Raw genomic sequence first — 113333 nt, 5'->3', positions numbered from 1 at the left:
TCGGCGCCGTAGTCGAGCCCGACCACCCGGTCGAGCTCACCGGCACGCGCGGTCACGATCATGATCGCGCCGTCGTAGCCCGCGTCGCGGGCCGAGCGGCAGACCTCGAGGCCGTCGATGTCCGGCAGGCCGAGGTCGAGGATCACCATGTTGGGGGGCTCGGCCTTGATCTGGTCGAGCGCGTCGCCGCCGTTCTCCACCCACTGCACGGTGTAGCCCTCGCGCTCGAGGGTGCGGACCAGGGGGAACGCGATGTCCTCCTCGTCCTCCACGACGAGCACACGGGCCATGTCCCAGAGCATAGGGATCTCGACCTCCCGACATGCCGTTTCAGCCTCACAGGTCGGCATCGTTTCCTCCGGTCTCCGTGACGGTCGCGGTGTCGCAGGCCGTGCCGTCGGCGTCGGTGACCGCCGCCGAGGGGCTCCACTGGATCGCGCCGGTGTTCGACGTGGTCCGCAGACGCTGCCCGCCGGACGTCGGCGCGCCGAGCGTGATCGTGATCCGGGTGACCGGAACGCCGTCAACCGTCGGGGTCGTGGCAACCATCGTGGCGTTGCCGAAGGAGGCGCTCTGGCTGTTGATGTAGTTCTGGGCGAAAGCCACCTGGCCGAGGTTGACGCCGGTGAAGGTGAGGTAGTCGCGACCCGTGATCAGGGGGGTCCCGTCACCCGAGTGGTGCAGCACGACCGGCACCCCGGTGGTGCCACTGGTCCAGCCCGGTTTGACGGTGGCGAGGTCCACGACGCCGCTGAAGGTCAGCGTGACCGTGTCGGTCGCGCTCGGGGTGCCGTCGGTGACCGTGGCGCCCTGGACGTCCGCGCCGCGGAGCCGCTTGACCACGACGGCCACCGTGGCCGAGGCCGTCGTCCGCCCGGCACCGTCGGTCAGCACCGAGCGCAGCTCGTAGGAGCCGTCGGCCAGCGGACCCGTGCTCCACTGGCAGGTGTACGGCGACGTGCTGTCCGCCGGCCCGCACGAGGTCCAGGCGGTGGCGCCGGCCGCGCGGTACTCGACCGCGACCGACGTGACCCCGAGCGTCGAGGACGCCGACGAGGTCACGGTGACGTTGCCGCGCACCACCGCACCGGCGGCCGGGCTGGTGATCGCGACCGTCGAGGAGTTGGCCACGGTGCGGGTGACCACCGCCGAGACGCCGGTGTTGCCCAGGCCGTCGACGGCGGTCGCCCGCAGCTCCCACGAGCCGTCGGCCAGGCCGCCGGTCGCCAGCGAGCAGGCGTACGGCGCCGTGGCGTCGGTGCCGCAGGCCGTCCAGGTGGTGGCTCCCACGGCGCGGTACTCGAAGGTCACCGACGCGACCCCGGCGGGGTCGGTCGCGGTGGAGGTAAGACTGACCGTGCCGCTCAAAGGCCCAGGCGGCACGGTCAGTGTCAGGGTGGGACCGCCGTTGTCGACGGTCCGGGTGACGGGCGCGGTCGCGGCGGTGTGGCCCACCAGGTCGGTGGCCACGGCCCGCAGCTCCCAGCTGCCGTCGGCGAGCGCGGTGGTCGCGAGCGCGCAGGTGTACGGCGCGGTGGTGTCGCTGCCGCAGCTGCTCCAGCTCGTCGTCCCGGTCGCGCGGTACTCGAAGGCGACCCCGGCGACGCCGGTGTGCGCGTCGGCTGCGGAGGCGCCCAGGGTGACCGTGCCCGACAGCAGGCCCGCGGGCACGCTCAGCGAGACGGTCGGGTCGGTGAGGTCGACGACCACCGCGTCCTGGGTGTCGACCAGGGTGCCGGTGGCAAGGTCGGCGACCACGCGCAGGTCCCAGGTGCCGCTGGTCAGCGCGGCGGGGGTGCAGGTCGCGGTCGGGCCGGGCTGCGCCGCGCACGCCGTCGTCCAGCCGCTGCCGCCGGTCGGGCGCTGCTGGAAGGTCAGCGTGCCGGTCTGCCCGCCGGTGGCGGTCAGGGTGGCCGACAGGGTCGGCACGGTGCCGGTCGGCGAGGCGACCGGGGCGAGCACGACGGTCGCGCCGTTCGCGACGGTCGTGGTGACGACCGGGGACGTCGCGGTGTTGCCCTCACCGTCGGTGGCGACGGCGCGCAGGTCGTAGGGGCCGTCGGGAACCGTGGCGGTGTCCCACACGCAGGCCCAGGGGGCGGTCGTGTCGGTGCACAGCGTGCTCCACGAACCGGACCCCGCCGACGCCACCGCGAGCACGACGGACGCAACCCCAGTCGTGTCGTCGGTCGCGGTGGCGGTCACGGTGACGGTGCCCGAGACCCCACTGCCCGGGTCGTCCACCGTGACGGTCGGCGGGGTCCAGTCGCGCGCGGAGCCGACCGAGACACCGGTGCTGCTCTGCGCCGTCCACGTCGCCGAGGAGAAGTGCACGCTCGAGAACGCCGTCGCGCCCAGCAGCACGGCGAGGGCGAGCACGAGACGGCCGCTCACCGGTCAGCCCCCGTCCGGGCGCCCGTGGACGCCTCTTCGGGCACGGAGGTCGTGTCCCGTACGTCGACCCGGACCTGCTCCTCGGGACGACGCAGCCCCCGCGCGAGCTGCACCAGGCTGGCCAGCGCGATCAGCGCCGCCGGGATCCCGATCAGCACCATCCGCAGGGTGCGGTCGTGCAGCGCGATGAACGCGTAGCCGACGTACGGCACGTCGAGCACGACCCGCGACTGCGTGGCCTGGTCGAGCCGGAAGGTCCACGGGTCGGGGTCGGAGTTCGCGTCCCCCTGGGTCCGGTAGACGTCGCCGTCGATGGAGACGATCCGGTGGGTGACGAGGTCGTCCACGCCCGACTCGGGCGGCGGCAGGTAGGTGATCACGTCGCCCACCTCGAGCTCGTCGACCGGCACCACCTCGGAGAAGACCACCGACCCGAGGTCGATGGTGCCGGTCATCGAGCTGCCCGTGATCACGTAGCGCTGGTAGCCGAAGGCGGCCGGCGCGATGAAGCTGAGCGCCACGAGCATGCAGACCAGGCAGGCGAGGTTGACCAGCAGGCGCGCGACCCGCCCCGAGCTGCGGGCCTTCATCGTGATCTCCACCGGTGCCTCCTTCCTGCGTCGGTCGGTCGGTGCTGCTGGGTGGTGCTGGTTTCGTGCTGGGTGGTGCTGGTGCCTGGCGGGTGGCCCGCCCGACTCCCCCCGGAACCGGACGGGCCCCCTCCTCCCAGCGCCCACGGGATCCCCCCGGACCCCATGCCCTGCCCCCCGGCAGGAAGGCGCTGGGTCGGCAACCGGCCCGAGCCGGTCGTCCTGCCCCCCTGGTCAGTTCGTCAGAGCCACTGGCCGGTCAGGCTCTGACCGGCCAGCTGCGTGGTGACGAACTGGTAGGTGGCGTCGGCGGACTTGCCCTGGTTGGCCGTGCCCGTGTCGGTCGCCGGGATCGAGACCTCGAAGGTGAGGTCGGTGGTCGCGCCGGTGTCGAGCGCGCCGAGGTCCACCGGGGTGGTGGAGAGCCCGCCGAAGTCGCCGTCGTAGACGACGGTTGCCCCCTGCGAGATCCTCAGGTTGAGGCCGCCGGCCGCGAAGCCCGAGGAGCTCGCGGTCTCGGCCATGGTCAGCGTGCTGTCCAGGGTCCCGGTGTTGGCGATCGTCAGGGTGCCGCTGAGCACGTCGCCGGGCTTGATGTCGGCCACGGTGAGCGTGAGTCCGTCCCGGTTGTTCGTGTGCAGCAGCGTCCCCGAGGTCACCGACAGGCCGGTGCCCGTGGTGGAGGTCCAGGTGGCTCCCGAGCCGATGGCGACCGCTCCTGCGACGAGGAGGGTGGCCAGGGGCACGAGCACCTTCTGGCTCTTCTTGGTGGTCATGGTGTCTCCCTCTGGGTGGTGCGCTTGTGTCGAGAAACGTAGGGACGCCGTCGCCACGCCTGAGCCACGCCTCAGGAACGCTCGATCCACACTTCAGTAACAAAAACCCCACAAGCCACTCTCAACACTGTGGAAATACTCCGCCCCACAAGCCATCAGCCGATGACATGCGTCCCAGGAGTCCCACCCCGGGGGCAGGGCCCGGCGCCGCCGTGACGACCCGGCCGGTGGTTCGTTGGACGGGTGACCACGAGCGATGCCTGAGGGGGGCGACCGTGAGCGCACCGTGGGGACACCGCCACCGCGACGAGACCGGGCTGCGGGGGTGGCTCGCCCGGCGCTGGGGGGCGCACCGCCGCCGGCGCGTGGGCCGGGCGCTGGCCCGGCGCGACCACCAGGGCAGCGCGCCGGCGCCCTCCCCGCCTTCCCCGGCGTCGGTCCCCGCACCCCCCGCCGAGCAGCGCCGGCTCGACGCGGTCCGCGCGGGGCGCTGAGGCTCCGGGGGTCAGCCGGCGAAGAGGTCGCCGTGCTCCTCCACCCGCTCGAGGACCTCCTCGAAGCGCAGCTGCTCGAGGGCGAGCGGGTCCTCGGCGCCGGCCACGACCTCCTCCCAGGTCAGGGGCGCGGCGACGGTCGGCAGCTCACGCCCCCGCAGGGAGTACGGCGAGATGGTGGTCTTCGAGCCGGCGTTCTGCGACCAGTCGAGGAACACCTTCCCCGAGCGGCGGGCCTTGGTCATCGTGGCCGTCACCGCCTTCGGGTGCTCGGCCTGCAGCTCCTCGGCGACCTCCTTGGCCAGCGCGGTGGTGCCGTCGGAGTCGAGCTGGCCCGGCAGCGCGGCGTACAGGTGCAGTCCCTTGCTGCCGCTCGTGACCGCCCGCGCGACCAGCCCGCGCTCGTCGAGCTTGGCGCGCACCAGCAGCGCCACCTGCGCGCACTCCGGCAGCCCCGCCGGCTCGCCGGGGTCGAGGTCGATGACCAGGCGGTCGGGCTTCCTCGGCCGCCCGGTGCGACCGACCGTCCACTGGTGCACGTGCAGCTCGAGGGCGGCGAGGTTGACCAGCCAGGTCAGCGTCGCGAGGTCGTCGACCACCGGGAAGGTGATCGTGTCGCCGTTGCGGCTCGGGCCGCGCGACCCGGTGGTCGGCACGGTGACGGTGTGCACCCACGACGGCGTCCCGTTGGGCACGTTCTTCTCGAAGAAGCTCATGTCCTGCACGCCGTGCGGCCACCGGATCCTGGTGACCGCGCGGTGCGCGAGGTGGGGCAGAAGCACCGGGGCGATGCGCGCGTAGTAGTTGAGCACCTCGCCCTTGGTCGTCCCGGTGCGCGGGTAGAGCACCTTGTCGAGGTTGGAGAGCTTGAGCGTGCGGCCCTCGACGTCGACGTGGACCTCGGTCGACGGGGTGCTCGGGGACATGGTGGCTCAGCGACCGATCGCGATCACGGGGACGCTGCCCTGGTCGAGCAGGCGGAGCGTCCTGCGCAGGAACGGCCGCGGGGCGCCCACGCAGCCGGCGGTCGCGCCGCTGCCGTTGACGTGCAGGAAGATCGCGCCGCCGCGGTGGCGCACCTGCCGCCGGTTGAACGAGGTGGCCACGGCGTACTCGTACTGCGCCGGGAAGGACTTGAGCCGCTCCGAGGCGTTGGGGTGGCTGGCGCCGAGCCGCCAGCGGAAGCCGCCCCGGGCCTTGTTGCGCCAGCGGTTGTAGTGGTCGGACTGGTTGTCGAGCACCCAGTAGTCGCCCGTGCGGATCTTGCGGTACGACGGGTCCCACGCGTCGCGGGCGGCGTGCCGGCCGAAGGCGAAGGGCAGCCGGAAGGTGCCGAGCGGGGTCTTGCCGGAGCCCTGCACCCGCTGGGTGGCGAGCACCAGCCCGCCGTACCCGGTGCGGCCGTCGCGGGTGCGGAGCACGCTGGTCCAGCCGCTGTCGGTGCGGGTCCAGAACCGCACGGTGGCGTGGTAGCCGCGCCGGTGGTTGGCCGTGACGACCTGCGTGGTGCCGGGGCGCAGGCGGACGCTCACCCCGCCGAGCCGCACGGTGTCGGTCGTCTGCGCCGCGGGGGCGGCGGTGGCGGGCGCGGGGGCAGGAGCGGCGGTTGCCGTGGTCGGCGCGCTGAGCAGCGAGAGGAGCAGGACGCCCGGCAGCAGGAGGGCGGCGGTAGCGGTCACGAGAGATCCTTCCGAGAGAGGTCGCTGCGCACGCCCTGGTAGGACGGCTGGCGCAGTCGCTGGTTGCGCGCGGTGCCGTGGGTGTCGACGTCGACCACGACGACCGGCTCGACCCAGTGGGTGCCCCGCGCGTCGACGCGCGGCACCTCGTCGTCGAAGGGGCTGTCCGCCCGCCCGAGGGGTGCGAGGAGCGCCGCCAGCTGGGCGCTCTGCCGGGCCCCGATGCCACTGCCCACCCGGCCACGGTAGAGCAGGCCGTCGGCCGTCACCTCCCCCACGAGCAGCGCGGCGAGGCGGTCGGTGGTGCCCTCCTGCGGCCGCCAGCCGCCGATGACGTAGGAGAGCCGGTGCCGGTGGGCGAACTTGAGCCAGTGGGGCGAGCGCTGGCCGAAGACGTAGCGCGAGCTGCGCCGCTTGCTGACGATCCCCTCCAGCCCCTGCTGCCGCGTGGCGTCGAACAGCATCGGCCCGTCGTCGTACGACGCGGGGACCTGCCAGGTGGAGTCGAGCCCCAGCCCGGACAGCAGCTCCCGCCGGCGCTCGAGCGGCAGCGCGGTGAGGTCCTCGCCGTCGAGGCGGAGCAGGTCGAAGACCATGAACGTCGCGGGCACGGTGCGCGAGAGCTGCTCGGCGGCGCGGGCCCGCCGCACGTGCATCCGGTCCTGCAGCACCCGGAAGTCGGGCAGCCCGGCGTCGTTGAGCGCGATCACCTCGCCGTCGACGAGCAGGTCGCGCTCCCCCAGCGGCGAGGTGCTGAGCTCGGGCCAGGCCACGGTGACGTCGTTGGCGTTGCGGCTCCACATCCTCAGCGGGGAGCCGGGCCGCAGGTCGGCGAGGATCCGGACGCCGTCCCACTTGACCTCGTGCAGCCACTCCGCGCCCGTCGGCACGTGGGTGCCCTTGGTGGCCAGCATCGGCTGCATGCGCCCCATCCAACACGGTCGTCGGGCGCGTGCTCAGGAGGCGGCGCCGGCGTCCGCGGGGGCCCGAGCAGGGACAGCGGTGCCCTCGACCGGGCCGGGCCGCCGGGCGGTCCAGTCCGGGGGTGTTCCGTGCCACACTTGAGCCATGCGTGCCATCTGGAAGGGGTCGGTGTCGTTCGGGCTGGTCAGCGTGCCCGTGAAGCTGTACGCCGCCACCGAATCCCACGACGTGTCCTTCCGCCAGGTGCACGTCAAGGACGGTGGCCGGATCAAGTACCAGCGCGTCTGCTCGATCGACGGCGAGGAGGTCGCCTACGCCGACATCGCCAAGGGCTACGAGACCGAGGACGGCGAGATGGTCGTGCTCACCGACGACGACCTGGCCGAGCTGCCCTCGACGTCCTCGCGCGAGATCGCGGTGGAGAAGTTCGTGCCGCGGGAGCAGATCGACCCGCTGCTCTTCGAGAAGAGCTACTACCTCGAGCCGGAGAAGACCGGCGCCAAGCCCTACGCGCTGCTCCGGCAGGCGCTGCTCGAGGCCGACCGGATGGCCGTGGTCACCGTGGCCCTGCGGCAGCGCACCACCGTCGCGGTGCTGCGCGTGCGCGACGACGTGATCGTGCTGCAGACCATGATGTGGCCCGACGAGGTCCGCACCCCCGACTTCTCGGTCGAGGTCGGCGAGGTCAAGGACGCCGAGGTGAAGATGGCGCAGATGCTCGTCGAGACCCTGGCCGGCGACTTCGACCCCGCCGAGTTCGAGGACGACTACGCGGGCGCGGTCGAGGCCCTGGTCAAGGCCAAGGTCGAGGGCGGCGAGGTCAAGCGCACGCCCACCTCGACCAAGACCTCCGGCGAGGTCGTCGACCTGCTCGCCGCCCTGCAGCGCTCGGTCGACGCCGCGAAGACCGCGCGCGGCGAGTCGCCCGCCGAGGCGGCCCGCGGCGCCCAAGACGCGAGCGACGACGCCGCCGAGCAGGACGAGAAGCCCGCGAGGAAGACCGCGACCCGCAAGACCGCCGCGAAGCAGTCGACCGCGAAGAAGGCCCCGGCGAAGAAGACGGCCGCCACCAAGAAGGCTGCGGCCAAGAAGACCACCGCCAAGAAGTCGACGACCCGCAAGACCGCCGCGCGCAAGGCCTCCTGACGCTAACCCGCGACGGTCTGGACAACCGAAGGGCCGCGATCACGTCAATACTGGGTCCGGTGACCGGAGCCGAGCAGCTGGCCGTCCTCGCGACCGGCTTCGGGGCGGGCGTGCTGACCGCGACCGTCGGGGTCGCGACGCTGCTGAGCTTCCCGGTGCTGCTGGCCCTCGGGCTCCCGCCGGTGACGGCCAACGTCTCGAACACGGTCGGCCTGACCCCGGCCGGGATCAGCGGGTCGTTCGGCTACCGGGCGGAGCTTGCCGAGCACCCCGCCGTGAGCCGGAGGGTGGTGGTCACCTGCAGCCTCGGCTCCGTGGTCGGTGCGGCGCTGCTGCTCGGGCTGCCGTCGTCGGTGTTCGAGCAGGTCGCGCCGTGGCTGATCCTCGGCACCTGCCTGCTGGTCGGCGCGCAGCCGCGGATCTCCGCCTGGGTGCGCCGGCGGGCCACGGGGCCCGCGCCGGAGCCCCGGCACGCCCTGTCGCCCCTGACCACCGGGCTGGCCACCCTGGTCGGCGTGTACGGCGGCTACTTCGGCGCCGGGTCGGGCGTGATGATGCTGGCGGTGCTGGGCTTCGGCACCGACCTCGACCTGCGCGTGCTCAACGCGACCAAGACGCTGGCGGTGCTGGCCGGCAACGGCGTGGCGGCGGTGATCTACGTGTTCGTCGCCGACCTCGACTGGCCGGTCGTCGCGCTGCTGGCGGCGGGCTCGCTCGTGGGCGGGTACGTCGGTGCGCACGTCGGCCGGCGGCTACCGACCGGTCTGCTCCGCTCCCTGATCGTCGTGGCCGGCGTCCTCGGGGCGATCAGCCTCCTCACCTGAGGCCGGCTGGTCGGGCGCCCCGCCGCGTGCGGCGGCCGAGTCGGGCGAGCGCCGGTGGAGGCGGTGCACGAGAGCGTCGCTCGCCCGCGGCGCGAGCAGGCCGACGAGCTCCCCCACCGTGCCGATGACCGTGTCGACCGTGACCGGCCGGTCCTCCAGCGCCCGCACCACCCGCTCCGCGGCCTGCTCGGGAGTGATCACGCGCCGGTCCTCGACGTTCCCGGTGGGCACGACCATCGGGGTACGGACCATGCCGAAGCGGATGTTGGTGAAGGTGACGCCGTCGCCGTAGGTCTCGCGCCCGGCGATCCGCGACCAGGTGTCGAGGGCGGTCTTCGAGGCGAGGTAGGCGGTGAACTTGGGTGCCTTGAGCTGCACGCCCCAGCTGAGCACGTTCACCACGTGGCCGAAGCCCTGCTCGCGCATCGCCGGCAGCAGCCCGAGCGTGAGCCGCACCGGGGCGAAGAAGTTCACGGCCATCGTGCGCTCGACGTCGTGGAAGCGGTCGTAGCTGAGCTCGAGCGAGCGGCGGATCGAGCGGCCGGCGTTGTTGACGAGGTAGTCGACCGCATCGTGCTCGTCCAGCACCCGCGCGACGAGGGCGTCGACCGCGTCGCCGTCGGTCAGGTCACAGGGGTACGCCGCGGCGGTGCCCCCGGCCGCCTCGACCGCCGCCTGCACCCGCGCGAGCTCCTCGGCGCGCCGGGCCACCAGCAGGACGACCGCCCCGCGCCGGGCGGCGGCGTACGCCGTGGCCTCGCCGATGCCCGACGACGCGCCGGTGACCAGCACCGTGCGCCCGGCCAGGGGGCTCGGCCCGCCACGGCGGAGCCGGCGGCGCCAGCGCGAGCGTGGCGTGTGGAGCAGGAGGCGGTCCATCAGGCGGTCTCCCAGCGGAACAGCCTGGCGGCGACCAGGGTCACCACGACCGCGAACACCGCGAGGATCGCCATCGGCACCAGCGCGGCGGTCCAGCTCTCGCCGCGGACCATGACGTCGAGCATGCCGTCGTTGAGGTGGCGCAGGGGCATGGCGAGCGAGATCCGCTGCAGCCAGGGAGGGGCGCCGTCGAGCGGGAAGAACGAGCCGCTGAGGAAGGCCATCGGCAGCACCATGAAGTTGGCGGCGTTCACCGCGCCCTCGGTGGTGGTGGTGATGGCGCCGGCGAGCAGGCCGAGCGCCATGAAGCAGAGCGTCCCGACGACGAGCAGCGGGACGCCCATCCACCACGCGCCTGTGAGGGTCAGCCCGAAGGCGGCGGCGCCGAGGCCGAGGAAGATCGCCATCTGCACCAGCGCGATCCCCACCGTCACCGAGACCCGGGCGGCGACCACGGTGCGCGTGGAGACCGGCGCGAGCTGGAGCCGCCGCATCAGCCGCGACTGCCGCCAGCCCTGCAGGGTGGCCGCTGCGCCGAAGGCCGCGCTCATCGCGACCGCCCAGCCGAGCAGCCCGGGGGTGACGAACTGGATGGTGTCGAGCGACTCGTCCTCGACCCGCTCGACCTGCAGCTGGTAGCGCGGTGGCTGGCCGGTGACCGCGACGTTGGTGCCGTCGACGAAGGCCTGCAGGCTGCCCTGGGTGACGGCGGCCTTGACCTGGTCGGTCTGCGTGTAGTGGGCGACGAGCGTGTCGCCCTGCATCTCGACGGCCACGTCGGCGTCACCGCTGCGCACCGCGGCGACCGCCGCGTCGATGCTGGCCGCGTGGCGGACGTCGAAGGTGTCGTCGAAGGCCTGCTGTGCGCCGGGCGGCAGGTCGTCGAAGAGCGGCACGGCGCCGACCTCGATCATCTCGACCTCGGACTGGGTCTGGTCGGAGAAGATGCCGCCGAAGAGGATGAGGAACATCAGCGGGAAGACGAGCGCGAAGAACACCGCCGCCCGGTCCCGGACGAAGCCCCGGATGATCGCGACCGAGATCGCGCCGAACGGGTTGCTGGGGGTCCGGGTCGTCATGCGCGGTAGGCCCGGCCCGTGAGGGAGAGGAAGACGTCCTCGAGGGTGCCGGTGTGCACCTGGACGCCGTCGAGGCGGCCCTCCTCGGCGAGGCGCGCCACCACGGGCGGGGCGTCGCGGGTGACCAGCACGATGCCGTCGGCGCTGTCGACCACCTCGTCGACGCCGCGGATGCGACGCGCCTCCTCGACGGTGATCTGGCCGGGGGCGACGGTGACCCGGGTCGGGGCGTCGAGGCCGCGCACCAGCCCGGCCGGGCTGTCGAGCTCGAGGATCCGGCCGGCGTCCATGATCGCGACCCGGTCGCACAGCGCCTCGGCCTCGTCCATGTAGTGCGTCGTCAGCACGACGGTGCGGCCGGAGTCGGTGAGCCCGGAGAGCAGGTCCCACAGGTTGCGCCGGGCCTGCGGGTCGAGGGCGGCGGTCGGCTCGTCGAGGAAGACGAGGTCGGGGTCGTGGACGAGCGCGCACGCGATCGAGAGCCGCTGGGCCTGGCCGCCCGAGAGGTCGTTGACGCGGGTGTCGGCCTTGTCGACGAGCCCCACCCGCTCGAGCCATGCCTCCCCGCGGTCGCCGCCCACGCCGTAGAGCGCCGCAAAGGTCTGGAGCTGCTCGCGGGCCGTCAGCCGCTCGAAGAACGACGACGCCTGCAGCTGTACGCCGATCCGGGGCAGCAGCCGCTTGTTGCGGGGCCAGACCTCCTCGCCGAAGACCCGGGCCGTGCCGGAGGTGGGCCGGCGCAGGCCCTCGACCATCTCCAGCGTCGTGGTCTTGCCGGCGCCGTTGGGGCCGAGGATGCCGAAGAACTCCCCTTCCTCGACCGTGAAGCTGACACCGTCGACCGCGTGCAGCTCGCCGTAGGTCATGACGAGGTCCCCCACCTCGATCGCCCTCATGCCGCGAGCCTAGAGAGCGTCAGGGGGCGAGCAGCGGCCAGGGTCGGGCCCGCTCGAGCTGGGCGGCCACCGAGAGCAGCACGGGCTCGCCGTCGATCGGGCCGACCAGCTGCACGGCGGTCGGCAGCCCGTCGGGGCCGGGGCCGCACGGCACGGCGGCCGCCGGGTTGCCGGCGACGTTCCAGATCGCGGCGTACGCGATCGCGGGCATCGAGACCAGCGACGACCGGACCGTGCCCAGCCCGCTGATCACGCCCACGCGGGGCGGACGGTGGGCGATCGCCGGGGTGAGCAGCACGTCGCAGCGGTCGAAGACCCGGTTGGCCTTCGCGGAGACCGACTCGGTCAGGCGCAGTGCGCGGTCGACCACGCCGGGCCGCACCCAGGCCCCGAGCCTCACCGTCTCGCGCGTGCGCCGCTCGAGGCGCTCGGGGTGCTCGACGATCGCGGCCTCGCTGCGGATGCCGGCGAAGAACTGCGGCACGAAGGCCGCGGTGATGTCGGGGTACGCCGGGTCGATCTCGCGCACGTCGTGACCGAGGTCCGCCAGCAGCAGGGCGGTCTCCTCGACCGCCCGGACGTGGAGGGGGTCGGGCCGCACGCCGACGGCCGGGGCCGTGACCGACCAGCCGATCCGCAACCGCCCGGGGTCGCGCCGGACGGCCTCGAGGAAGAGCCCGGTCTCGCCCGCGCGGTAGAGGTCGCCCTCGACGTTGCCGCGGACGACGTCGTAGACCAGGGCGCTGTCGCGCACCGTGCGGGTGAGCGGGCCGGCGGTGCCGAGCGCCCACCACAGGTGGGGGTGCGGCGCCGTGCTGACGCGCCCGCGCTGGGGCTTGAGGCCGAACAGCCCGCAGCAGGCGCTCGGGATCCGGATCGAGCCGCCACCGTCGCCGCCGATCGCGACCGGCACCATCCCGGTCGACACCGCGACCGCGGACCCGCCGCTCGACCCGCCGGGCGTACGGGTCGGATCCCAGGGGTTGCGGGTGATCCCGCGCGAGCTCGACTCGGTGTAGGGGAAGGCGCCGAACTCCGGCATCGTCGTCTTGCCGACCACCACCGCGCCGGCGGCGCGCAGGCGGCGCACGACCTCCGCGTCCTCGGCGGCCGGCGTCGAGTTGGCCTCACCGCCGAAGGTGGTCACGCACCCCGCGACGTCGATCTCCTCCTTGATCGCGACGGGTACGCCGTGCAGCGGCCCGACCGGCTCCCCGGCCGCCCGCGCGGCGTCGCGCTCGTCGGCCTCGGCGCGGGCGCGGTCGGCCAGGACGACCGAGAAGGCGTTGAGCCGCGGGTCGAGCGAGGCGATGCGGGCCAGGGAGGCGTCGACGACCTCTCGGGCGCTGACCTCCCCGGCGGCAATGACGCGGGCGGTCTCGACGGCGTCCAGGGTGTGCAGGGTGAGCGGGTCCACGGAGCGCACCCTAGGCGCTCTGCCTCAACGCCCGGCACGTGTCTCCCCCGTCGACGCGGCCGCGTCTCGGTGCCACCATGACGCCGTGGACGACGTGGTGCGCTTCTACGGCGGCTCGAGCGGGCTGGTGGCCGCCATCGGCTCGGCCCTGGACGCTGCCGGCCTGGACCGCACCACCCTGCGCCCGGCCGACCTCGCCCCGGTCGACGAGTTCCACATCCGCGGCCGGGCGGCGTCCCTGGAGATCGTCGAGGCACTCGACCTCACGGGCGACTCCCAGGTGCTCGACCTCGGCAGCGGGCTGGGCGGGCCGGCACGGACCCTCGCGGAGCTGAGGGGGTGCACCGTCACCGGCGTCGACCTCACACCGGAGTTCTGCGAGGCGGCGACGGCGCTCTCGCAGTGGACCGGCCTGTCCGACCACACCCGCTTCCAGGTCGGGGACGCGACGGCCACGGGTCTTCCCGACGCGGCGGTGGACGCGGCGCTGACGGTGCACGTCGCGATGAACATCCCGGACAAGCAGGCGCTCTACGCCGAGGCGTTCCGGGTGCTCCGGCCCGGCGGCCGGTTCGTCGCCTACGACGTCCTGCAGGGCGAGGGCGGCGACGTCCGCTACCCCGTGCCGTGGGCCGACGACCCATCGACGAGCTTCTTGGTCACCCCCGACGAGATGCGTGACCTGCTCCGCTCGGCGGGGTTCGAGGTCGTCGCGGAGGTCGACTCCTCGGACGAGAGCCTCGCGTGGTTCCGGCAGGTGCGCGCCCGGGTCGAGCGCGACGGCCCACCGCCCGTCACCTTTGCGGCCTTCCTCGGCGAGAGGTTCGGGGAGATGGCCGCCAACCAGGTGACCAACCTCGCCGAGCGACGCGTCCGCACCGTCATGTTCACCTGCGCGCGACCGTCCTGAGCCTCGGCGGCCGGGCCGCTCGGCGCGCCGCTCAGGCGAGCGACGCGAGCCAGGCGTGGTGGAGGTCGGAGAACCGCCCGTCGCCGCCGGCGACCAGGTCGGCCGGGGCGCCGTCCTCGACGATCCGGCCGTGCTCCATCACCAGCACGCGGTCGGCGATCTCCACCGTCGAGAGGCGGTGGGCGATGATCAGCGCCGTGCGGCCGGCGAGCACGGTGCGCAGGGCACGCTGCACCAGGCGCTCGGACGGCACGTCGAGCGACGAGGTGGCCTCGTCGAGGATCAGCACCGACGGGTCCGCGAGGAACGCGCGCGCGAACGCCACCAGCTGGCGCTGGCCGGCGCTGAGCCGGCCGCCCTGGTTGGCGACGTCGGTCTGGTAGCCGTCGGGCATCGCGGCGATGAAGTCGTGCGCGCCGAGGGCCGTCGCCGCAGCGACCACGTCGTCGAGGCTCGCGTCGGGCCGCCCGAAGCGGATGTTGTCGGCGATCGTGCCGGAGAAGAGGTAGCTCTCCTGGGTCACCATCACCACCGAGGCGCGGAGGTCGTCGGAGGTCAGGTCGCGGACGTCGACGCCGTCGAGCACCACCCGCCCGCGCGAGGGGTCGTAGAAGCGGGTGGCCAGCTTGGCCAGCGTGGTCTTCCCGGCCCCGGTCGACCCGACCAGCGCGACCGTCTGGCCCGCAGGGACGACGAGGTCGAGGTCGGGCAGCACGGGCCGGTCCGCGACGTACTCGAAGCGGACGCCCTCGAAGCGCAGCTCGCCCCGCGGGTCGGCCAGCCGCTCGGGCCGGTCGGGCTCGGGGACGTCGGGCTCCTCCTCGAGCACGCCGGCGAGCTTGTCGAGGGCGGCCGAGGCGGACTGGAAGGTGTTGTAGAACTGGCTGATCTCCATCATCGGCTCGAAGAACCCGCGCAGGTAGAGCAGGAACGCCGCGAGCACGCCCACCGTGACGTCGCCCTGGTAGGCGCGGTACCCGCCGTACACCAGGACCACCGCGATGGTGACGTTGCCGATCAGCCGGATGCCGGGCATGAACCACGCGACCAGCCGGAAGGCGTGGAGGTTGGCCAGGCGGTACTGGTCGTTGACGTCGTCGAAGATCTCCTCGTTGCGCGGCTCGCGGCGGAAGGCCTGCACCGCGCGGATGCCGTTCATCGACTCGACGAAGTGGACGATGACCAGCGCGACCTTCTCGCGGGTGACCTTGTAGCCGGAGGCCGAGGCCTTGCGGAACCAGTTGGTCAGCCACGCCAGGAAGGGCCCGCAGCACAGCGCGACCAGGCCGAGCTTCACGTCGAGGAGGAGCAGCAGCCCGGCGGTGCCGACGAGCGTCAGCGCGGCGGTGACCAGCCCGTCGAAGCCGGTCTCGAGCATCTCGTAGATGGCATCGACGTCGGAGGTCTGGCGCGAGATCACGCGGCCGGAGGTGTAGGAGTCGTGGAACGCCGGGCTGAGCGCCTGGAAGTGGCGGAAGACGCGGCGGCGCACCTCGTAGAGGACGTCCTGGCCGACCCGCCCCGAGCGCACGAGGAACAGGTTGCGCGCCACCGCCTGGGTCAGCGTTGCGACCAGCACCAGCGCGACGACGGTGAACAGCGCGCTGGTGTCGCCGGACTCCTGGATCGGCGGGATGCCGGTGTCGATCCCCTCCTTGACCAGGAAGGGGATCGAGAGGCGGGCGGCGTTCTCGACGACGACGATGCCGACGAGGATCCAGATCGCGGTTCGGTACGGGGCGAGCAGGCTGCGCAGCAGGCGCTGCGAGCCGCCGCCGAGCGTGCCGGCGGTCATCCGCTCCGCGGCCTCGTCGGCGTCGACCTCGGCGTAGCCGCGCCAGCGGCGCTGGTCGGAGGTGGGGGTGGTGGTGCTCACGCGCGCGCCCCCGCCCCGTGCTGGTCGGCGGGGTCCTCGGCGTCGGCCGCCAGCAGCTCGCGGTAGGCGGGGACGGTCTCGAGCAGCTCGCGGTGGTCGCCGACGTGGGTGATGGTGCCGTCCTGGAGCAGGGCCACGCGGTCGGCGAGCAGCACGGTCGAGGCGCGGTGGGCCACGACGAGCCCGGTGGTCTCGGCGAGCACCCGGCGCAGCGCCTCCTCGACCAGCGCCTCGGTGTGGACGTCGAGCGCGGAGAGCGTGTCGTCGAGGACCAGCACCTTCGGCTCGGCGAGCACCGCGCGGGCCAGCGCGAGCCGCTGCCGCTGCCCTCCGGAGAGCGAGTGGCCCTGCTCGCCGATGCGGGTGTCGAGGCCCCACGGCAGGTCGTGCACGAAGCCCGCCTGCGCCACCTCGAGGGCCTGCTCGACCTCGTCGTTGCCGGCCGGGTCGACCAGGGGGTCGCGGCCGAGGGTGAGGTTCTCGCGCGCGCTCATCGAGAAGAGCGTGGGCTCCTCGAAGGCCGTCGCCACCAGGCGCCGCAGGTGGGCGAGGTCGAGCTCGCGCACGTCGACGCCGTCGACGGTCACGCGGCCGCCGGTCACGTCGTACAGGCGCGGGACGAGGGAGGTGAGCATGGTCTTGCCGGTGCCGGTGGCGCCCACGAGCGCGACCGTCTCGCCCGGGCGGATGTCGAGGTTGACGTCGCGCAGCACCAGGCGCTCGGGCTCGTCGGGGAAGGCGAAGTCGACGTGCTCGAAGCGCACGTGGCCGCGCGGCTCGGCGACGACGCGGTCACCGCCCACGATGGTCGGCTCGGTGTCGAAGATCTCGAGCACGCGCGCGGCGGCGGTCATCGCCTCCTGGGACATCGCGAGGATCACCCCGAGCGAGGCCACCGGCCACACCAGGCTGAGCAGCAGGGTGATGAACGCGACCAGCTCGCCGGGGGTGAGCTCGCCGCGGCCGACGCCGAGGGCGCCGAGCAGCAGCACCACCGCGACCGCGCCGTTGGGGATCACCTCGAGGAAGGTCCAGAACTTCGCGGACAGGCGGACCTTGTCCATCGAGGTGCCGTGCAGGGTGCGGGCGGCCGCTTCGTACTGGCGCGACACGTGCTCGGCGCGGCCGAACGACTTGATCACGCGGATGCCGACGGCACCCTCCTCGGCGAGCGTGGCGAGGTCGCCCTGCTCGTCCTGGACGCGGCGCGACACCACGACGTACCGCTTCTCGAAGCGCATGGACAGGACCACGATCGGGATGGCCGCGGAGGCGACGACGAGGCCGAGCGGCCAGTACATGTGCAGCAGGACGCCGGTCACCACGGTGACCTGGAGGATGTTGATGCACAGGAAGAGCAGCCCGAAGCCGGCGAAGCGGCGGATCGCGGAGAGGTCGGTGGTCACGCGCGAGAGCAGCTGGCCGGACTGCCAGCGGGCGTGGAAGGCCATCGGCAGCCGCTGGAGGTGGGCGTAGAGGTCGTGGCGGATCTGGGTCTCGAGGCCGAGCACCGCGCCGGACTGCACCCAGCGCCGCAGCCAGACCAGGAACGCCTCGAGCACGCCGAGGCCGAGGGCGAGCAGGCCGAGCGGCAGCAGGGCGCCGAGGTCGCCGTCGGTGATCGGCCCGTCGATGATGGCCTTGGTGACGAGGGGGATCGCGATGGAGAGGGCCACGCCACCGACCGACGCCAGTGCCATCACCACCAGGGCGAGGGCATGGGGGCGGAGGTACCCCCGGAGACGCCACAACGAGGACACGCCCGCCGGCTGCTCCGGCTGGTTCGTTGACATCGTCATCCACCCTAGGTCGGGCCACCGACAGGTCGCGAATCCTTTACCGGCCCGGGTTGTCCACAAGCCGGCGACCGGGGTGGTTTGCGCGCCGGACCCGACGGACAGGAGGACGCCGACCCTCTCGCCCGACCTCCGGAGGCCCGACCATGACCCTCTTCCTGGACCACGCGCCGTACGACCGGTGCCGCGGCGCGGTGGCCGCGGCGTCCGAGCGCCTCGCCGCCGACCGCGACCGGATCGACGCCCGGGTCACCGGCCTCCTGGCGGCCGGCTGGCGGGGCCGGGCGGCCGACACCTTCGCCGACGCCTGGGCCGAGTGGACCGACGCGGCCGCCGAGGTGCGCGAGGGCCTCGCCGCCATGGCCGTGCTCCTCGACGCGGTCGGGCGCGATCTCGTGGCGCAGGACGACGCCGCGGCGGGCACGCTCGCCGGCGTCTCCGCCCGCCTCGCGGACCGGCTCGGCTGATGGGGGGCGACTCGTTCGCCGTCGACCTCGACGCGCTCGACGACCTCGTGGCCGACGTCGCCGCCTGCGAGCGCGAGCTCACCGCGCTCGCCGCGGAGGTCGACCGCGAGGTCGACCTCCTCCACGGCGCGTGGTCGGGCCTGGCCGCCGACGCCCAGCTCGCCGCCCAGGCCGAGTGGGACCGCGGGCTGCGCGCCATGCGCGACGCCCTCACCCGCCTGCGGTCGGCCGCCAGCTCCGCCCACGGCCACTACACCTCCGCCGCCCACGCCAACCTGGCCGACTGGTCGTCGTTCTGCTGACGGGCTCTTGCGGTAGTCCCCGACGTTCGAGTCGGGTTACTGACGGGTAAGGCGACTCGATGGTCGGGGACTACCGAGGCTGTGGAGAGGCAGCAACGCAGCCCCCTCGGAGGGTCGATGCTCTCGGCATGCACTCGTCCCCCAACGGCTACTGGCGTCTGGAGCGATCAGACCTGTGCATGCCGGTGCGGATCGACCCGGAGGGCAGGAAGGGGCCGACCAAGCGTGGCGCGCGGAGTACTCGCTGGCGGCGTACCAGTCGCGGGCAGTACGTGCCCTCGACGGTGAGCGACGAGGACGTCGAGCAGCGGATCGTCGAAGCAGCGGCCGTGGTGCCCGAGGGCGGCGCCGTGACGGGGTGGGCGGCGCTGCGCTGGCAGGGCGGGGTGTGGTTCGACGGGCTCACCCGGGGCGGGCGGGCGCGGCTCCCGGTGACGGTCGTCGCGCCGTCGAAGCAGATCCGGGCGCAGGCGGGCATCGAGGTGAGCGAGGAGTTCATCCGTCCCGGGGAGATCATCCGTGTGGACGGACTGCCGATCACCGTGCCCGCGCGTTCGGTCTGCTACCTGATGCGCTACGCCTCCAGTCTGCGCGACGCCGTGGTGGCGCTCGACATGGCGGCGTACGACGACCTCGTCAGCATCACCGAGGCCGCGAGCTACGCCACGACCCTCAAGATCTGGACGGGCATCCCGCAGTGCCGGGAGGCGATCGGTCTGGCTCACGAGAACAGCTGGTCGCCGCAGGAGGTCGGCGCCGGCTTCGTGTGGGTGGTCGTGGCCGGGCTGCCTCCGCCCCTGCGCAACCGTCCCGTCTTCGACCTGCACGGACGCCACATCGGGACGCCCGACCTGCTCGACGAGGAGGCCGGACTGGTCGGCGAGTACGACGGTCGCCTCCACCTCGCGGGGCAGCAACGGCGTCGCGACCGCGACCGGGAAGCCCGCTACCGCGAGGTCGGGTTGGAGGTCGTGGTGCTGCTCGACACCGACGCCGCGTCGCCGGACCGCACGGCTGCGCTCATCCTCGAGGCCAGGAGCCGCGCCCGATTCGAGCCCGCGAGCGAGCGCCGCTGGACCACCGAGCCGCCGCCCTGGTGGATCCCCACCTTCACCGTCGAGCAACGGCGCGCCCTCGATCCGGACCTGCGCAACCGGTGGCTGGGTTACCGGCGCCAGGCCGGGTGAGCACGGCCACCTCCGGTAGTCCCCGACCTTCGAGTCGCCTTACTTGCCGGTAACCCGACTCGAACGTCGGGGACTATCTCCCACTCGCCGCCTCAGCCAGTGGCCAGCAGGCCGCGCACCACGCGGAGGCCGACCGACATGCGGGCCAGGTCGGCGGAGTCGTCGGCGCAGATCTCCTCGAGGGTCTGCACGGCGCGACCGACGACGGTGGCGTCGTTGTCCTCCCAGGTCGAGATGCGGGCCGGGGCGGAGTCGTCGGGGGAGGTCGAGAGCAGGACCTTCGCGGTGAGCTGGGTGTGCACCGAGTAGAGGTCGTCGCGGACGGCGCCGCGGGCCATGGTCTGCCAGCGGTCGGCGCGCGGCAGGGCGAGGATCCGCTGCACCAGCGCCGGGAGCCCGAGCCGCTCGCCGAGGGCGAAGTGGAGGCGGGCGACCTCGGCCGGGTCGATGCCCTCGCGGTCGGCGGTCTCCACCGTCCCGAGCAGGGTGTACGCCGGGTTGAGCACCGCCACGCGCGTCGCGAGGTCCTGCGGCACTCCCTGGCCGACCAGCCGGTCGCGCCGCTCCTCGAGGGCCCGCAGCTCGCGCCCCGTGATCAGCTCGGGCAGCGCGGCCATGACCTGCTGCACCGGCCCGCGGAAGAAGTCCACCGTGGCCTGGCTGTCGAGCGGGGGGCGCCGGTTGGTGACCAGCCAGCGCGAGGCGCGCTCGACGAGCGTGCGCATCTCGATCCGCATCGCGGTCTGCACCGCGGCGTCGAGCTTGTTGTCCCAGGTCTTCAGCTCGCGCCGCAGCTCGAGCGAGCCGAAGATCTCGCGCGCGACGAAGTTGGCGCGGGTCAGCTCCGCGGCCGTGGACCCGGTCTCCCCCGCCAGCCGCGGCCAGAACGTCATGCCGGCACCGTTGACGAGGTCGTTGACGACCTGGGTCACGATGATCTCGCGCCGCAGCGGGTGGTCGGCGACCTGCTGCTCGAAGCCCTCGCGGATCGGGCCCGGGAAGTAGGCCATCAGGTCGAGGTGCAGGTAGGGGTCGTCGGGCAGGTCGGAGTCGAGCAGCTCGTCGGCCAGCACGATCTTGGTCCACGCCAGCAGCACCGACAGCTCCGGCGAGGTCAGCCCCTCGCCACGCTCGAGCCGGCGCCGCACCTGCCGCGAGGTCGGGAGGCCCTCGAGCTCGCGGTTGAGCACGCCGTCGCGCGAGAGCCGCTTCATCCAGTCCTCGTGCACGTGCAGCAGCGAGGGCGCGTTGGCCATCGCGTTGGCGAGCGCGAGGTTCTGCTCGTAGTTGTCGCGCAGCACGAGCTCCGCGACCTCGTCGGTCATGTCGGCCAGCAGGGCGTTGCGCTGCTTGTTCGTGAGGTCGCCGTCGGCGACGACCCGGTCGAGCAGGATCTTGATGTTGACCTCGTGGTCGGAGGTGTCGACGCCCGCGGAGTTGTCGATGAAGTCGGTGTTGATCCGACCACCGCGGCGGTCCGCGCCGTACAGCGCGTACTCGATGCGGCCGAGCTGCGTCAGGCCGAGGTTGCCGCCCTCCCCCACGCACAGCGCACGCACCTCGCGCCCGTCGACCCGGATCGCGTCGTTGGCCTTGTCGCCGGCGTCGGCGTGCGACTCCTCGACGGCCTTGACGTAGGTGCCGATGCCGCCGTTCCACAGCAGGTCGACCGGCGCCTGCAGGATCGCCTTCATCAGCTCGGCCGGCGTCATCGCGGTCACGGAGTCCTCGAGCCCCAGTGCGGTGCGCACGGGCGCCGAGATCGCGATCGACTTCGCCGCGCGCGGGAAGACGCCGCCGCCCTCGGAGATCAGGTCCTTGTCGTAGTCCTGCCACGACGAGCGGGGCAGGTCGAAGAGCCGCTTGCGCTCGGCGTACGACGTCGCCGCGTCGGGCGTCGGGTCGAGGAAGATGTCGCGGTGGTCGAAGGCGGCCACGAGCCGGATGTGCTCCGAGCAGAGCATCCCGTTGCCGAACACGTCACCGCTCATGTCGCCGATGCCGACGGCCGTGAAGTCCTCGGCCTGGCAGTCGATCCCGCGCTCGCGGAAGTGCCGCTGCACCGCCACCCACGCGCCGCGCGCGGTGATGCCCATCGCCTTGTGGTCGTAGCCGACCGAGCCGCCGCTGGCGAAGGCGTCGCCGAGCCAGAAGCCGTAGTCCTTGGCCACGCCGTTGGCGATGTCGGAGAAGGTCGCGGTGCCCTTGTCGGCCGCGACGACGAGGTAGGAGTCGTCGCCGTCGTGGCGCACGACCTGCTCGGGCGGCACCGTCCTGCCCTCGACGAGGTTGTCGGTGATGTCGAGCAGCCCGCAGATGAAGGTCTTGTAGCAGGCGATGCCCTCGGCCAGCCACGCCTCGCGGTCGCCCGGGTCGGGCAGCTGCTTGCAGAAGAAGCCGCCCTTCGCGCCCACCGGCACGATCACGGTGTTCTTCACCATCTGTGCCTTGACCAGGCCGAGCACCTCGGTGCGGAAGTCGTCGCGACGGTCCGACCAGCGCAGGCCGCCGCGCGCCACCGCGCCGAAGCGCAGGTGCACGCCCTCGACGCGCGGCGAGTAGACGAAGATCTCGTACTTCGGCCGGGGCTCGGGCAGGTCGGGGATGTGCGAGGGCTCGAGCTTGAACGAGATGTAGGTGTGCGGACGGCCGTCCTCGCCGTCCTGGAAGTAGTTCGTGCGCAGTGTCGCGCCGATCAGCGTCAGGTACGACCGCAGGATGCGGTCGTGGTCGAGGCTGGCCACGTCGTCGAGCGCCCGCTTCACCCGGCCGGCGAGGTCCTCGACCTTGAGCGTGCGGGCCTCGGCGTCGGCGGCCAGGCCGTTCTTGCCGGGCTCGAAGCGCGCCTCGAAGTAGCGGACCAGCAGGCGGGTGATGTCGACGTTGCCGCGCAGCGCGCCCTCAATGTAGTCGAGCGCGAACGGCGAGTTGCCCTGCCGCAGGTACTTCGCGTACGCCCGCAGCACGGTCGCCTGCCGCCAGGTGATCCCGGCCTCCAGCACCAGCGCGTTGAAGCCGTCGATCTCGTTGTAGCCGTCCCAGACCGCGCGCAGCGCGTCCTGGAAGAGCTCGCGCGCCTGCTCGGGCACGGCCCGGCCGTAGCGCAGGCCGAACTCGTAGATGAACGTCGGTCGGCCGAGGCCGTCGAGCTCGTAGGGCCGCTCGTCGACCACCTCGACGCCCATGGAGGAGAGCATCGGCAGGATCTCCGACAGCGACAGCGGCGGTCCGACCCGGAACACCTTCAGCCTGGCCTCGCCGCGGTCGGCGTCGACCTGCTCGTAGAGCGCGAGGTCGATGCCGTCGTCCTCGAGGCGCTCGAGCCGGGCGAGGTCGAAGGAGCCCGTCGCCGGGGCGAAGTCTTCCTTGTAGGCCTCGGGGAAGGAGTTGACGTAGCGCCGGGCCAGTCGCGCGCCGCGGTCCTCGCCGTACTCCGCCATCACCGCGGAGGTGAAGTCGTCGCGCCACGACCGCGACGCCTCGGTGAGGCGGCGCTCGAGGTCGGCGGTGTCGACGTCGTTGAGGTGGCCGCCGCGCTCGGGGTGCACGACGAAGTGCACGCGGGCGGTGGTGGACTCGTTGACCCGCGCGGTGAACTCCAGCGAGTCGCCGCCGAGGCGCTCCTTGAGGATCGCCGCGAACTTCTCGCGCACCGAGGTGTTGTAGCGGTCGCGCGGCAGGTAGACGAGCACGGAGACGTAGCGGCCGTAGGTGTCGCGGCGGATGAACATCCGCACCTGGCGCCGCTCGCGGGCGTGCATGACCGCCTCGGCCAGCGGGGCGAGCTCGTCGACGGGCGTGTGGAAGAGCTCGTCGCGCGGGTAGGTCTCCAGCGTGTCCATCAGCGCCTTGCCGGCGTGGCTGCGGGCGTCGAAGCCGATCCGGCGCAGCACCTCGGCGGCCTTCTCGCGCAGCAGCGGGATGCGGGTCAGGGACTCGGTGTAGGCCGCGCTGGAGTAGAGGCCGAGGAAGCGGCGCTCGCCGACGACCTCGCCGTCCTCGAAGACCTTGACGCCGACGTAGTCGAGGTACGCCGGGCGGTGCACGGTCGAGCGGGAGTTGGCCTTGGCCAGCACCAGCAGGGTCTTCTCGCGGGCGCGGGTGCGCACGGCGTGCGGCAGCTTGGCGAACGACGCCGACATGTCCTGGTCGGCGCGCAGGATGCCGAGGCCGGTGCCGGGCACGGCGCGCAGGTACTCGTCGTCGCCCTCGCCGACGAGGCGGTACTCGCGGTAGCCGAGGAAGGTGAAGTGGTCGGCCGCGAGCCACGTCAGCAGCTCCTGGCCCTGGCGCACCTCCTCGACGTCGAGCGGCGGCGGGTCCTCGTCGAGCTCGCGGACGATCGCGCGGGCGCGGTCCTGCATCTTCTCCCAGTCCTCGACGGACTCGCGGACGTCGCGCAGCACCTTCTGGAGGTCGTCCTCGATCTGCGTGACGTCCTCGTCCTCGGCGACGCGGGAGATCTCGACGTGCATCCACGACTCGCGCAGGGCACCCGGGTGCGCGGCGGTCGAGCCGTCGTCGACGGGGTGGACGGCCTGCAGCTCGCCGGTGATGTCGCGCTCGACGTCGAACTGCGGGTGCACGACGACGTGCACGTCGCGCCCCTGGCGGTTGAGCTCGGTGGTCAGTGAATCGACGAGGAACGGCATGTCGTCGGTGATCACCTCGACGACGGAGTGGCCGCCCGCGCTCCAGCCCTCGTTGCTCATGCTCGGCGTGAACACCCGCACCGAGGCGGTGCCCTGCGGCCGGTGCCGGCCCAGCTTGTAGTGCGAGGCGATCGCGCCGTAGAGGTCGAGGTCGCACCGGTCGCAGACGTCCTCGGGCGCGACGTGGCGGTAGTAGGCCCGGATCAGCAGGTCGACGGTCTCCTGGGGAGGGCCGCCGGCGCTCCGGCGACTGCGCGCCAGGTCGATCGCCCTGTCGAGGAGGTCGTGCTTTTCCCGGTCGAGCGAGGTGGTCACAAGATGACACTAGGACCCCCCTGTGGGGCGCACAACACGGGCACGCCGCTGCAGCCGGTAGCCCGCGTGGCAGCGCCTCCGCCATGATGTCGCCCATGGACTTCCGCCACGAGCTGGCCTACGACGCCAGTCCCGCCGACGTGTTCGAGATGCTCGCCGACCCGGCGTTCCGCGAGGCCGTCAGCGCCGCCATGGACGTGGTGTCCGCGGACGTCGTGCTCGAGCGCACCGGCGACGGCTTCACCCTGACCAACGACCAGGTGCAGAAGACCGCCGGCCTCCCGGCGTTCGCCACCAAGCTCTTCGGCGACACGACCCGGGCCCTCCAGATCGAGGACTGGTCCAGCCCGGCCGGTGGCACCCTGCGCATCGAGACGCCCGGCAAGCCGACGAGCTGCTCGGGCACCATCCGCCTCGAGCCGACCGGCTCCGGCACCACCGAGGTGGTCGAGCTCGAGATCAAGGCGAAGATCCCGGTCGTCGGCGGCAAGATCGCCGGCGTCTTCGCCGACCAGGTCCGCCACGGCATGGACGTCGAGCACGGCGTCGGGCAGGCCTGGCTCCGGGGCGAGCGCTGATGGCCAAGCAGGTCCGGCACCACCTCACCTACGACGCGGCGCTGGCCGAGGTGGCGGCGATGCTCGCCGACCCCGCCTTCCGCGAGGCGGTCTGCGAGCGCCAGCGGGTGCTGCGGGCGACCGTCGCGATCGAGCCGGCGGACGCCGAGGTGGTCGGCGCCGGGACGCGGGTCAGCGTCGACCAGGTGCAGGCCGCGCGCGGCATCCCGTCGTTCGCGACCAAGTTCGTCGGCGACGAGATCCACATCGTGCAGCGGGAGTCGTGGCGCGACGACACCACCGCCGACCTCACCTGGAGCATCCCCGGCAAGCCCGGCGAGATGACCGGCACCTCGCGGCTGCACGAGTCCGGCGGCCGGACCACCCAGACCGTCGACCTCACGGTCAAGGTGTCGATCCCGCTCGTCGGCGGCAGGCTCGAGGGGTTCATCGCCGACCTGCTGATCAAGGCGCTCGACGCCGAGGCCCGGGCCGGGCGCGACTACCTCGCCGGCTGATCCGTCCGGTCGTCACCGGTCGGCGCGGCTCCCGGTGGCTCGGGAGCCCGCGACTCAGCCGGCCCCTCCGGCGGGTCGGCTCCCTCCGGCGGCTCGTGCCGCTGCCGCCACCAGATCACGCCGCCCAGGAGCAGGAACGGCCCGAACGCCAGCGCAAGGGTGAGCGCCTGCTCCCACGCGTGCAGCGCCCCCAGGTGCAGGGGGGTCAGCTGCAGTGCGGGCAGCAGGCGCTCGTCCACGGCCGTGGCGCTCAGCCCATGTAGGGGTAGCGGTAGTCGGTCGGCGGCACGAACGTCTCCTTGATGCTGCGCGGGCTGGTCCAGCGCAGCAGGTTGCTCGCGGCACCGGCCTTGTCGTTGGTGCCCGACGCGCGCCCGCCGCCGAACGGCTGCTGGCCCACGACGGCGCCGGTCGGCTTGTCGTTGATGTAGAAGTTGCCGGCGGCGAAGCGGAGCGCCCCGCGGGCCCACGCGATCGCGGCGCGGTCCTGGGCGATGATCGCGCCGGTGAGGGCGTACGGCGCGAACGACTCCATCTGGGCGACGACCTTCTCGAAGTCGCCGTCGTCGTAGACGTGGACGGCGAGGATCGGGCCGAAGTACTCCGTGGAGAACATCTCGTCGGTCGCGTCACCCTCGACCACGGTCGGGCGCACGAACCAGCCGACCGAGTCGTCGGTCTGGCCGCCCGCCAGCACCTGCAGCTTGCGCGAGCGCTTCGCGCGCTCGATCGCCGCCTTGTGCTTGGCGAAGGCCCGGTCGTCGATCACCGCACCCATGAAGTGGGAGAAGTCCGTCGGGTCGCCGACCGAGATCGCCTCGACCTCGGCGATGAAGTCGTCGCGCATCTTGTTCCACACCGACCGCGCGACGTACGCCCGCGACGCGGCGGAGCACTTCTGCCCCTGGAACTCGAAGGCGCCGCGCACGAGCGCGGTGCGCACCACGGCGGGGTCGGCCGACGGGTGGGCGACGACGAAGTCCTTGCCGCCGGTCTCGCCGACGATGCGCGGGTAGGAGCGGTAGCCGGCGATGTTCTCGCCGACCGTGCGCCACAGGTGCTGGAAGACCGGGGTCGAGCCGGTGAAGTGGATGCCGGCGAGGTCGGGGTGCGCCAGCGCGACCTCGGACAGCGCGCGGCCGTGGCCCGGCAGCATGTTGATCACTCCCGGGGGCATGCCGGCCTCCTCGAGCAGCTCCATCGTCAGCGACGCGGCCAGCTGCTGGGTCGGCGAGGGCTTCCAGATCACGGTGTTGCCCATGAGTGCCGGGGCCGTGGGCAGGTTGCCGGCGATCGCGGTGAAGTTGAACGGCGTGATCGCGTAGACGAAGCCCTCGAGCGGCCGGTGGTCGGTGCGGTTCCACACGCCGGGGCTGTTGGCGATCGGCTGCTCGGCCATGATCTGCCGGGCGTAGTGCACGTTGAACCGCCAGAAGTCGATCAGCTCGCACGCGCTGTCGATCTCGGCCTGGAACGCGGTCTTCGACTGGCCGAGCACGGTCGCGGCGTTGAGCCGCTGGCGCCACGGCCCGGCGAGCAGGTCGGCGGCCTTGAGGATGATCGCGCACTTCTCGTCGAACGGCATGGCCCACCAGTCGGGCGCAGCCTTCGTCGCGGCGTTGATGGCGGCCTTCGCGTCGGCCTGCGTGGCGTCCTTGAGGACGCCGAGCACGTGCTGGTGGTCGTGCGGCTGGACGACCTGGATCTCCGCGCCGCCGCCGGCCTTGCGGCGGCCGCCGATGTGCGCCTTGAGGTCCTTGGGGCGTCGCTCGAGCTTCTCGATCTCGACCAGCAGGGACTCACGCTCGGGGGTGCCCGGCGCGTAGGTCAGGTTGGGCTCGTTGACCGGTGCCGGCGGGTGGGTGATCGCGTCCATGGCTCGCACCCTAGTCCCACCCCGCGGGAGCCTAGAAACCGGTGAGCAGGTCCTCGATCTCCTGCACGGCGTACCACGCGAGGTCGTCGTCGGGATCGGCCCGGCCGGGGCGCGCCTCGGGGTCGGCGTGCACGGCCACGACCTCGCGGAAGGGCACCGGGCCGTCGGGGGTGCCGACCTCGGCGACGACCACGACCCGGCGGTAGGGACTCGCCTGCAGGTCGGTCGACGCGTCCGCCGCCTCCATCAGCGCGGCGTACTCGGACTCCTCGGTCGAGTCGGGCGCGACGTAGCGCTCCGCCTCGGCGGGGACCACGCCCGAGGCCCACCAGGTCGCCAGCTTCACCGGTGTGCTGGGCAGGTAGATCCGCACGCTCACGACGGGTCCGCCGCGTCAGCGTCGCGCGCCGCCCGGGTGCGGCGCCGCCCCCGCGGCGCCCGCGGACGCGCGCCCGTCGCGGTGTCGAGCAGCTCGTCGAGCGCCTCGGTCACGCACTGGCCGAGCACGTCCGCGTCCGGCAGCAGGTCGCGGTCGGCGGTGATGCCGTAGAACACCGACCCGTCGTACGACGTCACGCCGATCGCGAGCGCGTGCCCGGCGGTGAGCGGGGGGACGGGGTAGGTCTCGGTCATCCGTCCGCCGGCGGCGTAGAGGGGCGACTGCGGACCGGGGACGTTGGTGATGACCAGCTGGGCGTCACGGCGCAGCTCCGCGGCCGCGACCCGCGAGCCGATCGCGTGGAAGGTGGCCGGGGCGAAGCCGGCGATGCCGGCGAGGCGGTTCGCGGCGACCGCCCGCCCGGTCGCCTGGTGGGCCTGGAAGGAGTAGGAGACCTGGTGGAGGCGGACGACCGGGCTGGCCTCGCCGACGGGGAGCTTCACCGGGTGGGCGGCGATCTGGCTGCCGAGCGAGGTGGCCTCGAGCTCCTCGTCGATGACCGAGACCGGGACCACCGCCCGGATCTCCTTGAGCCCGCCGAGCGACTCGGCACGGTTCATCAGCCAGCCGCGCAAGGCCCCGGTCAGGGTGGCCAGGATGACGTCGTTGACGGTGCCGCCGTGGACCTTGCGGATGGTGCGGTAGTCGGCGAGGTCGGTGCGCACGGCGACCACCCGGCGCTGCTGCGACAGCTCGCCGGAGATCGGGCTCACCCTGGTCGGGCGGCGGCCGGCGAGCGCACCCGCGACCGTGCCGATCCGCGTGGTCGCGCCCTCGACGCCGCGGAGCAGCGAGCCGGTGTTGGTGCGCAGGGTGTCGAGCACGGTGCCGGGCCGGTCGAGGGAGTCCTTGACCGCGCCGGAGATCAGGCCGAGCGGCGAGGGGCTGCCGTGCGGGTGCCACGGGTCGGAGCCGAGCGTCTTGGGCTGCTCGCTGACGTCGAGCAGCACCTGACCGAGGTCGACGGTCTCGACGCCGTCGACGAGCACCACGTGCGACTTCGAGAGCAGGGCGAGGCGGCCGCCGGCGAGGCCCTCCACGACGTACACCTCCCAGAGCGGGCGGTTGCGGTCGAGGGGGCGCGAGACGATGCGGGCCACCAACTCGCGCAGCTGGTCGAGCGTGCCCGGGCGCGGCAGCGCAGAGCGGCGCACGTGGTAGGCGAGGTCGAAGGCCTCGTCGTCGACCCACACGGGGTTGGCCAGCCGCCCCGGCACGACCTGCACGCGCTGCCGGTAGCGCGGCACGAACGAGATCCGCTCGGAGATCAGCTGGACCAGGCGGGCGTGGTCGAGGCCGGACTCGCCGGGGTCGAAGATCTCGACGGTGGCGTTGTGGAGAGGGGTGGCGGGGGTCTCCTCCGCGAGGAACACGACGTCACGTGGCCGGAGCCGCTGGGTCATCGTGTCCATCCTCCCTGAGGGATCCGGGTGCGTCGGGCGTGGTGTTGCATGGGATTCTGACAGAGGCGGCGCCAGGGGCGCCGCACGTCTTGCGTCTGGAGGAGGACCCATGAAGCGCCGAGCCGCCGTGCTGCTGACCCTGGCCCTGTGTGCCCTGCCCGCCCTCACCGCCTGCGGTGGCGACGAGGACCCGGCCGTCGAGGAGGAGCTCACGCCCAAGGTCATCACCATCACGGTCAAGGACGGCACGATCGACCCGAACGGCGAGCGGGTCGACGTCGCCGTCGACCAGCCGATCGAGCTGCAGGTCGACTCCGACGCCGAGGGCGAGCTGCACGTCCACTCCGACCCCGAGCAGGAGCTCTCCTACGGCGTGGGCCAGACCAAGCTCGAGGTCGACGCGATCACCATGCCCGGCGTGGTCGAGATCGAGGACCACACGCTCGACAAGGTCGTCGTCCAGCTGCAGGTGCAGTGAGCCCACACGCCGTGGTCTCGGGCGCGCCGGGTGGCCAGGACGTCTGGGCCCACGGCATCGGCGGCGCGAAGGACCTGCCGATCTCGCCGGGGCTGGCGATCGCGGGGGCGGTCGCCGCCCTCGTGGTGTCGTTCACCGTGCTCGCGGTGGCCTGGCGCGAGCCGCGCTGGGACGAGCGCACGAGCGGGCGCCCCGCGCCGGCGTGGCTCTCCCGGATCGTCGACTCGCACGGCTGGGCGATCGTCCTGCGGGTGCTCGGCGTGCTCGCCGCGGCGTACGTCGCGCTGGCGGCGGTGTTCGGCAAGGACCTGCTGACCAACCCGGTCTTCGGCATCTTCTACGTGTGGTGGTGGATCGGGCTGGTCCCGCTCTCGCTGCTGCTCGGCCCCGTGTGGCGCGCGATCAGCCCGGCCCGCACCGTGAACTGGGCCTTCGCCAAGGTCTCGGGCAGCGACCCGGACCAGGGCCTGTACGACTACCCCGACTGGCTGGGGACCTGGCCGGCCGCACTCGGCCTCTACGCCTTCGTCTGGATGGAGCTGGTCTACCCGCACGGCACCGAGCTGGGACCCGTGCGCCTGTGGCTGGCGGCGTACGCCGCGGTGATGCTGGTGGGAGGCGCGGTCTTCGGCAACACCTTCTACGAGCGGGCCGACCCGTTCGAGGTCTACTCCAGCCTGGTCGCCAAGCTGTCGGTGTGGGGGCGCCGCGACGACCAGCTCGTCGTCCGCAGCCCCCTGGCCAACCTCGACACCACGGTCCCGCGCGCCGGGCTGGTCGCGGTGCTGGCCGTGCTCTTCGGCAGCACCGGCTTCGACTCCTTCCGCGAGTCGACGCGGTGGCTGCAGGTCATCCAGAACACCTCGACCTCGCCGTACGTGCTCAACAACCTCGCGCTGCTCGGCTTCTGCGTCGGGGTCGGCGTGATCTTCACCGTCGGCACGATGACGACGGGCGTCGCGCCGGGCACCGACCGGTGGCAGCTCCCCCGCCAGTTCGCGCACTCGATCGTGCCGATCATCGTCGGCTACGTGTTCGCCCACTACCTGACCTACCTCGTCGAGTACGGGCAGCAGGTGCTGATCCTGGCCAGCGACCCGCTGAGCCGCGGTGACAACTGGTTCGGCACCGGGAACCTGCAGGTCAACTACTGGCTCTCCTACCACCCGACGTTCCTGGCGGTGTCGAAGGTGGCCTTCGTCGTCGGCGGGCACGTGCTCGGCGTGATCGCGGCGCACGACCGCGCGGTGCGGCTGCTGCCCCGACGTCACCAGCTGACCGGTCAGCTCCCGCTGCTCGCCGCGATGATCATCTTCACCGTGGGCGGGCTGTACCTGCTGTTCGCCGCCTGACCCGGGCGACCCGACCGACCCGCCGCGCGGCGGGCGCAGCCGGGGCGGGTGCGAGGGCGTCGGCGAGCTCCCCGAGGCCACGCGCGAGCGGGCCGTCGGAGCACTCGACGACCGGGCGTCCGGTGACCAGCGCGCGGTCCGCCGCGGCGCGGTCGTCGGGCAGGAAGTGCAGGCCGGCCAGCTGGGTGAAGCCCTCGACCATGCCGGCCACCTCGGCATCGTCCCAGCCCAGGGTGGGGCGCGACCGGTTGACGACGACGCGGACCGGCGCCCCGCGGGTCACCTCGCGCAGCTCGACCAGCCCCCGGGCGAGCCTGGTGAGGCCGACGGGGTCCGCGGTACCGACCACGACCACCTCGTCGGCCACCTCGAGCGCGCTCCGGGTCAGCTGGTTGCGGCCCGGCCGGCCCGACGCCTCGGTGAAGGGGTCGAGCTCGAGGCTGAAGCCGGTGTCGACCACGACGTGGCCCCGCCCGCGGGCCTCCTCCAGCAGGTGCTCGAGCACGCCGGGCCGGACCTCGGTCCAGCGGTCGGGACGGGGCAGCCCGGTCACCACCGCGAGCCTGCCTCCCAGCGACCGCGCCAGGCCGCCGAGCCGCTCGGGCAGGCAGCCCTCGGCGGCGGCCCGCGCCGCGGCGAGCAGCCCCGAGACCTCGTCGAGGACGCCGAGCTGCTGGGCCACCGCGCCGCCGTAGGGGTCGGCGTCGACGAGCACCGTGGGCAACCCGCGGGCCGCGAGGCCGGCGGCGGTGCCGACCGCCACCGTGGTGCGCCCGGGGGCGCCGGCCGGGCCCCACACCGCGACCACGCGCCCGGCCGCGTCGGGCGACGGTGCGCCCTCGAGCCCGCGCACCGCCGTCGCCGGCGGCTCGTCGCCGGCCAGCACGAGGTCGGGGAGGGCGGCGAGGTCGTCGTCGGCGACGACGGCGCTCACCCCGATCCGGCTGGCGTGGAGTGCGCCCTGGTCGAGCGCGGGCCCGGAGGCGACGACGGCGACGGGGCGCACGCCGTGGTGGCGCAGGTGGTCGACCGCGGGACGGTCGAGGCCGTCGGCGTCGAGGCCCACCACGGCCACGTCGGCCTGGCCCGAGCCCGCGGCGGCGAGCAGGTCGTCGACGTCGACGCAGCGGCGCAGCACCACGATGTCGCGGCGGCCCTGCAGGCGGGCCAGTGCACCGGACTCCCACCCGGCGCCCCCGGCCAGGACCAGCACGACGACGGCCATCAGCCGCGGCGCACCACGGTGAGCACCGGGTCGGTGACCGCCCCGGTGGCGCGGAAGTACGTCGCGGCGTCGGCCTCGTCGACCGCCACGACCACCTGCCGACGGCCGCTGACCGCGAGCACGTCGTCGAGGGCGGGCGCCTCCAGCACCGTCGCCCCGGCGAGCACCGGGTCACCGGTGCCGGCACCCGGCACCTCGTCGCCGCCGAGGTAGACGTCGACGACCCAGCCGGGCTCGACCCCCGGAGGCACCAGGGCCGGGTCGACCGCCAGCGGCAGCGAGACCGAGCCGGTGACGTCCTCGGCGCCGACCGCTGCCCGCGGCAGCAGCTCACCCGCCCCGACAGCGCGGGTGAGGTGCAGCTCGGCGGGCAGCGCGTCGGCGGCCGTCCAGTACTGCGCGAGGTCGGCCTCGTCGGCGAAGTGCACGCGGCGGGCGACCAGGTCGTCGGCGGTCAGCACGGCCCCCGCGCCGGCGTCCTCGGGGGCGGCCCACACGACGACCGTGTCGTCGGCGGCCCCGACCACGCGGACCCCTGCCACGACCGAGACCGCCACCAGCGCGACCCCGATCCACAGCCGCGGGTCACGCCAGCCGGCGGCCGCGGGACGGACTGCGGCCGGCGCCTCGCGGGCGACGGGCTCCTCGGTGCGGGTGCTCACGGCGGTGATCATGCCGCCGCGCCCCGGATCCGAAACCCGCTCGTCCACAGCCCCTGCGACCCGGCACCACGCGGGTCCTCCCGGGTGGGACGATGGGGGCGTGCCCGAACCGTCCGCGGGATCGCCCCGCTTCCTCACGCTGGCCGACGTGGCCGAGGTGCTGAACACGTCGGTCGCCCAGGTCTACGCGCTCGTCCGGCGCGGCGAGCTCCCGGCGATCAAGCTCGGGGGACGCGGCCAGTGGCGGGTCGAGGCGAGCCGGCTCGAGGACTACATCGCACAGCTCTACCGCGAGACCGACGACTACGTCAGCCGGCACCCGTTCGAGGCCGACGAGCAGGCGGACCAGCCGACCGCGGAGCAGGCCGGGGCCGGCGAGCCGGAGCTCTCCTGACGCCTCCGCCCGGGGCGGCGGTCAGCCGACCTCGGCGCCGAGCGTGATGTCGACGGTGCGCTCCTGGCCGTCGCGGACGACGGTGAACTCGATCGTCTCCCCCGGCTGGTGGGTGCGGATGGCCACGATCAGCGCGATGCCGTCGGTGACCCGGTCGCCCTCGACGGCGGTGACCAGGTCGTCCTCCTGCAGGCCGGCCTCGTCGGCCGGGGTGCCGGACACGACCTCGTCGATCCGGGCGCCGTCACCGCTGGTGTCGCCGGTGCGGACCTTGGCGCCGATCACCGGATAGCGCGCCTCGCCGGTCTTGAGGATCTGGTCGGCGGTGATCTTGACCTGCTCGATCGGGATCGCGAAGCCGACCCCGATGTTGCCCGACTGCTCGCCGCTGAACGACCCGCCGGTCGTCGCGATCGCGCTGTTCACGCCCACCACGCGGCCCTGCAGGTCGACGAGCGGACCGCCGGAGTTGCCGGGGTTGATGGCGGCGTCGGTCTGCACCGCGTTGATGTACGACGAGTCGTTGGCCGAGTCGCCGGTGGTGACGGGCCGGTCGAGCGCGCTCACGATGCCGGCGGTGACCGTCGAGCTCAGCCCCAGCGGTGAGCCGATGGCCACGACCGAGTCACCCACGCGCAGCACCTCGGACTCGCCGAGCGAGGCCGGACGCATGCCGCGCGCCTTCGGCACCGACAGCACGGCGAGGTCGTAGACCGGACTGCGGCCGACGACCTCGGCGTCGTAGCGGTTGCCGTCCTGGTCGACGACCTCGATCGGGCCGTCGTTCTCCGCGGCCGCCTCGACGACGTGGTTGTTGGTGATCACGTGTCCCTGCTTGTCGAGCACGAAGCCGGAGCCGGTCGCGCCGCCCTGCTGCCCGTCGTACCACGCGGAGATCTGGACCGTGCTCGGGAGCAGCTCGCGGGCGACCGCCGCGACGGAGCCGTTGCCGGCGGGGAGCGGGGCCTCCGAGACCGTGTCGACGTCGTCGAGACCACCGGCGAAGAGCCCGTCACCGCCGTTGCTCACGCGCTCGAAGACCGCGCCACCCACGACGCCGCCCACCACGCCGAGCAGCAGCGCCAGGCAGCACACGACCGGCCAGAGCCACCCGGGCACCCGGCCACGCGGGGTGGCGTGGGCGCCCGGTGCGGCGTAGGAGGGGGCCAGCGGCTGGGTGACCGGCGCCCAGCTGCCCGGACGCGGCTGCGTGGTCGGCGGGAGCCAGGACTGGCCGGGGCCGGCCGGCTGGGGGGCGGGCGGTGCCGGCGCGTCGTACACCGGGGCCGACGGGGACAGCGGGGCCGGTGGGGCCGGGGGCGCCGCCCCGGGGACGTGCGCGAGGGGCGCGGTGTCCTCGCTGCGGTCGTCGGGGTCGGTCACGTGCACCAGTGTCGCCCACGGGGCGAAATCGCGCCCGGGTGGACCGGTCGCGCCGCCCGGTGCCCGCTCAGCGGGAGCGGTGGGGCGAGCTCGGCAGCGGCGTCGGGAACGCCGAGGTCGGCACCGTGCGCGCGCCGCCGTTCTGGCCGATGTCGGTGACCGGCGGCCGGCGGTCGACGGGGGCGTCGGGCCCGGCCAGGCCCAGCGCGACCACGCCGAGCACGGCGACGCCGACGGCGCCGCCGCCGAGCACGGCCAGGCCGGTGTGCCGGCGCAGCAGGCCGGGGTCGTGGTGTGCCGCCACGGGTGCGCCGAGGGCACCGGGCCCGAGCAGCGAGCCCTTGAGGTGGTCAGGGGCCGGCGCAGCGCCGGAGAGCCCGGCGAGCCGCGTCTTGATCCAGCCCTCGCGCTCGACGAGGTCGCGGCAGGCGTGGCAGGCGTGCACGTGCGCCCACAGCCGCTCCGCCTCGGCGGCCGGCAGCTGGCCGTCGAGCAGCGCGCTCACGCGCGCGCCGAGGTGCCCGATCACGCGGACCCGCCCCGCGCCACGGGCACCGGACCGGTGGACGGACCGCTGTAGCGGGCCCGCCCCTCCTGCGGCGCCCGGTGCGCGAGCGCCTGGCGGAGCTGGGCGCGGCCACGGTGGATGCGGGAGCGGACGGTGCCGAGCTTGGCCCCGAGGATCTCCGCGATCTCCTCGTAGGAGAGACCCTCGACGTCGCAGAGCACCACGGCGGCGCGGAAGTCCGGCGGCAGGGTGGCCAGGGCGCGCTCGACGTCGTCGTCGAAGGTCTGGTCGCTGTAGGCGACGTCCGGGGCCGGCGAGCTGCTGGTCAGCCGGCTGGCCCGCTCGTCGGAGAGCGCGTCGAAGCGGATCCGCTGCTTGCGGCGCGCCTGGTCGAGGAAGAGGTTGGTGGTGATCCGGTGCAGCCAGCCCTCGAACGTGCCGGGGGTGTAGGTCGAGAGGCTGCGGAAGACGCGGACGAAGACCTCCTGCGTGAGGTCCTCGGCGTCGTGGCGGTTGCCGGTCAGGCGGTAGGCGAGCCGGTAGACGCGGTCGGAGTGGCGCTCGACGACCTCGTCCCAGGTCGGGACGTCGCCGGTGGCGCCCTCGGCGTCCCCAGGGGTCCTGGGGTCGGTGATCTCCACCGGAGCCTCCTTCTCGCGCGACCGCGCGGCCTGACCGAACAGCGTCTGGCTCCTCAACCTAGGGACAGGGCCTGAGAGGACCCTGTGAAATGTCTGCGAACTCTGCTGCGACCAACGTACGACGCGGGCCCGGTGTTCCCCCAGGGCCAGGTTGCCCGAGTTCCTCCCGTGGACCCGTCGTGACCGCGCCGGGGTGCGCGGCGGTGCGGCTCGTGCGCGGTAGTGTCGCCTCACCCGCCGGACCCAGGAGGTCGCCATCAGCACACCGACGGAGCCGATCTCGGCCGCCAGCTGGTCCTACGCCGAGAACCACGTGGCCGAGGACGACGTCCTCGCCGCCGCCCGGGCGCGCGCGCAGGAGGTCGGCGTGGTCCCCCTGGGGTCGGGCGCGGGCGCTGCCCTGCGCTTCCTCGCCTCGGTGCTCGACGCCCGCGCGGTCGTCGAGGTCGGCACCGGCACGGGCGTCTCCGGCCTGTGGCTGCTGCGCGGCATGCGGTCCGACGGCGTGCTCACCACCGTCGACATCGAGGCCGAGCACCAGCGGCTGGCCCGCCAGACCTTCGCCGACGCGGGCATCGCGCCGCAGCGCGCGCGCACCATCCCCGGTGCGGCGCTCGACGTGCTGCCGCGGCTCACCGACGGCCACTACGACCTGGTGTTCTGCGACGGCGACAAGGCCGAGTACACCGCCTACCTCCGCGAGGCGCTGCGCCTGCTGCGCCCCGGTGGCGTGGTGGCCTTCGACAACGCCCTGTGGCACGACCGCGTCGCCGACCCGGCGCAGCGCGACGAGGACACCGTCGTGATCCGCGAGCTCGGCCGGGAGATCGCGGAGAACGACTCGCTGGTCTCGGCCCTGCTGCCCGTCGGCGACGGCCTGCTCGTCGCCAAGAAGGAGTGGTCGCCCGAGCCGGGCGAGGCCTGAGTCAGGCCCGGGCGGCCGGGGTGAAGCCGGCCGCGCCCTCGGCAATCGCGACGACGTCGCAGGGCTCGACCTGCACGGGCGGGCTGCCGATGATCTGCGAGCCCGGCGACTCCGCCGCGGTCTCCTCGAACGACGCCTGGAACGCCGCGCGGGCCTCGTCGGACTCGAAGACGTAGCAGCCCTCGAACCACTCCCCCGGCCGCATCCGCCAGGTCTTGTAGGCCAGCCCCTCCATGCCGGTGAAGCGGGCGTGCGAGCTGTCCGCGACGTACGCCGCAAGGCGCTCCTCGACGCCGGCCTCGGCGTCGGCGAGCGACCAGCGGACGGTCAGACCCTTCATCGGACTCCCTCCAGGGGGTTCTCGGAGCCGAGCCAGGCCAGCAGCGCCCGCGCGCCGAAGCCGGTAGGGCCGGCGGTCCACTCGTGGCGGTCCTGCGGCGCGTCGCCGACCGAGGCGATGTCGAGGTGGGCCCACGGGACCGACCCGACGAAGTGCTGCAGGAAGAGCGCGCCCATGATCGCGCCGGGCCCGCTCGGTCCGTTGTCGGCATCGGCGACGTGGGAGGAGAGCTTGTCCTCGTAGTCGGCGACCAGGGGGAACCGCCAGAGCGGCTCGCCGGCCTGCCGCGCCGCCGCGGAGATCCGCCCGGCCAGCCCGTCGTGGTTGGCGAAGAAGCCGCCGGTCTGCAGCCCGAGGGCGACCTTGATCGCGCCGGTCAGCGTCGCCACGTCGACGACGGCGGCCGGGCCGAGGTCGTCCACGGCGTAGGCCAGCGCGTCCGCGAGGACCAGCCGGCCCTCGGCGTCGGTGTTGGTCACCTCCGTGGTGCGCCCGCCGTAGTGGCGCACGACGTCGCCGGGGCGCATCGCGTCGCCGCCGACGGCGTTCTCGGCCGCGGCGACGAGGCCGGTGACCCGCACCGGGCACTCGACGGCGGCGAGCGCGGCCATGGTGGCAATGACGACGGCGCCGCCGGTCATGTCGCGCTTCATGTTGACCATCGCCTCGCCGGGCTTGATCGAGAGGCCGCCGGTGTCGAAGGTGATGCCCTTGCCCACCAGCACGACGCGCGGCGCGCTGCGGCCACCGCGACCGCGGGGGGTGTAGGTCATCTCGACGAGGCGGGGCGGCGCCGCGGCGGCGCGCCCGACGGCGAGCAGGCCGCCGAACCCGCGGCGGGTCAGGTCGGCGACGTCGCTGACGCGCACGTCGACGCCGGCCTCCTCGCCGGCGACCACGGCCTGGTCGGCCAGCCACGCGGGCGTCTTCAGGTTGGACGGCACCGAGGCCAGCATCCGGGCCCGCCAGCCGGCACCGCCGACGGCGAGCGCGCGGTCGAGCACCGGCGCCAGCCCCCGCGGTTCGGCCAGCCCCGCCAGCACGACCCGGGCGACCGGCGTGTGCTCGGGCGGCTGCGAGCGCCAGTGGAAGGCGAACGAGCCGAGCATCATGCCGACCACGAACGCCTCGAACGCGGCGTCGGTCTCGGCCAGGGCGGGGACTGAGGTGGCGACGCTCGCCCGGTCGCGGGTGGCCCGCGCCAGCGCCGCGCCGGCCTGGCGCAGCTCGTCGGGCGTGTGGCCGCCGACGCCGACCAGCAGCACCGCTCGCGCGGGCGCCGACGGGTCGTCGGGGACCACCGGCACCGTGACCACGGCACCGGGCTTCGCCGCCGACCCGGAGGATCCGGTCGCCTCGAGGGCGGCGAGCAGGTCGAGGTCGTGGGTGCGGGCGATCTCGTCGGCACCGGGTCCGAGGAGGACCGCGTCGCCGTCGGCCACCACCGGGACGGCCACGCACTCGACGCCGCCGAGCGCGTGCGGGGGCAGGGCGCTGAGCGCGAACTCCGGGGGTGAGACCTGAGGGGGGAGGGAGGGAGCGGGGGGAGTCACGGCCGGATCAGCCGACGACGTCCTTGAGGGCCTCGCCGAGGGCGCCCGCCTCCTCGGCGTTGAGCTCGACGACCAGCCGGCCACCGCCTTCGAGAGGCACACGCATCACGATGCCGCGGCCCTCCTTGGTGACCTCCAGCGGGCCGTCGCCCGTCCGGGGCTTCATCGCGGCCATCCGCGCACCTCACTTTTCTGCGATCCAGGCACGACCGGCGCCCTCGCAGACCCCGTTCGCGTCGTATGTGCAGACCATTATCCCCCATCGCACCGTGACGCCGGCCACAGGGCGCGCAGGTGGAGCGAGGGACGTGCTGGCACACTGGGGCCGTGCGCGCCCGGTCGGCCCTCTTCGACGTGTACGGCGACCACCTGCGAACCCGCGGGGACCAGGCGCCGGTGGCTGCTCTCGTGCGCATCCTCGAGCCGGTCGGCATCGCCGCACCGGCGGTGCGCACCGCGATCTCGCGGATGGTGGCCCAGGACTGGCTGGCGCCGGTGCTCGTCGACGGAGTCCGCGGCTACCGCGCGACGGACCGCGCCGTGCGCCGGCTCGACGAGGCCGCCGCCCGGATCTACCGCCGCGTGCAGCCGGCGTGGGACGGCACCTGGCAGCTGGTGCTGGTCGACCCACCCACCCAGCGCGCCGCCCGGAACCGGCTGCGCGCCGACCTCGGCTTCGTGGGGTACGCCGAGCTGGCGCCGGAGGTGTGGATCAGCCCGCACGAGCGGGCCGAGCTCGCCTCGGTCCTCGAGGTCGCGGGCGCCACGGCCCGGACCGCCCGGGTCACGGAGATCGACCCGGCACCCACCTCGGCCTGGGACCTCGAGGCCCTCCGCAGGGCGTACGACGCGTGGCTGGCCAGCGCCCCCGAGCTCGTGGTCGCGCACACCGACGGGCACCACGACCCCGACGAGGCGGCGTTCGCGGCGCGCTTCCACCTCGTGCACGAGTGGCGCAAGTTCCTCTTCGCCGACCCGGGGCTGCCGCCCGAGATGCTGCCCGCGGACTGGCCGGGCCAGGCGGCCGCCGACCTCTTCGCACGCGAGGCCGACCGGCTGGCCGCCGGGGCCGAGCGCTTCGTCACCCGCTGCCTGAGCAGCTGAGCTGCGGGCCTCGTCGATCGGGCAGACTGCGGCCATGACCGACTCCCCCGTGCTCCTCGACCTGACCGACGGCGTCGCCACGATCACCCTCAACCGCCCCGAGGCGATGAACAGCCTCGACGTGGCCACCAAGGAGGCGCTGCTGGAGGTCGTGCGCTCGGTGGCCGACGACCCGGCGGCGCGGTGCGTCGTGCTGACCGGCACCGGCCGGGCGTTCTGCGTGGGGCAGGACCTCAAGGAGCACATCGAGATCCTGCGCAGCGACTCGAGCGAGTCGCTGTTTCGCACCGTGGACGAGCACTACAACCCGATCGTCTCCACGCTGGCCACGATGGCCAAGCCGGTCGTCGCCGCGGTCAACGGCGTCGCCGCGGGCGCGGGGGCGAGCCTCGCCTTCGCCTGCGACCTGCGGATCCTCGCCGACACCGCCGGCTTCAACCTCGCCTTCGCCAACGTCGCGCTGTCGTGCGACACCGGTGCGAGCTACCACCTGCAGCGGCTGGTCGGGCGGGCGCGGGCCTTCGAGCTGCTCTACTTCCCGCGCACGGTGCCGGCCGCCGAGTCGCTCGAGCTCGGCCTCGCGACCCGCGTGGTCCCGGGCGAGGAGCTCGCGGACGCCGTCCGCGAGGTGGCGACCCGGCTCGCGGCCGGCCCGACGGTCGCGCTCGGCGCGATGCGCCAGTCGGTGGTGTTCGCCGCCGGCCACTCGCTGGAGGAGTCGCTGGCGGTGGAGAGCGCGATGATGCAGAAGACCGGCGCCACCCGCGACCACGAGGCCGCCGTCGCGGCGTTCGTGGCGAAGGAGAAGCCGGTCTTCGAGGGCCGCTAGCCAGCCCGCGGGACAGGGACGGCGGCTCAGAGCGGCTCGGCCTGGGGCGTGCCGCGCCAGGCGCCGAAGACCTTGAGCACCCGCCGGGGTGCGAGCACCCGCATCATCTTCCGCGACGGGTGGGCGCCGTACTCGACGGTGAGGGCGGTGCCGGCGAACTCGTGGTTGTACCAGCCGGTCATGGTGCCGTGGCAGACGCCGCCGCAGTCGAGGGTCTTGCGCGGGAGGTCGAGCACGCGCGCCACCCGGCGGGCGAACTTCGGGCGCTTGGTGTCGGTGTCGACCCCGCGCAGCGGCTGGTGGAAGCTCAGCAGCCACCGCGGCCTCACGTCGCGCAGGAAGCTCATCATCGCCCGGGTCTCGCGCTCGGAGGCCGCGCGGCGGCCGGACTCGTAGTTGCCGTCGAGGTCGACCCAGCGGTAGGGGTAGTTGCGGTTGAGGTCGACGCCCCGGCCGTTCTTGCGGGTGCCGGCCGCGAGGCCGTCGGGGTTGTAGACCGGCACCACCCACAGGTCGATGCCGTGCACCGGCTTGCCCTCCACCAGCGAGCGGAGGATGAAGCGCGTCGCCCCCTCGTTGCCGTGCATGGTCGAGATCAGCACGACCTTGGTCGTGCCGGGCTCGCCGAGGTGGTACGCCCGGATCTTGCGGTCGCCGCGGGTCGTGCCGAGCACCCGGGTGCCGATCACGGCGTCGGGCGCCGCGGCCGTCGTGGCGCCGGTGGCGGCGGAGGATGCGCCCCCCAGGGGCAGCAGGAGCGGCACGGCCAGCGCGAGCAGGCCGAGGAGTGCGGCGGAGACCCGAGAACGCCGCGGCACCGGCTAGACCCAGGCCTTGAGGTAGGCGACGGTGAACACGAGCACGCCCACCAGCATGCCGACGTGGGCGAGGACCGAGAGACCGGGCCCGTCGGACCAGGTGTCCTGGCGGGCGGTCTCCGCGTGCCGGCCGTGGCTCGGCAGCCAGCGGACCAGGATCAGCAGCCCGGCGATCACGGTCACCCACCAGCAGGCCAGCGCGAAGATGCCCATGCCGGGGCCGCCGAGCACGGACTCGTCGTCCCCGACGAGGAACAGGACCCACAGGACCAGTGCCAGCGTGCCGAAGAGCGTGTGGACGTTGAGCAGGCCCCGGCCGACGTCCATCGAGCCGGCCCCGCCCTCCCCGCCCAGCCGGAGTCGGGTGAGCACGACCACGACGGCCGCGAGTGCGGTCAGGATGTAGACGATCACCTCGGCGGACACGGCTGGAAGTCTGCCCTAGTCGCTCCGGCGCTCGCCACGGCCCTCCGCGGACGGCTCGCCCATGGGGGGCTCGCCCACCGGGGGCACGGCCGGCTGGTCCGTCGGGAGGTCGACCGGCTCCGACGCCGGCGCCTCGGCGCGGTGGGCGCCGGGCTCCCCGGCGACCGGGACGGGCCCAGGCGGCACGGGGTCGGTCGCGGGCTCGGCCACGTGCGCAGGCTCGGTCCCGGGCGTCGGCCGACCGCCCTCCGGGGCGTCGACCTGCGAGGCCAGGCGCTCGAGGAGCGCGTCGACCTCCGACATCCGGTAGCCGCGGAAGGCGAGGGAGAAGCGGACCTTGCGCAGGTCGTCTCCGGTCAGGTCGCCCTCGGCGGGCACCAGGGCGTCCGGCCGGTCGTCGTACACCTCGCTCATCGGCGTCCCCTTGCCGGCCGCCAGGAGCGCGATGCCCCCCATGGCGAGCACCAGGAGGATCGCGAAGAGCCACATCATGGCGTCATCCTGCCTCGCCGCGCTCCGCGCCGGTCACTCGGCTCGCCGGGGCGGCGGGCTGGGGAACCGCCCCTCGCGGGCCCGGACCATGGTCGCGACGGCCTCCTCGACGTCGTCGGTGACGGTGAGGACGTCGAGGTCCTGCTCGGAGAGCTTGCCCTCGGCGAGCGCCGTGCCGCGCAGCCAGCCGACGAGACCGTCCCAGTAGTCGTGACCGATCAGCACCACGGGGAACGACGTCACCTTGCGCGTCTGCACGAGCGTCAGCGCCTCGAACAGCTCGTCGAGCGTGCCGAGCCCACCGGGCAGCACCAGGAAGCCCTGGGCGTACTTGACGAACATCGTCTTGCGGGCGAAGAAGTAGCGGAAGTTGATGCCGACGTCGACCCACGGGTTGAGGCCGCTCTCGAAGGGCAGCTCGATGCCGAGCCCGACGCTGGTGCCGCCGGCCTCGCTGGCGCCCTTGTTGGCCGCCTCCATCGCGCCCGGACCGCCGCCCGTGATCACCGCGAACCCGGCGTCGACGAGCCGGCGACCCGCCTCCTCCGCGAGGGTGTACGACGGGTGGTCGGCCGGGGTGCGCGCGGAACCGAAGACCCCGACCGCCGGCCCGAGCTCGGCCAGGGCACCGAAGCCCTCGACGAACTCGGCCTGGATGCGCAGCACGCGCCACGGGTCGGCGTGGAGCCAGTCCGTCGGGCCGCCGGTGTCGAGCAGCCGCTGGTCGGTGGTGCTGCCGCCGTCGACCTGCTGGCGGCGCAGCGTGACAGGGCCGAGCTGCTTGGTGGGCTGGTGGTTGGGCTTGCCCGACGGCCGCGTCGTGCCGGGCTCCCGGCCGTCGTCGGCGCTCACTGCGACTCCAGCCAGCGGCGCAGCTCCTGCTCGCAGCGCTCGATCTGGGCGACGGGCACGTGCTCGTCCTGCTTGTGCGCGAACATCGGGTCGCCGGGGCCGAAGTTGACGGCCGGGATCCCGAGCGCGGTGAAGCGGGCGACGTCGGTCCAGCCGAACTTGGGGCCGACCTCGCCACCGACCGCCTCGATGAACGCCTTCGCGGCGGGGAGGCCCAGGCCCGGGAGCGCCCCCGGCGCGCTGTCGGTGACGGTCACGTCGTACCCCTCGAAGAACTCGCGCACGAAGTCGGCGGCCTCCTCCTCGCTGCGGTCGGGGGCGAACCGGAAGTTGACCTCGACCACGCACTCGTCGGGCACCACGTTGCCGGCGACGCCGCCGCGGATGAAGACGGCGTTGAGGCCCTCGCGGTACTCCAGCCCGTCGATGACCGGTCGCCGGCCCTCGTAGGCCTTGAGCCGGTCGAGGATGTCGCCGGCACGGTGGATCGCGTTGACCCCGCGCCAGCTCCGCGCGCTGTGAGCGCGCTCGCCCGTCGTCCGCACGTCGACGCGCAGCGTGCCCTGGCAACCGGCCTCGACGACCGCGTTGCTGGGCTCCATGAGGATCGCGAAGTCGGCCTCGAGGAGCTCGGGGTGGCTCTCGGCGAGCAGCCGCAGGCCGTTGAACTCCGAGTCGATCTCCTCGCCCTCGTAGAGCACGTAGGTGACGTCGCGGGCCGGCTCGGGCAGGGTCGCCGCCAGCCGCAGGATGATCGCGTCTCCGCCCTTCATGTCGCAGGTGCCGAGGCCGTGCAGGACCACGCCGTCCGGCGTCTCCTCCCACCGGCACGGCAGGTTGTCGTTGACCGGCACCGTGTCGAGGTGTCCCGCGATCACGATCCTCTCCGGGCGCCCGAGCTCGGTGCGGGCGACGACGCTGTGCCCCAGCCTGCTCACCACCAGGTGCGGGCACCCGCGCAACGCCGCCTCGACGGCGTCGGCGATCGCCTCCTCGTCACGGCTCACCGACTCGATGTCGACCAGCCGCGCGGTCAGCGTCGCGGCATCCAGTGTCAGGTCCAGCGCAGTCGTCGTCTCCTCCAGCGGCATGCCCCCATCCAACCAGCCCCCCACCCCCGCCCGCCGAGGTGGGAGAAATGGCGACGCGAGGTGGGAGAAATGGCGATGGACGATCGCCATTCCTCCCACCTGGAGTGACCATTTCTCCCACCTCGACCGGGCATGGATAGAACGTGTTCTAGATTGAGGGCCATGCGACACGGGATCGTGCTGTTCACGAGCGACCGGGGGATCAAGCCGGCGGTGGCGGCGCGGGCGGCGGAGGAGCGGGGGTTCGACACGTTCTACGTGCCGGAGCACACGCACATCCCGGTACGGCGCGACGCGCTGCACCCGACCGGCGGCGAGCAGCTGCCCGACGACCGCTACACCCGCACGCTCGACCCGTGGGTGTCACTGGCGACCGCGGCGGCCGTCACCGAGAGGATCCGGCTGGGCACCGCCGTGGCGCTGCCCGTGGAGTCCGACCCGATCACGCTGGCCAAGACGATCGCCACCCTGGATCACCTCTCCGGCGGGCGGGTGACGCTGGGCGCGGGGTTCGGCTGGAACACCGACGAGCTCGCCGACCACCACGTCCCCGCGGGCAAGCGGCGCACGGTCCTGCGCGAGTACGTCGAGGCGATGCGCGCGCTGTGGACCGAGGAGGAGGCGGCGTACGACGGGCAGCACGTCTCCTTCGGCCCGTCGTGGGCCTGGCCCAAGCCGACGCAAGCGCGGGTGCCGGTCGTGGTCGGCGCCGGCGGCGGCCCGCAGACCTTCCGCTGGATCGCCGAGACCGCCGACGGCTGGATGACCACCCCGGTCGAGCAGGACGTCCCCGCCAAGTGCGACGCCCTGCGCGCCGCGTGGGCCGAGGCCGGCCGCGACGGCGCGCCGCAGGTGCACGTGCTCGTCGCCGCCCGCCCCTCCCCCCACGACCTCGCCGCGTGGGCCCGCGCCGGCGCGACCGACGTCATCTGGGGGCTGCCCGACAAGCCGGAGGACGAGGTGCTCGCCTACCTCGACCGCCTCGCCGCCCGCCTCGAATTGCGCTGACCCGCCGCTAACTAACGGCGGGTCAGCGTGTCAGAGGGCTCCGGAGGGGTCCTCGTGGCCGACGACGCGCTCGACGGCGACCACGGCCTTCTCGCCGTCGCCGACGACGACCTCGGCACCTGCTCCGGCGACGTGCCCCTCGCTCACGGTGTACGACGTCGCGAGCGTCTCGCCCGCCACGAGCGCCTCGTGGATCCGCGCCGCGTCGAGCACCGCGGGGGTGCCGCCGACGGTGAGCCGGATCCGGTCGGAGACCTCGAGCCCGGCCTCGCGCCGCGCCTGCTGCACCGCCCTCACCAGGTCGCGGGCCAGGCCCTCGGCCGCGAGGTCGGGGGTGACCTCGGTGTCGAGCACCACGAAGCCGCCGCCCGGCAGCATCCCGGTGGAGTGCGTGTCGTCGTCGCCGGCGGCCACGGTCTCGAGGCTGTACTCCCCCTCGACCAGCGCCAGCCCGCCCGCGGTCACGGTGCCGTCCTCGGCCACCGACCAGTCGCCCGACTTCGACGCCCGGATCGCGACCTGGACGTCCTTGCCGAGCCGCGGCCCGGCCGCCCGCGCGTTCACGGTCAGCCGCTGCGCCACGCCGTACGACGCCGCCTCCGGCGCCTCGGCGTCGAGCAGACGCACGTGCTTGACGTTCACCTCGTCGGCCACGATCGGCTCGAAGCCCGCGAGGGCCCCGGGGTCCGCGACGACCACGGTCAGCGTCGACAGCGGGAGCCGGTTGCGCAGGCCCGCGGCCTTGCGCAGCGCCGAGGCCGAGGAGCACACGTCGCGCACCTGGTCCATCGCGGCGACCAGCGGGTGGTCCGACGGCAGGTCCTCGACCGACGGCCAGTCGGTCAGGTGCACCGACCGCTCGCCGGTCAGCCCGCGCCAGACCTCCTCGGTCGTCAGTGGCAGCAGCGGTGCCGCCACCCGGCACACGGTCTCGAGCACCGTCCACAGCGTGTCGAACGCCGCCTCGTCCACGACCCCGTCGGCCGCCCAGAAGCGCTCGCGCGACCGGCGGATGTACCAGTTCGTGAGCACGTCGAGGAAGGCGCGCGTGGAGTCGCAGGCGTTCGCGACCTCGTAGTCGTCGAGCTGCGCGGTCGCGTCCGCGACGTACTCCCGCAGCTTGGCCAGCAGGTAGCGGTCGAGCGGGTCCTCCGACGCCGTCGAGCGCTTCGCCTCGTAGCCCGCCGCGTTGGCGTAGAGCGCGAAGAAGTACCAGCTGTTCCACAGCGGGATCAGCACCTGCCGCACGGAGTCGCGGATGCCCTGCTCGGTGACGACCAGGTTGCCGCCGCGCAGGATCGGCGACGACATCAGGAACCAGCGCATCGCGTCGGCGCCGTCGCGGTCGAAGACCTCGTAGACGTTGGGGTAGTTGCGCAGCGACTTCGACATCTTGTTGCCGTCGGAGCCCAGCACGATGCCGTGCGAGACGCAGGTCGAGAAGGCCGGGCGCTCGAAGAGCGCGGCCGCCAGCACGTGCATGGTGTAGAACCAGCCGCGCGTCTGGCCGATGTACTCGACGATGAAGTCGCCCGGGAAGTGGTGCTCGAACCACTCGGCGTTCTCGAACGGGTAGTGCACCTGGGCGAAGCTCATCGACCCGGACTCGAACCAGCAGTCCATGACGTCGGTGACCCGGCGCATGGTCGAGCGCCCCGTCGGGTCGTCCGGGTTGGGTCGGGTCAGCTCGTCGATGAACGGCCGGTGCAGGTCGGTGGGCCGCACGCCGAAGTCGCGCTCGAGCTCGTCGAGCGAGCCGTAGACGTCGATCCGGGGGTACGCCGGGTCGTCGCTCTTCCAGACCGGGATCGGGCTGCCCCAGAACCGGTTGCGCGAGATCGACCAGTCACGGGTGTTCTCCAGCCACTTGCCGAACTGCCCGTCCTTGACGTGGTCGGGCACCCACCGGACCTCCTGGTTGAGGTCGAGCATGCGCTCGCGGATCTTCGTGGTCGAGACGAACCACGACGACACCGCCATGTAGATCAGCGGCTCGCGGCAGCGCCAGCAGTGGGGGTAGGAGTGCTCGTAGCTCTCGCGGCGCAGCAGCACCGTGCCCGCGGTGATCGGGCCGCGGTCGCCCTCGCCCCGGGTGGCTGCCTTGAGGTGGTCGATGATCGCGAGGTTCGCGTCGAAGACGTGCATGCCGGCGTAGTCGTCGACCGGGTGCACGAACGTGCCGTCCTTGGCGACCGGCACGACCGGCTCGATGTTCTCGCGGTCGGTGACGATCTTGTCGACCTCACCGAAGGCGCCGGCGGTGTGCACCAGCCCGGTGCCGTCGTCGACGGTGACGAACTCGGCCTCGAAGACCCGGTGGGCGTTCTCGTGGCCCTCGTAGTAGGCCATCGGGGGCACGTAGGCGCTGCCCACGAGGTCGGCACCGGCGAAGCGGGCGACGACCTCGGGGGCCTCGCCCAGCTCGCGGGCGTACGCCGCGAGGCGCGCCGCGCCGATGAGGTAGCGCTCGGTGGTGCCCGTGACGTCCGACTCCACGACGACGTAGTCGATGTCGGGGCCGACCATGATCCCGAGGTTGGCCGCGAGGGTCCACGGCGTCGTCGTCCACACCAGCGCCAGCGCGCCGGCGGCGGGGCCGTCGGTCAGCCGCAGGCCGACGGTGACGGCGGGGTCCTGCCGGTTCTGGTAGACGTCGTCGTCCATCCTCAGCTCGTGCGCGGACAGCGGGGTCTCGTCGTTCCAGCAGTAGGGCAGCACGCGGAAGCCCTCGTAGGCCAGGCCCTTCTCCCACAGCTGCTGGAAGGCCCACATCACCGATTCCATGTAGTCGGTGTCGAGGGTCTTGTAGTCGTGGTCGAAGTCGACCCAGCGCGCCTGCCGGGTGACGTAGTCGCGCCACTCCTGGGTGTACTGGAAGACCGACTTGCGGCACTCGGCGTTGAACTGCTCGATGCCGAGGTCGAGGATCTCCTGCGTCGTCTTCATCCCGAGCTGGCGCATCGCCTCGAGCTCGGCGGGCAGGCCGTGGGTGTCCCAGCCGAAGCGCCGCTCGACCCGGCGGCCGCGCATCGTCTGGTAGCGCGGGATCAGGTCCTTGACGTAGCCGGTGAGCAGGTGGCCGTAGTGGGGCAGGCCGTTGGCGAACGGCGGGCCGTCGTAGAAGACGAACTCGTTCGCGCCCTCCTCGCCCGCCTCGCGCTGCTCGACCGAGGCGCGGAAGGTGTCGTCGTCCTTCCAGTACGCCAGCACCCGCTCCTCGATCTCCGGGAAGTTCGGGGTCGACGAGACGGCGCGGTGCGCACCGGTGGAGACCTTCGGGTAGGTCATGGGCGGTTCTCCTGGCGGTCGGTCCTCGGTCAACAACCACGAGGACGACTCTCGCCGCGGTACCACCTCGCTTGCCCGCCGTACGACGGACCGCTCGTTCACGGCTGTGACGGGCCTACCCGTCCGGGTCTAGTAGCTGGTCGTCCTGCGGCCTCGCATGCTCGGCCGTGGACGCACAACGTTCTTCCGGAGGCTCGCCGCTGATGACGGCTCGGACGCCTGTGCCGGCAAGCGTACGGCGCGCCCGGAGCCGGCGCGAATCGGTTACCGGCGCGGCCGGACCCGCACCCGCTCCTCGTCGGGGAACGTGAAGGCCACGTCGTGGCCGCGGGGGTGGGTGACGAGGGTCAGGTGGCGGTGGCGCCGGGCCTCGAGCAGCACCGGCACGTCGAGGGTGAGCGTCGCGCCGGTGGGGAAGTCGCCCCGGACGACCGCCCGGCCGACCTCGAGCCCGCGCCCGTGGCCGCGGACCCGGATCTCCTGCACGGCGTACCCGACGTTGCGCAGGTGGACCCGGACGTAGGACCAGCGGTCGCGCGGCAGCCGGCGGTGGGTGACCTCGCGGATCCGGACCTCGGCGGCGGGGTCGATCACCTCGTACCTGCCGATCCGGCCGTCCAGCCGGTCGGTGACCGCGGTGTCGCCCGGCGCGGTGAGCCACGCGACCGAGCACCGCCAGCGCTCGCCCTGGTAGGACGCCAGGGCCCGGCTCGTCGTCAGGGTCGCGCCATCGCGGGTCACCCCGTCCGCGGGCGCGGCCGTGCCCGTCACGATCTCGTACGACGGCACGCACTCCCCGCCCGCAGGGTCCGGGCCGAAGCCGACGTGGAGCAGGCCGTCGGTGTCCGCCGTCGGCTCGGCGCCGAGGACGACCGTGACGTCGAGACGGCCTCCTTCCCACGCGACGAGCTGCTGGGCGTCGACGGAGTCGAGCGTCCGGGCGAGCACGTCGGTGGCCGGCATGCCGGCGGGCCGCACGTCGTAGACCCAGTAGCGTCGCTCGAGCGCCGTCGGGGCGCCCGCCGCGGGCGACGGCGCCACCAGCACGGCGGGGACCGCGGCGAGCAGCACCGCCGCCAGCGCCACCGCGCACGCCGCGACGCCGGACCTCGCGTGCCGACCAGCCACTCCCGGTCCCCCTCGTCCTCCGTGCCTGCACGGTAGGCCGGTCCGGGTCCTTCCCGGCAGGGCCGAACTGCCCGGAACCAGGTTTGCGGCGGCCGGCCCGGCCGGACAGGGTGGTCTCTCGTGACCGAGCGCCAGTACCCCGACATGTGGGCCGATCCCGACGACGACCCCCGCACCGCCATCCCGCCCGCCAGCGGCGAGCTGGGGGTGCTCAGCGAGTACCTCGACCGCTACCGGATGACCTTCGAGATGAAGTGCGACGGCCTGGACGCCGAGCAGCTCGCTCGCCGCTCGGTCCCGCCGTCGACGATGTCGCTGCTCGGGCTGCTGCGCCACCTGGCCAAGGTCGAGCACTCGTGGTTCCGCCGGGTGCTCGAGGGCCGGCCGGAGCTCGGCCGCCTCTACTGGTCCGAGGACGACCGGGACCTCGACTTCAACGGCGCGGTCGCCGACGACGAGGTGGTCGCCGAGGCGTGGGCGTCGTGGCGGCGCGAGGTCGCACACGGGCAGGAGGTGCTGCGGGCCACCACCGACCTCGGCGCGCACGTCGACGTCCACGGGGAGCCGGCCGAGATCCGCGACATCGTCGTGCACCTGGTCGAGGAGTACGCCCGGCACGTCGGGCACGCGGACCTGCTGCGCGAGTGCATCGACGGGCGCACCGGCCAGTAGCCGGCCGGCGGTCAGCGGGGACGGATCCGCACCCGCTCGCGGTCGACCAGGGGCTGGGCGACACCGGCCACCGCGGTGTCGAGCCGCAGCGTGCGCGCCTCGCCCGCACGGAGGCGCACGGGGAGGGTGATCAGCACGCGCTCCCTCTTGCCGAAGTCGCCGGTCACGGTGACCGGCTGCACCCGCAGGTCCTTGCCGTGGCCGCCGAGTCGGATCGAGGTCACGCCGTGGAAGCGGACCCGCACGATGACCTCGACCCACGACCAGGTCCGCGGAACCAGCCGGGTGTGGCCGACGTCGACGATGCGGGCCTGACCGGGCGCCGCCCGCAGCGGCACGACCCGCTCGACGGCGCCCGTCCACCGGTCGAGGGCCGTGGCGGCAGGGTCGGTGGGGTCGGTGACCGAGACGACGAGGCACAAGCTGCCGGAGGCCGCGCCGGCGGCCACCGCGTGGGTGACGACGAGCCCGGCGGGCGCCGCAGGATCGGCGTACGTCGCGTCGTCGGTGCGCACCACCCACTCCTCGACCACGGCGCAGCCGTCCTCGGACAGCTGCCCGAGGGCGATCCGGAGGTCGGCGGCGTGATCCGGGGTCGGGACGCCGCTGAGCATCACCGACACCGAGAGCTCCGTGGTCGAACCCGCCGTGGGCCGCGCCCAGGCGTCGGCAGCACCGATCGTGCGGGCGGGATCGCTCGTCGTCGGCATGCCCGTGTCGCGCACGAGCGTGACGTGGGTCGGCTCGGCCAGCGGGCGTCCGCCGGACGCGGCCGCCGGCAGCGCGACGAGGAGCGCGGGCAGCAGCAACGCCCCGAGCACTGCCGGCACGGTGGCGGAACGGTTGACGCGGCGCAAGAACACGGATCTCCTCCCCCCGGAGTGGCAGCACTCTAGACCACGGGTGCGGGCACGGTAGAGCTCCTGCGAACCTCGCCGCTAGACCGGTCACCGGGATCGGCCCAGACCAGGAGGAACTCGTGCTCCGCTCCCACTCCCTGCCACACCGCCTCGCCCAGTCGGCCTCACCGGCCGCCCTGCTGGTGGCCGTCCTCGCGCTCGTCGTCGCCGCCACCGGCGCCGGCTACGCCGCGGCCACGATCGGCACCAGCGACATCAAGGACGACGCCGTCACCTCGGCGAAGGTCAAGGACGGCAGCCTCAAGTCCGCCGACCTGGTCAAGGAGTCGAAGTACAAGGCGGTCGGCTCGGCCGGCGCCCCGAAGTTCTCCACCGGCGGCCAGGGCGACTGCATCTGGCAGAACGGCTCGCTCCAGCTCCCCGGCGTCGCGAAGACCAGCTTCCGCAAGGACCGCTTCGGCACCGTGCACCTCGCCGGCATCCCGTTCGTCGCCGACGGCCCGGGTGGTGACGCCAACTGCGACGCCACGGGCGAGCCCGAGGACGGCCTCATCTTCAAGCTGCCGAAGGACTTCCGGCCGGCGAAGACGCAGCTGCGGGTGATGGGCACCTCGGGCCTGCTCGTCATCACCGGCAAGGCGCTGGCCTCGCCGGGCATCTTCGTGCCCGCCGGGTCGGTCTACATCAGCGGCTCCAGCGGGGGCGGCGTCCTGCTCGACGGCATCACCTACGAGGCGAAGAGCGCGAACGTCTTCGCGCGGACGACCACCAGCAACAAGGTCGGCCCCCAGGGTCGCGCGCTGCTGCGGAGCTTCGGCCTGCGCTGAGCCGACCAGCCGCTACCGGGCGCCCCGGCCCCGCCGGGGCGCCCGTAGGCTGGACCGGTGACGACGACTCCCCCCACGGCTGCCTGGGGCTTCGGCCTCGCGACGCTCTCCTCCGCGGGAACCGTGCTCGACGTGTGGTTCCCGCGCCCCTCGCTGGGCACCCCTCCCGAGGGTCACGACGAGCCGGCCGAGCTCGCGGCCCTCGCCGGCAAGGACGAGGACCGCGACGTCGTCCGCGAGGTGCGGCTCGTCGTCGTCGACGACCTGCAGTCCGCCCCGTCCTCGACCGAGGAGGTCTGGCTGCGCCTCCACCTGCTGTCGTCGCGGCTCGTCGCGCCGCGGACCATCGCCATGGACGGCGTCTTCGGCCTCCTCACCAACGTCGTGTGGACCAGCGCCGGGCCGTGCGCCGTCGAGGACTTCGAGACCACGCGCGCCCGCCTGCGGGCCGCCGGTCGCCACGTCACCGTCCTCGGCGTCGACAAGTTCCCGCGGATGGTGGACTACGTCGTGCCCAGCGGCGTGCGGATCGCGGACGCCGACCGGGTGCGCCTCGGCGCGCACCTGGCCGAGGGCACCACCGTGATGCACGAGGGCTTCGTCAACTACAACGCCGGCACGCTCGGCTCCTCGATGGTCGAGGGCCGGATCTCGGCGGGCGTGGTCGTCGGAGACGGCTCCGACGTCGGCGGCGGCTCCTCGATCATGGGCACCCTCTCCGGCGGCGGCAGCGAGGTGATCTCGATCGGGCGGCGCTGCCTGCTCGGCGCCAACGCCGGCATCGGCATCTCCCTCGGCGACGACTGCGTGGTGGAGGCCGGCTGCTACGTCACCGCCGGCACCAAGGTGACCGTGCTCGACATGGACCACAAGCCGAAGGTGATCAAGGCACGCGAGCTCTCGGGCGCCAGCAACGTCCTCTTCCGGCGCAACTCGGTCACCGGCACGGTCGAGGCCGTGCCGTGGAAGCGCGAGGGCATCGCGCTCAACGCCGACCTGCACGCCAACTAGCTCCGGTGGGCAGACGCTGGCCGGTCGTCCTCGTGGGAGCTGGCGTGCTGGTGGTGGCAGCGGTCGGGGTCGGCTCGCACTTCTACGACCAGGTGTCGCCGTACCTGCACTCCGAGCGGTGCACCGCGGAGATCGACGGGGAGTCGGTCGCGCTCACGCCGGAGCAGGCCGGGAACGCGGGACTGATGGGCGCGATCGCCGTGCGCCGCGGCCTGCCCGCGCGGGCGGTGACGATCGCGGTCGCGACCTCGATGCAGGAGTCGAAGCTCTACAACCTCGAGTCCGGGGACCGCGACTCGCTGGGGCTGTTCCAGCAGCGGCCCTCGCAGGGCTGGGGCACGCCCCGCGAGATCCTCGACCCGTACTACTCGATCAACACCTTCTACGACGCGCTCGAGGAGGTCGACGGCTACGACACGATGGAGATCACCGAGGCCGCGCAGGAGGTGCAGCGCTCGGGCTACCCCGAGGCGTACGCCGAGCACGAGCCCGACGCCCGGGTGCTCGCCTCGGCGCTGACCGGGTACTCGCCCCACGTCTTCTCGTGCACGCTCGACGGCGACGCGGAGCCCGCTTCGGACAGGCTCCGGCCCTCCGGCCTCACGCCGCGCGCGGACCTCGTGCGCCGCGACCTGGAGGCGGCCTTCGGGCCGCTGCCGCTCGGGGGCTTCGCGCCGGGCGGCGTGAGCAGCGGCCACATGGAGGGCTCCACCCACTACGACGGCCGGGCGCTCGACGTCTTCGTGCGGCCGGTCTCGGAGGAGAACAACCGGCGCGGCTGGGCGATCGCGTCGTACCTGGTCTCGCAGGCCGACCGGCTGGGGATCCAGAACGTCATCTTCGACGCCCGGATCTGGACCTCCGGCAGCCGCTCCGGCGACGGGTGGCGCGACTACGACCCACCCTCAGAGCAGGGCGACCGGGCGGTGCTCGAGCACCGCGACCACGTGCACGTCGACGTGTTCGAGTGAGCCTGCGACCTCGCCCGGGTCAGCGGACGGGCTGGCGCAGGATGGTGCGCAGCCGCTCCGGAGCCGTGCGACCGGGGTCGCTGAGGTAGATCTCGTGGTGGTCGCCGGACAGGTGCCGGCCGGCCGCCTCGATGAAGGCGTGCAGGCCCTCGATCGTGGGGCCCTCCTGGTCGTAGGGCCCGACGTGCAGGACCTGCGCGCACAACCCCTCGTGGTAGCGGTCGAGGCGGACGTCCGCGAGCCTCGGGGACACGTCCGCCTTGCGGCCGGCCTGCTCGCGGACCTGCTCCAGGAGCTCGGCCGTGACCTGGTCGGGGACCCGGATCATCATCGTCCAGCACCAGGCGGCCCGGTCCGCCGCGGCCCAGTGGTGGCGTCCGTCCGCGAGCGACCAGAGCCCCTCCAGCGGCAGCACCTTGGCGTCCACGGTGCCGGCCCTCTTCAGGGCGAAGCGCAGGCCGTAGGCCAGCGGGTAGAGCGCGCCGATGCTCGCGGCGTACTCCGGCACGGTGTTGGGGTCGCCGCGGCCGTCGACCATGAGGAACTGGCCCGACGGCGGCCCGACCCAGGCCGGTGTGCGGCGGGCCCGGTAGGACGCCTCGAGGCTGTGCTCCATGTCCATGGACGGCATGCCTGCTCCTCCCTCTCCCCTCCAAGCCTGCGCGAGGGCCGAGGCCCGATCACAGGGGCGGAGGTCCCGATCGGAGTAGTGCCGCGGTCGGCCGGCGATGGCCCGGGGCGCGTCGTCAGGCCAGCGTGGCGAGGCGGTCGACGGCGGCGCCGACCCGCTCGTCGGTGGCGGTGAAGGCGACCCGGACGTGACGGGAGCCGGCGGGGCCGTAGAAGGCACCGGGCGCGACGAGGACGCCGAGGTCGGCGAGCGCGGAGACGGTGTCCCAGCAGTCCTCGTCGCGGGTCGCCCACAGGTAGAGCGAGGCCTCGGAGTGGTCGATGCGGAAGCCCGCGCCGACGAGCGCGTCGCGCAGCCAGCGGCGGCGGCGGTCGTAGAGCGCGTGCTGCTCGCGCACGTGCGCATCGTCCTCGAGGGCGGCCACCATCGCGACCTGCTGCGGCCCGGGCACCATCAGGCCGAGGTTCTTGCGGACGGCGAGCAGCTCGGCGACGAGCGCCGGGTCGCCGGCGACGAAGCCGCACCGGTAGCCGGCGAGGTTGGAGCGCTTGGAGAGCGAGTGGACGGCGAGGATGCCCTCGGTCGTGCCGCCGCAGACGTCGGGGTGGAGCACCGAGACCGGCTCGGCCTCCCACGCGCACTCGACGTAGCACTCGTCGGAGACCAGCAGCGTGCCGCGGTCGCGGCACCAGTCCACGACCTTCTTCAGGTGCGCGGTGGGGAGCACCCGGCCGGTCGGGTTGGACGGCGAGTTCAGCCACAGCAGCGCGGGTCGCTGCGGGCCGAGCGCCGTCAGGGAGTCGGCGGCGATGCCGCGGGCGCCGACCAGCGCCGCGCCCACCTCGTAGGTCGGGTAGGCCAGCTCGGGCCAGACGACCAGGTCACCCGAGCCGAGCCCGAGGTGCAGGGGCAGGGAAGCGATCAGCTCCTTGGTGCCGATCACCGGCAGCACGGCGTCGAGCCCGAGACCGGTGGCGCCCGTGCGACGGGCCAGCCAGTCCAGGCACGCCTGCCGGGTCTCGACCCGGCCGACGGTCACCGGGTAGCCCGGCGAGTCGGCTGCCGCACGCAGCGCGTCCTGCACGACCTGCGGCGTCGGGTCGACCGGCGTGCCGATCGACAGGTCGACGATGCCGCCGGCGTGCGCGCGCGCCCGCGCGGCGTACGACGTCAGGCGGTCCCACGGGAAGTCCGGCAGGCGCGAGGAGACCGCCGGCCGGGGCGGGAGGGGGCTCAGTGGTCCTGGTTCTGCGGCGGGAGGGCCTCGATGAAGGGGTGGTCCTTGTCGATGACGCCCATCTTCGCGGCGCCACCCGGCGAGCCGAGGTCGTCGAAGAAGCCCACGTTGGCCGTGTAGTACTCCTTCCACTCCTCCGGGGTGTCGTCCTCGTAGAAGATCGCCTCGACCGGGCACACCGGCTCGCAGGCGCCACAGTCGACGCACTCGTCGGGGTGGATGTAGAGCATCCGCTTGCCCTCGTAGATGCAGTCCACGGGACACTCGTCGACGCACGCCCGGTCCTTGAGGTCGACGCACGGCTGGGCGATGACGTAGGTCACCAGTACCTCCTGTAGACACATCGGCTGCGGGACGACGGACAGCCTAGTATCCCGGCGTGCCGTCACCCCCGGAAGGCCACGGTCTGGGCCCCCACGTCGTCGGGCTGCGCGTCGTGGTGCGCCGCGTGCTGCCCGGCGAGACCGGGCCGTCCGGCGGCCCGGCGATGACCGACGTGCTCGGCACCTGCCTGTCGTGGGGCGACGGCGTGTGCGTGGTCGCGCCCGACGGGCCCGGAGCGGCCGACCGTGCGCCGGTCGAGATCCGGATCGCCGACATCGTCTCGGGCAAGCCGGTGCCCCCGCGCCCCTCGGCCCGGCTGCGGATCGAGCCGCGCGCCGCGCAGGTGCGCGCGCTCGCGCTGTGGCCCGACCTCGAGACCGAGGTGCTCGGCGACTGGGTGCTGCGCCGCTCCCCCACCGCGACCGCGCGCCGGGCCAACTCGGTGCTGGCCTTCGGCCCGTCCGGGGTCGCGGGTGGCGACGACGCGGCGTACGCCCGGGTGGTCGCGTTCTACGACCGGCCCATAGCGGCGGTCCTGCCGGACTCCGCCGAGGACGCGCTGTTCCGGGGGCACGGGTGGGTGGCCGAGAGCAACGACGACGACACGCTCTTCCAGCTGGCCGGCGTCGCGACCGTCCGGCGCGCGCTGCGCTCGAGGCCGCAGGCCGCGCCGGTGGACGTCGAGCTCGTCGGGACCCACCCCGGCGTGGTCGAGGCGCGGCTGGGCGACCTCGCCTCCGGCATCGCGGCGTACGACGAGGACTGGGTCGGGTTCCGCAGCATCGAGGTGCGGCCCGAAGCTCGCCGGCGCAGGCTCGGGCTGGCGGTCATGGACGCCCTCCTGGACTGGGGGGCCGAGCAGGGCGCGACCACGGCGTACCTCCAGGTGCTGGCCGACAACGCGCCTGCCCGCGCGCTCTACGCCGGCCTGGGCTTCACCACCCACCACGCCTACCGCTACCTCGCGCCACCGGGGCGGTAGCCGAGCACGCGCTCGGTGCTGCTGGTGATCCACGGCCACGACGTGCGCACCACGAGCAGCAGCAGGGTGCCGGAGATGACCATGCCGGCGACGTTGGCGCCGAGCTGCTCCAGCGAGCCGATGATCTCGCTGGGCTCCCAGACCGCCAGGCCCAGCGCGAGGTTGCCGGCCGCCGGCACCGTGGTCACGGAGATGAAGACGCCGACCATGGTCGCGGTCTTCTGGATCGCGAGGGCGAGCGCGCCGGCGGCGCCCGCGACCAGGGCCACGATGAACGACCACTTGTCGGGGTGCCAGATGAAGCCGGTGTTGGGGCGGGCCTTCGTGACGAGCTCGGGGGTGATCCACCCGATCCACTTCCAGAACAGCGCGATCAGGGTGACCACGCCCACCGCGAAGGCGAACGACAGCACGAGCATCCGCAGGCTGCGCCACACCAGCCCCCAGCGGAGCAGCACGATGCCGGCCGAGATCGCGGCGATCGCGGCGAACTCCGGGCCCACGACCATGGCGCCGACCACCAGGATCGCGGAGTCGGTGATCACCGCGATCGCGGCGAGCAGCACCGCGAAGACCAGGAAGAGCAGGAACGACACCGTCGGCACCGCCCCGGCGTACGCCTGCGACTCGACCGACTCCCAGATCACCGCGTCGTCGGGGTGACCGGGCGCCGCGGCCTCGAGCCGGCGGGCGGCGGCGAACGGCGTGCCGGTCGGGGACTCGACGACGATGCCGCCCCGCTCGTCGAGGCCGAGGTCGTCGAGGGCCCGGAGCACCTGCTCGGCCTGCTCGCGGGCCACGTCGCACTCGACCAGGTCGCCCTCCGGCTGGAGCACGACGCCCGTCTGGAGCGTGACGTTGGTGGTGCACTCGTGGTCGAGCAGCAGCTGCTGCACCCGCTCGGTGAGGTCGGCGGGCACGGTCAGCCGGAGGTGGGTCAGCACGAGGTCAGGCTAGGACCCGGCCCGCCGTGGGCTCGACAGGCTCGCGCCGCTCGGGGGCCGGCGAGGCGGCGGCGGGTCGGGTCGGGTCGGGACAAATCGCGGGTCAACCAGCGAATTGGTCTCCTTCGCACCGAAACAACCATCAGACAGTGACCAATTCACGGGTCAACCCGCGTTTTGAGTGGCTGAAGTGACGCATGGGATCCGCCGCCAGCACCGGAAACGATGCGGTCCGAGAGCCAGGGCCCGGGTAGGATCTCCGCGACCGCGTGAGGAGTGACGACCCTCGTGACAGCGCGGTCCGCGCGTCCCGGCGTACCGACGAGAGGCCGAGATCCTCGGCGAAGGTGTGGTGGCACCGCGACCTGGCCCCCGCCCACACCTCCAGGGCTCCACGCCACTGGAGGACACGATGACCACTGACACACCCGGGGCCACGCCCCGCACCCTCTGCTCCGCCCTCCCCGCCGCCGAGCCCGGCTCGACGGTCCGGCTGCAGGGATGGGTCCACCGCCGCCGCGAGCTCTCGGCGGTCACCTTCCTCGTGCTGCGCGACCGCAGCGGGCTGGCCCAGGTGGTGCTGCCCGCGGGGAGCGAGGTGCCGCCGGAGGAGACCACCGTCGAGGTGGTCGGCACCGCCACCGCCAACGCCCAGGCGCCCGGGGGCGTCGAGGTGACGGGCCCGACCATCACCCTGCTCACGGAGCCGGCCGCCACGCCGCCGGTCGAGCTGTGGCGGCCCGCGCTCACCGCGAGCCTGCCGACCCTGCTCGACCACGCGCCGGTGACCTGGCGGCACCCGGCGCAGAAGGCGCGCTGGCAGCTGGCCGCGGCGTCGCTGCAGGGCTTCCGCAGCACGCTCGACGGCCTCGACTTCACCGAGATCCAGACGCCCAAGTTCGTGGCCTCGGCGACCGAGTCGGGCGCCAACGTGTTCGAGGTCGACTACTTCGGCCGGCCGGCCTACCTCGCGCAGAGCCCGCAGTTCTACAAGCAGCAGATGGTCGGCGTCTTCGAGCGGGTCTACGAGGTCGGGCCGGTGTTCCGCGCCGAGCCGCACGACACGGTGCGCCACCTCGCCGAGTACGTCTCGCTGGACGCCGAGCTCGGCTTCGTGCGCGACCACCGCGACGTGCTCACGGTGCTGCGCGAGGTGCTGGCCGGGATGGTCGCGGCGGTGCACGAGCGGGCGGGGGAGGCGGTGGCACTGACCGGCGCCGACGTGCCGGTCGTGCCCGAGGAGATCCCGGTGATCCACTTCCGCGACGCGCTCGCGCTGGTGGGCGCGCCCGACGACGAGCCCGACCTGGCCCCCGAGCACGAGCGGGCGCTCGGGGCGTGGGCGCGAGAGGAGCACGACAGCGACTTCGTGGCCGTCGAGGGGTACCCGATGGCCAAGCGGCCGTTCTACACCCACCCCTGGTCGGGGCCGGCCGACGACCCGGCGCGCTGGTCCAACAGCTTCGACCTGCTCTTCCGCGGGCTCGAGCTGGTCACCGGCGGGCAGCGGCTGCACCAGCCCTCTGAGTACGACGCCGCGATCCGCGCCCGGGGCGAGGACCCCGCGTCGTACGCCTCCTACCTCCAGGCCTTCGAGCACGGCATGCCGCCGCACGGCGGCTTCGCGATCGGTCTGGAGCGGTGGACCGGGCGGCTCACCGGGGCCCAGAATGTCCGCGAGGTCACGCTCTTCCCGCGCGACCTGAACCGCCTCACCCCGTGAGGAGCCGGCGTGGCCGACCCCGATTGCCGTCAAAACCTAGTGATTCAGTAGTATTCGATCATGCTGCGCGACGCCCACGACCGCCCTGTCGGTGACCACTGGCTGCACCACGGCACCGACGTCGAGACCGTCTGGGAGGGGCCGGTCCCCCACCTGACCCCCACCGACCGGTTCTACGTGCGCAACCACACGGAGGCGCCGGAGATCGACCCCGCAGGATGGCGCCTGCTGGTCTCCGGCGACGGCGTGATCCGCGACGTCACCTACTCGCTCGCCGACCTGCGCGCCTTCACCAGCGCCACCTACGAGCGGGCGCTGGAGTGCACCGGCAACGGGCGCAGCCTGTTCGAGACCCAGCAGGGGACCCACCGCCCGGGGACCCAGTGGCGGCACGGCGCGATCGGCGTGGCGCGATGGAGCGGGGTGCCGCTGAGCTCCCTGCTCCACCACGCCGGCCTGCGGCCCGAGGCCGTCTGCGTCACGCCGGTCGGGCTCGACGCGTCGTACGTCGTGGACGGCGTCGACCACGGGCGGGTGCGGCGGCCGCTGCCGCTCACCAAGGCGCTCGACGACGTCATGGTCGCCCTCGACATGAACGACGCCCCGCTGCCCCGCGACCACGGGTTCCCGGCCCGGCTGGTCGTGCCCGGCTGGGTGGGCATCGCGAGCATCAAGTGGCTCGGCGAGCTGCGGGTCACCACGCGTGTGGAGGACTCGCCCTGGAACACCCTGTGGTACCGGATGCACGGCAAGGGCTGGCGCGGTCGCGCCGCCGAGCTCGACCGGATGCCGGTCAAGAGCGTGCTCGACGTCGCCGTCGTGGACGGTGTCGCCGGCCAGGTGCCCGTGGTCGGACGCCCCGCCGTGCTGCGGGGGCGTGCCTGGTCGGGCGACGCGGCGATCGCCGCGGTCGAGGTGAGCGCCGACGGCGGCCGCACCTGGCGGCCCGCCACCCTCACCGGCCCCAACGAGACCTCGTCGTGGACCTCCTGGGAGGCGATCTGGACCCCCGAGCGCAACGGCACCCACGAGCTGCGGGTCCGTGCCACCGACACCGACGGCCGCACCCAGCCCGACGAGGCGGCCGACAACGAGGACGGCTACTTCTTCGCCGCGGTCGTGCGCTACCCGGTCGACGTCGCGGCCCCGGAGGGCGCGCCGGTCGGCGCCTGACCTACCGGCACACGACCCGGTCGACCGGGGCGTAGGAGGTGGTCAGCACATCGGTGTGGTCCACCGCCGACTCCCCCGCGCGTCGGACGGTCCGCGTGACGTCGACGGTGAAGCCCGGCGTGCCGGGGCTCGGCGTGCACGCCGGTCCGTGCAGCACGGTGGTGGCTGGCGGGCGCACGTCGTGGCGCGGCGAGGTCTGCACGTCGACGTCCCAGGCGCGCGTGGACCACACGCTCACGTACACCTCACCGGGGCGCGACCGGGCGCTCGGCGTGACGGCGGCGGTGACGAAGACGCCGTGGCGCGTGTCGTTGCGGAGGCGCAGGTCGCCGACCCCCGGCCCCACCGCCGCGTCGCGGCCCTCGGGGAACCGCGCCAGCCAGGTGGGGTGCGCGACGCGCTCGACGTCCTCGAGTCCTGCGAGGTACGCCGCGTCGAACAGCGTGCTCGCCACCTGGGAGGCGGCGTCGGAGTCGAGGACGTCGCCGACCACCGCGTCGAAGGAGAGCGACTCCCCCGGCTCGAGCAGGGTGCCGTCGAGCAACCCGGCGGCCTCGATCACGCCGGCGTCGATCGCGTCGCTGCGGGGGTAGCGGCTGGTGGACGTGGCGACGCGCTCCGTGACGCCGAGGCCGCGGGCGTCGCGCGTGGTGAGCGCGGCCGGCTCCGAGCGGGTCGCGACGGCGCGACGGCGCTCGTCGCCCTCACCGCGCGCCGCGGCGAGGAAGGCGTCGGCGACCGCGGCCGGCCCGAAGCGCACGCCCGGGCGCGCAGGCACCACGACCGGTGCGCCGTCGGCGATCCGGAACGACGCGTCCACGGGATCGGTGCGGCGGCTGACCGCCTGCTCGACCAGCCGCATCAGGCGGTCCTCGTCGACCTGGGGCACCAGCCGGCCGTCCTCGGCCGCGACGTCGAGCGCGGGACCGAACTGCTGGGGCGACAGGCGCACCGACGCCCGGTCGACGACCAGGGTCACCGGACCCGACATCGCGGGGTTGCCGAAGGTGTCGAGCGCCCGCTGCACGTCCGCCTCGTCGATGTCGGGCCGGGTGGGCACCGTGGTGATCTCCGGGGGCGGGGTGCCGTCGTCGGCGAGGTACGCCGCCTCGATCGCGGCGGTCGCGGTCGTGGGGTCGACGGCGCGGCCGGCGCTCGGCGGCACCGACCGCACCCCGCCCGCGTCGAAGACCAGGTCGCCGTCGCGGGCCGGCGAGCCGACCTGCTCGGTGAGGTCGACGAGCGCCGCGTGCAGCGCCTCGTCGTCGATCCGGACCACGGGCGCGACGTCCTCGCCGCCCGTGAAGTAGGCCCAGAGCCGCTCGGGGGCCCACGACCGCGCACCGCCGGCCGCGTCGACGGTGGCGCCGTAGTCGACGTCGAGACCGGCCTCCACGGGCTCGACGGTGACCTCGCGGCCGTCGACGACGAGGGTGAGCGGCGCGGTGGCGCGTGGGCCGAGCTGCTCGGCCAGGAGCTCCCGTGCGACGGCCGGGCTGTGCCCGCCGATCGGCACGCCGGCCACGGTCGTGCCGCGTGGGACGTTGTCACCGGCGACGAGGTACGCCGCGGCGTAAGCGCCGCCGAGCAGCACCACCAGCCCGGCCAGCAGCACCAGGACGACGACACCGCCCTCGCGCTCGCGGTCGGGGTGCCTCACGGCGCCGATTCTAGGGAGCGGGGAGGCCGTCGTCCGGCTCATCGCGCCGGGCGGGGCGGACCGTCGCGACGGCGAGCAGCAGCACCACGAGGCCCGCGCCCAGGAGCAGGTAGCCGGCCGCGTTGCCCGGCACGAGGTAGCTGCCCGAGGGCCGCGCCGGCACGACGTACGCGACGAGGCCCACCCACCCGACGGCGAAGGCGAGCCGGGTCCACCACCCCGGCGGCAGCGCCACCAGGGTCGTCAGGGTCGCCGCGAGGCCGAGCACGAGCCCCCACCACAGCTGGTGCAGCGCCACCACGGCGACGGCGGTCACGACGCCGACCACGAGCAGCCCGAGGGCCACCAGGACGTGCAGCAGCGTGCGCACCGGTGGGGTCAGAGACCCGCGAAGAGGTCGGTCTCGTAACCCTCGGGTCCCGGCGCCGGAGTGCCGCGCACGATCCGGAACGACTCCTCGGCCCAGAAGGCGTGCCCGCTCTCCGCGCCGGAGAAGAACGGCCCGTCCACCTCCACCTGGGTGCGGTGCTGCTTGAGCGCGTGCATCTTCTGCTCGACGTGCGACGAGCCGTCGACCCGCGCGGTGATCAGGTCGTCGGGGGTGATGAACGGCGGCAGGTCGCCGTCGGGGTCCATGCCGGCGAAGGTCTCGGTGTCGCCGGTCGCCCGGATCGCACGCAGGCTCTCGCGCATCCGGCTCTCCGACATCGCGCCCCAGTAGGCCTTGGTGATCTCCCACGGCTCCCCGAGGTCGAGTCGGTAGGACGAGACCCCGGCCAGCAGCATGCCGTACATGGCCACCCGGTGGGCCTGGATGTGGTCGGGGTGTCCGTAGCCGCCGAACTGGTCGTAGGTCACCAGCACCTGCGGGCGCACCTCGCGCACCACCCGGACGAGGTGGTCGGCGGCCTCGGTGAGATCGGCGTGCCAGAACGCGTTGTCGTGCACCTCGTCCGCGGGGATCGCGTGGCCGTCCTCGTGCCACTTCATGCCGGAGTCGCGGTAGGCGCCGAAGCCGCCGAGGAACCGGTGGTCGGTCACGCCGAGCACCTCCATCGCCTCGGCGAGCTCACCGCGCCGGTGCTCGCCGAGGGCGTCCTCGCGGTGGGCGGCGAGGTGCTCGAGGTCGGGCACCAGCACCTCCCCCATCTCGCCGGCCGTGCAGGTGACCAGCGTGACGCCCCGGCCCTCGGCGACGTAGCGAGCCATGGTGGCGCCCTGGTTGATCGTCTCGTCGTCGGGGTGGGCGTGCACGAGCAGCAGCCGCTGCTCCGGGGTCTCGGGCATGGCCCGAGCCTATTCCGGCGCCCCCGCGCCACCCGGCGGCTGGTCACGCTTCAGGCGCCGAGGCGCGGTCGGCAGGTCGGGCGGCGGGAGCGGGGGCGTGGCCGGGCCGGCGGGCTCGTCGGTGTCGAGCCACCCGTCGAGCTCGTCGGCGAGCAGGTCGAGCACCGGCTCCGGGGCGTCGCTGAGCACGGCCCAGGGGTGGTCCTCGTCGTCGTCCTCCCCCGCCAGGCGCTCGCGGCGCACGTGCGCGTCGTACCCCTCCCGCCGGAGACGGGACGCCGCCCGCCCGGCCGCGTCCTCGTCGAACACGATCAGCCGCACCGCGCCGCTCCTCCCGCTCCGTCGAGGAGGTCGGCGAGCTCGGGCAGGAAGGGCCGGTCCGGCTCCAGCCAGTCGACCTCGCCGAGCTCGTCGACGCAGAGCCAGCGGACGGCGTCGTGGCCGTCCTCGCGGATCGCGGGCTCGCCCTCGAGCAGTCGCGCGTGGGCGACCGTCAGCTCGTGGGTCCCGCCGATGGGCGCGGCCCCGTCGAGCCACCCGACCACCTCGACCGTGCACCCGAGCTCCTCGTGCAGCTCGCGGACCAGCGCCTGAGCCGCCGACTCCCCGGGCTCGACCTTGCCGCCGGGCAGCTCCCAGCGACCGGCGGCGGCCGCGGGGCGGGTGCGCCGCGCGGCGAGCACCCGACCGTCGCGCACGAGCGCGGCGCCCACCACCTGCACCCGTCCGGCGTCCTCGGCCACGCGGGCACGCTACGACCTCGGCGCTTCCCCCACCAAGGCGCCGCCCCGTGCCGAGGGCAAGGTCGGCACGTCAACGCCCCGGCTAGCGTGGGCGCATGGCGTACCTCGAGGGCGTACACCTGGTGCGGGGCGAGGACGAGCACGACGACGTGGAGGCCCTGACCGGGCTGCTCGGCGAACCGGTCGGGCTCGACGGGGTGCTCGACGACCTCCGGCGCCGCGGCAGGCGCGGGCTCGCGCCCGGCCTCGCCGTACGCCGGGCGCTGACGTGGGACGCCCGGGACCGGGCCGACCGACAGTGGTGGCCGCAGGGCATCACCGGGTCGCACGACGCCACCGACGCACCGCGCGCCGACGGCCGGCGGCTGCTGCTCGTGTCGTGGTACGCCAAGCGGGGTGCCGACGGCAGCGAGCCGGGGAGCCGTCTCTCCGTCGTCGACCTCGCGACGCGCGCCTACGAGCACGTGCTGCTCGTCGTGCCGGGCGTCGACGACGCGGGCGGGCCCGTGCTGCGCCCGCTCAAGGTGCACGCCGGCGGCATCGTGTGGCGGGGCGACCACGTGCACGTCGCGGCCACCGCGCGGGGGGTCCTGACCTGCCGCGCCGGCGACGTGCTCCGGGTGCCCGACGGCCTCGCCGACCTGCTCCCGACCCACGGCCACCGCTACCTGCTACCCGTGCGGCGGGGCTACGAGGCCCGCACCGACGAGGGGGTCGAGCGGCTGCGCTACTCCTTCCTCTCCCTCGACCGCTCGACGCCCGAGCCCGGACTGCTCGCCGGCGAGTACGGCAGCAGCAAGCAGTCGCGCCGCCTGGTCCGCTACGCGCTCGCGGCCGACGGGACGTTCGTCGCCGACTCCGACGGCGCCGTCCGTCCCGAGCTCCTCGACCCCGCCGGACCGGCACGGATGCAGGGTGCGGTCTGGGCGGGCGGTGGCTACCACGCCACGGTCTCCCACGGCCCCTGGCACCCCGGCTCGCTGTACGCCGGGAGACCCGGTGCCCTGCGCCGGCGCCGGTGGGCCGCGCCGATGGGTCCGGAGGACCTCAGCTGGTCACCGGCGGACGACCGTCTGTGGTCGGTGAGCGAGCACCCACGCCGCCGCTGGGTGTTCGCGATGGCCCGCAGCCGAGGGTCCGATGCCCTAGGGTGAGGTCGCGGTCCGGGACCATTTCCACGCAGCGGCATCACCGGTGGGGTGGCCCGGGCCGCCTGCATTTCCCCACCTCCGGCCCTCGGACATGGGGAGGCGCCGCCTGCGAGCGGCGCCTCCGGTCGGGCGGTCCGGACCAATCCCGCGCAGCGGCTGACAGGTGATGGCCCGGACCGCGTCTGTGGGCTGGTTCCGTTCGATCTTCGGGGCGACGGGGAGGAGGGTCGCTCCTCCCCGCCTTGGCGGTGGGTCCCGGGGTGGACGTCCGCCCCGGGACCCGCCTGGCTCCTGCGTCAGAAGGTCAGCGGACCGTCTTGGTGTCCTCGGCCTTCTTGGTGGTGTCGGTCGCGAGGACCTTCACCTGGTACTTCGTCTTGTCCTTGCCGTTGTTGTCGGCCACGGTGAACTTGTGGTTCCCCTTGCTGCCGAGGGTCGAGGTCTTGAGCAGCTTGAGGCTGCCGTCGCCCTTGACCTTGTACAGCTTGACCGTGGCACCAGCGGCGGCCTTCGGGGCGTCAGCGGTGAGGACGTCGTCCTGGGCACCGTTGTTCTCGCCCTGGAGCTCGACCGTGATGGCCTTCTTGGCCCAGGTGATCGGGTCGGAGTCGGTCATCGTGGTCGGGGTGGTCGCACTGGGGTCACCAGCACCGTTCACGACCGTGTGCTGCTGCGCCATCTCGGCGGTCAGCACCTGGGTCGCCGGGTCGGCCGAGAAGGCCATGATGCCCGGGGTCGAGGTCGTGAAGTCGGACAGCGTCTGGTCGAAGTCCTCGTCGGTGTCGAAGTCCGCCACCGTCGAGTCGTCGCTGATCCGGGCGAGCTGGTCGCCGATCAGGTTGCCGTACTGGTCCTTGACCCAGAGGTTGAACTCGAGGTCGTTGCCCATCACGACGTCACCGGTCGGCTCGCCGGCCGCCCGCTCGAGAGAGATCTCGGGCGAGTTGATCGGCGCGGTCGCGTCAAGAGCCAGCGTGACGGTCTTGGTCACGGCTCCGGCCTTGACGGTGACGACCATCGTGTCGAGACCGTCGGCGTCGAACGCTTCGTCGCGCTCGATGGCGGCCACGATGCCGGCCTCGGCCGAGTCACCGGTCGAGATGTCGGCGGTGGTTCCGAGGCTCTTGAAGAAGCCCCAGAGGTCGCCGGCCGCGTCGTGACCGTCGGCCAGGGTCAGGTCGCCCACCGACTCGGCGTTCGGCGACAGGAAGCCCTTGTCGACGGAGACGGTGACCGGGTAGTCCTCCAGCACCGGGTCGTTGTTCGGGTTGGTGTCGCCGTCCTTGCCGGTGACCACGATGTCGAGGTCAGCCGGGCGTCCGGGGCCGTACCACGAGCCGTACAGCGCGTCGGTGTCGATGATGACGTCCGACACCTCCGGCGGCACGATGAAGTGGACCGACAGGTCCTGCTCGGCGTTCGCCGGCTGGTTGGCAGCGGTCGGGTCATCCGGACCGAGGTTGCCCTGGAGCACCGTGGCGTGGTTCTTCGCCTCGTAGGCCAGCGCGTTGAGCACGCTGGTCTCGGGAACCGGAGTCACGTTCGACGGCACGGGCGGGTCCTTCAGCGCCACCGTGAAGGCACCGTCGGCGCCGGTCACGAAGGTCGCGTGGTCCGCGTCGACGACGGTCACGCCGGCGGGCTGGGCTGCCTGCGGAGCGAAGGCGGAGTCGATGCCCGGGGTGAAGTGCATCCGGATCTCGCGCCCTGCCAGGGCGCCCTTGGCGTTGGCCAGCTTGCCGGTCACGGTGTAGGACCCGTTGATCGGAGCGATGGCCGAGAGGCCGTCGGTGTAGGTGATCTCGGACTCGGAGGCCGCGAAGGTCTCGGGGGTCGCGTTGGTCAGGCCCACGCCGGCGACGTTGGGACGACGGGCGTCGAGGGTGTAGTCACCCTGCGGGAGCCCACCGGCCACCATCCCGTCGTTCGGAGCCGGGACGTTGAACACGCCCTGGGCGTTGGTCTCGCCGCCGTACCACGGAGTCTGTGCGCCCGCGAAGGTCCAGCGGTACTCGACGTCGCTGCCGGTCAGGTTCTCGTCGATCGGGTTGCCGCGCTGGTCGAGGGTGGCGATCGAGAACTCGTCGCCGTCGCTCAGCTCGTCGATGTCGAAGTTGGTCCGGTTCCAGTTGTTGACGATGTCCACGGTCTGCAGGGCAGGCGTGTAGGTCGTCACCGCGGCGGTCGTGACCTTGTCGGTGCCGGACTGGTAGACGTTGGTGTCGGTGGTGTTCACGAAGTAGGTGAACGTGCCTGCCGTGGTCTGGCTGCTGTCGACGTACTCACCCTTGGCATTGGTGTAGCCGAGGATGGTGCTGACGTCGTCGCCGGTCGCCGGAGTTCCCTGGTCGTCGAAGAGCCCGACCTGGGCGCCTGCGACGGCCTTGCCGGTCGTGTCGGTCACCTTGAGGGTGATCACGGAGTCGGCCGGGTTGGCCCGCTCCTGGGTCGCCGGCGTGGCGGTGATCGCGCCGATCTGCTGCACGTACAGCGTCGACGCCTCGGCGTCCTCGGTCCACGGGATGTTCGTGAACGACGCGAGCACGATCTGGTTCGGCTCGGCTCCCGCCGAGTACGGGTAGCCCGCGATGTCGTAGCTGATCATGAAGGTGTCGGACGCCGGGTCGACTGTCGCATCCTGGTTGAACAGCTCGTTGCTGGGGGCCCAGGTGGTGACCTCGGTCGTGCCGTCGGAGACGGTGCCGGTGACACCCACGTACTCACCGGCGTGGCCGGCTTCGGTGTACGGCGACTGGAACACGCCGAGGCTGCCCTCGGTGGCCATCTCGACCGTGTTGCCGCCCGCCGCCGAGAGGACGGTGGCGACGAAGGTGTCAGCGTTGGCGACACCGGTGTTCGGAACCGCGCGCAGTGTCACGCTGGTACCGGGCGCCGGGACTGTCGACCAGTCGACCTGGAAGGCGCCGTTGGCGTTGCGGGCGACCAGGCCTCCGGGGATGTCGGTCCAGTTGGCACCCGCGTCGGTCGAGTACTGGAACAGGACGCTCGTGACGCTCGCGCCGCCACCTGCCACGAGCGAGACGCTCGTGTTGGTGCCGTCGTCCTCCGTGGAGATGTCCGCTGAGCCCTCAGGGACGTAGAGGCTCACCGCGTTGGCGGGGAGCGTGTCCGCGATCGGAATGGCCGACGCGGAGCCGGCGAGGAACGGAGCCCCCGCCACTGCGAGCGCGGAGACGGCTACTGCCGCGAAGCCGCGCTTCATGCCGCTGCTATTCATGTTTGTTCCTTCCGGAATTCGGTTGTCCGGTCGGAGCTGCCCCCGACCGACTGCCGGCTCCGAGGAGCCAGCAGCTCGACTCGACGGAGGGTGCATGTCGTCCGCTCTGGGCGGGCACACGTCCCCCGTGTTGCCGATTGCGACGCTAGGGGCCGGAAGGCGTGGCGCGACGGCGAGATGTGCAGGGAAGGAAACAAGCCAACTACCCCCAGAACAGGACGTTCGCCTCTGCCGGGCCTGTCCCGGGCCGCGTTACGTTTCCCGCCGAGCAGTTCGGTCGAGTTCGGGGGAGCACCAGTGCCGATGCACGGGGGAGACGTGCCCGCACACCAGCGGGGACGTCCTCAGCGCCTGCCCGACGACCCGACCCCCTATACGGGGCGGCACGTCGGGTGCGAGCAGCGCGCCGCCTGGTTGCTGGCCAGCTCCCGGATCCTGCACCCCGACCCGGCGGTGCGGTCGCGCACCTGGTTCGTCGAGGCGCTGCGGGCCCGGGACGTGCCGGCCGACCCGCCCCGCATCTCGCGGTGGGAGTCAGGCGCCCACCCGGCACAGCCGCACGTCATCGCGGCGTACGAGGACATCCTGGGGGTGCGTCCCGGCACCATCAGCGCGGTCACGGTCGGCATGCGCCGCGCCTTCGGCACCCACGTCCCGGCCCGCGACCAGGTGGTGCGCGACGACAGCAGGGACCTCGAGACTCTGCTCGACGAGGTGCAGTCGGGCCGGGGCAGCGCGCTCTCCTGGGAGCGGGTGGCCGGCTCGCTGACGCGGCACGGCCGGGTCTTCCTGCGCCGCAGCGAGTGGGACGACCTCGCGCACCGGCTCGTCGACGAGCTCGGCCGGTCGGTCGGCCTCGGCTACGTCGGCCGCTTCGAGGCGGCCGTGGTCCTGCTGCGTCACCCGTCGTCGAGCGGACCGCTGTCGCGGGCCCTGGGCAGCTACGTGATGGACCCCGACGCGCAGGTCCTGGGCCCCGTGCTGAACCTGCTCGCGGAGCGGGGGGAGAAGCACACGAGCGAGCTGGTGCTGCGCCTGCTGGGCTCCGATCGCGTCCCGCTGCGCCGGGCCGCCGCGTCGGTGGCCGCCGACAAGGTCCGCCGCGGGCACTTCGACCTCCACCTGCTGCCGGCGCTGGAGGAGCACGCACGGCTGAGGCTGCACCACGAGGATGCGCTCGACGGCGGCCTCGACGCGCTCGACCTCGCCACCCAGCTCCCGACCGGCCCCTACAGCCGGATCGTGGACTCGATCGGCGGCTGCGCGTCCAGCTGCAGCGGGCCCGGACCCACCACGAGCTGGTCCCGCGACCCCAGGCGGTTCGTGTGGTCGGCGAGATGGCGTCCCGCGTGCAGGTGGAGGCCACCGGCACCGACCGCGGGGAGCCCGACCTCATGCTGCGCCGGCTGCTGCGTGAGGCGCTGCTGCACTCGCACAAGCCGCGGCGCCACCACGCCGCCGTGCTGCTCGGCGCCAGCCCCTACGGCGACGCCGTCGCCCACGCGTGCCAGGAGCTCACGGGCGCCTCCAACCACTTCCTCGCCGCGCGCGCCTGGACCGTGCTGATGCGCGTGGGCCACGGCGGCGAGCGCTCCGAGCTGGCGGAGCGGGCGCTCACCGAGGACCGCCCGGCGCTGCGCGGCCGGGCCCTGGTCAACCTCGGCCTCGACCCCGAGCCGGTCTCGCGCGACGAGGCCCGGGCGATCGTGGCGGGGTTGGAGGCCGAGTGCGAGGACGTCCCGGTGCGGCACGGCGCGATGTTCGCGCTCGGCATGTCCGGCGCCGAGGAGCTCGACGGCCTGCTCCACCACCGCTGCGACGCCGTACGGCGCGGCTCCCGGTGGTGGCTCGACACCGGCCCCGCGATCCACGACCGCCCGCCGGCGCCCGCGCCTCGGGGCTGACCGCCCCGGACGTGCCGGAAGGCGCCACTCGGGAGCGGCGCCTTCGTGACGGGCGGTCCGGACCGTTCCCGCGCAGCGGCGGCAAGAACAGTCCGGACCGCGTCTGCGGGCGGGGACCCGTCATCCCCGGGGAGACGGAGAGGAAGAAGACCTCCTCCCGTCCTGCGGGGGTCCCGGGGCGGTGAACCGCCCCGGGACCCTCGTGGCTGTTGCGTCAGAAGGTCAGCGAACCGACTTCTTGTTGCTCGTGGCCTTCTTGGTGGTGTCGGTCGCGGAGACCTTGGCAACGTACTTCGTCTTGTCGTTGCCGTTCTTGTCGTTCACCGTGAACTGCTTGTTGCCCTTGCCGTTCAGGGTCGAGGTCTTCAGCAGCTTCTTGCTGCCGTCAGCCTTGACCTTGTACAGCTTCACGGTGGCACCAGCAGCGGACTTCGGCCCGTCGACGGTGAGGACGTCGTCCTTGCCGCCGTTGTCCTTGCCCTTGAGCTGGACCTCGATGGTCTTCTTCACCCACGTGATGGGGGCGGAGTCGGTCATCGTCGTCGGGTAGGTGTCGGTGGGGTCACCAGCATCGTCGACGACCGTCTTCTGCTGCTGCATCTCGGCGGTCAGCACCTGCGTGGCCGGGGCGTCGGAGAAGGCGACGATGCCCGGGGTCGAGGTGGTGAAGTCCGACAGGGTCTGGTCGAAGTCCTCGTCGGTGTCGAAGTCCGCCACCGTCGAGTCGTCGCTGATCCGGGCGAACTGGTCACCGACCACGTTGCCGTACTGGTCGTGGGCCCAGAGGTTGAACTCCAGGTCCTTGCCCACCGTGACCTTGCCCGTCGGCTCGCCGTCCGCGCGGTCGAGAGCGATCTCGGGCGTGTTGATCGGGTCGCGGGCGTCCAGGTCGAGCGTGACGGTCTTGGTCACGTCACCGGCCTTGACGGTCACGGTCATCTGCGAGAGGCCGTCGGCGTCGAAGCCGGGGTCCCGCTCGATCGCGGCCACGGCGCCGGCCTCGGCGTCGTCACCGGTCGAGGTCTGCACCTCGGTGCCGAGGTTCTCGAAGAAGCCCCAGAGGTCGCCGGCCGCGTCGTGGCCGTCGGCCAGGACCAGGTCGCCCGCCGACTCGGCGTTGGGCGACAGGAAGCCCTTGTCGACCGAGACGGTGACCGGGAAGTCCTGCAGCTCGTCGGGATCGGTCCCGGCGTCCGGCCCGTCAGCACCGAAGACGGTGATGTCGAGGTCGGCGGGACGACCCGGACCGTACTGTCCACCACCCTCGGTGTACAGCGCGTCGGTGTCGACCGTGATGTCGGTCGCCTCGGGCTGCACGATGAAGTGGATCGCCAGGTCCTGCTCGGCATTCGCCGGCTGGTTGGCATCGGTCGGGTCGTTCGGACCGAGGTCACCCTGGAGCGACGTGCCGTCACCCTTGCCCTCGTAGGCCAGCGCGTTGAGCGTGCCGTCTTCCGGGGTGGGGGTCACGTTCGGCGGCACGGCCGGGTCCTTCAGCGCGACGGAGAAGTCACCGTCCGCGTCCGTGATCACGGTCGCGTGGGTGGCGTCGATACGGGTGACGCCGGCCGGCTGCGAGGCCTGCGGCGCGAACGCCGAGTCCGCGTCCGGGCTGTAGGTGAGGTGCACCTCGCGGCCACCCAGGCCACCGCCGTCGTTGGCCAGGTTGGCGTTGACGGTGAAGCTGCCGTTGACCGGAGCGTTGGCGGAGGCGTCCTCCTGGTAGGAGATCTCCGACTCGGAGGCCGCGAAGGTCTCGGGCACGGCGTTCTTCAGGCCGGCACCGCCGACGTTCGGACGACGCGCCTCCAGGGTGTAGTCACCCTCGGGGAGCTGACCGCCCGCCATCGCGTCGGTCGGAGCCGGGACGTCGAACTCGCCGTCGGCGTTGGTCTCGCCGCCGAACCACGCCGTGGTGGTCGTGGCGCCGGCGCCGCTCGGGTCGAAGACCCAGCGGTACTCGACGTCGTTGCCGGCGAGGTCCTCGTTGAGCCCGTTGCCGCGCTGGTCGAGGGTGACGACCGTGAAGTCGTCGCCGTCGCTCAGCTCGTCGATGTCGACGTTGGAGCGGCCCCAGTTGTTGACGATGTCGACCTTGTCGAGCACCGGGGTGTAGCTGGTGACGGTGAAGGTCGTCGCCTTGTCGACGGCGGACTGGTACTCGTCGTTGTCCGTGGTGTTCACGAAGTAGGTGTAGGTACCGGAGCTCGGCGACGGCACGTCGGCGACGATCTCGCCGTTGCCGTCGGTGTAGCCCACGATGGTGTCGGGACCGTCGGTGTCGGGACCAGCGCCGTCGGTGTCGAGGTCGGCCAGGCCGACCTCCGCACCCGCCACCGGCTTGCCGGTGGTGTCCTTGACGGTCAGCGTCGTCGACGTGGCCGCGTCGTTCGCCACCTCGACGGAACTCGGCGTCGCCGTGATCGAGCCGATCTCCTGCACGTACAGCGTGGAGCCCTCGGCGTCGTGCGACTGGTTGGTGTAGGAGCCGAAGACGACCTGGTTGACCTCTGCACCCGCGGAGTACGGGTAGCCGGTGATGTCGAGGACCGCGTCCCACGAGTCCGCGCCGGTCTGGGCGTGCTCGGTGGCGTTGACACCGGGGAAGGCAGGATGGCCGTCGCTCATGTTCCAGGTGGCGAACACGTCACCGCCGTCGGACACCGTGCCCCGGATGCCGACGTAGTCGCCGTCGTGGCCGGTGTAGGGCGCCTGGAAGACACCGAGGTTGCCCTCGGAGGACATCTCCACGGCATCGCTGGCGTCCGGCACGAAGGGGATGGCGACCTGCGCGGTGTCACCACCGGGGCCTCCGACCGCACGCACGTGGGTCAGGTTCGCCGGCGGGTTGGCCCACTCGGCGCCGAAGACGCCGTCGGCGTTGCGCGCCACGGGCGAGCCGATGTCGGTCCAGGTCGTACCGGAGTCGGTGGAGTACTGGAACACGACCGAGGTCACGTCGCTGCCGGCACTGGCCAGGAGGGACGCGGTCGTGTTCTGCCCGTCGTCCTTGATCGAGACGCAGCAGCCGTACGGGGTGTACAGCACGACCTGGTCCGATCCGAGCGAGGTGTCGATCTGGTCCGCGAGTGGCGTAGCCGACGCGGACGTGGCGAGGAACGGAGCCCCCACCACTGCGAGCGCGGAGACGGCTACTGCCGCCAACCCACGCTTCATGCCGCTGCTCTTCATTGATGATTCCTTCCGGATGGTGATCCGGCCGAGTAACCCCCGACCGACTGGTGGCCCTCGGGCCATCGTCTGGACGCATGCGGGGGCGGTCCCATCAGGCATGGACAGATCCCCCGTGTGTGCCTGGGGTGACGTTAGGTTGCGCCGATCTTGAGGTGCCGAGATGTTGCAGGACGCAGAAATGCGCGCAACTTCGAAGCGGCCGCCGCGGTCAGCCGGTCAGATGCAGATGGACGCGCGCGGACTGGTCTAGTCTGGGCGGAGGTCGATTCGTGCTCGGGGGGGACGAACGTACACATGCAAGTTCACGGGGGAATGGCGCCCACGAGGAGGCGCGGGCGTCCACAGCGCCTGCCCGAGGACCCGACGCCCTACGCGAGTCGGCACGTGGGGTGCGACCAGCGGGCCGCCTGGCTGCTGGCGACCTCGCGGTTGATGCACCCCGACCAGGAGCTCGTCGCGCGCGCCCGGTTCGTCGAGGAGCTGCGCGCCCGCGGGATCCCGGCCGACCCCACCCGCATCTCGCGCTGGGAGTCCGGCTCGCACCCCGTGCAGCCGCAGGTCAGCGCGGCGTACGAGCAGATCCTGGGGCTCAGCGCGGGCTCCCTGAGTGCGGTGACGGTCGGCATGCGGCGCGCCTTCGGAAGCCAGGTGGTGCTCCGTGAGCAGGTCCCGATCGACGACAGCGGCGATCTCGAGTCGCTGCTGGACGAGGTCACGAGCGAGCGCCCGACGGGAGTGGCCTGGCAGCGCATGGCCACCACCCTGACACGGCACGGCCGGGTCTTCCTGCGCCACGGCGAGTGGGAGGAGCTCGCGACCCGCCTGGTCGACGAGCTCGCCCGGGCCGTCGGCATCAGCTACGTGCGACGCTTCGAGGCGGCCGTGACCCTGCTGCGGCACCCCTCGTCCAGCAGCCCGATGTCGCGGGCCCTGGGCACCTACGTCATCGACCCCGACGCCCAGGTGCTGGCGCCGGTGCTCAACCTGCTGTGCGAGGTCTACGAGCAGCAGGCCAGCGACCTCGTGCTCCGGCTGCTCCACACCGAGCGGATGCCGCTGCGGCGGGCAGCCGCCTCCGTGGCGGCGGACAAGCTGCGACGCGGTCACTTCGGGCCGTCGTCACTGGCGCTCCTGGAGGAGCACGCCTGCCACCGGCTCCGCCACGAGGACCCGCTCGAGGGGGGCCTCGACGCCCTTGACCTGGCGACCCAGCTGCCCGCGGCGTCGTTCACCACGGTGCTGGAGTCGATCGGCGATCGGCGGGTGCGCGCCCAGCTCCAGGGCGCTCGGGCCACCAGCGAGCTCGTGGCGGCGCCCCAAGCAGCCCGTGTGGTCGCCGAAGCCGTGGCCTGCATCCAGGCCGACGCGACCGGTGAGAACGCGGAGCCCGACCCGATGCTGCGCCGCCTGGTGCGCGAGGCGCTGCTGCACCCCCACAAGCCCCGCCGCCATCACGCCGCCGTGCTGCTCGGCGCCAGCCCCTACCGGCACGCCGTCTCACGCGCATGCCACACCATGACAGGGGGGGACAACTCCTTCCTCGCCGCGCGCGCCTGGACGGTGCTCATGCGCGTCGGGCACGCCGGCCGCCGCTCCGAGATCGCACTGCGTGCGCTGAGCGAAGGACGCCCCGCGTTGCGCGGCCGGGCCCTGGTCAACCTCGGACTCAACCCTGAACCCATCTCACCCGGCGAGGCCCGGGCGATCATCGCCGGTCTGCGGGCCGAGGCCGAGCAGGTGCCGGTGCGGCACGGCGCGCTCTTCGCGCTCGGCATGTCCGGAGCCGAGGAGCTCACGACACTCGTCGACCACGGCTCCGACGCCGTGCGACGAGGCTCGCGGTGGTGGGTCGCGCACGGGCCGGCGATCCACGACCACGTGCTGGCACCGGCCGCGGCACAGCGGACGAGCTAGCGCGGCTGCCGGGCCAGCTGCCGGCTCTGGGCGACCAGGCGGCCGGCGCTGTCCCAGACCTCGCAGTCCTCCTCGAACATGCCCCCGGCGAGGTTGCGGGTGGCGTGGTGCACCCGGAGCCAGCCCGGAGCGGGCACCGCCCGCACGTGCGCGGTCAGCTCGAGCGTCGGCGCCCAGCCGGGCATCCCGAGGTCGAAGGTGACCGGCGGCAGCGCGTCGACCACCATCAGCAACGACAGGGGGTCGGGGTCGCGGCCGTCGGCCAGCCGGAACCAGGCCCGCAGGTGGCCGTTCCCGCTCGGCTCCCCCACCGCCCAGCCGATCGAGGCCGGGTCGAAGCGCATGTCGAAGCGCTGGAGCAGCGGCGCCGCAGCGAGCACCTCGGGCGGCGCCATGCTGCTGGGCACGCACTCCTCCGGTGGGGGCATGCTCGGCTCCTCGGCGGTGGTGCGCACGTCGCTCGGCAGCGCCGCCAGGTCGCCGTACGTCGCGAGGGCGGTGAGCCGCGCCGAGCCGTCCTGCGCGAGGTCGGCAGCCATGGTCGCGATGCTGCCGCCGTCGCGCAGCACCCGCGTGGTCACCGTGGCCCGCCCCGGCAGGGAGGCCGACAGGTAGTAGGCGCTGACCACGATCGGGTCCGGCCGCTGCGGCCGCGTGCGGCGCAGCGCGTTGCCGACCACCGCGAGGAGGTAGCCGCCGTTCACGCCGCCGCCGACGACCCACCCCGGCGCGAGGTCGAGCGCGAAGCGTCCCTCCCCCGCGGCGTCGAGACGGATGTCGCGGTCGAACTCGGGCTCGGCAGGGGCTTCGGGCACCTCGGCAGCCTACGGACACGAATCCGGCGAAGTCCCCGTGATCCGGCTCACCACGCGCCACAATGTTCCGGGGGAAATCCGAAGGCAGACAGCGCGATGGGAACCGGCTCCGGCCGGTGGAACGGGGTGACATGCCCGGGAGGCCGCCCGTAGCGCCGCACCGCCGCCTCGCGGTGTGGCGCTGGCTGTGGCGCGCCGTCGTGGTCACGGGCTTCGTGGCAGCGGTGCTCGTGCACGTCTACCGACCCTCCGACCTCGCGGTGGCCATCGCCTTCATCGGCATCGAGGCGGGAGCGGCCCTCGTCGCCTGGGGCAACGGCTTCCGCGCCCCGCGCGAGCAGCGCCTGCCGAACATGCTCGTCGCAGCCGGCCTGACCTCGAACGTGCTCGGAGAGCTGGCCTGGTACACCCTGATCAACGGCAACGCCGAGACCGACGTGTCGCTCGCCGACGTCGGCTGGCTGGTCGCCTACGTCTTCCTCGGCGGCGCACTGGTGGTCACCCTGTGGCGCTCGCGCGAGCCCGGCAGCAGGTACGACGTCGACTCGGTCATCGACGCGCTGACGATCGTCACGGTCAGCGTGCTGATCCTCTGGAACCTCTCCATCGACGCGATCGCCGGCGACCCCTCGCTGTCGCCCGGGGTGAAGGTGGTCTGGTCGATCTACCCGATCGCCGACGCGCTGCTGCTCGCCCTAGTGATCCGGCTGCTGACCAACCGGCGGGCGCGGGCCGCGACGGACAAGTGGTTCGCCGTCGGTGTGATCAGCTGGCTGGTCGCCGACCTCGGCTTCCTCACCCTCCCGCTCAACGACCCCAACGAGGCCTGGGAGAACACCCTCTGGATGCTCGGCGCGATCCTGATGGCGCGCCCCTTCCGCCCCGCGCAGGTCGACCTCGCCCAGGACGCCGAGTCGGAGGAGCACGAGTCCGAGCTGGTCACGCTGCTGATCGCGATCCTGCCGCTGCTGGTGCCGCCGATGCTGGTGCTGGTCGACGTGTGGACAGGCCGCGGCGTGCAGCCGGGCCAGCTCGCGGTCGGCATGACGATCCTGGCGGTGCTGGCCTTCGTGCGCACCGCACGCCTGCTGCGCTCCGAGCGCGAGGCGCGACGCAGCCTCGCCGCCGCCCGGGACGCGGCCCTGGCCGGGTCGCGCGCCAAGTCGGCCTTCCTGGCGACCATGAGCCACGAGATCCGCACGCCGATGAACGGCGTCATCGGGCTGACCGGCCTCCTGCTCAGGACCGACCTCGACCCCCGGCAGCAGCAGTACGCCGAGGGGGTGCGCGGCGCGGGCGAGGCGCTGCTCACGCTCATCAACGACATCCTCGACTTCTCCAAGGTCGAGGCCGGCAAGCTCGAGCTCGAGATCGTGGACTTCAGCCCGGTGCAGGTGGTCGAGGAGGCCGCCGAGCTCGTGGCGGACACCGCGCAGAACAAGGGCCTCGAGCTGCTCGCCTACTGCTCGCCCGAGCTGCCCGAGATGCTGCGCGGTGACCCTGCCCGGCTGCGGCAGGTGCTGCTCAACCTGACCGCCAACGCGATCAAGTTCACCGAGTCCGGGGAGGTCGTGCTGCGTGCCTCCGTCGAGGGCCCGGCACCCGACGGCGCCGGGGTCGTCGCCCGCTTCGAGGTGACCGACACCGGGGTCGGCATCGAGGCCGCGGACTCCGCCCGGCTCTTCGAGGCCTTCTCACAGGCCGACTCCTCCACCACGCGGCGCTACGGCGGCACCGGTCTCGGGCTGGCGATCTGCCGACAGCTGGTCGGGGCCATGGGCGGCGAGCTCGGCGTCGAGAGCACGCCCGGTCAGGGCAGCACGTTCTGGTTCTCGCTGCCCCTCGAGCCCGCGCAGCACCCGGCCCCGACCAGCTACCGCAGTGCCGACCTCACCGGGGTGCGGGTGCTGGCGGTGGACGACAACGCGACCAACCGGCTGGTGCTCACCGAGCAGCTCGGCGCGTGGGGTGTCGAGGTCGACGCGGTCGAGGACGGCGAGACCGCGCTGGCGCGCCTCACCGCGCAGGCCGCCGCCGGCACGCCGTACAACCTGGCCGTGCTCGACATGTGCATGCCCGGCATGGACGGTCTCGAGCTGTCCCGGAGGATGCGCGCCCTGCCCGACGTGCCGTCCACGCCTGCCGTGCTGCTGACCTCGAGCCCCGAGGTCACCCCGACCGAGGCCCGCGCCGCGGGGATCTCCTCGACGCTCACCAAGCCGGTGCACCTCAACCACCTGCACGCGGCCCTGCAGGACGTGCTCCGCACCAAGGCCGCCGCCGATCGCGAGGCAGCCCGGGCCGCGGCAGTCGCCTCCGCGCCGCAGGGCGGCCCCTCCCGCGGTCACGTCCTCGTCGTGGAGGACAGCCCCACCAATCAGATGGTCGCCGTCGGGATGCTCGAGCACCTCGGCTACACCACCGAGGTCGCCGGGAACGGGCTCGAGGCCCTGGCGGCCGTCCGGCGGTCGGCCTTCGACGCGATCCTCATGGACTGCCGGATGCCGGAGATGGACGGCTACCAGGCCACCGGAGAGATCCGCCGGCTCGGCGGCGACGTGCAGCACGTGCCCGTGATCGCGCTGACCGCCGGTGCGATCGAGGGCGACATGGAGCGCTGCCTCGCGGCCGGCATGAACGACTACGTCGCCAAGCCGGTCTCGCTGAAGGCGCTCGACGCCGCCCTCGAGCGCTGGGTGCCGGCCCCGGCCCACTGAACATCCCCGCAGGTGCGGGACGAGCAGGATGACATGACCGCACTTGCGGACGTAAACTGTCCAATGTGCCGCACCTGAGGATCCGTGATGCAGCCGCCCTGCTCGGCGTCAGCGACGACACCGTGCGCCGGTGGATCGACCACGGCGACCTCACCGCGGCGACCGACGAGGCCGGGCGCAAGGTGGTCGACGGCCTCGAGCTCGCCCGGCTCGCGCGCGAGCAGGCGCGCAGCGCGCCGGACCCGCTGGGGGTCGCCAGCTCGGCCCGCAACCGCTTCGTCGGCCTGGTCACCGACATCCGCCAGGACAAGGTCATGGCCCAGGTCGAGCTCCAGTGCGGGCCGCACCGCGTGGTCTCGCTGATGAGCAGCGAGGCCGTGGACGACCTCGGCCTCGAGCTCGGCTCCGTCGCGGTCGCCGTCGTGAAGTCCACCACCGTGATCGTCGAGACCCCCCAGGGAGAGTCGTGACCCGCCTGCTGGCCGGCGGCCTCGCCGCCCTGCTCGTCGTACCGCTGGCCGCGTGCTCGTCCGACGGCAGCAGCGACTCCGGTGCGGCGGGGAAGACGATCACGGTGTACGCCGCGTCGTCGCTCACCGGCGCCTTCACCGAGCTCGGCACGCAGTTCGAGGAGAACCACCCCGGGGTGACCGTGACCTTCAACTTCGCCGGCTCCAGCGACCTCGTCGCCCAGGTCCAGCAGGGCGCGCCGGCCGACGTCCTCGCCACGGCCGACCAGGCGAACATGGACAGGGCGACGGGCGACGACCTCGTCGACGGCGACCCGGTGCCGTTCGCGACCAACACCCTCGAGATCGCGGTGCCGCCGGACAACCCCGCCGACGTGCAGGGGCTCGACGACCTGGCCTCCTCCGACGTCACGGTCGTGCTCTGCGCGCCCGAGGTGCCCTGCGGAGCCGCCGCGGTCGAGGTCGAGAAGAACGCCGGGATCGACATCAGGCCGGTGAGCGAGGAGCAGTCGGTGACCGACGTGCTCGGCAAGGTGTCCTCGGGCGAGGCCGACGCCGGGCTGGTCTACGTCACCGACGTGGAGGCCGCCGGGGACGACGTGACCGGCATCGAGGTGCCCGACGACGTCAACGTGGTCAACAGCTACCCCGTGGCGGTGCTGGACGGCAGCGAGCAGAAGGACCTGGCCGACCAGTTCCTGGAGCTCGTCGCGGGGGCCGACGGGCAGGCGGTGCTCGCCGACTTCGGCTTCGGACCGCCCCCGGGCTCGTGACCGCGGCAGCCCGCCGCGCCACCACCGTCGGGCTCCCCCGGTGGGTGGTCCTGCCGGCCGCCCTCGGCGCGCTGTTCATCGTGCTGCCGCTGGTCGCGATGATCATGCGGGTCGACTGGGCGGACTTCCCGTCGCTGGTGACCTCGCCCTCGGCGCGGGAGGCGCTGCTGCTCAGCCTGCGCACCTCGCTCGCCGCGACCGTCCTGTGCGTCGTGCTCGGCGTCCCGATGGCCCTCGTGCTGGCGCGGACGAGCTTCCCCGGCCAGGGCGTGCTGCGCTCGCTGGTGCTGCTGCCGCTGGTCCTCCCTCCGGTCGTGGGCGGCATCGCCCTGCTCTACACCTTCGGCCGGCGCGGGCTGCTCGGCGAGGAGCTCGACGTGCTCGGCCTCCAGGTCGCCTTCTCGACGACCGCCGTGGTGATGGCCCAGACGTTCGTGGCCCTGCCCTTCCTCGTCGTCTCGCTCGAGGGCGCGCTGCGCACGGCCGGTGACCGCTACGAAGCGGTCGCGGCGACGCTCGGGGCCCGCCCCACCACCGTGTTCCGCCGGGTGACCCTGCCGCTGGTGCTGCCCGGCCTCGCCTCGGGCGCCGTGCTCTCGTTCGCGCGGGCGCTGGGGGAGTTCGGCGCCACCATCACCTTCGCCGGTAGCCTCGAGGGCGTCACGCGCACGCTGCCGCTGCAGATCTACCTCCAGCGGGAGACCGACCCCGACGCGGCCGTGGCGCTGTCGCTGGTCCTGGTCGCGGTGGCGGTGCTCGTGATCGGGCTCGCCCGGGGCGGGCGGACGGCCTCGTGACCCTGCACGTCGAGGCGGCGCTCACCGACCGCGACGTCGAGGTCGCCCTCGACGTCGCCGACGGCGAGGTGGTCGCCGTCCTGGGGCCCAACGGCGCCGGCAAGTCCACCCTGCTGTCGGTCGTGGCAGGCCTGCTGCGTCCCGACCGGGGCCGGGTGGTGCTCGACGGCCGGGTGCTCTTCGACGACTCCGGCGCCTGGGTGGCTCCCCACGACCGTGGGGTCGCGCTGCTCGCCCAGGACGCCCTGCTCTTCCCCCACCTCAACGCCCGCGACAACGTCGCCTTCGGCCCGCGCAGCGCCGGGCGCGGGCGCGCCGAGGCGCGGCGTGCCGCCGAGCACTGGCTCGCCGAGGTCGACGCCGCCGACCTCGGGGACCGGCGTCCCCCGGAGCTCTCGGGCGGCCAGGCCCAGCGGGTGGCGCTGGCGCGGGCGCTCGCGGTCGAGCCGACGCTGCTGCTGCTCGACGAGCCCATGGCCGCCCTCGACGTGGCGGTCGCCCCGGCGTTGCGCCAGGTGCTGCGCCGGGTGCTGGCGGGCCGCTCGGCCGTGCTGGTGACCCACGACGTGCTCGACCCCCTGCTGCTCGCCGACCGGGTGGTGGTGCTCGAGGACGGCCGGGTGGCCGAGCAGGGCCCCACGAGCGAGGTGCTGGCCCGGCCGCGCAGCCGCTTCGCGGCCCGGATCGCCGGGCTGAACATGGTGCGCGGCCGGCTGCACGGCACCGCCGTCACCGCCGCCGACGGCCTCGCCGTCGAGGGTCGGGTCGAGGAACCCGGGGCGCCCTCGGGCGACGCGGTCGCCGTCTTCAGCCCGAGCGCGGTCGCGGTCTTCCCCCGACCCCCGGGAGGCAGCCCGCGCAACGTGCTCGAGGTGACGGTGACCGAGCTCGAGCCCCTCGGCGACCGGGTGCGGGTCCGCACGCGCGAGCAGGTCAGCGCCGACGTCACCCCCTCGGCGGTCGCCGACCTGGCCCTTGCCCCCGGGCAGCGGGTCTGCTTCGTGGTGAAGGCGAGCGAGGTCGCGGTCTACCGGGTGTGACTCCGGACGGGACCAACGGCTCTCCACGGAGGATTCCCGCTCCCCTACCTTGACCCCATGGCGTCCGCGTTCCCGTCGTGGGTGGCCGGTTACCGACGAGCCTTCCTGCGCGGCGACGTGCTGGCGGGGGTGACCGTGACCGCCTACCTGATCCCCCAGGTGATGGCGTACGCCGAGGTGGCCGGCCTCCCGGCGGTGGCGGGGCTCTGGGCTGCGGTGGCCTCGCTCGCGGCGTACGCCCTGCTCGGCTCCTCCCGCCAGCTGTCGGTCGGCCCCGAGTCGACGACGGCGCTGATGACGGCCGCCGCGATCGGTGCCGTCGCGGTGTCCGGCACCGCCGGGTACGCGGACCTGGCCGCGGCCCTGGCCCTGCTGGTGGCCGGCCTGTGCGTGCTCGGGTGGATCGGGGGCCTGGCCTTCCTGGCGGATCTGCTGTCGCGTCCGGTGCTGGTCGGCTACATGGCCGGCGTCGCCGGGATCATGGTCGTCTCGCAGCTCGGCAAGATCACCGGCATCGAGGTCGACGCCGACGGCTTCGTGCAGGAGATCGGCTACGTGCTGCAACACCTCGACCAGGTCCAGCTGCCGACCCTGGTGCTGGCGCTGGTCACCCTGGCGGTGATGCTGGCCGGCAGCGCGGTGTGGCCGCGGGCCCCGATGGCGCTGATCGGCATGGTCGGTGCGGCCGCCGCGGTCGCGCTGCTCGACCTGCAGGACCGCGGCGTCGCCGTGATCGGCGAGATCCCGGCGGGCCTGCCCCTGCCCTCGCTGCCGTCGGTGAGCCTCGACGGGGTGGTCGAGATCCTGCCGGCCGCCCTCGGCGTCGCCTTCGTCGGCTTCACCGACAACATCCTGACCGCCCGCGCGTTCGCGACCCGCCAGCACGACCGGGTGGACGCCAAGCGCGAGCTGCTCGCGCTGGGAGGCGCCAACCTCTTCTCCGGCCTGATGCAGGGGTTCCCGGTCAGCAGCAGCGGCAGCCGGACCGCGATCGTCGACGCCGTCGGCGGTCGCACGCAGCTGGCGGGTGTCTGCACCTTGCTGAGCACCGTGGTCGCGGTCTTCGCCCTCGGGCCGCTGCTGGCCGCCTTCCCCCAGGCCGCGCTCGGCGCGGTCGTGGTCTACGCCGCCGTCCGTCTCGTCGACGTGCCGGAGTTCCGGCGGATCGGCCGGTTCCGCCGCAGCGAGCTGCTGATCGCGCTGGCGACCACCGGCGCCGTGCTCGTCGTCGGCGTCCTGCCCGGCGTGCTGGTGGCGATCGGGCTGTCGGTCGCCGACCTGATGCGCCGGGTGGCCCGGCCGCACGACGCCGTGCAGGGTTTCGTACCCGACCTCGCCGGCATGCACGACGTCGACGACTACCCGACCGCCGCCGTGCTGCCCGGGCTCGTGGTCTACCGCTACGACTCACCGCTGTTCTTCGCCAACGCCGAGGACTTCCGGCAGCGCGCGCTCGCGGCGTTCGAGTCCGCACAGGAGCCGGTGCACTGGTTCGTCCTCAACGCCGAGGCGGTCAGCGAGGTGGACGTCACCGGGGTCGACAGCCTCCGGCAGCTCAAGGAGCACCTCGACGCGAGCGGCTGCGAGCTGGGGCTGGCCCGGGTCAAGCAGGACCTGCGCACCGCTCTGGCGCCCAGCGGGCTGCTCGAGGAGATCGGCGAGCAGCGGATCTTCCCGACGCTCCCGACCGCCGTCGCGGCGTACCAGGCCTGGCAGGCGGAGCAGGTCTGACGTCACGTCGTCGAGCACACGACCCTCACCACGTGGGAGCGAGGAGCTTCCTACAGCAGGGTGTGCGCGCCGAGGAACGCCGTGATCGCGGTCGTGGCCACGAACCCGGCGACGCCGAACGCCGCGACGGCCACGCCACCGAGCGCGCGACGGCCGGCGCCGGCGCCGCGCGGCAGCACCAGCTCGCGCAGTCGGGCCAGGCCGCGACCCGCGGCACCCACGACGCGGCGCGCCCAGGGGTACTCCACGGCCAGCAGCGCCATCCCGACACCCATCACGACCAGGCCCGGGCCCGGCAGCACGAGCATCGCGACACCCACCAGCACGACGAGGGGGCCGGTCACCGTGACGGCGACCCGCTTGGCCCAGGCACGCGCCGTGCTGCGGTCACCCCAGGCGTCGAGGCGGTCGAGCACCGCGTGGACGCGGGGGGCGGGCGAGGTCACGGACACGGACACAGGGGCTCCGGGGGTCGGGGATGTGACGATTGTCCCGGCCGCGGCTGAGAGCTTTCTGAGAGCGCCTCAGCCCGTCCGGACCACTCAGCGCAGGTCCCTGCCGATCGCCTCGGGCGTGGTCCGGCCCTCCTCGCCGCCGAGCATGCGCCACACGGGCCCGGGTAGGAACGGGGACGTCCTCGTCCCACCTGTCTGGAGCCCCATGTCGACCGACGCCATCGTCTCCTGACCACAGGCCGGGCCCCGCCCCTGACGCCACTCAGCTCCCGCGCTGCTGCACGGTCAGCGTGACCGGGCTGGTCGGGGCGACCCCGGTGGTCGCGTGCACCGTGAACTCCACGTCCATCGCCCCGGCCGGCAGCGGCTCCGGCAGGGTCAGCGCGGCGGTCGACTCCTCGACGAGGTCGAAGGGCACCCGGCCGAGCCGGGTCCCACCCGACACCGCGGTGACGGTGCCCGCGCAGCCCTCGGCGCCGGTGCCGCAGGCCACCGGGAAGGCGACCCGGCCCTGGGCGTCGGGCGTCACCGTGATCGCGGTGGTCGAGAGCAGCGAGGGGAACTCCACGCCCGTGGGGCTGTTGTCACCGCTGGGATCGAAGCACCCGTCGAACTCGAAGAGCGGGTTGGGCACCTCGTGCCCGTGCTGGTCGGTCAGCGTCATGAAGCCGGTCAGCTTGGAGGGCCCGCTCGCGGTGAAGCAGTCGTTGCTGTGCACGTTGAGCTCGAACTTGCCGTAGCCCTCGGTCGGCATGGGCACCGACGGGTCGTGCCAGCTCATCAGGCACACCCAGTCGCCGCCAGGGCCGACGTCGGCGCCGTGCGGGCCGCCCTTGTCGCACATGGCGGTGGCCTTCATCGACTCCGGAGTGATGCCCTCCTTGCCGAGGAGGTCGGCCTGCTGGACGTAGAGGTGGGCGAACGTCGCCGGCAGGGCGCGCTCGAGCCGTGGGCGGGTCACGCTGCTGCCGCCACCCGCGGCGACGGCGACCGCGCCGAGGGCGACGACCGCCGCGACGGCGGCGAGGACGATGAGGACGGTACGGCGCACGATCAGCCTCCGGTGATGTCGCGACGGCGGAGCACGAGGTGGCCGAGCCCGAGACAGACGGCGCACCAGACCGCACTGGTCACCAGCCCGCCCAGCAGCGGCCCGGTGAACCGGGGGTCGGCGAGCAGCCCGTGCCAGGACTCGAACGGGGTGCTCAGCAGGAACGGCCGGAGCGGCTCGACGCCCCCGAGCGCGCCGACGAGCTGCATGACCATGGCGATCACGACCGGGGCCGCGATGCCGACGGCGGGGTTGCGCGACCACACCGAGAGCAGCAGGGCCAGGCAGGTGAACCCGAGCGTGGGCGCGAGCACGCTGACCCAGCTCAGCGACACCAGCCGCAGCGCCTCGGACGGCGCGGTCAGCTGGCCGGTGAGACCCGTGAGCGGCTGGTGCCCGACGATGAGCAGCGACGACGTGATCGTCGAGGCCCCGAGGACGAGCACCACGAGCACGGCGAACCCGGCCGCGGCCAGTGTCTTGGCCCAGAACACCGTGCCGCGGCCGGTCGACCGGGTGAGCACGGTCTTCCAGGTGCCGTGGTGGTCCTCGCTCGCGAAGATGTCGCCGGCGACCAGCGCGGTCAGCAGCGGCAGCACCCACTGGGTGGCGAAGCCGAGCACGAGCAACGAGAGCGCGAAGCCGTTGTCGAGGGCGTAGCGACCGAAGAGCGTGTCCTTGGGCGGACGCGACTGGCCGTGCACGACCACCACGACCAGCACCGGGCCGACGAGCGCGCCGAGCAGCGCGACCCGGGCGCGGTACTGCCGGCGCAGCTTGCGGACCTCCCACCGCAGGGCGTCAGCGAGGACGCCCCGGCGGCTCGGCGCGGGCGGTGCCGCGGGCCGCGCCGGTGCCGGGGCGGCCTCGGTGGTGGTCATCTGGTGCCCTCCAGGACGGGGTCGGGGACGTCGTCGACGTCGGTCTCGGTGAGCATGAAGAACAGCTGCTGCAGCGGGGTGCGGGTGGCGGTGAAGCCGCGCAGGTCGATACCCGCCCGCACCAGCGACCCGACGTACGCCGAGACCTCGTGGGCCGGCCCGGTGACCGTGAGCCCTCCCCCGGCCACGCGTTCGGCCCGGACCTCGGGGGTCGAGCGCGCCATCGCCATCGCGCGCACGTCGTCCGTGGTCGTCAACGCGTGACCGGGGTCGGGTGCCATGGAGCGCAACTCGTCGAGCGAGCCGTGGAAGGCGACGCTCCCCCTGCGCATGATCGTGACGTGGTCGCAGATCTCCTCGACCTCGTCCATGTGGTGCGAGCTCAGCAGCACGGTGAGGCCGCTCGCCGCGAGGCGCTTGACCAGGGCGCGCATGTCGCGGATTCCGGCCGGGTCGAGGCCGTTGGCCGGCTCGTCGAGCACCAGCAGCCGCGGCTCGCGCAGCAGGCTCGCGGCGACCCCGAGCCGCTGGCGCATGCCGTAGGAGTAGCCGCTCACCCGGTCGTCGGCGCGGTCCGCGAGGTCCACGACCCCGAGCACCTCCTCGACGAGGCCGGGACGCACGCCGCCGTCGAGGAGCGCGAGGCCCTCGAGGTTCTGCCGCCCGGTCAGGTAGGGGTAGAACTTCGGGCTCTCGATGAAGCCCGCGACGCCGTCGAGCACCGCCACGTCGTCCTCGGCCCACGTCCGGCCGAAGACGCGGACGGTGCCGGCGTCGGGGCGGATCAGCCCGAAGAGCATCCGCAGGAAGGTGGTCTTGCCGGCCCCGTTGGGCCCGAGCACGCCGTAGACCTCACCCGGGGCGACCCGGAGGGAGATCTCGTCGACGGCGCGGACGGGACCGAACGTCTTGGTGACGCCCTCGGCGTCGACAGCGAGCACGGTCATGCCCGGACCGTAGGCAGCGCCGCATGAAGGGAGGATGAACCCCGCCCACGGGGTGGAGGCTGGGTGCACAGTTGACCCCGTCGGCACCGGCGCCGACGGGCCAGGGAGGAGCACACGTGCGGATCCTCGTCGCGGAGGACGACCAGCGCCTCGCTGCGCTCCTCGCCGAGTCGCTGGGCGAGGCCGGCTGGGAGGTCGAGGTCGTCCACGACGGCCGCGCGGCGTACGGACGGGCGCTGCCGGGCGGCCTCGACTACGACGTCCTCCTCCTCGACTGGATGCTGCCCGGCACCGACGGGCTGACGGCCTGCCGGCGCCTGCGCGAGGCGGGCGTGACGACTCCGGTGCTGGTGCTGACCGCGCGCGGTCAGGTGCGCGACCGGGTCGCCGGGCTCGACGCCGGCGCCGACGACTACCTCGCCAAGCCGTTCGACCTCGACGAGTTGCTGGCCCGGTTGCGGGCGCTGCACCGCCGCGCGTCGTACGACGAGACGGGGGTGGTGCGCCTCGGCGACCTGACCGTGGACGCCGGGTCGCGCCGGGTGACCCGCGGGGACGTGGAGATCGAGCTGTCGGCACGCGAGTTCGACATCCTCCACCTCCTGGTCTCGCGCGCCGGGAAGGTGGTGTCGAGGTTCACGATCCTCGACGAGGTCTGGGACGGCGAGACCGACCTGCGCAGCAACGTCATCGACGTGCACCTCGCCGCGATCCGGGCCAAGATCGACCGGCCGTTCGGGACCAGCACGATCACCACGGTGCGCGGCGCCGGCTACCGCGCGGACGCCCCCGCACCCGTCACGTCGTGAGTGCCTGGTGAAGGACCGGCTCGCCCGGCTGCCGCTGCGCACCCGGCTCGTCGCCGGCTTCGTGGTCGCGATGCTGGTGCTGCTGGTCGCGGCGGGCGCCTTCGTCTACTGGCGCGTTGAGTACGCGCTCGACCGCGGCCTCGACGACGAGCTGGCCTCGGCGAGCGCGACGATCGAGCCGCTGGTCGGGCCGACCGGACGCGTGACCAACCCGGAGGCGGCCGACGCCACGGGAGCGGTGTGGCAGGTGCTGGGCCCGGACGGCACCGTGCTCGACGCCGGCGGCGCGGCCGGGGAGACGCCGCTGGTGCCGGCGAGCGCCCTCGACCGCGTCGACGGCGGGTCGCGGACCCTCGAGCTCGGCACGCTGCTGCCGGTCACCAGCCGCCCCTACCGGCTGCAGGTGACCGCGCTCGAGGACGGCCCGGCCGCCTACCTGCTCGTGGGCGTGCGGCGCGACCACCGCGACGAGGCGCTGCGCGAGCTGCTGCTGCAGCTCACCCTGGCCGGGCTGGGCGCGCTCGCCGTGGCGGCCGTGGTGGGTGACCGCCTGGCGCGGGCGGCGCTGCGCCCGGTCGAGGAGTACCGACGGCGGGCCTCGGAGATCGCCGGCGGGGCCGACGGCTGGCGGCTCGACGTGCCCGAGGGCCGCGACGACGAGATCACCCGCCTCGGCCACACGCTCAACGACATGCTCGCCGCGCTCGACGCGGCCCTGGCGCACGAGCGGCGGTTCGTCGACGACGCCAGCCACGAGCTGCGCACCCCGCTGACGCTGCTCTCGAGCCGGCTGCAGCTGGCGCGGCGACGGCACCGGACGGTCGAGGAGCACGAGCGGATCCTCGACGAGCTGAGCGTCGACGTGGCCCGGCTGGCGGAGCTGGCCGAGGACCTGCTGGAGCTCGGCTCGGGGGCCGACCCGGACGACGGGCCGGTCGACGTCGGCCCGGTCGTCGCGGGCGTGGTCGAGCGGCACCGGCTCGCCCACCCCGAGGCGGCGACCGGGCTCGACGTCTCCCTGCCGGTGGAGCCGCTCTCGGCGCGGATCGGCGTGACCGCCCTCGAGCGCGTCGTCGCCAACCTCCTCGGCAATGCCGCGCTGCACGGGGCACCGCCGGTGCGGTTGACGGTCGCGAGCCGCGCGGACCGGGTGGTCGTCGAGGTGTCCGACGCCGGGCCGGGCATGCCGCCCGCGCTGCTGCAGTCGGCGACCGGCCGTTTCACCCGCTCCGACGAGGCCCGCTCCCGGCCCGGCGCGGGGCTCGGGCTGTCGCTGGTCGAGCAGCTGGTCGCCCGCTCCGGCGGCGAGCTGCGCCTGTGCTGCGGCGGCGAGCACACGTCGTACGGCGTGGCGAGCGGGGTGCCCTGCGAGCACGGCCCGGCGATGACGGTGACGGTCCTGCTGCCGCGAGCCTCCGCCTGACGGGTCGTGTGCCTGGCACCACCCCAGGGGGTGTCCTCGGGCACACGACCCGGAGAGACCGGTGTCGGCAGGTCAGACGTTGAAGCGGAACTGCGACCGGGGCGTGCGTAGCAGTGCATGCACGTCGTTTGCGCTGGCCAGGGGCCTGATGCATGGCTGACGTCTATCACGGATTGCCTCTGGATGAAGTAGCCGTGTGCCCCGTGTGCGCCCCGGCGGTGGCCACAGTTCCCCCGACCCCCTGACAACCAGCCCGCACCGGGTCGGCGGTCGGTGGGTCAAGGGTCGAGCTTGCTCGATCGCGAAGCGACGCGCAGCGCCCTTGAGGCAGCGGTCGCCGACCGGACGGTCATCCGTCAGGGGGTCGGGGCTGCGGTTCGCACCCAGCGGACGGGGTGCGCGAGGACGGCGCGCCAGCGCCGCCCGCAGCGCGGGCCCCCGGGAGCGCGCCGGCGAAGCCGGCGCCTTGAACCAGTAAGGAAAGTTGTAACCGATCGCGAATCAGGTCAGTGTCCTGTGCCGCCTGATATGCGACACACCTGCGCCAGTTGATCTGCGACACCGGCCGCGCTCGAAACTTCCGCTCAAGCCGACGTACCGAGGTGCAGATGTGAATAGCGTGGGCGGAGCGGGACTGGCCTGCGTTGCCGAAATTCGGGAACTGGCCAAGGCCCTGCGACAGAAGAGAATCGCCCCGGCCCGTGGATGCCACCGGGGCAATTCTGCTGTCTCCCCTCGAGCGCCCCCGTTGACTGGCTCAAGGAGACGGAGAAATCATGGCGACGCCATCGCCCTTGGGCCATTACTGGGCCAGGCGCTCCTGACCGGTCCCGGCGACGTAGTGCTCGGCCTTGCGCAGGCGGGCGAGTTCACGGCCTGATCTCACTGCTGCTTCGACGTCGCGGTGGGCGGCCGGAAATGGCTCACCACCAGCTAGGCGGTTGCGCCAAGCCTGAGTCTCCCTGTCGTGGAGTTTCTGCAGCGACGCCGACGTGGCCGCCCGAGCCGCGCACCCGGCCCACGAGCGAGCGGTCGACCGACCCCGTGGCGCCACCCGAGAGTGAGCGACTGGGCCGGCCGTCACCAGCCCACGACAGCCCTCGTAGCCGTCCCCGGGTGATGGCCACGCGGCCCGGTCCCGGCGGTTGGGGTGCCAGTTGATGTAGGTGGAGAGGGACGTGGCGCCGTGACGCTGGGGATAGGTTGATCTCCCATTCACGCGGGCAAACCTCGACTGATCTCTCGGCCGCGTCATGTGCGGCGCTGCGGCACCGACGGCCTCCCGATGGCTCAGGGCTAGACCCGTTCCCAGCCGCGGCGGCTCGGACGACTGCCCAGCTGGTCGTCGCGCGACCTGTAGACGATATAGGGGCGGGTCAGGTAACCCACCGGTGCGGAGAAGACATGCACCAGACGGGTGAACGGCCAGAGTGCGAACAAGCCGAACGCGACCAGGGCGTGCAGCTGGAAGCCGAGCGGTGCCTCGGCCATGAGCTCTGGCTGGGGGTCGAAGGCGAGGAACGACCGGTACCAGACCGATACTCCTTCGCGGTAGTTGTACTCACCGCCGAGGGAGAAGATCGAGCCGGCGATCGTGTTCCACATGCCGAGCACGATCACGGCGCCGAGGAAGGCGTACATCACCTTGTCCATCGGGGTGGTGGCGCTGAAGACCGGGCCGACGGTGCGGCGACGGTAGATCAGGATGGCCATCCCGACCAGGGCCATCAGCCCGGCGATGAGTCCGCCGACGACGGCGGTCAGGTGGTAGCGGTGGTCGTCGATTCCGACGGCTTCGGTCCACCTGCGAGGGACCAGCAGCCCGATGACGTGGCCTCCGACCACGCCGAGCATGCCGAAGTGGAAGAGCGGCGAGCCGAGCCGCAGGAGGCGGTCCTCGTAGAGCTGCGAGGAGCGGGTGGTCCAGCCGAACTTGTCGTAGCGGTAGCGCCACATGTGCCCTACCACGAACGTTGCCAGGCACAGGTAGGGGACGATGACCCACAGGAAGATACTCATCGCGGTGCTCCTACGGGGATGCTCGATCCGGCGATCAGGGTGGGGGCGGAGGCCAGGGCAGGATCGCCGCCGTAGCCGGCCAGGCCGACTTCTTCGGCCGGTGGGCCCTGCTCGATGAGTCGTCGTACGGCGTCGGCCTCGTCACCGGCGAGCTCGGGCAGGGTGTCGCACAGGGCACGGACGGCGCCGTGCCAGGGCGAGCCGGTGCTGCCGTCGGGGTTGCGCCAGCCGGCCAGCGCGATGCGGAGCAGCTCGACGCCGGCGCGGTGGTCGTCGAGCAGCTTCCTGGCCACCTCGGCGTCGACGGTGGCGCCGTACTGGAGCACGGCGCACAGGTGGTCGGGGAGCTCGCCGCTGGACTCGTCCCACGCGACGCCGCCAGCGCGGTAGGCCCCCTTGAAGCTCACGAGCGCGGCGCCGCGACGGCGTGTGTCGCCGTAGGCGTAGTAGGTGAGGTGGAGGGCGCACTTGCGGGTGTGGTCGAAGGTCTCCACGTACTCCTCCTGGAGGGCCCGGAGGTCGCGTGAGCGCAGGTAGGACACGAGGCCGGCGAGCTGGGCGTTGCCGGGCGTCAGCGCTTCGATGTGGTCCAGGTTGTCCAGCAGCTCGGCCGTCGGGTAGTCCAGGAGGGTCGAGCAGGCCGCCCAGGTGTGCCGCACCTCCACCTCTCGGGCACGCTCTCTACGCTGCGTCAGACGCATCAGTTCTCGCCTCCGGAGTCGGTGGAGCGGGGGGGAAACATCCCCTCGGGCGTCCCTCGGCCGTCCCAGTTCAGGAGGTTGACTCGTCCCGCTTTGCTACGGCCGCCGACGAGCTCGTCGTTGGCGTCGGAGGTCTGGCGGTCCTGGAGCATCCGGAGGTTCTCCACGGCCACGGGGGTCGGGTAGCCCGATCCCTCGCCGAAGAGGTCCTGCTGGCCGCCGCCGTAGTCGCTGACGGGGCAGTCGGTGGCGAGCTCCTCGAGCGCGTGGGCCTGCTCGGCGTGGGCGGTGGGGATGACGTAGCGCTCGCTGTACTTGGCGATGGCGAGCAGACGGAACATGTCGTACATCTGCTCCCCCGTCATGCCGACCGCCGCGGGGATGGCCTCGTCGGGCTCGCGGCCGAGGTTGATGTCGCGCATGTAGGAGCGCATCGCGGCGAGCTTGCGCAGCACCTGGTCGACGGGGGCTGTGTCGCCGGCGGTGAACAGGTTGGCGAGGTACTCCACCGGGATGCGCAGGGCCTCGATGGCGGCGAAGAGGTTGCCGCGATCCTCGGCGTCGTGGCCGGTCTCCTTGATCACGTCGACAACCGGCGAGAGGGGCGGGATGTACCAGACCATGGGCATGGTCCGGTACTCCGGGTGCAGGGGCAGCGCCACCTGGAACCGGTTGATCAGGGCCCACACCGGGGACTTCTTCGCGGCCTCGATCCAGTCTCCCGGGATCCCCGCGGCCTCGGCTGCTCGCTGGACCTGGGGGTCCTCGGGATCGAGGAAGCAGGCCCGCTGGGCGTCGTAGAGCTCGTGCTCGTCCTCGACCGAGGCAGCCTCGAGGACCTTGTCGGCGTCGTAGAGGACGAGTCCGATGTAGCGCAGCCGGCCGACGCAGGTCTCCGAGCAGACCGTTGGGATGCCGACCTCGACCCGCGGGTAGCAGAAGGTGCACTTCTCGGCTTTGCCGGTCTTGTGGTTGAAGTAGACCTTCTTGTAGGGGCAGCCGGAGACGCACATGCGCCAGCCGCGGCAGCGGTCCTGGTCGACGAGGACGATGCCGTCCTCCGCGCGCTTGTAGATGGCGCCGCTGGGGCAGGAGGCCGCGCACGACGGGTTGAGGCAGTGCTCGCAGATGCGGGGCAGGTAGAACATGAAGGTCTGCTCGAACTCGAGCTTGACCTTGTCCTCGATGCCCTTGAGCATCACGTCGCGCGCCGCGTGCTCGCCCGACCCACCGAGGTCGTCGTCCCAGTTGGCCGACCACTCGACGTTCATGTCCTTGCCCGAGATCAACGACTTGGGCCGGGCGACTGGGAAGGTGTCCGTCTGCGGTGAGCTGGTCAGGGTCTCGTAGTCGTAGGTCCACGGTTCGTAGTAGTCGTGGATCGAGGGCAGCTTGGGATTGGAGAAGATGTTGAGCAGTTTCTTCACCCGGCCGCCGGCCTTGAGCGCGAGCCGGCCGTTGGGCTTGCGGACCCAGCCGCCCTGCCAGGTCTCCTGGTCCTCGTAGGTGCGCGGGTAGCCGAGCCCGGGTCGGGTCTCGACGTTGTTGAACCAGACGTACTCGGTGCCGGTGCGGTTGGTCCACGCCTGTTTGCAGGTGACCGAGCAGGTGTGGCACCCGATGCACTTGTCGAGGTTCATCACCATCGCCATTTGAGCCATCACGCGCATGTCAGTACTCCACCTTCGTGGTCCGCTTGCGGATGGTGGTCACTTCGTCGCGGTTGGTGCCGATCGGTCCGATGTAGTTGAAGAAGTAGGCAAGCTGGGCATACCCGCCGACCATGTGGTTGGGCTTCATCAGGATCCGGGTCAGGCTGTTGTGGATGCCGCCTCGCTTGCGGTCGCGCTCGGTGAGTGGGACGTCGATCAGCCGGTCCTGGGCGTGGTGCATGTAGACGGTGCCCTCGGGCATCCGGTGGCTGACGATGGCGCGGGCGGCGACGACGCCGTTGCGGTTGACCATCTCGATCCAGTCGTTGTCCTTGATGCCGATCTTGTCGGCGTCGCGGTCGGAGACCCAGACCGACTGCCCGCCACGCGAGAGCGAGAGCATGAAGAGGTTGTCCTGGTACTCGGAGTGGATCGACCACTTGTTGTGGGGCGTGAGGTAGCGGACGGAGACACCGAGCTCGCTCTGCTCGCCGATGGGCGCTTCCCCGAACAGGGTCGTCATGTTGAGCGGTGGGCGGTAGACCGGGAGCATCTCGCCCGTCCCGAGGAACCAGTCGTGGTCGATGTAGAACTGCTGGCGCCCGGTGAGGGTGTGGAAGGGCTTGAGTCGCTCGATGTTGATCGTGAACGGCGAGTAGCGGCGGCCGCCGGACTCCGAGCCGGACCACTCCGGTGAGGTGATGACGGGCACCGGCGCGACCTGGGTGTCGGCGAAGGTGATCTGCTTGCCCTCGTGCTCGGCGGCGAGGTCGTGCAGCTGGGTGCCGGTGCGTTTCTCCAGGAACCGGAACCCGTGCGTGGCCAGATGGCCGTTGGAGACGCCGGCCAGGTGCAGGATCGCGTCGGCCATCTGCACGTCGGTCTCGACCTTGGGCTGGCCGTCGCCCGCGCCCCCGTGCTGGACGCCGTTGCGGTGCCGCAGGATGTCGATCTCCCGCTTGACGTCGTAGGCCACCCCCTTGGTGAGCATGCCGACTTTCTCCATCAGCGGCCCGATCGAGGTCATCTTCTCGTAGATCGCGGTGTAGTCCCGCTCGGCCACCGCGATCACCGGCATCGTCTTGCCCGGAACCGGCTCGCAGCCGTCTGGATGATCGGCGCCTAGCCGCCAGTCCTTGACCACGCCGTGCTCGGTCGCCATGGCTTCAGGGGTGTCGTGCCACAGCGGCTTGGCGACCACGTCCTGGCGGGTGCCGAGGTGGTCCTCGGCGAGCTCGCTGAACCGTTGCGCGATCGTCTTCCACGCCTCCCAGTCCGACCGCGTCTGCCACGGCGGCGCGATCGCGGGGTTGAAGGAGTGCACGAAGGGGTGCATGTCGGTGGTCGACAGGTCGTGCTTCTCGTACCAGGTCGCGGCGGGCAGCACGACGTCACTGAAGATGGTGCTGCTGGTCATCCGGAAGTCGATCGTCATCAGCAGGTCCAGCTTGCCCTCCGGGGCCTCCTCAGCCCACCGGACCGAGGAGGGTCGCTGGTCAGGGCTGGCCTCCTGGGCCGTCGCGGCGCTGTCGGTGCCGAGCAGGTGCCGCAGGAAGTACTCGTTGCCCTTGGCCGAGCTCCCCAGCAGGTTCGAGCGCCACAGCGACAGCACCCGGGGGTGGTTCTCCTCGGCCTCGGGGTCCTCGACCGCGAACTTCAGGCGGCCCTCCTTCAGCTCCCGGGCGACGAAGTCGGGCGCCGCCATGCCCGCCGCCTCGGCATCGTCCGCGAGCGTCAGAGAGCTGCGGTCGAAGGTGGGGTAGCTCGGGGTCCAGCCCAGCCGGACCGACTGGGCGAGCAGGTCCATCACCGTCTTGCCGGCGAAGGCGCCGGTGCCGGTGTCGAGGTCGAGGTCGTCGGCGGTGAACGTGTCGTAGCGGTACTGGGAGGTGTTGACATACCAGTAGGCGGTCTGGTTCATGTGCCGCGGCGGGCGCTGCCAGTCCAGGGCAAAGGCCATGTGCTGGAAGCCCATGATGGGGCGGATCTTCTCCTGCCCCACGTAGTGCGCCCATCCCCCGCCGTTGCGGCCCTGGGTGCCGGTGATCGTGGTGAGCAGCAGGATCGCGCGGTAGATCTGGTCGGAGTGGAACCAGTGGTTGACCCCCGCGCCGAGCAGGATCATGCCGCGGCCCTCGGTGTCGATGGCGTTCTGCGCCCACTCCCGCGCCAACCGCGTCACCTGCGCGGCGGGCACGCCGGTGTGCTGCTCCTGCCACGCGGGTGTCGCGGGGATCGTGGGGTCGTCGTACGACGTGGGCCAGGTGCCGGGCAGGCCGGCGCGCGCCACGCCGTACTGGGCGAGCATCAGGTCGAGCACCGTGGTCACGAGGCGGTCCCCGACCCGCGCGACCGGCACCCCGCGGCGCTCACGGACCACCTTGCCGTCGGCGTCGTCGAAACGCGGCAGCTCCACCTCCACCGCCTCACCGGTGCCACCCTGGTGGTCTGCGTACATGGTGAGGGCGGGGTCGATGTCGCCGAGGTCGAGGTTCCACTGGCCGAGGCCCTCGTCGCCGTAGCGGTGGCCGATGGCACCGCGCGGGATGCGGACCTGCCCGGTCGCGGCGTCGATCAGGGCGGGCTTCCACATCTGGTTCTCATGACCGCCCTCGGGGTGGCCGATGTCCCCGGCCACGAGGTACTTGCCGGGGCGGTAGGTGCCGTCACCTCGGGGCTCCAGGCAGACCAGGTACGGCAGGTCGGTGAACCGCTTGTCGTACTCGGCGAAGAAAGGCGTCAGGGAGTCGACGAAGTACTCCTTGAGGATCACGTGGCCCATCGCCATCGCCAACGCGCCGTCGGTGCCGGGCGCGGGGCTGACCCACTCGTCGGCGAACTTGACGTTCTCGGCGTAGTCGGGCGCGACCGCCACCACCTTCTGGCCGCGGTACCGGGCCTCGGTCATCCAGTGGGCGTCCGGTGTGCGGGTCATCGGGACGTTGGAGCCCCACATGAACAGGTACCCGGCGTCCCACCAGTCGCCCGACTCCGGGACGTCGGTCTGGTCGCCGAACATCTGAGGGGAGGCGTTGGGCAGGTCGGCGTACCAGTCGTAGAACGACAACATCGGCGCGCCGATCAGTTCCAGGAAGCGCGACCCGGAGGCGTAGGACACCGGCGACATGGCCGGGATCGGGCTGAAGCCGGCGATCCGGTCCGGACCCCACCGCTTGACGGTGTAGACGTGGGCCGCAGCGATCATCTCGGCGGCCTCGTCCCAGCTGGCGCGCACCAGCCCGCCCTTGCCCCGCGCCCGCTTGTAGGCCCGCGCCTGCTCCTCGTCTTGCACGATCGATCCCCAGGCAACCACCGGGTCGCCGTACTTCTGCTTCGCGGCGCGGTAGAGGTCGAGCAGCACCCCACGCACGTAGGGGTAGCGGACCCTGGTGGGGCTGTAGGTGTACCACGAGAACGCCGCGCCCCGCGGGCAGCCGCGCGGTTCGTACTCAGGACGGTCGGCCCCCGCGCTGGGGTAGTCGGTTTGCTGCGCCTCCCAGGTGATGATCCCGTCCTTGACGTAGACCTTCCACGAGCACGACCCCGTGCAGTTCACCCCGTGCGTGGAGCGCACCACCTTGTCGTGGCTCCAACGGTCGCGGTAGAAGACGTCACCATCACGACCCCCCCGTTTGTACAACGCCCGGTCGTCAGGCGACACCTCAGCCTTGGTGAAGAACCGTCGGCCCGAGATCAGGGCCCTCTGCATCGGGCTGTCGAGACTCATCCACCGACTCCTCATGGTGTTTGTCGAACGATTGACGGGTCGTGATCTGGACATGGCACAGGTTCGGTCGAACGAACGGCGTCACAACGACCGCCACATCGTCCTCGCCTACCTGACGAAGGGCGCCGCGCACGAGACCCTCGTGGATACCGCAGACCACGTCAGGGTTCTCACGCGCCAGCCCCATGAAGGGGCAGTCGGCCAGGGTGATGTGACACGTCCGCCCGCCGTCCGCTGTGGTCAGCGCCGGGGAGTAGCCCCAGTCCTGGAGCACGTCGACCAGCGGGCCGACCTTGCCCAGCCAAGTTCCCGGCGACGCCGCCGGGCTCGTCGGCGCCAGCACCAGGTGGCGTTGCGCCCAACGCTCGCCAGCCTCTTCCGGAGTGCCACCTTCGTTGAAGGACTCGGTCATCAGCTCCAGCAGGCGCAGCAAGTACCCGGCGTGGTCGTTCTCGACCACAGCGGGGGCTGCGGCATACACCTTGCGGGGGCGACCGACCCCGAACTGGGTGGTGAGGTGTGACCGGACGATACCGGCCGCCTCGAGTTGGTCGGTGTGGAACCGCACCGTGGTGGGATGCAACCCGAGTGCCTCCGCGAGCTGGCCCGCGGTCATTCCGCCGGGGTCGACCTCGTCCTCGTGGGGACGGTAGCGCTGGAGCGCATCGAAGATGGCTCGCCTGGTCGGCGATGCGAGCAGGTCAGCGCCGATCCGCTTGACGCTGGAGGCCTGCGCGGGATTCACGTCCTCACAATCATCCGTATTCGACGGATCAACAATAGGCCTAAAGGCCCGGATTGAGAGGACTCCGGAACGTAGTCCGCGCACCTCGCGGATGGGGAAATGCAGGAGCATGCCGAAACGCACCGCTCGGATCCCCGACCAGGTTGCTCGAAAGGAGCGCCATGGCGTCCCTGAGTCTGCTCCGCACGATCGAGGAACCGCCTCGCCAACAGGACGAGCCGCAGCCGACCGCCGAGAGCGGCGTGACGCGGGTTCTGGTGCTGTCCACCTCGGCCTTCACGCTGATGTTCGCGGTGCGGCTGATGTTCGGCATCCTGGGCAAGCCGGTCAGCGCGGAGTTCGGCCTCATTGAGGTCCAGCCCGGCGACTTGGGTCGGTTCTCCCTCCCAGTGCTGTTCGCCCACACCAAGGTCCGGTCCGGATTCCCGTCGAGCACCGACTTCGTGTTCTTCGTTCTCACCGTCATTTGTCTCCTGTGGATGCACTCGACGGCCGTCCACATGCTGCACACCGAGTCGTCGGGACTCGCGCGACCTATCGAACGGCCCAGCGAGGCCCATGAGGAGGAACTGGTATGAGCTCCACGACATCAAGCCGTTCGGGAGAATGGCTGGAATCCTGGGACCCCGAGGACGAGGCCTCCTGGGACTCCAAACTCGCCTGGCGGACGCTGTGGATCACCACCTTCTGCCTGCTGCTGGCGTTCGTGGCCTGGTTCCTACCCAGCGCAATCATCCCCAAGCTCAATGCCCTCGGGTACTCCTTCAGCGACTCCCAGCTGTACTGGATGGCCGCCATGCCGGGTCTCTCGGCCGGCCTGTTCCGGCTGGTATGGATGACGCTGCCTCCGATACTCGGCACCCGCAAGATGGTCACACTGACGAGCCTGCTGCTCATCGCCTCCACCCTCGGGTGGGGCGTGCGCGTCCAGTCCCCCACCGCCCCCTACTGGGAGCTCATGGTGCTGGCGCTCCTTGCCGGCATCGGCGGCGGGGCGTTCTCCGGCTTCATGCCCAGCACCTCCTACTTCTTCCCGCGCAGCAAGCAGGGCACCGCATTGGGCCTCCAGGCGGGCCTCGGGAACTTCGGTGTCTCGCTCGTCCAGCTCCTGACCCCCTACTTGATCGCGGTCTCCTTCTTCGCGTTCCTCGGCGGAAGCCAGGAGCTCACCGTGGCGGGGAAGCCTTCGAAGGAGGTCTGGTACCAGAACGCCGCGTTCGTGTGGATTCCCCTGATGGTGATCGGCGCAGTGCTCGCGTGGACGATGCTCAAGTCCGTGCCGGTCAAGGCCAACCTGAGGCAGCAGTTCGACATCTTCAACAACACCGACACGTGGCTGATGACGCTGCTCTACATCATGACGTTCGGCACGTTCTCCGGCCTGGCCGCCCAGTTCGGGCTCCTGATGTCGAACCTCTACGGCTCCGGCAACGACGACATCGTCAGCGGCGCCGGGGCCACGGCGACCCTTCTCATCGACGGGTACGCCGTGCCCGACCCGGTCAAATTCGTCTTCCTCGGTCCGCTCATCGGCGCCGCAGCTCGCATTGGCTTCGCGCCACTGACCGACCGGATGGGCGGCGCCATCTGGACGCTGATCTCCGGCATCGGACTGATCGCCTCCATCGCGTACACCATCCCTGCCCTTACCCCGGACCTGAGCTCGGCAGCCAGCCTGGAGTCGGACTTCGACCAGTTCCTCTGGGGCATGCTCGCCATCTTCTTGTTCGCCGGCATCGGGAACGCCTCCACCTTCAAGCAGATGCCGATGATCTTCGAACGACGCCAAGCCGGCGGTGTGATCGGCTGGACGGCTGCCATCGCCGCATTCGGCCCGTTCTTCTTCGGCGTCGGGATCACCACCATCGGCGCGACCGCCTTCTTCACCATCGGAATCGCATGGGCAGCGATGTGCGTGGTCATCACCTGGTTCCGCTACGCCCGCAAGGGAGCGCCCCGGCCTGGCTGAGCACGCGGCCCCCGGGCCGCCTGAGAAAGGGTGCCTCGATGGACGAACCCACGGCCGGACCGCGGGTCGAACCCGCCGATGCCCACGCTCGAACCGGTGAGGACCGGCGCGCCGATCACGACGACCTGCGGGCCCGATGTCCGGTGGCACGCGACGGGGACCGCTGGATGGTGCTCGGGCACCGCGAGGTGGCCTCGGCCGCGACCGACCCGGCGACGTACTCCAGCGCCGTGACCGCTCGCCGCGCTATCCCCAACAGCCTCGATGGCGACGAGCACCACGCCTACCGGGCGCTGGTCGATCGGTACCTGACGCCCGAGCGCGTCGCAGACCTCGAGCCGCAGGCACGTGCGGGGGCCGCCCAGATCGTGGAGGCACTGCCGCGCGGGGTCACGGTCAAGACGATCGCGCAGATCGGCCTTCCCTTCGCCGTCCGCACCCAGTCCACCTGGCTGGGCTGGCCGTCGGACCTGGAGCCGACGCTGGTCGCATGGATCCACGAGAACCAAGCCGCCACGCGGTCCGGTGACCGACGCAGGACCGCGGCAGTCGCCGAGCAGTTCGACCAGATTGTCCGCAGCCTGCTCGATGCCCGCAGGTGCGGACCGGCTCGCGACCTGACCGGCGAGCTCATGCGGGAGACGATCCACGGCCGCGCGCTGAAGGACGATGAGACCGTGTCGATCCTGCGGAACTGGACCGCGGGCGACCTGGGTTCCCTGGCCATGTCGGTGGGGGTCATCGTCCACTTCCTGGCGGCGCGGCCGGCGGTGCAGAGTGAGGTTCGGGAACTGGTCTTGGCCCACGACACCAGAGCGGTCGAGGCGGCGCTGGAGGAGATCCTGCGCATCGACGACCCCTTCGTCTCCAACCGCCGCAGGGCCACCGCCGCTACCAGGCTCGGCGGCGAGCAGGTCGAGGCAGGCGCGCTGGTCGTCCTCAACTGGACCGCGGCCAACCGCGATCCTCGGGTCTTCGACGACCCGGATGGGTACGACCCCGCGGCGAACGCGGAGGCGAACCTGGTGTTCGGCATCGGGCCACATGCTTGCCCCGGCCGCGCCCTGACACTGATGGAGCTACGCGTCCTTACCACCGAGCTGCTCCGTGCCACGACATCGATCGACCCCGCCCCCGACCGGCCTGCTGTGCGTGAGGCCCAATCGGTGGGCGGGTGGGCGCGGGTTCCCGTCGTGCTCCGCTGACCTGGGGCTGGCGTTCTGGTCCAGTCAGGCTGAGGCGTTGGCTGCGCGGCTCGTGGAGGCAGCTCAGCGTGTCCGTCAGTACGCGGCGACGTCCGGGGCGGTGTCAGCATGAACCTCCGCCAGCACCTCTGGAACGCGTTCGGCGACTGGCTCGACGAGCACAACCACACCCTGCCCGAGTGGCCGCGCCTGACGCTCCCCAAGACTCTCGAGGGACTCCAGCAGCGGGCGTTTCGAGGATGGCTGGGCGATGGCGCCGAGCATGGGTCGTCCTCTGCCCCGCAAGTCCCCGGTCCGCTCCGCCTGAACGAAGCGAAAGCCCCCGCCGTACTTGGAAGACGGCGGGGGTTTCTCCTGCTCGGGAGATAGCAGTCGCACTAGACATTAGCCGTTCCTGACTCGTCGGTCAGCAGGCTGGCGGAAGTTCGCCAAAGTGGCGGACAGATGACAGAGCCGCCTCGGCAAGTGGGTGCCGGGGCGGCTCTGGGGTCTCTTGGCGTGTGGCCCCCGTGCCCACAGTCGCCCCGACGTGGGTACGGGCGCCACACGCATCGTGGCGAGGTGTGTCGCCCGGCACGTCCGGCACACGGGTTGGACGGGAAGGGTCTTCAAAGCCACCGTGTCGGGCGCACTACCTCTTCCTCAACAGTCCCTCTCCGAGCCCGAATCTGTCGTCACCGAAGTTCGGGAACATTAGGCATTGCCGCCAGCTGTCAATCGGGCGTATACCGAGAGGCAGTAGCGGGGGAATCTGGGGGGAATGGCCCTCCCGCGGTGCCGGACATCACGCGGCGGGACGGCTACTCCGAAGCTCCAGGCGCTTGGCCGCTCCGTTACCTAAGGTCCAGACCCCACGTAGAAGCCGATTGGGTGGCGCCCGCGACTCTCGGGTGGCGTTGTCGCGGGCGCCTGTGCTGCTCCCCCGAGCAACCGTGGGCATGTACCCCACCGACAGTCCTACATTCACTCCCCCGCCGCTGGGACGTACACGACAGGAACCGCCCGTTCCTCATCGGGCGGATAGGCTCCAGCCGCCCATGGCGGCCTGTTGTGTTTGCGTGTCGGCGTGATGTGGCACGGTCCGGGGCATGCATCTCCAGTTGACGCCTGACGAGTGGACTGCCGTGGGCGCGGTCGGTACCTGCGCTGCAGTGGGGGTGGCCTTCCTAGCACTCGGCGTAGAGCGCTACGCCCACTGGCGAGAGGCTCGCGATAGAGACGCTGCGCAGGCGCGCCTTGTCACCATCGCGCCCCCCGAGATGGCGTCCGGAGACGTCGTCCAGGTTCATGTGATCAATCTCAGCCAAGGCCCGGTCATCGGCCTCGAGCTCGACGCTGCTCGATGGGTCGACGCCGCTCAAACACTCAACAGTTGGCGAGTTCCCCCGACCATCTTCGGCGCACAGCCGGCCACCAGCGTCATCAAACCGGGTGACACCTTCAAGATCCCCATTGAGTGGATCGACGACGAGGAGAAGCGCATCACCTTGCAGGTTCCGGGAGAACTACAGGCGGCCGTCAGCTTCTACGACGCCGCAGGCCTCGAATGGGAACGCATCGGGAATGGGCAACCAAAGCGCCGACGAAACCGGAGAATGTGGGCATGGAAGAGCGATACGACGCCGAGGGTCTGATTGAGGCTATGGAACGGATCGTCACCTACGTCGACAGCCAGGCCATCGCCTTTCAGTACGGCAGCGGGTTCGTGCTCGAGGACTTCGTTGGGCGCACCCTGATGCACCAGGCGCAGCTCGCGGAGGCCGTCCGCCTGTTGGTCAAGCACATCGAGGGCATCGAGTAGTGCCCGCCGCCGGCACCCTGCCCATGGAGGTGCGGCGGCGGAGTCCTCAGAACCCGCCTCCCGCAGCGGCCTGCTGGTCGGCAAGCAGTTGCCGCTTCCACTTGTTGTAGTCATGCGGCTGGGCGTACACGTCGCCATACAGGGCCACAACGCCGAACAGCCAGAGGCTCACGTCACCATTCGTTGTCGCCGACGGCACTCAGGCGGTTCTGTGTACCTACCTCTCAGCAGTGCTCCTGATGGGGCGATCCTCAACGACCTTGGGATGGTGATGGGCTGACCCGATCGCCGCCGTCGCGATCGCAGCGGTCACCGTCAAGGAGGGCCGTGCCGCATGGCGTGGCGACAACTGCAGCGCACCCGTCTCGGCGTCGCTACCTCGTCGCCTGCCTGCGGCTGGTGCCGAGGGCTGCACCTGCTGCTGAGTCTCTAGGGTCCGAACGCTTCGTCCGCATGAGCGGAAGCTTCTTCTCTGGGCCTTTCGACCTTCTGACGCGGTCGGTGTGACCATCTGATGCGCTGCTTCTCCACAGATTTCGGCGATTCGGGTGCGGGCCCTTGGGGTTGTCGGTGGCCGGTGTCATGCTCGATGGCAGCGGACAACTCCACACTCTGAAATCAAATCGGGCACATTCCCCTGGGGGTCGGCTCCCCACCCCGGCCAGAGGCCATACACACAGCGCGCCGCTACTGACACGAAGACTCAATGCGAATCGTCCGCGAACCGTAGGTCTGGTCTCGGCGCTGCGCGACCCCGGTGTCCAGACGTCTTCTCCACCAAGTGGTCGTGGCCCTCCCGATGCCGGGTGTGCCGCGCGGCGGGTCGCACTAGCCGCGTGGCACACCCCCGGGTGGTGAGGCCGATGCACAACCAGAGCTCCCTGGCGCCTGTCGCCGGGCTGTCGGAGGCCCGGTTCCCCGGTCACGGGGAGCACGCCCCGCTCGACCTGCCGAACCTGTCGCCGCGGCTCGAGGCGCAGCTGGCCGACCTGGTCGTCTCCCCCGGGTTCGACGACTGGGCCCAGGCGCTGGCGCGGGTGGGGAACTGCGCGCACCCGGTCCGCCTCCACGGTCACTCCACCACGCTCGACGCCGCGACCGGGGAGGTCCTGTCCTCCTACTCCAGCACCGAGGAGCCCCTGGGTGTGACGCACGTGCGGTGCGGGAACCGCCGCGCCTCGGTGTGCCCGTCCTGCTCGCGGGTCTACGCCGCCGACACCTACCAGCTGATCCGGGCCGGGATCGTCGGCGGGAAGACTGTCCCGCCCACCGTCGCCGAGAACCCTCTGGTTTTCGCCACGTTGACTGCGCCCTCCTTTGGCCACGTCCACGGCCACCGGGATGGCCGACCCTGCCGACCCCACGCCGGTCGTAAAGGTGCGCCACGGTGTCGGCACGGCCTGCCCGCCACCTGCGCGGCGCGACACGGTGAGAACGATCCGCTGGTGGGGCGGCCGCTGTGCCCGGGCTGCTACGACCACGCCTCCCACCTGGTCTGGCAGTGGTGGGCACCGGAGCTGTGGAAGCGGTTCAGCATCGCCCTGCGCCGCTCGGTCGCCAAGGCCCTGGGCGTGCCGGCCACCCGGCTCGAGGAGGTCGCGACCGTGCAGTACGCCAAGGTCGCGGAGTACCAGCGCCGCGGCGTGATCCACTTCCACGCCCTGATCCGCCTCGACGGACCCACCACCCCCGACGGCTTCGCCCCCGCCCCCGACCGGCTCGACGCCCCGCAGCTGGCCGAACTCATCAAGGACGCGGCCGCCGGGGTGCGGCTCACCGTCACCGGCGTCGACCGCGACGACCCCGCCCGCACCCTCGCCTTTGGAGCCCAGGTCGACACCCGACCCGTCACCACCCGCGCCCGTCCCGACGACCCCGACCGGAGCCTCACCCCCGGCCAGGTCGCCGGCTACCTCGCCAAGTACGCCACCAAGGCCGCCGACGACCACGACACTGGCACCGATGTGAGCAGCGATCCGCACCACCGCCGGCTCCGCGCCGTGGTCCGCGACCTCGCCGACCGCGCGGACGCCCACCAGCAGGCCACCGGCGACGAGGCCTACGCCAAGCTCGGCGAGTGGACCCACATGCTCGGCTTCCGCGGCCACTTCGGCACCAAGTCCCGCCGCTACTCGATCACCCTCACCGCGCTACGCCGAGCTCGTCGCCGCGCCCAGACCCTCATCAACCAGTCCCGGGCGCAGGGCAAGCCGCTCGACCTCGCCGCCCTCGAGGCCGACCTCCTCGCCGACGACGACCACGAGACCACCCTCGTCATCGGTTCCTGGACCTACCTCGGCACCGGCTGGCCGACCGAGGCACAGACCGTCCTGGCTACGGCAGCAGCTGCCCGTGCCCGCGAACACGAGCGATGGAAGGCAGAGCGCCGCAGGGATGCCCACGGACCGCGCGACAACCAGCAAGGAAGGACGGAATGACCATGAGCAGCACCAGAGACAGGGAGCCGGATCGCCCTCCAGCGAGCGATGACGACATCAGGTGCGAGAGGCTTTGGAGCCTCCGCGACGTGTCGGCGTTCCTGGGCGTCCCGATCGGAACGTTGTACCAGTGGCGCGTCAGAGGTGAAGGGCCGCCGGCCTTCAAGCTCGGCCGGCAGCTGCGGTTCGATCCGGACCGGGTCCGCGCGTGGCTCCGAGAGTCGGCTGGCTGAGATGGCCAGTGTGGAGAAGCGCGATCGGGAGGGCAAGGTCACCTGGCTGGCGCGCTGGCGAGACGACGCGGGACGGCAACGCAAGCGGTCCTTCAGCCGGAAGATCGATGCCCAGCGCTTCGTGACGCAGATCGAGGCCGACCTGCTGCGTGGTCAGTACGTCGACCCGTCCGACCGGACGACGGTGCTCGAGTACTCGCGCAGGTGGGCGGCGGCGCGGATACATCGTCCAACCACCTCGAGACGGGTGGCCAGCATGATCGACACGCACATCGCGGGCACGGCCCTGGGGGCTCGCCGACTGGCCAGCGTGACGCCGTCCGAGGTGCAGGCCTGGGCTTCCGACCGTGCACAGGTGCTGGCTCCGACGACCCTGCGCAACCTCGTCAGCCTGCTCCGGTCGGTCTACGCCTCAGCAGTTCTCGACCGTCTCGTCGCAACGTCGCCCGTCGTCCGGCTGTCGCTCCCGGGCACCCATCGCGAAAGGGTCGTGCCGCTCTCGGTGGCGCAGGTGGCGGATCTCGCCGAGGCCATGCCTCACCGCAACCGGGCGATGGTCATCGCCCAGGCGGGTCTGGGGCTGCGTATCGGTGAGCTCCTGAGCCTCAGGGTGCAGGACATCGACTTCATGCGGCGGGCGGTGCGGGTCGAGTGGCAGCTGGCCCCCGGGCAGAAGGTGCGCAGCGCTCCGAAGACGAGGCGCTCGACGCGGACGGTGCCCCTGCCCCAGGTGGTGGCCGAGGCACTGTCCAGGCACATCGAGGACTTCGGGGCGGGCGAGGACGGCACGGTCTTCACGACGAGGTTCGGGACGCCGTACCGGCACGACTACTACGGCACGAGAATCTTCGCCGAGGCCGTGGCCAGGGCCGGCCTGCCGCCCTCGACGACCTCCCACGACCTCCGACACCACTACGCGTCGGTCCTGCTGGCACAGGGCGAGTCGGTCGTGGCGGTGGCGGAGCGGCTGGGGCACCACAACGCCTCGCTGGTGCTGTCGACGTACGGCCACCTGATGCCGGATTCCGAGGACCGGACACGCCGCGCGATCGACACTGCGTGGGCCTCGTGTGCCCCGTCGGCGCCCCAAGCGGGGGGCACAACGCTCTGACCTGCGGAAACGACCCTGTTTCAGACGTTGAAGCGGAACTCGACCACGTCGCCGTCCTGCATGACGTAGTCCTTGCCCTCCATGCGCACCAGCCCGCGCTCCTTGGCCTTGAGCATCGAGCCCGACTCCATGAGGTCGTCGAAGCTGACGATCTCGGCCTTGATGAAGCCGCGCTGGAAGTCGGTGTGGATGACGCCGGCGGCCTCGGGGGCGGTGGCGCCCCGGCGGATCGTCCAGGCCCGGGTCTCCTTGGGGCCGGCCGTCAGGTAGGTCTGCAGGCCGAGGGTCTCGAAGCCGACGCGCGCGAGCACCTCGAGGCCCGGCTCGGTGACGCCGAGCTCGGCCAGCATCTCGCGGGCCTCCTCGTCGTCGTCGAGCTCGACCAGCTCGGCCTCGAACTTCGCGTCGAGGAAGATCGCCTCGGACGGCGCCACGAGCGCGCGCATCCGCTCCTTGAGGTCCTCGTCGCCGAGCTCGTCGGCGTCGCAGTTGAAGACGTAGATGAACGGCTTGGCGGTGAGCAGCGACAGCTCGCGGACCAGCGCACGGTCGACCGTGGTGGCGGTGACCGGCGTGCCGCGCTCGAGGTGGCCCAGGGCCTCCTTGGCGGCGTCGAGGTTGGCGACGAGCGACTTGTTGCCGCGGGCCTCCTTCTCCAGCCGCGGGATCGCCTTCTCGAGCGTCTGCAGGTCGGCGAGGATCAGCTCGGTCTGGATCGTGGAGATGTCGTTGGCGGGGTTGACCTCGCCGTCGACGTGGGTGACGTCCTCGTCGCGGAAGACCCGGGTCACCTGGCAGATGGCGGCCGACTCGCGGATGTGGGAGAGGAACTTGTTGCCGAGGCCCTCGCCCTCCGACGCGCCACGCACGATGCCGGCGATGTCGACGAACTCGACGGTGGCCGGCAGCACCTTGGCCGAGCCGAACAGCTCGGCGAGCCGCGGGAGCCGCGGATCGGGCACCCCGACCACGCCGACGTTGGGCTCGATCGTCGCGAACGGGTAGTTCGCCGCGAGCACGTCGTTCTTGGTCAGGGCGTTGAAGAGGGTCGACTTGCCCGCGTTGGGCAGACCGACGATGCCGATGGTGAGGGCCACGGGCGGCGAGTCTAGGTCGCCGGCCCGTGGCCCTCCCAATCAGCGCCCTGGCGCCCTGAGTCCGCCGACGGCACCAGCAGTGCAACCCGTCCCGGGCAGGGGGATCCGGGCACCGGATCCGGAGCAGCGGCAGCTCACCAACCTGCAGTGCTGGGGGTCGAGGTGGCCGCGCTAGCCTCCCTGCGTGCGCATCGCCACCTGGAACGTGAACTCGCTCCGCTCACGCATCGACCGCGTCGAGGCCTTCCTCGAGCGTCACGACGTGGACGTGCTGGCGCTGCAGGAGACCAAGGCCCGCGAGGACCAGCTCCCGCTCATGGGCCTGCAGTCCCTGGGGTACGACGTCGCCGCAGCGGGCACGAACCAGTGGAACGGCGTCGCCATCGTGAGCCGGGTCGGCATCGCTGACGTCGAGGTCGGGTTCCCCGGCATGCCGGGGTGGGGCGACCCGGTGGCTCCGGAGTCGCGGGCCATCGGCGCGACCTGCGGCGGCGTCCGGGTCTGGTCGCTCTACGTGCCCAACGGCCGCAAGGTCGACGACCCGCACTACGTCTACAAGCTCGAGTGGCTCGCCCGACTGCGCGAGGCGGCCGAGGGGTGGGCGGGCACCGACACCGCCCTGGTCGGCGACTGGAACATCGCGCCCCAGGACGACGACGTCTTCGACATCGCGGCCTTCGCCAAGGACACCCACGTCACGCCGCCCGAGCGCGCCGCCTTCCAGGCGTTCCTCGACGCCGGCTGGGTCGACGTCGTCCGGCCGCACGCCCCCGGCCCGGGCGTCTACACCTACTGGGACTACTACCGGCAGCGCTTCGAGCGCAACCGCGGCATGCGGATCGACTTCGTGCTCGGCTCGCCGTCGCTTGCAGCGCGGGTGACGGGAGCGCACATCGACCGCGACGAGCGCGCGGGCACCGGCGCCTCCGACCACGCCCCGGTGCTGGTCGACCTGGCCCCGGGCGCCGACGGCGTGCCCGACTGATGCCCGCGCGCACCGGGCGGTGGCGCGGCCTCCGCCTCGACCTCTGGGGGGTGGCGCTCGCGCTGCTGGCCCTCGTCGTCTTCCTGCTGCACGGCTTCGGAGGCGCGCTGTCGCGCGACCTCGCGCTCTACGCGTACGCCGGTCAGCAGGCCGCGGACGGCGTCGCGCCGTACGTGGCCGTGCTCAACCGCGCCGGCCCGCTGGCCCACCTCGTCCCGGCGGTCGGCGTCCTCGGGGCGCGCGCGGTCGGCGCCGACGAGCTCACCGGCATGCGCGTGCTCTTCATGGTGCTCTCGATCGCCTGCGTCTGGGTGCTCTACCTCCTCGGTCGTGACGTCTACCGCTCGCGGCTGGCCGGCGCCACGTCCGCCGTGGCCCTGCTCGCCTTCGAGGGCTTCGTCCTCTACGCCACCGGCGGGCCACGCGAGAAGACCACGATGGTGCTGCTCGTGACGCTCGCGCTCCTCGCCACCACGCGCAGCCGCTGGGCGACCGCCGGCGCGCTGACCGCCCTGGCCACGCTCACGTGGCAGCCGGCGCTCTTCCTCGGCGCCGCGGCGGCGCTCGGCGGCACGCTGGCCCTGGACCGGAGCCGGTGGTTCCGCGACCTGGTGCGCTTCGCCCTCGGCGGGATCGCCGTGTCCGTCGGGTGCATCGTGGTGTTCTGGGTCTGGGGCGCCCTGGACGAGCTCTACGAGGGCTTCGTGGGCATCAACTCCAGCTACACCGACCAGCCCGGGATCCTCGAGTCGCTGCGCGTGGAGCCGACGATCATCACCGAGGGCTTCGGCTGGACGACCTGGCTGGTCGTGGTGGGCCTCGGCCTGCTCGCCCTGGTGTCCCTGCTGTGGCTCGTGCCCGCCGTACGCCGGCGCGACCTCGCCGAGCCCTCGCTGATGGCCGTGGCCGCCGGGGGCGTCGGCTCCGCGCTCTGGTCGCTGCGCGCGTTCAACGGGTGGGGCGACCTGATGGTCTTCCTCCCGGTGGCGGCCCTCGGCTTCGGCGGGCTCGTCGCCCTGACGCGGCGGGTGCTGCTGCCCCGGCGACCGCGGCTCGCCGACGGGCTGGTGCTCGCCCTGATCACCGGCGGCATCCTGGTCAGCGTCGTCACCGCGCTCACCACCCGCGTCGACACCCTCGACCAGCAGCGCGCCGACGTGGAGGCGGTGTTCGCGCTCGTCCCCGACGACGCCACGGTCGTCTCGATCGGCGCTCCGCAGCCGCTGGTGCTGACCGGACGCACGAACCCGTTCCGCCACCAGATGTTCCTGACCGGCCTCACCGACTACGTCGACGACACCTGGCCGGGCGGCATCGAGGGGTTCGTGGACGACGTGGAGGCCGCGCAGCCGACCTTCATCACCATGGACCACCCGACCTGGTACCCGTTCATCAACGACGAGATCGCCCAGCACTACACGATGATCGGCGCCTCCGACCAGTTCTACTGGTACGTCCGCAACGACGTCGGCGAGGAGAAGATCGCCGAGCTGCAGGCCGCGCTCGACTACACGCCGGCGGGCTGAACCGGGCCCGACCCGGGGCCCGCAGCCGTCACCTCGGCTGTGACAGGATGCGAGGCATGACCGGACCGGCCGACCCCGGGCAGCCCGACGGGGAGCTGGACCGTACCTCCTTCACCTACTCCGTGGTGATCCCGGTCTTCAACAGCGAGAAGGTCGTCGGCACGACCGTCGACCGCGTCGTCGAGGTGTTCACCGAGGCCGGTCTCGACCTCGAGCTGATCCTCGTCAACGACGGCAGCCCCGACCGCAGCTGGGACGTCATCCGCGCCAAGGCCGAGCAGTACCCGCAGGTGGTCGCGCTCGACCTGCTGCACAACTACGGCCAGCACCACGCCAACCTGGCCGGTCTGCGCGAGTCGCACGGCGACTACGTGATCACGATGGACGACGACCTCCAGAACCCGCCCGAGGAGGCCCTGAAGCTCATCGACGCGGCGATGCGCGGGCACGACCTCGTGTTCGGCGAGTTCATCCGCAAGCAGGCGGCGCCCTACCGCCGGTTCGGCAGCAAGATGATCGATCTGCTCAACCGGCGGATCTTCGGCCAGCCATCCGACCTGTCGGTCTCCAACTACCGGATCATCCGCCGCGACGTCGTCGACCGGATCTGCGCCTCGCGCACCGCGTACCCCTACATCACCGGCCAGGCGCTGCTCTACTCCCACGACCGCACGCACGTGCCCGTGCGGCACGACCCGCGGCCGGTGGGCCGGAGCACCTACAGCACGCTGCGGATCCTGCGACTGGTGCTGACGATCCTCTTCAGCTACTCGTCGTTCCCCCTGCGGGCGCTGGCGTTCGTCGGCTTCCTGATCTCCTTCGCCAGCCTGCTGCTCGGCGGGTGGTTCCTGCTGCAGGGCCTGCTCGGCAACACCGTGGTGAAGGGCTGGACGACGACCGTCGTGCTGCTCTCGCTCTTCAACGGCTTCACGATCGCGCTGATGTCGATGCTCGGGGAGTACATCGTCCGCACGCTCAACACCGTCAGCACCGAGGACAGCTACCACGTCGTCAACCGGGTCGGCCGGGGCCGGACGTGAGCGGGTCGCCCCGCCACCTGCTCGTGATCGGCGCCCAGCGCTGCGGCACGACCTACCTGCACGACCTGCTGGCCGACCACCCGCAGGTCGCGATGGCCCGCCCGGCGCGCCCCGAGCCCAAGGTCTTCCTCTCCGACGAGGTCGTCGAGCGCGGCGTCGGGTGGTACGACGCGACGTGGTTCGGCCACGCGACCGACGCGACGCGGGTGCTCGGCGAGAAGAGCACCAGCTACCTCGAGCGGCCCGACGCCATCGCGCGCGCGGCCTCCGTGCTCGACGACCCGCTCGTGCTCGTGCAGCTGCGCGACCCGGTCGAGCGGGCGATCTCGAACTGGGCGTTCAGCACCGCCGGCGGGCTCGAGGAGCGACCGCTCGACGAGGCGCTCGCCGCCGAGCTCGACGGCGAGGTGCGGGCGTGGGACCAGCAGCGCACGTCGGTCTCGCCGTACCGCTACCTCGCCCGCGGACGCTACGCCGACGAGCTCGCTCCCTGGCGGGAGGCGATGGGCGACCGGCTGCACGTGACCTTCCTGGAGGAGGTCGGCGACGACCGCGGCGTGCTCGGCGAGGTCTACCGCTTCCTGGGTGTCGATCCCGACCACGAGCCCGCCGGCTGGGGCACGGCCGTCAACTCCGCTCGCGACGGTGCGCCCGTCCCGGAGCTACCGGCAGGTCTGCGGCACCGGCTCCGGGGGTACTTTGCAGACAGCGACCGCGCCCTGACCTCGCTGCTCGGGCGCACGCCGCCCTGGGCCACCACCACCGAGAGGAGCCGCACCCCGTGACGGACACCCGCCACGAGCCCCGCGACGCCGACTCCGCGCGGCCGGTGCCC

The 113333-nt window shown here is 72.5% G+C and carries 106 protein-coding genes (2 of these 106 running past the window's edge); 48 read left to right on the top strand and 58 right to left on the bottom strand.

Going from position 1 to position 113333, the window contains the following annotated elements:
- From ACFPGP_RS12400 to ACFPGP_RS12385, 4 genes are all read right to left on the bottom strand, one after another.
- Positions 1-290: the 5' portion of a response regulator transcription factor gene (locus ACFPGP_RS12400; protein WP_378590536.1), read on the bottom strand. 409 nt of this gene lie to the left of the window's left edge; the window shows 290 of its 699 coding nt (coding positions 1-290); its start codon is at positions 288-290; the stop codon falls past the left edge of the window.
- A gap of 46 nt (positions 291-336) precedes the next feature.
- Positions 337-2394 carry an Ig-like domain-containing protein gene (locus ACFPGP_RS12395; protein WP_378590535.1) on the bottom strand — a complete coding sequence of 686 codons (2058 nt, stop codon included), beginning with the start codon at positions 2392-2394 and terminating at the stop codon, positions 337-339.
- A complete protein-coding gene (locus tag ACFPGP_RS12390; RefSeq protein ID WP_378590534.1) occupies positions 2391-2996 on the bottom strand; it encodes a signal peptidase I in 606 nt (201 codons plus the stop codon). Before ACFPGP_RS12390 ends, ACFPGP_RS12395 begins: the two co-directional genes overlap by 4 nt.
- Positions 2997-3226: 230 nt before the next feature.
- Positions 3227-3760: a COG1361 family protein gene (locus ACFPGP_RS12385; protein ID WP_378590533.1), complete on the bottom strand. Its 534-nt coding sequence runs from the start codon at positions 3758-3760 to the stop codon at positions 3227-3229.
- Positions 3761-4035: 275 nt separating this feature from the next.
- Between ACFPGP_RS12385 and ACFPGP_RS12380 the strand changes: the two genes are divergently transcribed.
- Complete coding sequence (locus ACFPGP_RS12380) at positions 4036-4254, top strand: hypothetical protein (RefSeq protein WP_378590531.1); 219 nt, start codon at positions 4036-4038, stop codon at positions 4252-4254.
- 11 nt (positions 4255-4265) lie between these two features.
- Here ACFPGP_RS12380 and ligD (ACFPGP_RS12375) read toward each other — a convergent pair whose 3' ends face one another.
- The 3 genes from ligD (ACFPGP_RS12375) to ligD (ACFPGP_RS12365) are packed head-to-tail and all read right to left on the bottom strand — an operon-like array spanning position 4266 to position 6856.
- On the bottom strand, positions 4266-5180 hold the full coding sequence (gene ligD, locus ACFPGP_RS12375; protein WP_378590530.1) for a non-homologous end-joining DNA ligase: 915 nt from the start codon (positions 5178-5180) through the stop codon (positions 4266-4268).
- A gap of 6 nt (positions 5181-5186) precedes the next feature.
- The gene (locus tag ACFPGP_RS12370; RefSeq protein WP_378590529.1) at positions 5187-5933 is read right to left on the bottom strand and encodes a L,D-transpeptidase family protein; all 747 of its coding nucleotides are present in this window, start codon (positions 5931-5933) and stop codon (positions 5187-5189) included.
- Entirely contained in the window at positions 5930-6856 is a 927-nt protein-coding gene (gene ligD / locus ACFPGP_RS12365) for a non-homologous end-joining DNA ligase (RefSeq protein WP_378590527.1), read from the bottom strand. The genes ACFPGP_RS12370 and ligD (ACFPGP_RS12365) overlap by 4 nt, the downstream gene beginning before the upstream one ends.
- A gap of 145 nt (positions 6857-7001) precedes the next feature.
- On the opposite strand from ligD (ACFPGP_RS12365), the gene ku reads away from it, so the two are divergent.
- The gene (gene ku / locus ACFPGP_RS12360; RefSeq protein ID WP_378590526.1) at positions 7002-8003 is read left to right on the top strand and encodes a non-homologous end joining protein Ku; all 1002 of its coding nucleotides are present in this window, start codon (positions 7002-7004) and stop codon (positions 8001-8003) included.
- A 59-nt stretch (positions 8004-8062) separates the two neighbouring features.
- Positions 8063-8827, top strand: a complete 765-nt coding sequence (locus ACFPGP_RS12355; RefSeq protein WP_378590524.1) for a sulfite exporter TauE/SafE family protein — start codon at positions 8063-8065, stop codon at positions 8825-8827.
- Here the strand turns inward: ACFPGP_RS12355 and ACFPGP_RS12350 are convergent.
- The 4 genes from ACFPGP_RS12350 to ACFPGP_RS12335 are packed head-to-tail and all read right to left on the bottom strand — an operon-like array spanning position 8756 to position 13098.
- A complete protein-coding gene (locus ACFPGP_RS12350; RefSeq protein WP_378590522.1) occupies positions 8756-9706 on the bottom strand; it encodes an SDR family NAD(P)-dependent oxidoreductase in 951 nt (316 codons plus the stop codon). The two genes, ACFPGP_RS12355 and ACFPGP_RS12350, sit on opposite strands and share 72 nt — an antisense overlap.
- Positions 9706-10785 (bottom strand): ABC transporter permease, encoded by a 1080-nt coding sequence (locus ACFPGP_RS12345; RefSeq protein ID WP_378590521.1) that lies wholly within the window; start codon positions 10783-10785, stop codon positions 9706-9708. The genes ACFPGP_RS12350 and ACFPGP_RS12345 overlap by 1 nt, the downstream gene beginning before the upstream one ends.
- Entirely contained in the window at positions 10782-11681 is a 900-nt protein-coding gene (locus ACFPGP_RS12340) for an ABC transporter ATP-binding protein (RefSeq protein WP_378590519.1), read from the bottom strand. Before ACFPGP_RS12340 ends, ACFPGP_RS12345 begins: the two co-directional genes overlap by 4 nt.
- A 19-nt stretch (positions 11682-11700) precedes the next feature.
- Entirely contained in the window at positions 11701-13098 is a 1398-nt protein-coding gene (locus ACFPGP_RS12335; protein ID WP_378590517.1) for an amidase, read from the bottom strand.
- An 85-nt stretch (positions 13099-13183) separates the two neighbouring features.
- Between ACFPGP_RS12335 and ACFPGP_RS12330 the strand changes: the two genes are divergently transcribed.
- Entirely contained in the window at positions 13184-14008 is an 825-nt protein-coding gene (locus ACFPGP_RS12330; RefSeq protein ID WP_378590515.1) for a class I SAM-dependent methyltransferase, read from the top strand.
- A 31-nt stretch (positions 14009-14039) separates the two neighbouring features.
- On the opposite strand, the gene ACFPGP_RS12325 is transcribed toward ACFPGP_RS12330, so the two are convergent.
- Together ACFPGP_RS12325 and ACFPGP_RS12320 are read right to left on the bottom strand one after the other, a co-directional pair.
- Complete coding sequence (locus tag ACFPGP_RS12325; protein ID WP_378590513.1) at positions 14040-15884, bottom strand: ABC transporter ATP-binding protein; 1845 nt, start codon at positions 15882-15884, stop codon at positions 14040-14042.
- Positions 15881-17677, bottom strand: coding sequence for an ABC transporter ATP-binding protein (locus ACFPGP_RS12320; protein ID WP_378590511.1), 1797 nt, complete (start codon positions 17675-17677; stop codon positions 15881-15883). The genes ACFPGP_RS12325 and ACFPGP_RS12320 overlap by 4 nt, the downstream gene beginning before the upstream one ends.
- 149 nt (positions 17678-17826) lie before the next feature.
- Between ACFPGP_RS12320 and ACFPGP_RS12315 the strand changes: the two genes are divergently transcribed.
- The 3 genes from ACFPGP_RS12315 (at position 17827) to ACFPGP_RS12305 (ending at position 19636) form a co-directional block, all read left to right on the top strand.
- Entirely contained in the window at positions 17827-18147 is a 321-nt protein-coding gene (locus tag ACFPGP_RS12315; RefSeq protein WP_378590510.1) for a WXG100 family type VII secretion target, read from the top strand.
- On the top strand, positions 18147-18449 hold the full coding sequence (locus tag ACFPGP_RS12310; RefSeq protein WP_378590508.1) for a WXG100 family type VII secretion target: 303 nt from the start codon (positions 18147-18149) through the stop codon (positions 18447-18449). Before ACFPGP_RS12315 ends, ACFPGP_RS12310 begins: the two co-directional genes overlap by 1 nt.
- Positions 18450-18577: 128 nt before the next feature.
- Entirely contained in the window at positions 18578-19636 is a 1059-nt protein-coding gene (locus ACFPGP_RS12305; protein ID WP_378590507.1) for a hypothetical protein, read from the top strand.
- A 92-nt stretch (positions 19637-19728) separates the two neighbouring features.
- On the opposite strand, the gene ACFPGP_RS12300 is transcribed toward ACFPGP_RS12305, so the two are convergent.
- Positions 19729-24603: an NAD-glutamate dehydrogenase gene (locus tag ACFPGP_RS12300; protein ID WP_378590505.1), complete on the bottom strand. Its 4875-nt coding sequence runs from the start codon at positions 24601-24603 to the stop codon at positions 19729-19731.
- A 95-nt stretch (positions 24604-24698) separates the two neighbouring features.
- Here ACFPGP_RS12300 and ACFPGP_RS12295 point away from each other — a divergent pair, with 95 nt between their 5' ends.
- Both ACFPGP_RS12295 and ACFPGP_RS12290 read left to right on the top strand, forming a co-directional pair.
- On the top strand, positions 24699-25181 hold the full coding sequence (locus tag ACFPGP_RS12295) for a DUF2505 domain-containing protein (protein WP_378590503.1): 483 nt from the start codon (positions 24699-24701) through the stop codon (positions 25179-25181).
- Positions 25181-25678 carry a DUF2505 domain-containing protein gene (locus tag ACFPGP_RS12290; protein ID WP_378590501.1) on the top strand — a complete coding sequence of 166 codons (498 nt, stop codon included), beginning with the start codon at positions 25181-25183 and terminating at the stop codon, positions 25676-25678. The genes ACFPGP_RS12295 and ACFPGP_RS12290 overlap by 1 nt, the downstream gene beginning before the upstream one ends.
- Here the strand turns inward: ACFPGP_RS12290 and ACFPGP_RS12285 are convergent.
- From ACFPGP_RS12285 to ACFPGP_RS12270, 4 genes are read right to left on the bottom strand one after another with little or no spacing between them, the layout of a single operon-like run.
- Positions 25663-25917 carry a hypothetical protein gene (locus ACFPGP_RS12285; protein WP_378590500.1) on the bottom strand — a complete coding sequence of 85 codons (255 nt, stop codon included), beginning with the start codon at positions 25915-25917 and terminating at the stop codon, positions 25663-25665. The genes ACFPGP_RS12290 and ACFPGP_RS12285 overlap by 16 nt on opposite strands.
- Positions 25918-25928: 11 nt before the next feature.
- Positions 25929-27554: an L-glutamate gamma-semialdehyde dehydrogenase gene (pruA, locus tag ACFPGP_RS12280; RefSeq protein ID WP_378590498.1), complete on the bottom strand. Its 1626-nt coding sequence runs from the start codon at positions 27552-27554 to the stop codon at positions 25929-25931.
- 31 nt (positions 27555-27585) lie between these two features.
- A complete protein-coding gene (locus ACFPGP_RS12275; RefSeq protein WP_378590496.1) occupies positions 27586-27933 on the bottom strand; it encodes a DUF6912 family protein in 348 nt (115 codons plus the stop codon).
- Entirely contained in the window at positions 27930-29396 is a 1467-nt protein-coding gene (locus ACFPGP_RS12270; RefSeq protein ID WP_378590494.1) for a WS/DGAT/MGAT family O-acyltransferase, read from the bottom strand. The genes ACFPGP_RS12275 and ACFPGP_RS12270 overlap by 4 nt, the downstream gene beginning before the upstream one ends.
- Before the next feature lie 109 nt (positions 29397-29505).
- Here ACFPGP_RS12270 and ACFPGP_RS12265 point away from each other — a divergent pair, with 109 nt between their 5' ends.
- Both ACFPGP_RS12265 and ACFPGP_RS12260 read left to right on the top strand, forming a co-directional pair.
- The gene (locus ACFPGP_RS12265; RefSeq protein ID WP_378590492.1) at positions 29506-29874 is read left to right on the top strand and encodes a hypothetical protein; all 369 of its coding nucleotides are present in this window, start codon (positions 29506-29508) and stop codon (positions 29872-29874) included.
- Positions 29871-31226 (top strand): hypothetical protein, encoded by a 1356-nt coding sequence (locus tag ACFPGP_RS12260; protein ID WP_378590490.1) that lies wholly within the window; start codon positions 29871-29873, stop codon positions 31224-31226. The genes ACFPGP_RS12265 and ACFPGP_RS12260 overlap by 4 nt, the downstream gene beginning before the upstream one ends.
- Here the strand turns inward: ACFPGP_RS12260 and ACFPGP_RS12255 are convergent.
- A complete protein-coding gene (locus ACFPGP_RS12255) occupies positions 31189-32451 on the bottom strand; it encodes an AAA family ATPase (RefSeq protein ID WP_378590488.1) in 1263 nt (420 codons plus the stop codon). The genes ACFPGP_RS12260 and ACFPGP_RS12255 overlap by 38 nt on opposite strands.
- Positions 32451-33113 carry a hypothetical protein gene (locus ACFPGP_RS12250; protein WP_378590486.1) on the bottom strand — a complete coding sequence of 221 codons (663 nt, stop codon included), beginning with the start codon at positions 33111-33113 and terminating at the stop codon, positions 32451-32453. Before ACFPGP_RS12250 ends, ACFPGP_RS12255 begins: the two co-directional genes overlap by 1 nt.
- Before the next feature lie 100 nt (positions 33114-33213).
- On the opposite strand from ACFPGP_RS12250, the gene ACFPGP_RS12245 reads away from it, so the two are divergent.
- Positions 33214-33507: a helix-turn-helix domain-containing protein gene (locus ACFPGP_RS12245; protein ID WP_378590484.1), complete on the top strand. Its 294-nt coding sequence runs from the start codon at positions 33214-33216 to the stop codon at positions 33505-33507.
- A 21-nt stretch (positions 33508-33528) separates the two neighbouring features.
- Here the strand turns inward: ACFPGP_RS12245 and ACFPGP_RS12240 are convergent, their stop codons facing one another.
- The 3 genes from ACFPGP_RS12240 to sigE form a co-directional block, all read right to left on the bottom strand.
- Entirely contained in the window at positions 33529-34890 is a 1362-nt protein-coding gene (locus ACFPGP_RS12240; protein ID WP_378590482.1) for a S1C family serine protease, read from the bottom strand.
- A 67-nt stretch (positions 34891-34957) separates the two neighbouring features.
- The gene (locus ACFPGP_RS12235) at positions 34958-35419 is read right to left on the bottom strand and encodes an anti-sigma factor family protein (RefSeq protein ID WP_378590480.1); all 462 of its coding nucleotides are present in this window, start codon (positions 35417-35419) and stop codon (positions 34958-34960) included.
- The gene (sigE, locus tag ACFPGP_RS12230; RefSeq protein WP_378590568.1) at positions 35416-36033 is read right to left on the bottom strand and encodes an RNA polymerase sigma factor SigE; all 618 of its coding nucleotides are present in this window, start codon (positions 36031-36033) and stop codon (positions 35416-35418) included. The genes ACFPGP_RS12235 and sigE overlap by 4 nt, the downstream gene beginning before the upstream one ends.
- Before the next feature lie 319 nt (positions 36034-36352).
- On the opposite strand from sigE, the gene ACFPGP_RS12225 reads away from it, so the two are divergent.
- On the top strand, positions 36353-36964 hold the full coding sequence (locus ACFPGP_RS12225; protein WP_378590478.1) for an O-methyltransferase: 612 nt from the start codon (positions 36353-36355) through the stop codon (positions 36962-36964).
- Position 36965: 1 nt separating this feature from the next.
- Here the strand turns inward: ACFPGP_RS12225 and ACFPGP_RS12220 are convergent, their stop codons facing one another.
- Genes ACFPGP_RS12220 through ACFPGP_RS12210 form a run of 3 tightly spaced genes read right to left on the bottom strand, consistent with a single transcriptional unit; the run spans position 36966 to position 39032 of the window.
- Positions 36966-37304, bottom strand: a complete 339-nt coding sequence (locus tag ACFPGP_RS12220; protein WP_378590476.1) for a hypothetical protein — start codon at positions 37302-37304, stop codon at positions 36966-36968.
- The gene (locus ACFPGP_RS12215) at positions 37301-38857 is read right to left on the bottom strand and encodes a leucyl aminopeptidase family protein (protein WP_378590474.1); all 1557 of its coding nucleotides are present in this window, start codon (positions 38855-38857) and stop codon (positions 37301-37303) included. Before ACFPGP_RS12215 ends, ACFPGP_RS12220 begins: the two co-directional genes overlap by 4 nt.
- 7 nt (positions 38858-38864) lie before the next feature.
- Entirely contained in the window at positions 38865-39032 is a 168-nt protein-coding gene (locus tag ACFPGP_RS12210; RefSeq protein ID WP_378590472.1) for a DUF3117 domain-containing protein, read from the bottom strand.
- Between the two features lie 152 nt (positions 39033-39184).
- Here ACFPGP_RS12210 and ACFPGP_RS12205 point away from each other — a divergent pair, with 152 nt between their 5' ends.
- Both ACFPGP_RS12205 and ACFPGP_RS12200 read left to right on the top strand, forming a co-directional pair.
- Positions 39185-39961, top strand: coding sequence for a PaaX family transcriptional regulator (locus ACFPGP_RS12205; RefSeq protein WP_378590470.1), 777 nt, complete (start codon positions 39185-39187; stop codon positions 39959-39961).
- A gap of 34 nt (positions 39962-39995) precedes the next feature.
- The gene (locus ACFPGP_RS12200; RefSeq protein ID WP_378590468.1) at positions 39996-40790 is read left to right on the top strand and encodes an enoyl-CoA hydratase/isomerase family protein; all 795 of its coding nucleotides are present in this window, start codon (positions 39996-39998) and stop codon (positions 40788-40790) included.
- Between the two features lie 26 nt (positions 40791-40816).
- Here ACFPGP_RS12200 and ACFPGP_RS12195 read toward each other — a convergent pair whose 3' ends face one another.
- The 5 genes from ACFPGP_RS12195 to dapE are packed head-to-tail and all read right to left on the bottom strand — an operon-like array spanning position 40817 to position 44469.
- Positions 40817-41608, bottom strand: coding sequence for a M14 family metallopeptidase (locus ACFPGP_RS12195; protein WP_378590466.1), 792 nt, complete (start codon positions 41606-41608; stop codon positions 40817-40819).
- A 3-nt stretch (positions 41609-41611) separates the two neighbouring features.
- Positions 41612-42034 carry a hypothetical protein gene (locus tag ACFPGP_RS12190; protein ID WP_378590464.1) on the bottom strand — a complete coding sequence of 141 codons (423 nt, stop codon included), beginning with the start codon at positions 42032-42034 and terminating at the stop codon, positions 41612-41614.
- Positions 42035-42049: 15 nt separating this feature from the next.
- The gene (locus tag ACFPGP_RS12185; protein WP_378590462.1) at positions 42050-42526 is read right to left on the bottom strand and encodes a DivIVA domain-containing protein; all 477 of its coding nucleotides are present in this window, start codon (positions 42524-42526) and stop codon (positions 42050-42052) included.
- A 33-nt stretch (positions 42527-42559) separates the two neighbouring features.
- Complete coding sequence (locus tag ACFPGP_RS12180) at positions 42560-43378, bottom strand: LOG family protein (RefSeq protein WP_378590460.1); 819 nt, start codon at positions 43376-43378, stop codon at positions 42560-42562.
- On the bottom strand, positions 43375-44469 hold the full coding sequence (gene dapE / locus ACFPGP_RS12175) for a succinyl-diaminopimelate desuccinylase (RefSeq protein ID WP_378590458.1): 1095 nt from the start codon (positions 44467-44469) through the stop codon (positions 43375-43377). Before dapE ends, ACFPGP_RS12180 begins: the two co-directional genes overlap by 4 nt.
- A gap of 162 nt (positions 44470-44631) precedes the next feature.
- On the opposite strand from dapE, the gene ACFPGP_RS12170 reads away from it, so the two are divergent.
- Positions 44632-45477 (top strand): TIGR03619 family F420-dependent LLM class oxidoreductase, encoded by an 846-nt coding sequence (locus ACFPGP_RS12170; protein WP_378590456.1) that lies wholly within the window; start codon positions 44632-44634, stop codon positions 45475-45477.
- 30 nt (positions 45478-45507) lie between these two features.
- Here ACFPGP_RS12170 and ileS read toward each other — a convergent pair whose 3' ends face one another.
- Both ileS and ACFPGP_RS12160 read right to left on the bottom strand, forming a co-directional pair.
- A complete protein-coding gene (gene ileS / locus ACFPGP_RS12165; RefSeq protein WP_378590454.1) occupies positions 45508-48765 on the bottom strand; it encodes an isoleucine--tRNA ligase in 3258 nt (1085 codons plus the stop codon).
- A 264-nt stretch (positions 48766-49029) separates the two neighbouring features.
- A complete protein-coding gene (locus tag ACFPGP_RS12160) occupies positions 49030-49893 on the bottom strand; it encodes a hypothetical protein (protein ID WP_378590452.1) in 864 nt (287 codons plus the stop codon).
- A 120-nt stretch (positions 49894-50013) separates the two neighbouring features.
- On the opposite strand from ACFPGP_RS12160, the gene ACFPGP_RS12155 reads away from it, so the two are divergent.
- On the top strand, positions 50014-50565 hold the full coding sequence (locus ACFPGP_RS12155; protein WP_378590450.1) for a DinB family protein: 552 nt from the start codon (positions 50014-50016) through the stop codon (positions 50563-50565).
- An 11-nt stretch (positions 50566-50576) separates the two neighbouring features.
- Here the strand turns inward: ACFPGP_RS12155 and ACFPGP_RS12150 are convergent, their stop codons facing one another.
- Positions 50577-51428 carry a hypothetical protein gene (locus ACFPGP_RS12150; protein ID WP_378590448.1) on the bottom strand — a complete coding sequence of 284 codons (852 nt, stop codon included), beginning with the start codon at positions 51426-51428 and terminating at the stop codon, positions 50577-50579.
- Positions 51429-51544: 116 nt separating this feature from the next.
- On the opposite strand from ACFPGP_RS12150, the gene ACFPGP_RS12145 reads away from it, so the two are divergent.
- Genes ACFPGP_RS12145 through ACFPGP_RS12135 form a run of 3 tightly spaced genes read left to right on the top strand, consistent with a single transcriptional unit; the run spans position 51545 to position 54234 of the window.
- Entirely contained in the window at positions 51545-52252 is a 708-nt protein-coding gene (locus ACFPGP_RS12145; RefSeq protein ID WP_378590446.1) for a hypothetical protein, read from the top strand.
- Positions 52253-52309: 57 nt separating this feature from the next.
- A complete protein-coding gene (gene dapD, locus ACFPGP_RS12140) occupies positions 52310-53263 on the top strand; it encodes a 2,3,4,5-tetrahydropyridine-2,6-dicarboxylate N-succinyltransferase (protein WP_378590444.1) in 954 nt (317 codons plus the stop codon).
- Positions 53264-53268: 5 nt separating this feature from the next.
- Positions 53269-54234 (top strand): VldE C-terminal domain-containing protein, encoded by a 966-nt coding sequence (locus ACFPGP_RS12135; protein WP_378590442.1) that lies wholly within the window; start codon positions 53269-53271, stop codon positions 54232-54234.
- Between the two features lie 19 nt (positions 54235-54253).
- On the opposite strand, the gene ACFPGP_RS12130 is transcribed toward ACFPGP_RS12135, so the two are convergent.
- The 3 genes from ACFPGP_RS12130 to fdxA all read right to left on the bottom strand — a co-directional run bounded on the left by ACFPGP_RS12130 (position 54254) and on the right by fdxA (position 56425).
- Positions 54254-54865 (bottom strand): GyrI-like domain-containing protein, encoded by a 612-nt coding sequence (locus ACFPGP_RS12130; protein ID WP_378590440.1) that lies wholly within the window; start codon positions 54863-54865, stop codon positions 54254-54256.
- 115 nt (positions 54866-54980) lie between these two features.
- Positions 54981-56102 carry a succinyldiaminopimelate transaminase gene (dapC, locus tag ACFPGP_RS12125; protein WP_378590566.1) on the bottom strand — a complete coding sequence of 374 codons (1122 nt, stop codon included), beginning with the start codon at positions 56100-56102 and terminating at the stop codon, positions 54981-54983.
- Positions 56099-56425 carry a ferredoxin gene (gene fdxA / locus ACFPGP_RS12120; protein WP_378590438.1) on the bottom strand — a complete coding sequence of 109 codons (327 nt, stop codon included), beginning with the start codon at positions 56423-56425 and terminating at the stop codon, positions 56099-56101. Before fdxA ends, dapC begins: the two co-directional genes overlap by 4 nt.
- 56 nt (positions 56426-56481) lie before the next feature.
- Here fdxA and ACFPGP_RS12115 point away from each other — a divergent pair, with 56 nt between their 5' ends.
- Positions 56482-57408 (top strand): GNAT family N-acetyltransferase, encoded by a 927-nt coding sequence (locus ACFPGP_RS12115; RefSeq protein ID WP_378590436.1) that lies wholly within the window; start codon positions 56482-56484, stop codon positions 57406-57408.
- Here ACFPGP_RS12115 and ACFPGP_RS12110 read toward each other — a convergent pair.
- A complete protein-coding gene (locus ACFPGP_RS12110; protein ID WP_378590434.1) occupies positions 57384-58352 on the bottom strand; it encodes a DUF389 domain-containing protein in 969 nt (322 codons plus the stop codon). The genes ACFPGP_RS12115 and ACFPGP_RS12110 overlap by 25 nt on opposite strands.
- 412 nt (positions 58353-58764) lie before the next feature.
- Here ACFPGP_RS12110 and aspS point away from each other — a divergent pair, with 412 nt between their 5' ends.
- Together aspS and ACFPGP_RS12100 are read left to right on the top strand one after the other, a co-directional pair.
- Complete coding sequence (aspS, locus tag ACFPGP_RS12105) at positions 58765-60075, top strand: aspartate--tRNA(Asn) ligase (protein WP_378590432.1); 1311 nt, start codon at positions 58765-58767, stop codon at positions 60073-60075.
- A 60-nt stretch (positions 60076-60135) separates the two neighbouring features.
- On the top strand, positions 60136-61248 hold the full coding sequence (locus ACFPGP_RS12100) for a sulfite oxidase (protein WP_378590430.1): 1113 nt from the start codon (positions 60136-60138) through the stop codon (positions 61246-61248).
- A gap of 1 nt (position 61249) precedes the next feature.
- Here the strand turns inward: ACFPGP_RS12100 and ACFPGP_RS12095 are convergent, their stop codons facing one another.
- The 5 genes from ACFPGP_RS12095 to ACFPGP_RS12075 are packed head-to-tail and all read right to left on the bottom strand — an operon-like array spanning position 61250 to position 64938.
- On the bottom strand, positions 61250-62908 hold the full coding sequence (locus ACFPGP_RS12095) for a VanW family protein (protein WP_378590428.1): 1659 nt from the start codon (positions 62906-62908) through the stop codon (positions 61250-61252).
- A gap of 10 nt (positions 62909-62918) precedes the next feature.
- Positions 62919-63278, bottom strand: a complete 360-nt coding sequence (locus ACFPGP_RS12090) for a hypothetical protein (RefSeq protein WP_378590426.1) — start codon at positions 63276-63278, stop codon at positions 62919-62921.
- Positions 63279-63286: 8 nt separating this feature from the next.
- Complete coding sequence (mshB, locus tag ACFPGP_RS12085; protein ID WP_378590424.1) at positions 63287-64195, bottom strand: N-acetyl-1-D-myo-inositol-2-amino-2-deoxy-alpha-D-glucopyranoside deacetylase; 909 nt, start codon at positions 64193-64195, stop codon at positions 63287-63289.
- Positions 64196-64204: 9 nt separating this feature from the next.
- The gene (locus tag ACFPGP_RS12080) at positions 64205-64516 is read right to left on the bottom strand and encodes a hypothetical protein (protein WP_378590421.1); all 312 of its coding nucleotides are present in this window, start codon (positions 64514-64516) and stop codon (positions 64205-64207) included.
- Positions 64507-64938, bottom strand: a complete 432-nt coding sequence (locus ACFPGP_RS12075; protein WP_378590419.1) for an NUDIX domain-containing protein — start codon at positions 64936-64938, stop codon at positions 64507-64509. Before ACFPGP_RS12075 ends, ACFPGP_RS12080 begins: the two co-directional genes overlap by 10 nt.
- Positions 64939-65033: 95 nt before the next feature.
- On the opposite strand from ACFPGP_RS12075, the gene ACFPGP_RS12070 reads away from it, so the two are divergent.
- Positions 65034-66092, top strand: coding sequence for a hypothetical protein (locus ACFPGP_RS12070; RefSeq protein ID WP_378590417.1), 1059 nt, complete (start codon positions 65034-65036; stop codon positions 66090-66092).
- Positions 66093-66393: 301 nt separating this feature from the next.
- Here the strand turns inward: ACFPGP_RS12070 and ACFPGP_RS12065 are convergent, their stop codons facing one another.
- Positions 66394-69327 carry a hypothetical protein gene (locus ACFPGP_RS12065; protein WP_378590415.1) on the bottom strand — a complete coding sequence of 978 codons (2934 nt, stop codon included), beginning with the start codon at positions 69325-69327 and terminating at the stop codon, positions 66394-66396.
- A gap of 318 nt (positions 69328-69645) precedes the next feature.
- Between ACFPGP_RS12065 and ACFPGP_RS12060 the strand changes: the two genes are divergently transcribed.
- Both ACFPGP_RS12060 and ACFPGP_RS12055 read left to right on the top strand, forming a co-directional pair.
- A complete protein-coding gene (locus ACFPGP_RS12060) occupies positions 69646-70893 on the top strand; it encodes a hypothetical protein (protein ID WP_378590413.1) in 1248 nt (415 codons plus the stop codon).
- Entirely contained in the window at positions 70788-71231 is a 444-nt protein-coding gene (locus ACFPGP_RS12055; RefSeq protein ID WP_378590411.1) for a hypothetical protein, read from the top strand. Before ACFPGP_RS12060 ends, ACFPGP_RS12055 begins: the two co-directional genes overlap by 106 nt.
- Before the next feature lie 222 nt (positions 71232-71453).
- On the opposite strand, the gene ACFPGP_RS12050 is transcribed toward ACFPGP_RS12055, so the two are convergent.
- Complete coding sequence (locus ACFPGP_RS12050) at positions 71454-74423, bottom strand: hypothetical protein (RefSeq protein WP_378590409.1); 2970 nt, start codon at positions 74421-74423, stop codon at positions 71454-71456.
- A 387-nt stretch (positions 74424-74810) separates the two neighbouring features.
- Between ACFPGP_RS12050 and ACFPGP_RS12045 the strand changes: the two genes are divergently transcribed.
- Complete coding sequence (locus ACFPGP_RS12045) at positions 74811-76340, top strand: hypothetical protein (protein WP_378590408.1); 1530 nt, start codon at positions 74811-74813, stop codon at positions 76338-76340.
- On the opposite strand, the gene ACFPGP_RS12040 is transcribed toward ACFPGP_RS12045, so the two are convergent.
- Positions 76337-77155, bottom strand: coding sequence for a thioesterase family protein (locus tag ACFPGP_RS12040; protein WP_378590406.1), 819 nt, complete (start codon positions 77153-77155; stop codon positions 76337-76339). The genes ACFPGP_RS12045 and ACFPGP_RS12040 overlap by 4 nt on opposite strands.
- Positions 77156-77286: 131 nt before the next feature.
- On the opposite strand from ACFPGP_RS12040, the gene ACFPGP_RS12035 reads away from it, so the two are divergent.
- The 6 genes from ACFPGP_RS12035 (at position 77287) to ACFPGP_RS12010 (ending at position 84683) form a co-directional block, all read left to right on the top strand.
- Positions 77287-79872: a hybrid sensor histidine kinase/response regulator gene (locus ACFPGP_RS12035; RefSeq protein ID WP_378590404.1), complete on the top strand. Its 2586-nt coding sequence runs from the start codon at positions 77287-77289 to the stop codon at positions 79870-79872.
- 65 nt (positions 79873-79937) lie between these two features.
- A complete protein-coding gene (locus ACFPGP_RS12030) occupies positions 79938-80342 on the top strand; it encodes a TOBE domain-containing protein (protein WP_378590402.1) in 405 nt (134 codons plus the stop codon).
- Positions 80339-81115, top strand: a complete 777-nt coding sequence (modA, locus tag ACFPGP_RS12025) for a molybdate ABC transporter substrate-binding protein (RefSeq protein WP_378590400.1) — start codon at positions 80339-80341, stop codon at positions 81113-81115. Before ACFPGP_RS12030 ends, modA begins: the two co-directional genes overlap by 4 nt.
- Positions 81112-81912, top strand: a complete 801-nt coding sequence (locus ACFPGP_RS12020; protein WP_378590398.1) for an ABC transporter permease — start codon at positions 81112-81114, stop codon at positions 81910-81912. The genes modA and ACFPGP_RS12020 overlap by 4 nt, the downstream gene beginning before the upstream one ends.
- On the top strand, positions 81909-82952 hold the full coding sequence (locus ACFPGP_RS12015; RefSeq protein ID WP_378590396.1) for a sulfate/molybdate ABC transporter ATP-binding protein: 1044 nt from the start codon (positions 81909-81911) through the stop codon (positions 82950-82952). The genes ACFPGP_RS12020 and ACFPGP_RS12015 overlap by 4 nt, the downstream gene beginning before the upstream one ends.
- A 57-nt stretch (positions 82953-83009) precedes the next feature.
- Complete coding sequence (locus ACFPGP_RS12010; RefSeq protein WP_378590394.1) at positions 83010-84683, top strand: SulP family inorganic anion transporter; 1674 nt, start codon at positions 83010-83012, stop codon at positions 84681-84683.
- 50 nt (positions 84684-84733) lie between these two features.
- On the opposite strand, the gene ACFPGP_RS12005 is transcribed toward ACFPGP_RS12010, so the two are convergent.
- The 4 genes from ACFPGP_RS12005 to ACFPGP_RS11990 all read right to left on the bottom strand — a co-directional run bounded on the left by ACFPGP_RS12005 (position 84734) and on the right by ACFPGP_RS11990 (position 88017).
- Positions 84734-85135, bottom strand: coding sequence for a PGPGW domain-containing protein (locus ACFPGP_RS12005; protein ID WP_378590392.1), 402 nt, complete (start codon positions 85133-85135; stop codon positions 84734-84736).
- A 265-nt stretch (positions 85136-85400) separates the two neighbouring features.
- A complete protein-coding gene (locus tag ACFPGP_RS12000; RefSeq protein ID WP_378590390.1) occupies positions 85401-86189 on the bottom strand; it encodes a hypothetical protein in 789 nt (262 codons plus the stop codon).
- A gap of 2 nt (positions 86190-86191) precedes the next feature.
- Complete coding sequence (locus ACFPGP_RS11995; RefSeq protein WP_378590388.1) at positions 86192-87070, bottom strand: ABC transporter permease; 879 nt, start codon at positions 87068-87070, stop codon at positions 86192-86194.
- A complete protein-coding gene (locus ACFPGP_RS11990) occupies positions 87067-88017 on the bottom strand; it encodes an ABC transporter ATP-binding protein (RefSeq protein ID WP_378590386.1) in 951 nt (316 codons plus the stop codon). The genes ACFPGP_RS11995 and ACFPGP_RS11990 overlap by 4 nt, the downstream gene beginning before the upstream one ends.
- Before the next feature lie 116 nt (positions 88018-88133).
- Here ACFPGP_RS11990 and ACFPGP_RS11985 point away from each other — a divergent pair, with 116 nt between their 5' ends.
- Positions 88134-88826, top strand: a complete 693-nt coding sequence (locus ACFPGP_RS11985; protein WP_378590384.1) for a response regulator transcription factor — start codon at positions 88134-88136, stop codon at positions 88824-88826.
- Between the two features lie 7 nt (positions 88827-88833).
- Positions 88834-90249, top strand: a complete 1416-nt coding sequence (locus ACFPGP_RS11980; RefSeq protein WP_378590382.1) for a sensor histidine kinase — start codon at positions 88834-88836, stop codon at positions 90247-90249.
- Between the two features lie 1296 nt (positions 90250-91545).
- Here ACFPGP_RS11980 and narI read toward each other — a convergent pair.
- From narI to ACFPGP_RS11955, 5 genes are read right to left on the bottom strand one after another with little or no spacing between them, the layout of a single operon-like run.
- The gene (gene narI, locus ACFPGP_RS11975; RefSeq protein WP_378590380.1) at positions 91546-92268 is read right to left on the bottom strand and encodes a respiratory nitrate reductase subunit gamma; all 723 of its coding nucleotides are present in this window, start codon (positions 92266-92268) and stop codon (positions 91546-91548) included.
- Entirely contained in the window at positions 92265-92969 is a 705-nt protein-coding gene (gene narJ, locus ACFPGP_RS11970; protein WP_378590379.1) for a nitrate reductase molybdenum cofactor assembly chaperone, read from the bottom strand. The genes narI and narJ overlap by 4 nt, the downstream gene beginning before the upstream one ends.
- Positions 92969-94639, bottom strand: coding sequence for a nitrate reductase subunit beta (gene narH / locus ACFPGP_RS11965; protein WP_378590377.1), 1671 nt, complete (start codon positions 94637-94639; stop codon positions 92969-92971). The genes narJ and narH overlap by 1 nt, the downstream gene beginning before the upstream one ends.
- Position 94640: 1 nt before the next feature.
- On the bottom strand, positions 94641-98348 hold the full coding sequence (locus tag ACFPGP_RS11960) for a nitrate reductase subunit alpha (RefSeq protein WP_378590376.1): 3708 nt from the start codon (positions 98346-98348) through the stop codon (positions 94641-94643).
- Entirely contained in the window at positions 98284-99216 is a 933-nt protein-coding gene (locus ACFPGP_RS11955; protein WP_378590374.1) for a helix-turn-helix transcriptional regulator, read from the bottom strand. Before ACFPGP_RS11955 ends, ACFPGP_RS11960 begins: the two co-directional genes overlap by 65 nt.
- A gap of 38 nt (positions 99217-99254) precedes the next feature.
- On the opposite strand from ACFPGP_RS11955, the gene ACFPGP_RS11950 reads away from it, so the two are divergent.
- The 3 genes from ACFPGP_RS11950 to ACFPGP_RS11940 are packed head-to-tail and all read left to right on the top strand — an operon-like array spanning position 99255 to position 102267.
- Complete coding sequence (locus ACFPGP_RS11950) at positions 99255-99671, top strand: hypothetical protein (protein WP_378590372.1); 417 nt, start codon at positions 99255-99257, stop codon at positions 99669-99671.
- On the top strand, positions 99668-101062 hold the full coding sequence (locus ACFPGP_RS11945; protein ID WP_378590370.1) for an MFS transporter: 1395 nt from the start codon (positions 99668-99670) through the stop codon (positions 101060-101062). Before ACFPGP_RS11950 ends, ACFPGP_RS11945 begins: the two co-directional genes overlap by 4 nt.
- 38 nt (positions 101063-101100) lie before the next feature.
- Complete coding sequence (locus ACFPGP_RS11940) at positions 101101-102267, top strand: cytochrome P450 (RefSeq protein ID WP_378590368.1); 1167 nt, start codon at positions 101101-101103, stop codon at positions 102265-102267.
- 75 nt (positions 102268-102342) lie between these two features.
- On the opposite strand, the gene ACFPGP_RS11935 is transcribed toward ACFPGP_RS11940, so the two are convergent.
- Positions 102343-102531, bottom strand: coding sequence for a hypothetical protein (locus ACFPGP_RS11935; protein ID WP_378590366.1), 189 nt, complete (start codon positions 102529-102531; stop codon positions 102343-102345).
- An 824-nt stretch (positions 102532-103355) separates the two neighbouring features.
- On the opposite strand from ACFPGP_RS11935, the gene ACFPGP_RS11930 reads away from it, so the two are divergent.
- Together ACFPGP_RS11930 and ACFPGP_RS11925 are read left to right on the top strand one after the other, a co-directional pair.
- Positions 103356-103901, top strand: a complete 546-nt coding sequence (locus ACFPGP_RS11930; RefSeq protein WP_378590363.1) for a hypothetical protein — start codon at positions 103356-103358, stop codon at positions 103899-103901.
- 8 nt (positions 103902-103909) lie between these two features.
- On the top strand, positions 103910-104068 hold the full coding sequence (locus ACFPGP_RS11925) for a hypothetical protein (RefSeq protein WP_378590361.1): 159 nt from the start codon (positions 103910-103912) through the stop codon (positions 104066-104068).
- A 46-nt stretch (positions 104069-104114) separates the two neighbouring features.
- On the opposite strand, the gene ACFPGP_RS11920 is transcribed toward ACFPGP_RS11925, so the two are convergent.
- Positions 104115-104240 (bottom strand): hypothetical protein, encoded by a 126-nt coding sequence (locus ACFPGP_RS11920; RefSeq protein ID WP_378590359.1) that lies wholly within the window; start codon positions 104238-104240, stop codon positions 104115-104117.
- Positions 104241-104931: 691 nt separating this feature from the next.
- Between ACFPGP_RS11920 and ACFPGP_RS11915 the strand changes: the two genes are divergently transcribed.
- The 3 genes from ACFPGP_RS11915 to ACFPGP_RS11905 are packed head-to-tail and all read left to right on the top strand — an operon-like array spanning position 104932 to position 107850.
- On the top strand, positions 104932-106506 hold the full coding sequence (locus tag ACFPGP_RS11915; protein WP_378590357.1) for a replication initiator: 1575 nt from the start codon (positions 104932-104934) through the stop codon (positions 106504-106506).
- A complete protein-coding gene (locus tag ACFPGP_RS11910; RefSeq protein ID WP_378590355.1) occupies positions 106503-106739 on the top strand; it encodes a helix-turn-helix transcriptional regulator in 237 nt (78 codons plus the stop codon). Before ACFPGP_RS11915 ends, ACFPGP_RS11910 begins: the two co-directional genes overlap by 4 nt.
- 1 nt (position 106740) lies before the next feature.
- Complete coding sequence (locus ACFPGP_RS11905; protein WP_378590353.1) at positions 106741-107850, top strand: tyrosine-type recombinase/integrase; 1110 nt, start codon at positions 106741-106743, stop codon at positions 107848-107850.
- Between the two features lie 20 nt (positions 107851-107870).
- On the opposite strand, the gene ychF is transcribed toward ACFPGP_RS11905, so the two are convergent.
- Positions 107871-108947: a redox-regulated ATPase YchF gene (gene ychF, locus ACFPGP_RS11900; RefSeq protein ID WP_378590351.1), complete on the bottom strand. Its 1077-nt coding sequence runs from the start codon at positions 108945-108947 to the stop codon at positions 107871-107873.
- Positions 108948-109131: 184 nt separating this feature from the next.
- Here ychF and ACFPGP_RS11895 point away from each other — a divergent pair, with 184 nt between their 5' ends.
- The 5 genes in view from ACFPGP_RS11895 to rffA are tightly spaced (at most 56 nt apart) and all read left to right on the top strand, a layout consistent with a single transcriptional unit that may run on beyond the window.
- Positions 109132-109932 (top strand): exodeoxyribonuclease III, encoded by an 801-nt coding sequence (locus tag ACFPGP_RS11895; protein WP_378590349.1) that lies wholly within the window; start codon positions 109132-109134, stop codon positions 109930-109932.
- On the top strand, positions 109932-111458 hold the full coding sequence (locus ACFPGP_RS11890; protein ID WP_378590347.1) for a hypothetical protein: 1527 nt from the start codon (positions 109932-109934) through the stop codon (positions 111456-111458). Before ACFPGP_RS11895 ends, ACFPGP_RS11890 begins: the two co-directional genes overlap by 1 nt.
- A gap of 56 nt (positions 111459-111514) precedes the next feature.
- Positions 111515-112498 carry a glycosyltransferase family 2 protein gene (locus ACFPGP_RS11885; protein ID WP_378590345.1) on the top strand — a complete coding sequence of 328 codons (984 nt, stop codon included), beginning with the start codon at positions 111515-111517 and terminating at the stop codon, positions 112496-112498.
- The gene (locus ACFPGP_RS11880) at positions 112495-113283 is read left to right on the top strand and encodes a sulfotransferase family protein (RefSeq protein ID WP_378590343.1); all 789 of its coding nucleotides are present in this window, start codon (positions 112495-112497) and stop codon (positions 113281-113283) included. The genes ACFPGP_RS11885 and ACFPGP_RS11880 overlap by 4 nt, the downstream gene beginning before the upstream one ends.
- Positions 113280-113333, top strand: partial view of a dTDP-4-amino-4,6-dideoxygalactose transaminase gene (gene rffA, locus ACFPGP_RS11875; protein ID WP_378590341.1) — the start only. Its footprint extends 1134 nt past the window's final position; the window shows 54 of its 1188 coding nt (coding positions 1-54); its start codon is at positions 113280-113282; its stop codon lies beyond the right edge, outside the window. The genes ACFPGP_RS11880 and rffA overlap by 4 nt, the downstream gene beginning before the upstream one ends.

The organism is Nocardioides taihuensis (genome assembly GCF_042657275.1).
Taxonomy (GTDB): Bacteria; Actinomycetota; Actinomycetes; order Propionibacteriales; family Nocardioidaceae; genus Nocardioides; species Nocardioides taihuensis.
This window is presented reverse-complemented; position numbering and strand designations above follow the sequence as displayed.

What these genes read in the sequence shown, in the direction of transcription:
- ACFPGP_RS12385 (WP_378590533.1), bottom strand. Translation starts at nt 3,760, where the DNA reads ATGACCACCAAGAAGAGCCAGAAGGTGCTCGTGCCCCTGGCCACCCTC.
- ligD (WP_378590530.1), bottom strand. Translation starts at nt 5,180, where the DNA reads ATGTCCCCGAGCACCCCGTCGACCGAGGTCCACGTCGACGTCGAGGGC.
- ligD (WP_378590527.1), bottom strand. Translation starts at nt 6,856, where the DNA reads ATGCAGCCGATGCTGGCCACCAAGGGCACCCACGTGCCGACGGGCGCG.
- ku (WP_378590526.1), top strand. Translation starts at nt 7,002, where the DNA reads ATGCGTGCCATCTGGAAGGGGTCGGTGTCGTTCGGGCTGGTCAGCGTG.
- ACFPGP_RS12350 (WP_378590522.1), bottom strand. Translation starts at nt 9,706, where the DNA reads ATGGACCGCCTCCTGCTCCACACGCCACGCTCGCGCTGGCGCCGCCGG.
- ACFPGP_RS12345 (WP_378590521.1), bottom strand. Translation starts at nt 10,785, where the DNA reads ATGACGACCCGGACCCCCAGCAACCCGTTCGGCGCGATCTCGGTCGCG.
- ACFPGP_RS12340 (WP_378590519.1), bottom strand. Translation starts at nt 11,681, where the DNA reads ATGAGGGCGATCGAGGTGGGGGACCTCGTCATGACCTACGGCGAGCTG.
- ACFPGP_RS12320 (WP_378590511.1), bottom strand. Translation starts at nt 17,677, where the DNA reads ATGTCAACGAACCAGCCGGAGCAGCCGGCGGGCGTGTCCTCGTTGTGG.
- ACFPGP_RS12315 (WP_378590510.1), top strand. Translation starts at nt 17,827, where the DNA reads ATGACCCTCTTCCTGGACCACGCGCCGTACGACCGGTGCCGCGGCGCG.
- ACFPGP_RS12310 (WP_378590508.1), top strand. Translation starts at nt 18,147, where the DNA reads ATGGGGGGCGACTCGTTCGCCGTCGACCTCGACGCGCTCGACGACCTC.
- ACFPGP_RS12305 (WP_378590507.1), top strand. Translation starts at nt 18,578, where the DNA reads ATGCACTCGTCCCCCAACGGCTACTGGCGTCTGGAGCGATCAGACCTG.
- ACFPGP_RS12295 (WP_378590503.1), top strand. Translation starts at nt 24,699, where the DNA reads ATGGACTTCCGCCACGAGCTGGCCTACGACGCCAGTCCCGCCGACGTG.
- ACFPGP_RS12290 (WP_378590501.1), top strand. Translation starts at nt 25,181, where the DNA reads ATGGCCAAGCAGGTCCGGCACCACCTCACCTACGACGCGGCGCTGGCC.
- pruA (WP_378590498.1), bottom strand. Translation starts at nt 27,554, where the DNA reads ATGGACGCGATCACCCACCCGCCGGCACCGGTCAACGAGCCCAACCTG.
- ACFPGP_RS12270 (WP_378590494.1), bottom strand. Translation starts at nt 29,396, where the DNA reads ATGACCCAGCGGCTCCGGCCACGTGACGTCGTGTTCCTCGCGGAGGAG.
- ACFPGP_RS12265 (WP_378590492.1), top strand. Translation starts at nt 29,506, where the DNA reads ATGAAGCGCCGAGCCGCCGTGCTGCTGACCCTGGCCCTGTGTGCCCTG.
- ACFPGP_RS12255 (WP_378590488.1), bottom strand. Translation starts at nt 32,451, where the DNA reads ATGGCCGTCGTCGTGCTGGTCCTGGCCGGGGGCGCCGGGTGGGAGTCC.
- ACFPGP_RS12220 (WP_378590476.1), bottom strand. Translation starts at nt 37,304, where the DNA reads ATGAAGGGTCTGACCGTCCGCTGGTCGCTCGCCGACGCCGAGGCCGGC.
- ACFPGP_RS12210 (WP_378590472.1), bottom strand. Translation starts at nt 39,032, where the DNA reads ATGGCCGCGATGAAGCCCCGGACGGGCGACGGCCCGCTGGAGGTCACC.
- ACFPGP_RS12200 (WP_378590468.1), top strand. Translation starts at nt 39,996, where the DNA reads ATGACCGACTCCCCCGTGCTCCTCGACCTGACCGACGGCGTCGCCACG.
- ACFPGP_RS12185 (WP_378590462.1), bottom strand. Translation starts at nt 42,526, where the DNA reads ATGATGTGGCTCTTCGCGATCCTCCTGGTGCTCGCCATGGGGGGCATC.
- dapE (WP_378590458.1), bottom strand. Translation starts at nt 44,469, where the DNA reads ATGCCGCTGGAGGAGACGACGACTGCGCTGGACCTGACACTGGATGCC.
- ACFPGP_RS12170 (WP_378590456.1), top strand. Translation starts at nt 44,632, where the DNA reads ATGCGACACGGGATCGTGCTGTTCACGAGCGACCGGGGGATCAAGCCG.
- ileS (WP_378590454.1), bottom strand. Translation starts at nt 48,765, where the DNA reads ATGACCTACCCGAAGGTCTCCACCGGTGCGCACCGCGCCGTCTCGTCG.
- ACFPGP_RS12130 (WP_378590440.1), bottom strand. Translation starts at nt 54,865, where the DNA reads ATGCCGTCCATGGACATGGAGCACAGCCTCGAGGCGTCCTACCGGGCC.
- aspS (WP_378590432.1), top strand. Translation starts at nt 58,765, where the DNA reads ATGACCACTGACACACCCGGGGCCACGCCCCGCACCCTCTGCTCCGCC.
- ACFPGP_RS12100 (WP_378590430.1), top strand. Translation starts at nt 60,136, where the DNA reads ATGCTGCGCGACGCCCACGACCGCCCTGTCGGTGACCACTGGCTGCAC.
- mshB (WP_378590424.1), bottom strand. Translation starts at nt 64,195, where the DNA reads ATGCCCGAGACCCCGGAGCAGCGGCTGCTGCTCGTGCACGCCCACCCC.
- ACFPGP_RS12070 (WP_378590417.1), top strand. Translation starts at nt 65,034, where the DNA reads ATGGCGTACCTCGAGGGCGTACACCTGGTGCGGGGCGAGGACGAGCAC.
- ACFPGP_RS12065 (WP_378590415.1), bottom strand. Translation starts at nt 69,327, where the DNA reads ATGAATAGCAGCGGCATGAAGCGCGGCTTCGCGGCAGTAGCCGTCTCC.
- ACFPGP_RS12050 (WP_378590409.1), bottom strand. Translation starts at nt 74,423, where the DNA reads ATGAAGAGCAGCGGCATGAAGCGTGGGTTGGCGGCAGTAGCCGTCTCC.
- ACFPGP_RS12035 (WP_378590404.1), top strand. Translation starts at nt 77,287, where the DNA reads ATGCCCGGGAGGCCGCCCGTAGCGCCGCACCGCCGCCTCGCGGTGTGG.
- ACFPGP_RS12010 (WP_378590394.1), top strand. Translation starts at nt 83,010, where the DNA reads ATGGCGTCCGCGTTCCCGTCGTGGGTGGCCGGTTACCGACGAGCCTTC.
- ACFPGP_RS11995 (WP_378590388.1), bottom strand. Translation starts at nt 87,070, where the DNA reads ATGACCACCACCGAGGCCGCCCCGGCACCGGCGCGGCCCGCGGCACCG.
- ACFPGP_RS11990 (WP_378590386.1), bottom strand. Translation starts at nt 88,017, where the DNA reads ATGACCGTGCTCGCTGTCGACGCCGAGGGCGTCACCAAGACGTTCGGT.
- narI (WP_378590380.1), bottom strand. Translation starts at nt 92,268, where the DNA reads ATGAGTATCTTCCTGTGGGTCATCGTCCCCTACCTGTGCCTGGCAACG.
- narJ (WP_378590379.1), bottom strand. Translation starts at nt 92,969, where the DNA reads ATGCGTCTGACGCAGCGTAGAGAGCGTGCCCGAGAGGTGGAGGTGCGG.
- narH (WP_378590377.1), bottom strand. Translation starts at nt 94,639, where the DNA reads ATGCGCGTGATGGCTCAAATGGCGATGGTGATGAACCTCGACAAGTGC.
- ACFPGP_RS11960 (WP_378590376.1), bottom strand. Translation starts at nt 98,348, where the DNA reads ATGAGTCTCGACAGCCCGATGCAGAGGGCCCTGATCTCGGGCCGACGG.
- ACFPGP_RS11950 (WP_378590372.1), top strand. Translation starts at nt 99,255, where the DNA reads ATGGCGTCCCTGAGTCTGCTCCGCACGATCGAGGAACCGCCTCGCCAA.
- ACFPGP_RS11945 (WP_378590370.1), top strand. Translation starts at nt 99,668, where the DNA reads ATGAGCTCCACGACATCAAGCCGTTCGGGAGAATGGCTGGAATCCTGG.
- ACFPGP_RS11940 (WP_378590368.1), top strand. Translation starts at nt 101,101, where the DNA reads ATGGACGAACCCACGGCCGGACCGCGGGTCGAACCCGCCGATGCCCAC.
- ACFPGP_RS11935 (WP_378590366.1), bottom strand. Translation starts at nt 102,531, where the DNA reads ATGCTCGGCGCCATCGCCCAGCCATCCTCGAAACGCCCGCTGCTGGAG.
- ACFPGP_RS11930 (WP_378590363.1), top strand. Translation starts at nt 103,356, where the DNA reads ATGCATCTCCAGTTGACGCCTGACGAGTGGACTGCCGTGGGCGCGGTC.
- ACFPGP_RS11925 (WP_378590361.1), top strand. Translation starts at nt 103,910, where the DNA reads ATGGAACGGATCGTCACCTACGTCGACAGCCAGGCCATCGCCTTTCAG.
- ACFPGP_RS11915 (WP_378590357.1), top strand. Translation starts at nt 104,932, where the DNA reads ATGCACAACCAGAGCTCCCTGGCGCCTGTCGCCGGGCTGTCGGAGGCC.
- ACFPGP_RS11910 (WP_378590355.1), top strand. Translation starts at nt 106,503, where the DNA reads ATGACCATGAGCAGCACCAGAGACAGGGAGCCGGATCGCCCTCCAGCG.
- ACFPGP_RS11905 (WP_378590353.1), top strand. Translation starts at nt 106,741, where the DNA reads ATGGCCAGTGTGGAGAAGCGCGATCGGGAGGGCAAGGTCACCTGGCTG.
- ACFPGP_RS11890 (WP_378590347.1), top strand. Translation starts at nt 109,932, where the DNA reads ATGCCCGCGCGCACCGGGCGGTGGCGCGGCCTCCGCCTCGACCTCTGG.
- ACFPGP_RS11885 (WP_378590345.1), top strand. Translation starts at nt 111,515, where the DNA reads ATGACCGGACCGGCCGACCCCGGGCAGCCCGACGGGGAGCTGGACCGT.